The sequence below is a fragment of the Pseudarthrobacter sp. CCNWLW217 genome (genome assembly GCF_037203985.1).
GTDB lineage: Bacteria > Actinomycetota > Actinomycetes > Actinomycetales > Micrococcaceae > Arthrobacter.
Genome location: NZ_JBBCBT010000011.1, coordinates 1 through 115,343 on the forward strand (window position 1 = coordinate 1; position 115,343 = coordinate 115,343).

Consider the following 115,343-nt stretch of genomic DNA (forward strand, 5'->3'; position numbering starts at 1 on the left):
GAAGCTAAGACCCACAGCGCCGATGGTACTGCACCCGGGAGGGTGTGGGAGAGTAGGTCACCGCCGGACAACCATTAGGCTCAGGCCCCGACAAACACGTCGGGGCCTGACCCATTTAACACACCCCCCACCCCCGCCGGAACCCAGCAGGCACAGCCGACCCCAGGCACTGCCGTCGTACCCCACCCACACCCCACCGGGAACATCCGAACCAAACCCGCAGCAAGTGAGAGAGCGTCCTGGGTGTGAAGATTCCCACGACTGCCTGCCAGCGGACCTTTCTGTCATGGTTGGTTTGGCGACTCGCCTAGAATTGATTGAGATGTACGGACTTCGAAGCGCTTGATTTCGGGTTGCGTAGGAAACGAAACACGGATAAGAGCGGCTGCGATTGCGCCAGGCCGGCTCACAACAGGAGGACTCCACATGGCTGAGCACAATGGCGGCAACCGCGGCGGCAAGGACCGCGGTCCCTTCCGCGGACCGAACAACTCAGGCGGAGATCCTCGCGGATTCCGATCCCGGGAAAACCGGGAAGGTGGCGAAGGCCCCCGACGCACGCCTGGCTCCGGAGAGCGTAAGCCTTATGGTGACCGGGAGAACAAGCCTTATGGTGATCGTCCGCGCCGCGAAGGCGAGGGTGAGCGCCGTAGCTTCGGTGCCGGCGAGCGTAAGCCCTTCGGCGATCGGCCCCGCCGTGAGGGCGACGGAGAACGCCGCGGTTTTGGCGCGGGCGATCGTGACCGTAAGCCGTATGGTGACCGGGAGAACAAGCCTTTTGGTGACCGTCCGCGTCGTGAAGGTGATGGCGAACGCCGCAGTTTTGGTGGGGGAGACCGTAAGCCGCCGTTCAGTGGTGGGGAGCGTAAGCCCTTCGGTGACCGTGACCGTAAGCCGTACGGTGACCGGGAGAACAAGCCTTTTGGTGACCGTCCGCGTCGTGAAGGTGATGGCGAACGCCGCAGTTTTGGTGGGGGAGACCGTAAGCCGCCGTTCAGTGGTGGGGAGCGTAAGCCCTTCGGTGACCGTGACCGCAAGCCGTACGGTGACCGCGAAAACAAGCCCTATGGTGACCGTCCGCGCCGTGAAGGAGACGGCGAACGCCGCAGCTTTGGCGACCGCGACAACCGCAAGGCTTTCGGCGACCGCCAGGACCGGGCACCCCGTAGCTTCGACCGCGGCGACTCCGGCCCGCGGCAGTTCGGCCGGGACCGTGCAGAGGACCGCCCCGTGCGCGTTCCCAATGCCCGCGACCTGCGCAGCGCCAACCGCCCGGACCGTGAGCGGTCGCCTGAAATCGACGAGGATGTCACGGGCAAAGAGCTGGACCGCGCTACCCAGCACCAGATCAAGACCCTCGAACCGAAAAGCGCCGAGTGGGTGGCCCGTCACCTGGTGATGGCCGGACGCCTCATTGACGACGAACCGGAACTTGCCTTCCAGCACGCCCTGGCGGCCAGCCGCCGTGGCGGCCGCCTCGCTGCAGTCCGTGAAGCTGTGGGTCTGACCGCTTACGCCGCGGGCCACTATGGGGAGGCCCTGCGCGAATTCCGCACCTATCGCCGGATCAGCGGCTCCAACGTCCACCTTCCCGTGATGGCTGACTGCGAACGCGGCCTTGGCCGCCCGGACCGAGCCCTCGATGTGGTCCGTTCCGAGGAAGCAAAGGACCTCGACGCTCCGGGCAAGGCGGAGCTCGCCATCGTGGCTGCGGGCGCCCGGACGGACCTCGGCCAGCTCGATGCCGCCGTTGCAGAACTGGAAATTCCCCAGCTGGACATCAACCGGGCCTTCTCCTACAGCCCGCGCCTTTTCCGTGCTTACGCCGACGCTTTGTCTGCCGTGGGCCGCGCGGAGGAGGCAGCCAAGTGGCAGAAACAGGCTGTCGTGGCAGAAAATGCCCTGGGCCTGGGCGTCGACGAGGAGCCGGACATCGTGGACCTCGGCTGGGACGAGGAGGAAGAAGCCCGCGAGGAGGCCGAGCGCCGCCGCCTGATCGAGCGCGCAGCCCGTGGTCCGGAAACGGACACCCCTCGCGTGGCCGCAGCAGCGGAAGCAACTGAAGGCAGCACCGAATCGGCGAGCCATGCCGTGGACACTTCCGTTGACGACGCCGAATCGGACTACTTTGAGTCTGATGATGCCGAGTCAAATGAGGACTCCATCGAGCAGGACGAACTGATCTCAACCCCCGACGAAACCGGCGAGGAAACGGACGAGGCAGCCGACGACGGAGCCGACATCGAGCCGGAGGGACCGGAAGGGCACGGCGGGGATGACATCGAGGCAGTGCGCGCAGAACGCCGGGAAGACTGATCCGAAGATGACGGCCGTTCCCCTCATTTCGCTGTTTGACGCCCTTCTCGCCGATCTTGATGGGGTGGTCTACGCCGGTCCGCACGCCATCCCTGGTGCCGTGGATTCGCTCCAGCAACTCGAAGGCTTGGGCATTGGCCTCGGGTATGTCACCAACAATGCCTCCCGCACGCCGGCGCAGGTAGCCGCGCACCTCCGTGAGCTCGGTGCTCCCGCGGATGATCAGCAGGTGGTCAGTTCCTCGCAGGCTGCTGCCGAACTGCTGGCGTCGCTGTTGGCGCCGGGGGCCAGGGTCCTCATCACGGGCAGCCCGGCGCTTGCGCAGGAGATCGAACTTGTTGGCCTGACTCCGGTCAGCAGCCAGGACGATGACCCTGTGGCTGTGGTCCAGGGGTTCAACCCCGCGATCGGCTGGAAGGACCTGGCCGAAGCCTCCTACGTGGTCTCTGCCGGAGCCCTGTGGGTGGCCACGAACACGGACATGTCGATTCCGCAGGCACGCGGTATTGCGCCGGGGAACGGCACCTTGGTGGCAGCCGTCGCGGCTGCCACTGGCCAGACACCGCGCGTCGCGGGCAAGCCGGAGGCCCCGCTGTTCCACGCTGCTGCCAAAAGGCTTTCCGCTGACCGTCCGCTGGTAGTGGGCGACCGCCTGGACACGGACATCCTCGGCGGCAACAACGCCGGTTTCGCCACGGTAGCCGTGCTGACTGGCGTTGACACCAGGGAAACCATCCTGGCAGCACGCACCGCAGAACGCCCGGACTATGTCATCAACTCCCTCACGGACCTCCACTCGCCGTACCCGGCCGTGGACCACGCTGACGGAACGTACCGCTGTGGAACCTCAACCGCGCGGGTCAGCGGTGGCACAGTCCACGTCCGCGGGAGCGAGGACGACCTCGACTCCTGGCGCGCCGCCTGCCAAGCCTGGTGGGCCGCGGTCCCCGAAGCGGCAAGCCCCACTGCGCCCAAACTCGAGTGGCTCAGTCATTAGACTGGTCAAATGACTGAGCTGAACGAAACGCATAACCCGGTTGCAGCCCAGCCCACCCCCGCGTGGCCGGAGACAGCAGGCACCGAAACAGGGGATCCGTCCGTTGCTGCCGTGCTGGCGGCCCTGGAAGGTGTCCCCGCGATGCCGGTGGCAGATCATGAGGCCGTCTACAGCGAACTCCACGACGCGCTGCTCGAAACGCTGAACGAAGAGCCTGCGGCCGGGAACGGGGCCTGAGTATGGCCAGACTCGACCAGGCACTGGTTGCGCGCGGCCTGGCACGGTCACGTACGCACGCTGCCTCCCTGATTTCCGAAGGCAAGGTCACTTCCGCGGGCCAGGTGCTGTCAAAGGCCTCACTCCAGGTGGAGGACAGCAAGGACCTTGCCGTTGAGCACACTGAGCAGGACAGCTACGTCAGCCGGGCCGGCCATAAACTGGCCGGCGCGCTGGACGCCTTCCCGGCCATAACCGTCGAGGGGAAGAGGTGCCTGGACGCCGGTGCGTCCACCGGCGGCTTCACCGATGTGCTGTTGAGGCGTGGCGCCGCGCACGTGGTGGCTGTCGACGTCGGACACGGCCAGCTGGTGCCGCAGCTCCGGAACGATCCCCGGGTAGAGGTGCATGAGGGGCTCAACGTCAGGTATATGGCGGCTGAGGACATCGGTGGGACAGTGGCCTTGACGGTCGCTGACCTGTCGTTCATATCGCTGACCCTGGTGGTCCTGCCGCTGGCCCTGAGCACGGAGCCTGGCGGCGATCTGGTGCTGATGGTAAAACCACAGTTCGAAATCGGTAAGGACCGCCTGGGCCGCACCGGCGTAGTCAATTCCGAGCGCGAACGCCGGATGGCGGTCGAAAAAGTCGCCAATGCGGCGCTCGACGCCGGCGTGGACCTGTGCGGCCTGGCGGCGAGTCCTTTGCCGGGCCAGGACGGAAACGTTGAATACTTCCTGTGGATAAAGCGCAGGATGACCCAAGACTTGCCTAAGATCGAAGAGCGCGACGCAGCCATAGCTGGGTTGCTTGGACGTCTTTGGCCGAACCACTAGAAAGCGGAACCTGATGAGCAGGCGCGTATTGGTCCTTGCCCACACTGGCCGCGAGGAGTCATTGAAGGCCGCCTGGGAAGCCTGCGCCCAGCTGCATGCCTCAGGCATTATCCCGGTGATGCAGGAGTCCGAACTGGGCGACATGGAGCGCTTCTTCGGGCACCTCACCCAGCCGGTGGAGGTCCTGCATGACCACGTGCAGCTCCCGGACGTTGAGCTGGTGATGGTGCTGGGCGGCGACGGGACCATCCTGCGCGCGGCCGAGCTGGTGCGGGAAGTGGATGTGCCCCTGTTGGGCGTCAACCTCGGCCACGTGGGTTTCCTTGCCGAGAGCGAGCGGGCCGACCTCGCCCAGACAGTGGAATGGATCGCCCGCCGGGACTACACGGTGGAAGAGCGCATGACCATCGACGTCCAGGTGTGGGTGCGGGGCCAGAAGATCTGGCATACCTGGGCCCTGAACGAGGCTGCCATAGAAAAAGGCAACAGGGAACGGATGCTCGAGGTGGTCACCGAGGTTGACGAGCGCCCCCTGACGTCCTTCGGCTGCGACGGCGTGGTGCTGGCCACCCCTACCGGGTCCACCGCCTACGCCTTCTCAGCCGGCGGGCCCGTGGTTTGGCCGGAGGTCGAAGCCCTCCTGATTGTCCCCATCAGCGCCCACGCCCTTTTCGCCAAGCCCTTGGTGGTGTCACCGCGGTCGCGGCTGGCAGTGGAGGTCCTCAACCGGACGGATGCCATGGGAGTGCTGTGGTGTGACGGCCGGCGCTCGGTGGACCTGCCGCCAGGAGCCCGGGTGGAAGTGACCAAATCTGCTACGCCGGTCCGGCTGGCCCGGACGCACCAGACGCCGTTCTCCGCCAGGCTGGTCCGGAAGTTCGAGCTCCCCATCCACGGCTGGCGGGGCCCGGTTCCGCAGGCGGAGGCCATCCACACGGGCCCGATTCCGATTGTCCGGACGCCCAGGCCGATGGCCCCGCTGCAGGTCACGCACGCAGACCACCCTGAAGATGAAACCGATCCGTCAACAGCAAAGTGAACCATGCTTGAAGAACTGAGAATCCGCGATCTCGGCGTCATCACTGACGCTACGCTGCCGCTGGGCCCCGGGCTGAGCGTGGTGACCGGCGAGACAGGCGCCGGTAAGACGATGGTGGTCACCGCCGTCGGCCTCCTTTTGGGTGCCAGGTCCGATGCCGGCGCGGTCCGCAACGGGGCCAAGAGTGCCTCCGCGGAGGCAGTTCTCAAGCTCGACGCCGGACACGCGGCAGTGGTGCGGGCGCTTGAGGCCGGTGCCGAGGTGGAAGAGTTCGACGGCGGCGCTGAGCTGATCCTTGCCCGTCGCCTCGGTGCGGACGGACGCAGCCGGGCCTACCTCGGCGGGCGGGCCGCCCCCGTGGGCGTCCTTGCGGAGATCGGCGAAAGCCTGGTGGTGGTCCATGGCCAGTCGGACCAGATCAGGCTGAAGGGGGCACTCGCTCAACGCGGTGCCCTGGACAAGTTTGCCGGCGACGCCCTGGCGGATCCGCTGGGCAAGTATCAGGCCCTCTACAGCCACTGGAAGGCCAGCCAAGCCGAACTGGACACGCTGCGCGGCGCCGCACGGGACCGGCTGCGGGAAGCGGAATCGCTGGAGATTGCCCTGGCCGAGATCGACGACGTCGACCCGCAGCCGGGGGAGGACGAGTCACTCAAGGCCGAGGCCGTGAAACTGGCCAATGTGGAAGAACTCAGGATTGCGGCGAACACCGCCCACCAGGCACTTATCGCAGAGGACTACGGCGACGAGGGTGACGCCACCACCTTGGTGGATGCCGCCAAGCGGACCTTGGAGCATGTGGCCGAGCATGACGCTGAACTCGGCGCGGCAGCCGCGCGCCTGGCCGAGGTCGGCTTCCTGCTGAACGATATCGCCACGGAACTGGCAAGCTACCAGGCCGGCCTGGACTCAGAGGGGCCCGAACGGCTCGCGGAGATCGAGGACCGCCGGGCTGCGTTGGCCAAGCTGGTGCGCAAGTACGCCCCCAGCATCGACGAGGTCCTGGTGTGGGCTGAGAACGCACGTGTCCGGTTCGACGAACTGCAGGATGACTCAACCCGGATCGAGGCGCTGGACGCGGAGGTTGCCCGGACCGAGGCTGAGCTGAAGAAGCAAGCAGCGGCCATCACCAAAATCCGCGGCAAGGCCGCAAAGGACCTCTCGGCACGCGTCAGCGCCGAACTGAAGGCCCTTGCCATGGCCGACGCAACGCTGGTGATCACCATCGAGCCGGCAGCACAGCTGCAGCCCCACGGTTCCGACGAGATCTCGTTCCTGCTCCAGCCCCATTCCGGTGCGCCGGCCCGTCCGCTGGGCAAAGGCGCCTCAGGCGGCGAACTCTCCCGCGTGATGCTGGCCATCGAGGTAGTGCTCGCCGCCGTGGATCCGGTGCCCACTTTTGTGTTCGACGAAGTGGACGCCGGCGTCGGCGGACGTGCCGCCGTCGAAATCGGCCGTCGGCTGGCCATGCTGGCGCAGCACGTGCAGGTCCTGGTGGTCACGCACCTGCCGCAGGTTGCCGCCTTCGCGGACCAGCACATCACCGTCACCAAAACATCGGTCAGGGGGTCCGACGGCGGCACGGCCACCGGGTTCACTTCCAGTGATGTGCGGCTGCTCGACGGCCCTGAAAGGGTCAAGGAGCTCGCACGGATGCTGGCAGGCCAGGAGGATTCCGAGTCCGCACAGGCCCACGCGCAGGAGCTGCTCGACGACGCGAAGCTGCTGCCCCAGCGGGCCTAGCTGCTTCGGGGCACGGCAGTCAGCCGGCGGATAGTGCGGGCCATCATGGCGTGCACCACCAAAGGATGCAGCAGGCGCACCGGGGCGAAGTACAGTCGTCCCCGCCAGCCCTTCAGGCGCACAGCCGTGGTGACCCGCAACAGGTTGGCGCCGGCGTCGTAGGCCACCCCGCAGCGGAAGTCCAGGTGGGTATCATCGGCGCTGATCAGCGCTTCCTCGCCGCAGACCTCCGCGACGGCAAACACGCCGGCTGGAGCCCTGCTGATTCCCGCCAGGCCAACCACTGCCTGCCGCAAACCCATTAAGGCAGTCACCCAGCCCGGCATGGACCGCAGCGAGAACAGCTCTTCGGCCCAGAGGCGAGGGTCTGAGGGATTGCCGTCCGGATTGCCGTCGGGAACTGGGAGGACAATCACATCGGCGTAGTCAGGCTGGGGAATGGACTGCAGCGCCAGCGACCGGAAGACCGGGAAATTCCCTGCGTCCACGCCGCCAACAGGGCCCGATGATTTGGTTTCAGGGTCCGGAAACATGGTCACCCCTTGATCGTAAGGCCGTTCGCACTGCAGACTGGAGCATTTGGGGAACAGTTCCGGATCCGTGGAAGGTTCATTTGATGATAGGCTCGAATTCCGTGGTGCAGCGATCAAATTCCCGTGTAAATTCCCGGTTCCCGGGCTCGTCCAAGACGACCAAACACATCTTCGTAACCGGTGGTGTGGCGTCCTCGCTCGGTAAGGGGCTGACGGCTTCGAGCCTCGGCCACCTCCTGCGGGCACGCGGCCTGTCTGTAACTATGCAGAAGCTCGATCCGTACCTGAACGTTGATCCGGGCACGATGAACCCCTTCCAGCACGGCGAGGTCTTTGTGACCGACGACGGCGCTGAGACGGACCTCGACATCGGACACTACGAGCGCTTCCTGGACGAAAACCTGGAAGGTTCGGCGAACGTAACCACCGGGCAGATTTACTCCACCGTGATCGCGAAGGAACGTCGCGGCGAATACCTCGGCGACACCGTCCAGGTCATCCCGCACATCACGGACGAGATCAAGCGCCGGATGCGCCTGCCCGCCGAGGGCAAGAACGCTCCGGACGTCATCATCACCGAGATCGGCGGAACCGTCGGCGACATCGAGTCCCAGCCGTTCCTCGAGTCGGCCCGCCAGGTCCGCCAGGACGTCGGCAGGGGCAACGTCTTTTTCCTGCACGTCTCCCTGGTTCCGTACATCGGCCCGTCCCAGGAGCTGAAAACCAAGCCGACGCAGCACTCCGTGGCCGCGCTGCGTTCCATCGGCATCCAGCCGGAAGCCATCGTGATCCGTTCGGACCGCGAAGTACCCGACGCCATGCGCGAGAAGATCGGCCGGATGTGCGACGTCGACATCGACGCTGTGGTGAACGCTGCCGACGCGCCCAGCATCTACGACATCCCCAAGACACTGCACTCCCAGGGCCTGGACTCCTACATCGTGCGTGCCCTGGACCTGCCGTTCAAGGACGTCGACTGGACCAGCTGGGACAAGCTGCTCGAGGCCGTCCACAACCCAAAGCACGAGGTTGAAATCGCGCTTGTGGGCAAGTACATCGACCTCCCGGATGCCTACCTGTCCGTCACGGAGGCCTTGCGTGCCGGCGGTTTCGCCAACGACACCAAAGTCAAGATCCGCTGGGTGCCGTCGGACGAATGCGAAACCCATGAGGGCGCGGTTGCTGCCTTGGATGGTGTGGACGCCATCTGTGTTCCCGGCGGCTTCGGCATCCGCGGCCTCGAAGGAAAGCTCGGGGCACTCAAGTTCGCCCGCGAAACTAAACTGCCGGTGCTTGGCCTCTGCCTTGGCCTGCAGTGCATGGTGATCGAATACGCCCGGAACGTAGTTGGCCTGGAAGGCGCGTCCTCGTCCGAGTTCGAGCCGGACTCCAAGTACCCGGTCATTGCCACGATGGAAGAGCAGCTGGACATCGTCGAAGGCAAGGGCGACCTCGGCGGCACCATGCGCCTGGGCCTTTACGAGGCAAAGCTCGACGCCGGCTCCGTCATCGCCGAAACCTACGGCAAGACCACAGTCAGCGAACGGCACCGCCACCGCTACGAGGTCAACAACAAGTACCGTGGCCAGATCGCCGAGAAGGGCCTGGTGTTCTCCGGAACGTCACCGGACGGCAAGCTCGTGGAATACGTCGAGCTCCCGCGTGAGGTGCACCCGTACTACGTGGCAACGCAGGCCCACCCTGAGCTCAGCTCCCGGCCCACCCGGCCGCACCCGCTGTTCGCCGGGCTGGTCAAGGCTGCCCTGGACCACCAGGCCGGCAGCGAGTTCCTGGATGCAGGCCTGCCCGCAGAAGCTGCCCCGGAGGCCCCGGAGGCAGTAGCTGCCAGAAACGGTGCGCCGGCGGCCAAGCAGGCACGCACGGTAGCTGCTAAGTAAAACCGAATACGTAAAGGACGGCGCGATGCCCGGTACACCTGGAACCCCCCAAGCTGCACGGAAGGTTTCGGACGAACCGAGCCCGCGCCGTCTTTTGTCTACCGAGAAGGTCTATGAAGGCCGGATCTGGGATGTGGTCAGCGACAGCTTCCAGCTGAGCGACTCCGGCGACGCCCTCACCCGCGACTACATTGACCATCCAGGCGCGGTGGCAGTATTGCCCATGAACGAAGCGGGCGAGATCCTGCTCCTGAAGCAGTACCGGCATCCCGTGGGCATGGATCTTTGGGAGATTCCGGCCGGTTTGCTGGACGTCGAAGGCGAAGAATTCGTCGTGGGCGCCGCCCGCGAGCTCGCGGAAGAGGCGGACCTGGCCGCAGGCACCTGGAATGTCCTGGCGGATTTCTTCAATTCGCCGGGGTCCTCCAGCGAGGCAATCAGGATCTACCTTGCCCGCGACCTCACGGGTGTGCCGCACCACGAGCGCCACGAGCGGACGGATGAGGAAGCGGAGATTGAATTCCACTGGATAGCCCTCGACGACGCCGTGGCAGCAGTCCTGGAAGGGAAACTGCACAACCCGTCCGCCGTCGTCGGGATCCTCGCTGCGGCCGCGGCGCGCGCTGACGGCTTTGCCCGGCTCCGCCCCGCCGATGCACCTTGGCCTGCCCACCCCAGCCAGCGTTGATGACGGCGAGTACCTCGGCTGAGGCACCGCCACCGCCGGCCGCGGAACAGCCACGGCAGCAAGTCCGGCCCCGAACGGCCATCGACCACGCCATAGCCGAGTACCTGCAGCATATGCGGGTTGAACGGGGCCTCGCGCTCAACACCCTTGCCGCCTACCGCCGCGACCTGACACGCTACGCCGGCTACCTCGCCGGCGCAGGCTGCGAACTGCCCGGCCAGATCACGCGGCACCACGTCACCGGATTCGTCCAGGCACTGTCGGACGGTTCCGACGGCGGCACGGCCCTGGGCGTGAGGTCGGCGGCCCGAACGGTGGTTGCAGTCCGCGGCCTGCACAAATTCTGGGCCCTCGAAGGGCTCACGACGACGGACCCCGCCAGCGACGTCCACCCGCCGATGCCGGGCAAGAGGCTGCCCAAAGCCATCAGCGTGGACGAGGTCACCCGGATCCTGGAGGCTTCGGGGGCCGATACGCCCACGGGACTGAGGGACCGCGCCTTGCTCGAATTCCTCTATTCCACCGGGGCAAGGATCAGCGAAGCCGTCGGCCTGGACGTAGACGACATCTCGCTGGACGACGCGGAGGCCGGCCCCGCGATCGTACGGCTGTTCGGCAAGGGGTCCAAGGAGCGGCTGGTACCGCTGGGCTCCTACGGTGCCCGGGCACTGGATGCCTACCTTGTGCGTGGCCGGCCCCTCTTGGCGGCCAAGGGCAAGGGGACGCCGGCGCTGTTCCTCAACGCCCGTGGCGGACGTATTAGCCGCCAAAGCGCTTGGACCATCCTTAAGGCCGCAGCCGAAAAAGCCAACATCACCAGGGACGTCTCACCGCACACGCTGCGGCACTCCTTCGCCACCCACCTTCTGGAAGGCGGCGCGGACGTCCGGGTGGTCCAGGAACTGTTGGGGCATGCCTCCGTGACAACCACGCAGGTGTACACCCTGGTCACAGCGGATACCCTGCGTGAAATCTACGCCGCGGCGCATCCGCGGGCCCTGGGTTAGGACATGGAGCCGGCGGCCGTCGCACTCTGCTTCCTGCTGCGGGACACCCCCCACGGCGCTGAAGTCATGCTGGGCGTCAAAAAGACCGGGTTTGGCTCCGGGAAGGTAGTGGGTCCCGGTGGTCATGTGGAAACCGGGGAGACCGACGCCATAGCAGCGTGCCGCGAGATCCACGAGGAGGCCGGGATTACCGTCCGGCCTGAAGACCTGCAGGACGCTGGCGTTGTGCAGTTTGTTTTTCCCGCCCGGCCCGAATGGAACATGTCCGCGCGGATGTTCACAGCCCGCCGTTGGGAGGGCGAGCCCCGCGAAAGCGACGAGATCGCCCCAGCGTGGTTCAGTACACGGGCACTGCCTGTGGAGCGGATGTGGCAGGACGCCGACCATTGGCTGCCTGTGGTGCTGGAAGGGCGCAAGGTGAACGTCGTTGTGACCCTGGCTACGGACAACGAAACAGTGGCCTCGTCAGAAAGCCTGTTGCCCTAACCGCTGTAACCATTCCTGCCAAGCCGGAAACTATAGGGTTAGCCTGCAAGCCAGGAAACTACATCACCAGGGGGGATCGTGCTTTCACAGCGCGAGCTGGCGTTCATCGCCTTATACAAGGACAGCTATCCAAGGATCCACAAATACGTCCTTCGGAGAGTCGACGATCCTGAGCTGGCCCAGGAACTCGCAGCGGATGTTTTCCGTATCGCCTGGGAGAAATGGGACGGCGCTGCCAGCACCGAAATCCCTTGGCTCTTTGCCGTCGCCCGGAACCTTATCGGCAATGCCTACCGGGGCCGTGACCGGCAGAAAGCACTGACGGAGAAGATCACCGCCACTGCAGGCGGTGACCCGGGGGACCAGGGCGAGCACACGGCTGTGGAGAATGCCCTGGCCGTCCTTCGGGACAAGGACCGGGACATTCTCCAGCTGGCGTACTGGGACGACCTGACAATCGCCGAAATTGCCCAGGTCCTTGACTGTTCACAATCCGCCGCCAAGGTGCGGCTGCACCGGGCGAGGGAAGCCTTCCGGAGGCTCCTGCCGGCCACTTGCGAATCGCTCGAACAGAAAGTCGGTGCGTAGCCATGGATCCGATCAAAAACCTGGTTTCCGGGGCAGACCCCATCCGTCACCACCCCGCAGTTCCCGACGGCGAGGAGGCCCTGCGAGGGATGTTCGCCCGCGCCGAGGGGTTCACGGACCGCGTCTCGCCGGACATCCCCACGCTCGCTGAACGGAGGCAACGGCGTGCCAGGATCGCCGGGCTCCTGGCAATCGCCGCGGCAGCAGTAACGGCAGGCGTCCTGGTCACCGTGAACCTTGGCCCGCTCACGGCCGCCCCGGCGCCGGCGACCACCGTCACCCCCACCGCGAATCCCACGCCAGCCACGCCGAAACCAACACCGACTCCTACTGGATCGGCATCCTCAACAGGAGCGGCCGTAGTACCACCGCCTGCCCGGCCGGCGTGGACTTCCTACACCGATTCAACCGGCCAGGCCACGTTCGACATCCGTCCGGACTGGGCGGTGGTGGAGTCCCCGCACATGATTGCAGGCATGCCGTTCAACACTCTCGAGGTCCGGAACGCAGACAACCAGACCATCAGCCGGCTTGACCTGGTCTATGACCGGACAGCAGGTCCCTGCGGCGCCGCTGCGCCGTTCACCGTGCTCGATTCCGAGCCTGTGCAGATTCCGCAGCAGCCCAAAGATCTCCAGCAGCGTGGCCAGCCACGGTTCTCCTTCACCATCGTTGAGGGGGCGAAAGTATACGGCTCCATGGCACTGTCCGGATCCCTGGAAACTGTCCGGACTCCGTGCAGCTACAGCAACGGCATTGGCGGCCCAGAGGGAGTGCCCCCGGTCTATTTCGGAGATACCGAAAGGCTTACTCCGGATGGCGACAGGGCCCTGGAGTTCACTTCCGTAGCAGAAGCCAACGCCTACATGCAGTCCCAGGATTACGCGGACAAAAAGCGCATGCTGACATCCCTCTCCCTCAAAGCCTCCGACGTCGTCACATCGCAGCGCTTTACCAGCGAGGCCGCAGGGGCATCGTTCGCCCTGCCCACAGGCTGGGCGGCCAAGGACGTGCCCGCCGGGACACCGGATTACCCCGCCTCTGCGATCGAAGTCTCAGACGAGGCCGGCAAGACCGTGGCCACGTTCTACCACGGTGCAGGGGGAGGCCTCGGGGGTTCCTGTGGTCCTGAAAAGTACATAGCCACCGAGCTGGACTCCGCCCAGTACATGCCTTCGTGGGATGCCGGCGGCAACGTCCGCTTCTCCTACCGGGTCCTTGACCAGACGTCCGTTGGCGCCGGCTTCAGCTACCAAGTGGGGCTCGTGGATGAGGCCAGCGGCCAGCTGAAGGATAGCTGCCTGATGTACTCCGTGGTCAACGGTGCCCCACGAGGCACCCTGTCCTTCGCGGACAGGGCCGCCAAAGCGGCTGGCGAACCGGTGTTCCAGACGCTGGTCGAGGCCAAGGCCTACATGGGCACCGCGGAGTACCGGAAGCTCAAGGAGATGATCCTGAGCCTCACGCTGTCCCAGTAGGGTTCCGCTCACCGATTCAGCAGAGTACGACGCCGGCGCGGTCACCCTCGAAGGTGACCGCGCCGTCGTCGTACTCGCCTGGTTGCACTTACGGCAGGTGCCGTTCCTCGACTCCGTTGTATTCGCTCAACGGACGGATCAGCGAGTTCGAGTCCAGCTGTTCCATGATGTGTGCGGTCCAACCGGTGATGCGGCTGGCGACGAACAGGGGAGTGAAGGTGGCCGTGTCAAAACCCATGAGGTGGTACGTGGGGCCGGTGGGGTAGTCGAGGTTTGGCTTGATGCCTTTGGCCTCGTCCATCGCGGTTTCCAGCCCGTTGTAGAGGCCCAGGAGTTCGGGCCGGCCGTAGTGGGCGATCATTTTGTCCAGGGCGGCTTTCATGGTGGGTACCCGGGAGTCGCCGTGCTTGTAGACGCGGTGGCCGAAGCCCATGACTTTCTTCTTCTGGGCCAGAGCGTCCTCCATCCAGGTCTTTGCCCGGGCGGCGGCATCCTCCAGGGATTCCTCGGGCCGGATGCCGATCTCGTCGAAGGTGTGCATCACGGCCTCGTTGGCGCCGCCGTGGAGCGCGCCCTTGAGCGCGCCGATGGCGCCCGTGACCGCTGAATGCAGGTCCGAGAGGGTGGAGGTGATGACCCGTGCGGTGAAAGTGGAGGCGTTGAAGGAGTGCTCGGCGTACAGGATCATGGAGACGTTGAAGGCATCGACGACCTCCGGGACCTGCTCTTCCCCGAAGGTCATCCAGAGGAAGTTGGCGGAGTAGTCCAGGTCATCGCGGGGCTCGACGGGTTCCTGGCCGTGGCGGCGGCGTTGGTCGTAGGCCACAACCGCGGGCATCGCGGCGAACAGGTCGATGGCCTTGTCCATGTTGGCTTGGCGCGAGGAATCCTCGGCCAGTTCGTGGCGGGCGCCCATGACCGATGCGGCCGTCCGGCAGACATCCATCGGGTGGGAGTTGGTGGGCAGTGCGTCGATAACCTGCTTGACCACAGGATCAAGAGGCCGTCCGGCCCGTTCCCGGGCGGTGAAGGCGGCTAGCTCCTCCGGGGTGGGCAACTCGCCGTTCCAGAGGAGATAGGCAACCTCCTCGAAACTGCAGCGGGCCGCGAGTTCCTGGACCGGATAGCCCCGGTACAGCAGTGAGTTGGTGTCGGGGTTGACCTTCGACACCGCGGTGTAGTCCACCACGACGCCGGCGAGGCCCTTTTTGATCTCATTTTCAGCCATGCTGAAACTCCTTCGTTCCTTGTGCCTGTGTGCCGGCCGAAGCCGGAAGCCTTGGATGGTTGCGGGTCAGCGGGTACCTGGAATCTTGAAATTGAAGACTCCGGTGTCAAACCGGTTGTAGGCCTCGTAATCCACGAGGTCGTACAGCCGCGCACGGGTCAGCATGCTCTCTACCTGGGCCTCCTGGGTGCCGTCGGACCTGATCGATTCCAGCGTACGCTCCGCGGCGCCCATGGCACTACGGAGGAGGGTCACGGGATAGATGACCATGTTGACGCCGACGCCCTGGAGCTGGTCCACGGTGAAGAGGTCGCTCTTCCCGAATTCGGTCATGTTGGCCAGGATGGGCACGTCCACGGCGTCGCGGATGGCCTGGAACTCGGTGAGGTCTTTCATGGCTTCGGGGAAGATGGCATCCGCTCCGGCGTCCACGAGTGCCTTGGCGCGGTCCTGGGCTGCCTGGAGCCCATCCACTGCGCGGATGTCGGTGCGGGCCATGATCAGGAAGTTGGGGTCCCTGCGGGCGTCGGCGGCGGCGCGGATGCGTTTGGTGGCGGTGTCCAGGTCCACCACGTTTTTCCCGTCGAGGTGGCCGCAGCGCTTGGGGTTGAACTGGTCTTCGATGTGCAGTCCGGCGAGGCCGGCGTTTTCGATTTCCTGGACGGTGCGGGCCACGTTCATGGGCTCACCGAACCCTGTGTCTGCGTCGACGATGGCTGGCAGGTCGGTCATGCGGGCGATCTGCCCGGCCCGGGTGGCCACTTCGGTGAGCGTGGTGAGCCCGATATCGGGCAGTCCGAGGTCATTGGCGAGGACCGCGCCGGAAATGTAGACCCCGGCGAAGCCCTTCTCCTCGATCAGCCGGGCCGAGAGCGGGTTGAACGCGCCCGGGAACTGGGCGATCGTGCCGGAGGCGAGCAGTTCGCGGAACCGGATGCGCTTCTGCTCGGGGGTGACGGTGGAGTACAGCATCTAGAACAGTCCTTTGGGCGCGTTGTTGAGGTTGATGACGCCGGGGGCTGCGGTGATGTTCAGCTGGTCCAGTTCCCCGGGCGTGAGTTCGGGGAGGCGTTCGACGGCGGCGAGGAACCTCTCGATCTCCGCCTCCTCCACGAGTCCGGCGGCAAGGGTGCGGAACTTGTTGATGTACTGTGCCCGGGCGAATGGCCGGGCGCCCAACGGATGGGCGTCGGCGACGGCGATCTCGTCGGTGATGACGGTGCCGTCGGTGAGGGTGATCTCCACGGACCCGCCGAAGGCCTTCTCGTTGATGTCCAGGGAGTGGTAGCGGCGGGTCCATTCGGGGTCTTCCTCGGTGGTGACCTTGTGCCAGAGCTCCACGGTGTCCGGCCGGGCGGCACGCTCGGGGGAGTAGGAGTCCACGTGGTGCCAGAACCCGTCCTGCAGGGCCACGGTGAAGATGTACGGGATGGAGTGGTCCAGCGTCTCCCGTGAAGCGGTGGGGCTGTACTTTTGGGGGTCGTTGGCGCCGGAGCCGATCACGAAGTGGGTGTGGTGGCTGGTTTTGATCAGCACGGATTTCACGTTGGCCGGGTCGGTGGCCTCGGGGTGCTCGCGGTTCAGCTTGCGGGCGAGGTCGATCCACGCCTGGGCCTGGTACTCGGCGGAGTGTTCCTTGGTGTAGGTGTCCAGGATCGCGCGCTTAGCCTCCCCGGGTGTGGGGAGCGGCACCATGTACGAGGCGTCCGGACCGTCCAGCATCCACGCGACCACACCGTCTTCGCCCTCATAAATGGGCACCGGGGAAGTCTGCCCGCGCATGGACCGGTCCACCGCTTCGACCGCCATCTTCCCCGCAAAGGCCGGAGCATGTGCCTTCCACGTGGAAATCTCACCCTTGCGGGACTGCCGGGTCGCGGTGGTGGTGTGCAGGGCCTGGCCCACCGACTGGAAAATGGTCTCGACGTCGAGCCCCAGCAAGGTGCCGATGCCGGCGGCCGCGGACGGGCCGAGGTGGGCCACGTGGTCGATCTTGTGCTTGTGCAGGCAGATGGCCTTGACCAGGTTCACCTGGACCTCATAACCGGTGGCGATGGCCCGGACCAGGTCTGCCCCGCTGGAGCCCACATGCTGGGCAACAGCCAGGATCGGCGGAATATTGTCGCCCGGGTGGGAGTAATCGGCGGCCAGGAACGTGTCATGGTAATCCAGCTCGCGGACGGCGACGCCGTTGGCCCACGCAGCCCACTCGGGGGAAACACGTTCTCCGATGCCGAAAACCTTCGCGCCCTTCCCGCCGGTGCTTGGGCCGTGCGTCAGGGCCTGGGCGCGGGCCGCCACAATCGGTCCACGGTTCAACGAAGCGATGGCCACCGAAGCGTTGTCGATCACGCGGTTGATGATCATCTCCGTGACGTCATCAGTGACGTCGACAGGGTCCGCGGCGACCACGGCAATCTTGTGGGCCAGCTGGTCCTCGCGGGCCAAGTTTTCCTCGCTCTTGTAGACGCGGACGTGGTGTTCCTTAACCATGAGGGCTCCTCTTACTGGGGTGTGTGGGTGGCTTTGATATGCGAAAGGCTGCGGTGCAGGTGGACTGTGGTGGCGGCGTGGGCCAGGCGCGGATTGCGGTCGGCGATGGCCTCGGCGATGGCGGCGTGCTCGGTAGCCGCGGCCGCGAGACGGACGGCGTCGTCGGCGGCGAGCCTTCGTACGCGGACGAGGTGGACCCGAAGGCCCCGCATGGCCTGGGCAAGGTAGGTGTTTGAGACAGCGGAGTCGATAGCCGCATCCAGGCGGGCCACTAGTGCGTAGTAGTCGTTGCGGGCGGGATCTTCGCCGCTGATCAGGGCCGTCGCGTCCAGCAGTTCCCCGTGGAGCTGCGCAAAATCGTCCGGATTGCCGCGTTCGGCTGCCAGTTCGGCAGCCCTGCCTTCGAGGGTTTCGCGGAGCTCGAACAACTCATCGATGTCCTCCAGCGAAATACCGGTAACCACGACGCCGCGGCCTCCTGCCGCCGTCGTCAGCCCTTCGGCGGTGAGCCGGCCCAGCGCCTCCCGAAGGGGCGTGCGGGAGACGCCCAGGCGCTCGGACTGCTCCACTTCGGCGAGCAAGGTGCCCGGGAGTAGCCGCCACTGAACGATGTCATCGCGGAGTGCCGCATAGGCGCGGTCGCTGGCGCGCACGCTCTGACCCTTCACTGGTTGCATGACATCAGTGTATACACAGAAGCCTTTGAAGCGGGGAGATGTGCGGAATTTTTCCAAAAATTAGTCGCTATGTATACATTGCGGGGGTCTTGGCTGTTAGCGGCCGCTCCAACGGTATTCGTTTTCGGGCCGGCCCGGAGTGCCGTAACGCGGTGCCCGGGAGGCCGTTCCGGCGTCCGCGAGGTATTCCAGGTAGCGCCGCGCGGTAACCCTCGACATGCCCAGTGCCTCCATCACCTCGGTGGCAGAGACGGCTTCGGACCGTCCCTTCATAAACTCTTGTACTGATACAAGCGTGGAAATGGACAATCCCTTGGGCAGCGGCATCTCGGACGGGGCCCGGAGGCTGGCGAATGCCTGGTCAACGTCACTTTGTGAGGCCCCGGTTTTTTTGGAGCCCGACTCTGGGCTGGCCAGCTGCTGCCGGAAGAGCCGGTAGCTGGCGAGCTTGTCGGCAAAAGTGGCGTACGTAAACGGTTTGATCAGGTATTGCACTACCCCGATTGCTACGGCGCTCCGTACGATCGCGAGTTCCCGGACAGCCGTAATGGCGATGATGTCTGCCAGGATCCCTGCCGCACGCATCCGCCTGGCGATGTCCAGGCCATGGAGGTCCGGGAGGTTCATGTCCAACAGGACGAGTTCAACAGGGTCGCCCGAGGCGACGAACTCGGAGAGCAGCCGCAAGGCGGATTGGCCGTCAGGGGCGGTGCCGGCCAGGGTGAAGCCCTCCAGCCTGCCCACATAGGCCGCGTGCGCCGCGGAGGCCACCGGCTCGTCCTCAACAACGAGGACGCGGATATCGCTCACTGGAACTGCTCCTCTTTGTCGGTTCCGGCGGCAATGGCCGGAAGGAAGACATGGAACTGTGCCCCATCCGTGCCTGTGATGGTCATGGTACCGTCCAGCCGCTGCACCGCCTGCCGCACTAGGGCCAGGCCCACGCCGCGGCCGAAGGGTCCGGTCGCCTTGGTGCTGAAGCCATGCTTGAAGATATTGTCGACGGCGGCCGGGTCGATTCCCGGACCTGAATCCTTGACAGTGATGTCCAGGCCCTCGACATCGGACTCCACAGTTAGCTCCACGCGCTTGGGGGAATTGCCGTCCGCCGCGGCGTCGATCGCGTTGTCCAGCAGGTTGCCGAGAATGGTGACGAGGTCCTGGACCGCCAGTCCTGCCACCGAAGCGGACCCCATGGTGGTAAGGGTCAGTTTCACGCCGCGTTCGTTGGCTTCCGCGGCCTTTCCCATGATCAGCGCGCTCAGTACGGGCTCGTCCACGGAGCTGACCATCTCGTCGGTCAGCTGCTGGCTGAGCTCCAGGTCCTTGGTGGCGAACTCGAGTGCCTCGCGGGTTCGGCCCAGCTCCAGCAGGGAAACCATGGTGTGCAGCCGGTTGGCGTGTTCGTGGGTCTGCGCGCGGAGGGCGTCGGAGAGCGTCTTCATGGTTTCGAGTTCACTTCCGAGCGACTCGATCTCCGTCCGGTCCCGGATGGTGGCCACGGTCCCGTACACCGCGGGGCGGCGGGTTCCGGGGGAATCCGGTGCCTGGGCGGGGCCCTGATTCACCACCACAATCCGGGGGCCAGTCAGGTGGATCTCGTCGTGGGCGGTGCGGCCGGATTCAAAGAGATCTTTCAGGCTCTCCGTGAGAGGGAGGTCCGAGAGGGCAGGAGGTCGGGACGGGTCATCCCCCGAACCGTGGGGGACAAGTCCCAGCAGTTCGGCTGCCTGGTCGTTGTACATCACCACGCGGCCCCGGGTGTCGATCAGGATGAGGCCCTCGCGGACAGAATGGAGGACGGACTCGTAGTAGGCAAACAGCTGGGCGAGCTGCTCCGGCCCCCATCCACGGGTTACCCGGCGCAGGTAGCGGCCCAGCAGCCAGGAAGCTACGGATCCGCCCAGCAGCAGTGCCAGGCCCAAGGCCAGCAGTGCGGGCAACCGCCCGGACAGGGCAACGTCCACCGTCCTGACCGTGACCCCCGCGGCAACCAGTGCCTTGACGTTACCCGCCGCGTCCTTGACCGGAGCAATGGTGCGCACCGACGGCCCCAGCGTCCCGGCCGTCACCTCGGTGAACACTTCGCCTCGAAGCGCGGCATCGATCGAGCCAATGTAGGGCCGGCCGAGTTCCTCGTCCCGGGGATGCGTCCAGCGTGTCCGGTCAGGCGCCATGATAGTGATGAAGTCTGCCCCTGATCCGGCCATGACATCGAGGGCATACGGCTGCAGCAACGCCGAGGGATCCGGGGTGTCCGCAGCCTCAAGGACCAGCGGGTTGGCCGCGATCGCGGCGGCCACTCCGGTCATTCTGCGTCCGGCCTCATCGTAGCTGCGGTCCCGGGCGTCAAGATACGTGGCGGTTCCCCCGATACCGATGAACGCCAGCACAATGACCAGGTTCGCTACAAAGAGCCTGCGGGCGATACTCCAGTGGTGGATCATCAAGCACCTCCCATGACCAATATGAACGCAACGGTGAGCTAAGTCACGACCTGCCCAATGATGGATATCACACCGGACCGACGCGATGAGCCCAGAGAATGCGCCGCAGCGTCTACCAGATTATCCATAAGGAGACACATCATGGCTTCTCAACGAGGAGAGTCAGCAGCGCCTGCCAAGGCCGCCCGCAAGGGCCTGGACAAATCCCACTACCTCTACATTGCCGTCATTGCCGCCGTGATCCTGGGCGCCCTCGTCGGTCTGCTGTTCCCCGAAGTCGGCAAATCACTGAAACCGCTCGGCGACGGCTTCATCAAGCTCATCAAGATGATGATCGCACCCATCATCTTCTGCACGATCGTCCTGGGCATCGGCTCCATCGCCAAGGCTGCCACCGTCGGCAAGGTGGGCGGCTTGGCCCTTGGCTACTTCGTCCTCATGTCCACCTTTGCCTTGGGTATCGGCCTTGTGGTCGGCAACCTGATCCACCCGGGTGAGGGTTTGAAGCTGGCGGCCTACGACCCCAATAAGAAGGCCGAAGTAGACAGCACGGTTGCTTTCCTCCTGGGTATCATTCCGGGCGACATCCCCGTCCTGCCCACACTCTTCGCCGCCATCCTCGTAGGCTTCGCCCTCCAGAAGATGGGCGCGCAGGGCGCTCCTGTCCTCAAAGCCATCGGCCACGGCCAGGTGGTTGTGTTCCGGATCCTGATCATGATCATGTGGCTTGCTCCGGTGGGCGCCTTCGGTGCCATCGCTGCTGTTGTCGGCGCCACTGGCTTCGCGGCAATCGTGAGCATGTTCACCCTCATGGCTGCCTTCTACATCACTTGCGCCCTCTTCATCGTGGTGATCCTCGGCGGCCTGCTCCAGGTAGTGACCGGCGTCAACATCTTCAAGCTGATGAAGTACTTGGCCCGCGAATACCTCCTGATCTTCTCCACCTCTTCCTCCGAAGCAGCCCTGCCGCGCCTGATCGCCAAGATGGAGCACCTGGGTGTCTCCAAGCCAGTGGTGGGTGTCACCGTCCCGACGGGCTACTCCTTCAACCTGGACGGCACCGCCATCTACCTGACAATGGCGTCGCTGTTCGTCGCCAACGCCATGGGAACTCCGCTGGATCTCGGCGCCCAGTTGTCGCTGCTGATCTTCATGATCATCGCCTCCAAGGGTGCAGCCGGTGTCACCGGTGCAGGCCTGGCCACGCTGGCCGCCGGACTGCAGGCCCACAAGCCGGAACTTCTTGGCGGCGTCGGCATGATCGTCGGAATCGACCGCTTTATGTCCGAAGCCCGTGCCCTGACCAACTTCACGGGCAACGCTGTTGCCACCCTCCTGATCGGCACGTGGGTCAAAGAGATCGACAACGGGCAGGTTGGCCGCGTGCTCTCCGGCGAGGTTCCCTTCGACGAGGAGACCATGATCGCTGGCCATGGCGAGCCGGTGGAGCGCCCGGTTGAAGCCAAGCCGGTACCGGCCACCGTCTAGGTAACCGTCCGGGCGAAAGTCCCGCTGGCCAAGCCCTAATACCAACCGCCAAGACGCCCGTACAGCCCCGGCTGTGCGGGCGTTTTGCGCGCAAGGGAGCCTAACCTTCGACCTCTACCAGAAGGTAAAGGCTCAGAATGCACGCAAAGTCAAGTTCCCTCGAATACCGTGTCGGGGCCTGTAGCCTTGGTGAAAAGCAGGAACGGCGCTGGACTTCCAGCGGCAGGTAAATCACCGTCATCGAAAGTGTGGATAGATACGTGAGCAGCGAACAGGGTTCGGCAACTCTGGAAGGCACGGAACTCGATCTGGAAGACGCCGTGATGGGTCCCACCGGGCGCCCCCACCGCGAATTTCCGGAACCCGCCCCGCTGTCCTCCCACGGTCCGGCGCGCGTGATCGCCATGGTCAACCAAAAAGGCGGCGTCGGCAAGACAACCTCCACCATCAACCTGGCAGCAGCCCTTGCTGAATATGGCCGCCGGGTGCTGTTGGTTGACTTTGATCCGCAGGGTGCCCTCTCAGCCGGCCTCGGCGTCAACCCGCACGAACTCGACCTCACTGTCTACAACGTCCTGATGGACCGCAAGGTCGATATCCGCGACGCCATCCACCAGACCGGCGTTGAAAACGTCGACCTGCTGCCCGCCAATATCGACCTCTCTGCCGCGGAAGTGCAGCTGGTCAACGAGGTTGCCCGCGAGCAGGTCCTGGACAGGGCCCTGAAGAAGGTCGAAGACGACTACGACGTCGTCCTCATCGATTGCCAGCCCTCGCTGGGCCTGCTGACGGTCAATGCCCTGACTGCCGCCCACGGCGTGATCATCCCGCTGATCTGCGAGTTCTTTGCCCTTCGCGCCGTTGCCCTCCTGGTTGAGACCATCGACAAAGTCCAGGACAGGCTCAATCCACGCCTCCAGGTGGACGGCGTCCTCGCCACGATGTATGACGCCCGCACGCTCCACAGCCGCGAAGTCATCACCCGCTTGGTGGAGGCCTTCGGAGACAAGGTGTTCGAAACCGTGATCAAGCGCTCCATCAAGTTCGCTGACGCCACCGTGGCCGCCGAGCCGATCACCAGCTACGCCGGCAACCACATCGGCGCGGATGCCTACCGCCGCTTGGCCAAAGAGCTGATTTCGCGCGGCGGCGCACCCTAGCCAGGCGGTGGCTGAGTCCAAGCCCGGCTTTGAGGTGCGGCTGGCCAACTTCACGGGTCCGTTCGACCTCCTGCTGGGCCTCATCGCCAAGCACCAGCTGGATATCACCGAGGTGGCCATTGCCACTGTCACCGATGAGTTCATCAAATACATCCGGAACCTGCAGAAGCTCGGGGAGGACTGGGCTCTGGACGAGGCCAGCGAGTTCCTCGTCATTGCGGCCACATTGCTGGATCTCAAGGCCGCCCGGCTCCTGCCCGCCGGCGAAGTCGAGGACGACGACGACATCGCCCTCCTCGAGGCCAAGGACCTCCTCTTTGCCCGCCTCCTGCAGTACAAGGCTTTCAAGCAGGTCGCGGGCCTGATCGGCGGGACCCTGGAAGAGGAGTCCCGGCGTTTTCCGCGCCAGGTTGCCCTGGAGGAGCACTTCGCCGCCATGCTCCCCGAGTTGGTCTGGAAGCACACGCCCCAACAGTTCGCCCGGCTGGCCGAAGCCGCGCTGGAACCCAAGGCTCCCAAGCCCACTGAAGTTGGGCTGGGCCACCTGCACGGCAGCGCCGTTAGTGTGAAGGAGCAGGCAGAAATAATGGGCCTGCGCCTCCAGCTGGGGAATCCGTTGACCTTCCGTGCGCTGATCGCCGACGCCGAGTCCACGCTGGTGGTAGTGGCGCGTTTCCTGGCACTGCTGGAAATGTTCCGCGACAAGGCGGTGTCCTTCGACCAGCTGAGCCCGCTGGGCGACCTGACGGTGCACTGGACGGCGGACGGCCGGGACTGGTCCACCGAGAACCTGAGTGAAGAATACGAGGAGCAGCCGTGACCGAAGATGACTCTGCGTCCGCAGCAGATGAAGGCCTTGACGTCTGGAACCTCCCGGGCGGAGCGAAAGCCGCGGTCGAAGCTGTGCTGATGGTGCTGGACCAGCCAGCCACCGCCACCGAACTTGCCGCAGGCCTGAACCTGACTGTCGCCGTCGTCGAGCAGTTGCTGGCGGAACTGCAGCGTGAGTATAACGGCTATACTGTTAAAGCCCCGGACATGGACGTTGCCAGCGATGCTGGCTTCAGCGCCAGCCCCCGGGGTTTTGAATTGCGGAACATCGCCGGTGGTTGGCGGATCTACTCACGCACGGACTTCGCCGACATCGTCGGCCGGTTTGTGCTGGAGGGCCAGACTGCCAGGCTCACGCAGGCGGCGCTGGAAACTTTGGCCGTCATCGCCTACCGGCAGCCCGTTTCCCGGGCGAGGGTGTCTGCAATTCGGGGAGTAAACGTTGATTCGGTCGTGCGGACACTGACTCAGCGCGGGCTGGTCGAAGACGCCGGAAACGATCCGGAGTCAGGCGCCGTCCTGTACCGGACCACATCGTACTTCCTGGAGCGGATGGGAATAGGCTCCGTGGCTGAGTTGCCTCAGCTTTCACCCCATCTTCCGGGGCTTGAAGGCATCGAGGAGTTCTACGACGCCGGAAGAATGTAGGCGGGGCATCCTGCCTGCGCACAAGAGTATTCATCAGGGCAGATTTATTCTGCACGGCTGGCTAGTGTTGTCCTTGGACAACGTGCCGGTCAAAATATCGAAGGACGGGTCATGACACAGGCGGGACGCCAGGGTTCACCACGTAACAGTTCAGGACGTAACAGTTCAGGACGTAATTCATCACAGGGCGCAGCGGGCGGCGGTTTCCGCGGCGCCGCCGGAAAGCGCAATGCCGGGTTCGGCGGCGGCGACCGCCCCCACAAGGCACCCAAGCCCCGCGAGGAACGCTTTGTCGATCCCGACGAGGCAGCCGCAGGCCAGCCCGCCCGCGGCGCATCCGACTGGAAGCCGGCCGCCCCTTCATCGCGGAAGCCTGCCGCCCGCAAACCGGGCGCCAAGAAGGCGCCCGGCACGCCTGGCGCGCTCAAGCCCAAACCACGCACGGGCAAGCCGGGGGCAGCGGCATCCCGCGCGTTCGGCAGCGAACGGTTCGGACAGAACCTTGGCCCCGTGCGCAAGCCGTCGCGCAAGCGCGGTCCCCGCGGCGACGTCCCGCAGTCTGAACTGCACGACGCCGATGGCATCCGCCTGCAAAAGGTGATGGCACAGGCCGGCGTCGCCTCACGACGGGTCTGCGAAGAGATGATCACTGAGGGCCGCGTCGAGGTCGATGGCCAGGTTGTCACCGAACTGGGTGTCCGGGTGGACCCCAAGACCGCTGTCATCCACGTCGACGGACTCCGCATCCAGCTGGACGAAAACCTCGTCTACATGGTCTTCAACAAGCCCAAAGGCGTCGTGTCCACTATGGAAGACCCCGACGGACGCCCCTGCATCAGCGATTTTGTGCGGAAGACCCACCAGGGCGAACGACTGTTCCACGTCGGCCGGCTGGACGTCGCCACCGAAGGGCTGCTGCTGCTCACGAACGACGGCGAACTTGCCAACCGCCTGACGCACCCGTCCTACGAGGTTCCCAAGACCTACCTGGTGCAGGTCCGTGGACCATTCCCGCAGGGAATCGGCGCCCAGCTACGGGAAGGCGTGGAACTCGAAGACGGCTTCGCCTCCGTTGACTCCTTCAAGCTGGTGGACTCCACCCCGGGCCACGTGCTGATCGAAGTTGTCCTGCACTCTGGCAAGAACCGGATTGTCCGGCGCTTGTTCGATGCCGTGGGCTTCCCCGTGCTGCGCCTTGTGCGCGTCAAGGTGGGTCCCATCGGCCTGGGCGACCAGCGACAGGGCAGCATCCGGAACCTGGGCAAGCAGGAAGTCGGCCACCTGCTGGCATCCGTAGGGCTCTGACGCATGTCCGCTTTTCGTACGTACGGCCGCGGACACCTGAACGGACCGGTCGTAGTGATCGGCACGGGGCTGCTCGGCGCCAGCATCGGGCTGGGGCTGCGTGGCCGCGCCGTGCCTGTGTACCTTTCTGACCCGTCGCCCACCAACCAGGCAGTCGCCGTCGATATCGGGGCGGGGCTGCCGCTGGCGGAACTTGAAGGCGCCGCACCGGAACTCGTGGTCGTGGCGGCGCCACCGGATGTGACCGCCGACGTCGTCGCGGGCGCATTGGCGCAGTACCCGGAATCCGTGGTGGTGGACATCGCCAGCGTTAAGGCTGACATTCTGGCTGACCTGCGCGCCCGTGGTGCGGACCTTTCCCGCTATGTTGGCAGCCACCCCATGGCCGGCCGGGAAAAGTCCGGGCCCGTTGCGGCCCGGGGAGAACTGTTTACGTCCATGCCCTGGGTGGTTTGTCCGTCGGATGAGTCCTCGGCTGAAGCCACGCGGGTGGCGCGGGCCCTGGCCTCGGACTTGGGGGCCGTGGTTTCCCAATTCACGGCAGACGAACATGATGAGGCTGTGGCCCTCGTGTCGCACCTGCCGCAGGTGATGTCCTCGTTGTTGGCCAGCCGCCTGCAGGGAACGCCGCTGCACGCACTCTCGCTTGCAGGCAACGGCCTGCGTGACGTCACCCGGATCGCCGCGAGCGATCCCACATTGTGGGTGCAGATCCTGGGCGGCAACGCCCGGAAGGTGGTGGAGATCCTCTACGGTGTCCGCGAGGACCTGAACCGCCTCATTGGCACGCTGGAGGCGCCCGGCGCACCGGGCGCGCGGCTGGATCTCGCCCAGCTGATCAGCGAAGGCAACGCCGGCCAAGCACGCATTCCCGGTAAACACGGCGGCCCGCCGCAGGCCTACTCCTGGCTCACCGTCCTGGTGGACGACAAGCCGGGTCAGATCGCCCTTCTCCTCACCGAGATCGGCGAGATCGGCGTCAACGTGGAAGACCTCCGGCTGGACCATTCGTCGGGCCAGAATGTCGGCATGGTGGAGCTCTCCGTCCTGCCCAACAAGCACGACCACCTGATCGAAGCACTCAACGACCGCGGATGGCGGGTACTGCAGTAATGACACAGGAACTCCTCGACACCCTGCCCGCCCTGCGCGTGGGACGGCCCCTCGTCGTGGCAATCGACGGCCCGTCAGGTTCCGGCAAGTCCAGCGTGAGCAAGGAAGTTGCGCGCCGGCTGCGGCTCGCCTATTTGGACACAGGGGCCATGTACCGGGCGCTGACGTGGTTCTGCGTGAACACCGGAGTCGACCTCAACGACGCCGCGGCCGTGGAGCAGGCTGCCCGGGACCTCGTGTTGGAGCTAAGCACCAGTCCCCACGAGGACTACGTGCGGGTTGATGGGGTCGACGTTGCCGACGCCATCCGCGAACCTGCCATTTCCTCGGCGGTCAGTTCCGTGGCCACAACGCTGGGTGCGCGGACCGAGCTCATCCGCCGCCAGCGCGAGCTGATTGAAAAGCACCTCCGCCGGATGGTGGTGGAGGGTCGGGACATTACTACCGTCGTCGCACCCGGGGCAGAAGTCCGGATGTTGCTGACCGCCAGCGAGGAAGCCAGGCTTCGCCGTCGCGGCATCCAGCTTGGGGGTACCCAGAACGCCGAGCAGCTCGCCGCCCAGGTAATCCACCGCGACGCCAAGGATTCCACGGTGGTGAATTTCACCCAGGCCGCCGACGGCGTGGTGACGCTCGATTCCTCGGACTTGGACTTCGAAGAAACCGTGGACGCCGCCCTCGTGATTGTCACCAAGGTCCTCAACCGTGACTGACGGCGGCGCGAAGCTCCCCGCCGGCTGGACCATGGCTTGGAGCCGGCCGGTTGGCTGGATCCTGGACCATGCGGTGTACCGCACGTCGGTGACCGGCCGGGACAATGTCCCTACCGGGGGACCAGTGATCTTTGCCGGCAACCACATCAGTTTCCTGGACGGTCCGGTGATGTTCGGTGCGTCGCCACGTCCGATGCACATCCTGGTCAAGAAAGAGATGTTCAAAGGTTTCCTCGGCCGGGTCCTGCGGGCATCCGGCCAGCTTCCCGTGGACCGTTCCGGCGACCGTGCGGCGCTGTTGCTCTGCAAGGACGTGCTCGACGCCGGCCGTTGCGTCGGGATTCTTCCCGAAGGTACCCGGGGGAGCGGCCAGGCAACGGACATCAACAATGGCGTGGCATGGCTGGCGCTGAACTCGGGGGCGCCGGTAGTACCGGTGGCCATCCTGGGGACAAGGACCGGCGATGAACACCTGGACACTGTTCCCAGGCCGGGGCGGCGGTTCCATGTCAGCTTCGGCGATGCCCTGACGCTAAGCCGCAATCCCGGTGAAACCGGGCGTGCTTCAATGGACAGGGCGGGAATGGAAATCCGCGCTGCGCTGGCAGGGCACGTCCAGGATGCAATCAGACTCAGTGGGCAGCCTTTGCCCCACGCGGACCAACCGCTTGAACCAGCAGTAGCCGGGACGCCGGCAGATGACCACTAAGGAAAGTGCAATGAGCGATACGACTCAAACCTCCGGCCACTTCGGCGCCGGCGAAGACGAATACACGCCCACCGGCACAGACCAGGTGGCCGAGCGGCTGGCTGCCCTGGACGACGAAGAAGCAGAGACGCGCGCAGCGTCCCTCCGTGCGGGCCTGGAAGACTACGAACTTGATGAGGACGACGCCGCCCTGCTCAGCGGCGGGTACGACGACGAGGACTTCGACGGTCCGGTCAAGCTGGACCCCGTCCTGGCCATTATCGGGCGCCCGAACGTGGGCAAGTCCACCCTGGTAAACCGTATCCTGGGCCGCCGCGAAGCCGTGGTGGAAGATACTCCGGGCGTTACCCGGGACCGGGTGATGTACTCGGCTCACTGGAACGGGCGCAACTTCACGCTCGTGGACACCGGCGGCTGGGAGCACGATGCCCGCGGCATCCACGCCCGCGTGGCCGAGCAGGCTGAGATGGCCGTCGAACTTGCCGACGCCGTGCTGTTCGTTGTTGACTCCGCCGTGGGCGCAACTGCTACGGATGAGGGTGTCATGAAGATGCTCCGCCGCAGCAAGAAACCCGTCATCATGGTGGCGAACAAGGTGGACGACTTTGCCCAGGAGGCCGACTCGGCCACCCTGTGGGGCCTCGGCTTTGGCGAGCCGTACCCGGTCTCCGCCCTGCATGGACGCGGTGTCGCCGACCTCCTGGACCATGTCATGGACACCCTCCCGGAGTTCTCCACGATCGAAGGACTGGAGCGCTCGGGCGGCCCGCGCCGCATCGCGCTGATCGGACGCCCCAACGTGGGCAAGTCTTCCCTGCTGAACAAGCTGGCAGGCTCGGAGCGTGTGGTGGTGGACAACACCGCCGGCACAACGCGCGACCCCGTGGATGAGTTCATCGAACTCGGTGGCCGTACTTGGCGGTTCGTTGACACGGCCGGCATCCGGCGCCGCCAGCACATGGCCCAAGGCGCCGACTACTACGCTTCGCTGCGTACTCAGGCTGCCTTGGAGAAGGCGGAAGTCGCCGTCGTCCTGCTGGCCGTGGACGAAGTCCTCAGCGAACAGGACGTCAGGATCCTGCAGTTGGCCATCGAATCCGGCCGGGCGCTGGTCCTGGCGTTCAACAAGTGGGACCTGCTCGACGACGAACGCCGGACGTACCTGGAGCGCGAAATTGAACAGGACCTGGCCCACGTGGCCTGGGCGCCCCGGGTCAACATTTCCGCGCTGACGGGCTGGCACAAAGACCGCCTGGTCCCTGCTTTGGACCTTGCCTTGGAGAGCTGGGACAAGCGCATCCCCACCGGGCGCCTGAATGCCTTCCTCGGCGAACTTGTGGCGGCGCACCCCCACCCCGTCCGTGGCGGAAAGCAGCCCCGCATCCTGTTCGGCACCCAGGCATCCAGCCGCCCGCCGAAGTTCGTCCTGTTCACCACCGGGTTCCTTGACCCCGGATACCGCCGCTTCATCACCCGCCGCCTGCGGGAGACGTTCGGCTTCGAAGGCACACCCATCGAGGTCAACATGCGCGTCCGCGAAAAGCGCGGCAAGAAGCGTTAATTGCGACACACCAGCTGATCCGATGCCGGAAAGTGTCACAGGCACCCTCTGGCATCGTGTAAGCTTTTCAAGGTGGTTCGGCCGGACTGCTGAGTTGAAATCCTGGCTAACATCAGGAGTAAACGCAGCGGAGAACGGCGGAACTAACGGGCTGTAGCGCAGCTTGGTAGCGCACTTGACTGGGGGTCAAGGGGTCGCAGGTTCAAATCCTGTCAGCCCGACCAAAAACGGAAGCACCCCGGAGAATTTCTCCGGGGTGCTTTTGCGTTTGCTGTTATTTCAGGAACTTTGAGGTCCGCCGGTCCGCCAGGACCTTTCCATTGGTCTGGCATGTGGGGCAGTACTGGAGCGAGGTGTCCGCGAACGAAACTTCGCGGACCGTGTCCCCGCATACCGGGCAGGACTCACCCGTCCGGGCGTGGACCCGCATGTGGCTCCGTTTGACGTCCTTCAGCTCGCTGGGCGGCTTGCCGCGGGCTTCGGTTAGCGCCGTGCCAAGGACACTGTGGATGGCGTCGTAGAGTACCTGGACCTGACCCTGGTCGAGGGACTTGGAGATCGCGAAGGGCGATATTTTTGCGGCGTGCAGGATCTCGTCGCTGTAGGCGTTTCCGATTCCGGCGATGACACTTTGGCTACGCAGTAGCCCCTTGATCTGTTGGGAACTGGAGCGGAGGATCCCGGCCAGCGTATCGGCGTCGAACTCCGCACTGAAGGGATCCGGGCCAAGCGCGGCGATTCCCGGCACATCCTGTGGCTCGCGCACTACGTAGACTGCCAGGCTCTTCTTGGTGCCGGCTTCGGTGAGGTCCATCCCGTGCCGGCCATTGTCACCGGAAAAGGCCATCCGGACAGCGATGTGGCCTTTGCCCTTACGGAGCTCAGAGTTGCTCGGCGAGTCCGTGAAGCGGACCCAGCCGGCCCGTGCGAGATGAAAAACCAGCGACAAGCCGCCGGTGTCAATGCAGATGAATTTGCCGAAGCGGCGGACCCCTGTCACGGCCCGGCCGTACAACTCGGTATAAGGCGGATCCGCCGTCTTCAACACGGCGAAGGACACAACCTGGACCTGGTCCAGGACCGTACCGCGCAGATGGCCGTCCAGATAGTCAGCCAGGCCTGCAACCTCGGGAAGCTCGGGCATGCCCCCATCATGTCAGAATCCTCCTCGAACGCCCTGGGAGTTGTGCCTATACTTTCAGCGGCGGCTTGTTTTGCAGGCCCCGTTGACATTGGTGTTTGACTCGACGAAAGGCCCCAGATGAGCAACATTCCCGAAGACCTGTCCTACACCGCAGAGCACGAATGGGTGTCCGCGCCCAACGCCGATGGCGTGGTCCGCGTGGGCATCACCGACTTCGCCCAGGACGCCCTCGGAGACGTTGTCTACGCACAGATGCCCGAGGTGGGTACCAAGATCACCGCGAACGAGGTAGTGGGCGAAGTCGAGTCCACCAAGAGCGTGAGCGATATTTACGCCCCGGTCAGCGGGGAAGTCGTTGCACGCAACGACTCCCTGGACACCGATTCTGCCCTGATCAACTCCGATCCCTACGGTGACGGCTGGCTCATTGAAGTCAAACTGGCTGAAGCTGACGCTGTGGAGTCGCTGCTCAGTGCATCGGAGTACGAACAACAGGTAGGCTGAAAGCTAACCGGTTCATCCGGTCCGGCCACACGACGTCTTCGCACGTCAATGGCCGGATCCGGCGTCCGGAACCGGGCCTGCGAGGCAGGCTCGGAGGGGACATGTTGACTGCAGGTGACGCTGCAGCGGAAGAGGAGGAAGCCATGGTTGGCCACAAGCAAAACCCTGCCGATGGGGATTACGGTACAGGCAAGGCTTCGGAGACCACCTCGATCCATCTCACGCCCGTCACCGAAGAACCCACCATTACCCCCAAGCTCTCAATGGACGAGCGCAGCTCCGTCGAGGCGCTGCCCGCCGGGTCGGCGCTGTTGATTGCCCACAGTGGCCCCAACGCCGGTGCCCGCTTCCTGCTGGACTCTGACGTCACCACCGCCGGGCGCCACCCTGACGCCGACATCTTCCTGGACGACGTCACCGTTTCCCGTCGCCATGTTGAGTTTCGTCGTACGCCGCGCAGCTTCGAAGTGGTGGACAAAGGCAGCCTTAACGGCACGTATGTCAACCACGACCGCGTGGACAGCGTTGAACTGAAGTCCGGAAGCGAAGTCCAGATCGGCAAATTCCGCCTCACCTTCTACCTGAGCCCTGCCCGCGCTGCAGGCCGCGTCTGATCCCGGGGCAGTTGCCTGTGGCAATGGCACAACCGGAACGCCGGGGACCGCAGGTCCTGAACATCGGGGAAGTTCTCGCCCAGCTCAGCGGGGAGTTTCCTGGAATGACTGCGTCGAAAATCAGGTTCCTGGAAGAGAAGGGACTTATCAATCCGCGCCGTACCCCGGCGGGGTACCGGCAGTACTCAGACGGCGACGTCGAACGCCTCCGGTTTGTTCTGGCACTTCAGCGGGACCAGTATCTTCCCCTCAAAGTCATCAAGGACTATCTCGACGCGATCGACAGGGGAGAGCGGCCGGAGAACCTTCCGCCCGGCGTCGTGGTTTCACCGCGGATTGTCTCGGACGAGCTGGCAGCCGAGCTGCAGAACCGTGGACGGAAGCTCAGCGAGGAGCAGCTTCGGACCGAGTCCGGAGCCAGTGTCCCGCTGCTGCAGTCGCTGCTTAGCTTCGGGCTGATCAGCCACAGCAACGGCAAATTTGATGAGCACGCCCTGCAGGTGGCGCGCGCCTGCGTGCAGCTGGAAAGCCACGGCCTGGAACCGCGGCACCTGCGGCCATTCCAGGCCGCGGCCGAACGTGAATTCGGGCTCGTGGAGCGTGCAGTGGCGCCCCTCGCATCCCGCAAGGACTCGGCGTCCCAGGCCCGAGCGGCCGAAGCGGCCCGCGAAATCAGCGACCTCTGCCTCACCCTGCACCGGGCCCTGGTGCAGGATCACATCTCACGCATGGACATCTGATGATCGAAGTCGAGATCGTAGGGGTTCGGATCGAACTTCCCTCCAACCAGCCGCTGGTGCTGCTTCGCGAGATCCACGGCGAACGCCACGTGCCGATCTGGATCGGCACGCCGGAGGCCAGTGCTATCGCCCTGGCCCAGCAAGGTGTGGTCCCACCCCGCCCCATGACGCACGACCTCCTCGTTGACGTCGTTGAATCCTTGGGCCACTCGGTAGTCAGCGTTAACATCGTGGCCGTCGAGGACAACATCTTCTACGGCCAGCTGCAGTTTGAGAACGGAACCACCGTCAGCTCACGTGCCTCAGATGCGCTGGCCATCGCGCTGCGGGCCAAGTGCCGGATCTGGTGCGCCGACTCCGTGATGGATGAGGCCGGGGTCCGCATCACCGAACACGATGAAGGCGAAGACACCGAACCCGGGCCAACGGTCGATGAAGAACGTGAACTGCGCCGCTTCCGGGAGTTCCTGGACGACGTTGAACCGGAAGATTTCGACGGCTGACATCACGTTAAGGTTAAAGTTGAGGCTGAAAGTTTCGACACGCCCTGCCAAACAGCCGCACGTCTTTGACCTTGGGTCTTTGCAGGCCTAACGTCGAAGGTATCAAGTTCCCATTGCTTACGGCAGCCGCGCAAGTCACACTGTAAGGTGCGACCCCAGGAAATTACATGCATGGACTTCGTTCCGGTTCAGGCTGCCGCAGTTTTCCCCCGGGAGCTTATGACAAGGAGGATCCAGGTGAGTCCCAAAGGCGAAGCAGGCGAGCTGAAACAGCCCTCGACGGCTGGTGTTGCCGTGCCCGCGAGCGGTGCCCAGGGCCTTCTGTTTACCGAAGATCTGCCAGTCCTCGACGAAGACGCGGGTTACCGCGGACCCACTGCCTGCAAGGCGGCCGGAATCACCTATCGGCAGCTTGATTACTGGGCACGTACCGGCCTCGTGGAACCTGCCGTTCGAGGTGCTGCCGGTTCCGGTTCGCAGCGGCTATACGGTTTCCGGGACATCCTTGTCCTGAAGGTGGTTAAGCGGCTCCTCGATACCGGGGTCTCGTTGCAGCAGATCCGGACCGCGGTGGAACACCTGCGGGAACGGGGCGTGGAAGACCTCGCCCAGATCACGCTGATGAGCGACGGCGCCAGTGTCTATGAGTGCACGTCCGCCGATGAAGTCATAGATCTCGTCCAGGGTGGCCAGGGCGTGTTTGGCATTGCGGTCGGCCGAGTGTGGCGGGAGGTCGAAGGCAGCCTGGCGTCCCTCCCGAGCGAGCATGCGGCCGAACAGTCCTTTCCGGACGACGAACTCAGCAAGCGCCGTGCTGCCCGAAAAACCGGCTAAACCCTAGAACTTCAAAGGCCACCTTCCAAAGGAAGGTGGCCTTTTTCACGTCTTCCGCATTGCGGCGCCTAGCGCTGGCTGCGGCTCCGCAGCCCGTTGCCGACGGCGAGGAGGTTGGCCAGCAGGGTATCGAAGAGCGCGGCAGCCGATTTCGCCGAGTCACCCGGCCAGTGGTGCACGGGATGCGCCGCACCCTGGATCTGCTGCCAGTTCGCCTGTTCCGGGATGCGGGGGCTAAGCAGGAGTTCGCCGAACATCGATTCCATCTCAGCGAGCCGGTAGGTGTGCTCGGAGGAGCCGGTGCGCACCCGGTTGGCTACGATGCCGGCGGGTGAAAGGTTCGGGGCGAACTCCTGCCGGAACAGTTGGATGGCCCGCATGGTGCGTTCGGTTCCGGCGACGGAGAACAGCCCCGGCTCTGCCACGAGCGCCACCTTGTCGCTGGCCGACCAGGCCATCCGTGTCAGGCCGTTGAGGGAAGGCGGGCAGTCGATCAGGACAAGCTCGTAGTGATCTGCGCCGGCCAGCACGGTTGAGAGCCGGCGGAGGTCGCGGCGGCCCAGGTCAGGGCGGTCGTAGATGCCGGTATATGCGGAGCCGACGGCGACATCCAGGACAGCAGGTCCGGAACCGTTTGAAGGCGTGCGGGCCGTCCAGCTGCTTCCCACCACGTTTTCCGCGAGTTTGGCCTTGCGCGGGCTCTTGAGCATTCGCCCGATGTCCAGCTGGTCGCCGGGCTGTACGCCCAGTGCCGTGGTCGCATCCGCGTGGGGATCGAGGTCCACCACCAATGTGGGGATGCCCGCGGCAAGCGCCGCAGACGCCAATCCTGTGGTGACGGAAGTCTTGCCGACTCCGCCCTTGAGGCTGCTGATGCTGACTACTTGCACTTGAGAGACCAAAACCTAACGCCGGCTGCCGTGTTGGGGGTAATGTTTGCTCCGGCAGTGCCGAAGCCGGACGGCTCCTGCCGCCCTACTCATCATATGTGGATGCGCCGGCGATTCCTGCTTTATCGGGCGTCGGCATGGCACCTCGGCATGATGGCAACAGCTGGGCCCGGCGATCCCGGTCAAAGCTCCCGGGACATGACGGTAAGTTCTGTGATGGTGGCCACAATGATTTGTATTTCTAAGCGCGGGTCTTAGACACTGTGACCACTTACCGATACACCCGCAATGATGCAGGAGAAGTATGTTTTCCAAGATTCTGGTGGCCAACCGCGGCGAAATCGCGATCAGGGCATTCCGCGCCGGCTACGAGCTGGGCGCCAAGACCGTTGCTGTTTTTCCGAATGAGGACCGTAACTCGATCCACCGCCAGAAGGCCGATGAGGCTTATCTGATCGGTGAGGAAGGCCACCCGGTCAGGGCTTACCTTGACGTGGCCGAGGTGGTCCGTGTGGCCAAGGAGTCCGGTGCTGACGCCATTTACCCTGGCTACGGATTCCTCTCCGAGAACCCGGACCTTGCCCGTGCCGCGAAGGAAGCGGGCATTACGTTCGTTGGTCCGCCGGCTGAAGTCCTGGAGCTCGCAGGCAACAAGGTTGCCGCCCTGGAAGCTGCCCGGAAGGCAGGCGTCCCGGTCCTGAAGTCCAGCCAGCCGTCGAAGGACCTCGATGAGCTCATCGCCGCGGCCGACGAGATCGGGTTCCCCATTTTCGCCAAGGCAGTAGCCGGCGGCGGCGGGCGCGGCATGCGCCGGGTGGACACGCGCGAAGCCCTTCCGGAAGCCCTGCAGTCCGCCATGCGCGAAGCGGATGCGGCGTTTGGTGATCCCACCATGTTCCTGGAGCAGGCCGTCCTGCGGCCGCGGCACATCGAGGTCCAGATCCTCGCCGATGCCGAAGGCAACGTCATGCACCTCTTTGAGCGTGACTGTTCCATCCAGCGCCGCCACCAGAAGGTTATTGAGATCGCCCCCGCACCCAACCTGGACGAGGGGATCCGCCAGGCCCTGTACCGGGATGCGGTCAAGTTCGCGAAGGCACTGAACTACGTCAACGCCGGTACTGTCGAGTTCCTGGTCGATACCGTCGGTGAACGGGCCGGCCAGCACGTTTTCATTGAGATGAACCCACGCATCCAGGTGGAGCACACTGTTACCGAAGAAGTCACGGACGTGGACCTGGTGCAGGCGCAGCTGCGGATCGCCTCCGGCGAAACGCTCGCGGACCTGGGACTGTCCCAGGAGACGGTCCAGCTCAAGGGCGCAGCCCTGCAGTGCCGCATCACCACCGAGGACCCTGCCAACGGGTTCCGGCCGGACGTCGGGAAGATCACCGGCTACCGCTCTGCCGGCGGCGCCGGTGTAAGGCTCGACGGCGGCACCGTGTACTCAGGTGCCGAAATCAGCCCGCACTTCGACTCCATGCTGGTGAAGCTCAGCTGCCGCGGCCGCGATTACCCTGCCGCCGTGGCCCGCGCCCGCCGTGCCCTTGCCGAGTTCCGAATCCGTGGCGTCTCCACCAACATTTCGTTCCTGCAGGCGGTCCTGGACGACCCCGACTTTATTGCCGGCAACGTGGCGACCAACTTCATCGACGAACGCCCCCAGCTCCTGAAAGCCCGGGTTTCCGCTGACCGCGGCACCAAGCTGCTGACCTGGCTGGCCGAGGTCACGGTGAACAAGCCGAACGGCGAGCTCACCGTCCACTCCAACCCCGCAGCCAAGCTGCCTTCGGTTGCAGGCACGCAACCTCAGCCGGGATCCCGCCAGCGGCTCCTGGAACTGGGCCCGGAGGGCTTCGCCAAGGCTCTTCGTGAGCAGACAGCGGTGGCTGTCACAGACACCACCTTCCGCGACGCCCACCAGTCCCTGCTCGCTACCAGGGTCCGGACCCGCGACCTGGTAGCTGCGGGCCCGGCCGTCACTGCCCTGCTCCCGGAATTGCTCTCCGTTGAGGCCTGGGGCGGCGCCACCTACGACGTCGCGCTGCGCTTCCTCGGCGAGGACCCGTGGGACCGCCTTGCCGCGCTCCGGAAGGCGCTGCCGAACGTCTGCCTGCAGATGCTGCTCCGTGGCCGGAACACCGTGGGCTACACCCCGTACCCCGAAGAGGTCACGGAGGCGTTTGTCAATGAGGCAGCCGCCACCGGCATCGACATCTTCCGGATTTTCGACGCCCTGAACGACGTCAACCAGATGGCCCCCGCAATCCGTGCAGTCCGGGCCACCGGCAGCGCGGTCGCCGAGGTGGCCCTCTGCTACACGGGCGACCTCCTGAACCCGGATGAGAAGCTGTACACGCTCGAGTACTACCTCGAGCTGGCCCAGCGGATTGTGGACGCCGGCGCTCACATCCTTGCCATCAAGGACATGGCCGGCCTGCTCCGTCCAGCTGCCGCCGCGAAACTGGTGGCTGCACTCCGTGAGCGGTTCGACCTTCCGGTCCACCTGCACACCCACGACACCGCCGGAGGCCAACTGGCAACCCTGCTGGCAGCCGTGGACGCTGGTGTGGATGCGGTAGACGTGGCATCCGCCTCGCTGGCCGGAACCACCAGCCAGCCCTCGGCGTCGGCCCTGGTGGCGGCGCTGGCGCACACCCCGCGTGACACCGGGCTGAGCCTGGCAGCCGTGAGCTCCCTGGAGCCCTACTGGGAGGCTGTGCGGCGCGTCTATGCGCCGTTCGAATCGGGCCTGCCGGGCCCCACCGGCCGGGTTTACCAGCACGAAATCCCGGGCGGCCAGCTCTCCAACCTCCGCCAGCAGGCCATGGCACTGGGCCTGGGGGAGCGCTTCGAAGCCATCGAGGACATGTACACCGCGGCGGACCGTATCCTGGGCCGCCTGGTGAAGGTCACGCCCTCTTCGAAGGTGGTGGGCGACCTCGCGCTCCACCTCGTCGGACTCAACGCCGACCCCGCGGACTTCAACGAGAACCCGCAGAACTACGACATCCCCGACTCCGTCATCGGCTTCCTGTCCGGTGAACTCGGCGACCCGCCCGGAGGCTGGCCGGAACCGTTCCGGACCAAGGCCCTCCAGGGCCGCAGCATCAAGGTCCGCGACGTGGAGCTCAGCCCCGAGGACAGCGCCGCACTGCAGGGCGATTCCAAGACCCGCCAGCACACGCTGAACCGGCTGCTCTTCGACGGTCCCACCAAGGACTACCTCAAGAGCGTGGAAACGTATGGCAACATCTCTGTGCTGGACACCAGGGATTACCTCTACGGCCTGCAGCGCGGGCAGGAGCACGAGATCCAGCTGGAAAAGGGCGTTCGCCTGATCGCCTCGCTGGAAGCAGTCTCCGAGCCGGACGAAAAGGGCATGCGCACGGTCATGTGCACGCTCAACGGGCAGTCCCGCCCTGTGGTCGTCCGGGACCGTTCAGTGGTGAGCAACGTCAAAGCCGCCGAGAAGGCGGACCCGGCCCAGCCGGGCCACGTCGCCGCGCCGTTCGCCGGTGCGGTGACTGTCACCGTCAAGGCCGGCGATACGGTCAATGCCGGTGACACCGTTGCCACTATCGAAGCGATGAAGATGGAAGCCTCGATTACGACGCCGGTGGGCGGCAAGGTTTCACGCCTCGCCATCTCCACTGTTGAGCAGGTCCAGGGCGGGGATCTGCTCCTGGTGGTCGAGTAACTGCCAGGGCTGAAGTTCCGCAGCAACCGCATTAACTGAAAAGGTCCTCCCGGCTCACGCCGGGAGGACCTTTTCAGTTTCGGTCAGTTTCGCATCAGTGCCGGGGCGCGGCGTACATCTCTTCGATGACGGTTTCGAAGTCCTTCATCACCTGGGCCCGCTTGACCTTCATGGACGGGGTCAGGTGGCCCGACGCTTCGGTGAAGTCGGCGGCAACGATCCGGAAGGACTTGATGGCCTCAGCCTGGGAAACAGAGTTGTTCGCGTGGGTGATGAGGTCCTGCACAGCGGCCTTGACTACGGGATTGTCCGCTGCCTCCTCAAGCGTTGTGGTGGCCGGCAGCCCGTGGCGCTGCAGCCATCCCGGCAATGCCTCCTGGTCCAGAGTCACCAGGGCACCGATGAACGGCCGGTTGTCTCCCACCACCAGGACCTGGGAAACCAGGGCATCGGCGCGGATCTGGTCCTCCAGCAGGGCGGGGATGACGTTCTTGCCGCCTGCGGTGACGATAATCTCCTTCTTACGGCCGGTGATCCAGACGAAGCCGTCTTCGTCGAGGCGGCCGATGTCGCCGGTGCGGAACCATCCGTCGGCAAAAGTCTCCGCCGTGAGGTCCTCCCGCTTGTAGTAGCCGCGCATCACGCAGACGCCCTTGGCCAGGATCTCGCCGTCCTCGGCAATCTTGACTGCGTTCCCCGGCAGCGGTTTGCCCACAGATCCGATCTTGATCAGCGAAGGTGTGTTGACCGAGATCGGGGCTGTGGTTTCGGTCAGGCCGTAGCCTTCGAGAACCTGCAGGCCGATGCCTTGGAAGAAGTGGCCCAGGCGCTCACCCAGCGGGCCGCCGCCAGATACTGCGTGGGCAACCTGGCCGCCCATGGCAGCCCGCAGTTTGCTGTACACCAGCTTGTCGAAGAGGGCATGCCGTAGCTTCAGGCCGAGGCCTACGCGCCCATTCTGGCGTGCCTTGGAGAAAGCTATGGCGGTGTCAGCGGCCTTGTGGAAGATGGCTCCCTTGCCGCCGTCCTCCGCTTTGGTCAGGGCTGAGTTGTAAACCTTTTCGAAGACACGGGGCACAGCGAGGATGAACGTGGGTTCGTAGCTCTGCAGGTCCGCGAGGAGCTTCTTGATGTCCGGCGTGTGGGCAACGGTGGTACCAGCTGCCATGGCAAGGACGGAGATAAAGCGCGCAAAAACGTGTGCCAAGGGCAGGAACATAATGGTCTTGGCGTTCTCATGGACGATCTCGCCGATGATCTCGAGGGCGTTCTCCGAGAGTTCGACGAAGTTCCCGTGGGTGAGTTCGCAGCCCTTGGGCCGGCCCGTGGTCCCTGACGTGTAGATAATCGTGGCGGTGTCGTCCAGATTGGCGGAACTGCGTCGGGTCTCGAGGTCGGCGTCGCTGACGTCCCGGCCTGCTTCACGGAGGGCGTCCAGGCCGTTGCCTTCGAGCTGCCACACATGCTGCAGGGCTGTCAGCCCTTCCGAGGTGGCCGCTTGCCGGATGATGTCCTCGTGGTGGGCGGCTTCGCCGAACGCGGCCACCGCGCCGGAGTCGCCGAGGTTCCAGGCAACCTGTGACGGGGACGAGGTCTCGTAAATGGGGACCGACACACCACCGGCGAACCAAATGGCAAAGTCCACCAAAGCCCACTCGTAACGGGTGCGGGACATGATTCCAACCCTGTCCCCGGCGTTGACACCGCTGGCCATTAGGCCTTTGGCCAGCGCCTGGACGTCAGCCAGGAAATCCTTTGCGGACACATCCTGCCAGGCGCCTGCTGAGTCCAGCCGCGAGAAAAGCGAGGGGTTGCTCGGCTTGGCTGCCTGTCGCAGCACAAGGTCTGTGATGTTGGTTTCAGGGGGGACAACAACCAGCGGCGGAACGCTGAATTCGCGCACTATAGCTCCTTTGATATCCGTAGGCCCGGACAGGGTATGTCTAACACTAGTACGCCTGTACCCGGCAGTGCAGTAATAAACCTACTGGCCAGTAACTTACGCGTCAACGCGAGGCGTTCCGTGGACCGTACGGATAGCCGGGAGGGCGTGTCCATCGGCCTAGAATGAGGAACTATGTATGAACCGCCCCCCGGCGCCCAGGCCGGCCCCCTCCGACGCCCGGCACCCTGGAAGCGGCGGCCGCCCACGCTTCCGGCCCGGTCCCGGCCAGGGGCAACGTTCCGCGAGCACCTCCGGCTGGGCCGGAAGGGACTTGCCATCGGAATCGATATCGGCGGGACCAAGGTTGCTGCCGGCGTGGTGGATGCTGACGGCAGGATCCTGAGCGAAGCCCGGCGCTCAACCCCCGGCAGTGATCCCAGGGCTGTGGAGCGCGTCATCGTCGAACTTGTTGAAGAGCTGGGGGCGGGGCACCGCATCTGGTCGGTGGGGATCGGCGCGGCAGGATGGATGGACCTCGACGGCGGCACCGTCCTGTTCAGCCCCCACCTCGCCTGGCGCAACGAGCCGTTAAGGGAAAACCTCCAGCGACTCCTCCGCAGGCCGGTCCTGCTCACTAACGACGCCGATGCGGCGGCCTGGGCGGAATGGCGCTTTGGTGCCGGTCAGGGCGAGAGCAGGCTCGTCTGCATCACGCTGGGGACCGGCATCGGCGGCGCCATGGTGCTTGACGGACGGGTCGAGCGCGGACGTTTTGGCGTGGCAGGGGAGTTTGGCCACCAGATCATTATGCCCGGCGGCCACCGGTGCGAGTGCGGAAACCGCGGTTGCTGGGAACAGTATGCCTCCGGCAACGCCTTGGGGCGGGAAGCCCGGATTCTCGCGCAGGCAAATTCGCCCGTAGCACAGGAGCTGATCGCGGCCGTTGACGGACACCCCGGGGCTATCACCGGGGCGATCGTCACGGACCTTGCCCTGGCCGGCGACGCCGCGTCCCGGGAACTGCTTGACGAAGTCGGTGAATGGCTGGGGCTGGGACTTGCCAACCTGGCGGCGGCCCTGGATCCCGGCCTGTTTGTTATTGGTGGCGGCCTATGCTCTGCCGGAGACCTCTTGGTGGAGCCAGCGAGGAAGGCGTTCGCCAGGAACCTCACCGGCCGGGGTTTCCGCCCGGCGGCCGGCATTGAGCTTGCCGCGCTGGGACCCAACGCGGGGCTGATTGGGGCGGCAGACCTGTCCCGGGTCAGCAGCCGGATGCGCAGCTGAGGGCCCCTAAGGCCTAGACCCGGGCGCCGTCGTCGTTCTCATCCTTTTCCTGGGGGAGTTTCATGATCAGGTAGACCACCGCCAGGACAAACACTGCCACAATCCCCAGGATGGCCAGCAGCGGGGCAGAGCGCCAGAACATGGCGGAAAGGAGCAGCGCGACCGGTCCGCCCACCGCGCCCAGCCACGCGAGCATGGTCAGAGGGTCCGTCCCGGCCAGGCTGGGGGGTTCCTCCGGTACGAAGCTGCCGTCGTCGTCCTCCGCAGTGTAGTCCCGCGGGCCCTGCGCGGAGTCCTCACCGCTCTCCGGACTTCCAGGCGATGCGGCAGACAGCCGCTCTGCTGCCGACAGCTCGGCAGGGGCGGACGGTGCCAGCCCTAACGGGTCAAAATCCCGGAAGCTGGCCGAACCGCCAGGCTTTCCCGCGCCCTCCGTGCCGGAAGCTGGCCTTTCTGTGGAACGTTCTTCAGCCGCTTCCTCAGGTGCAGCGGCTTCGACCGGCCGGATTGGAACATCGGGGCCTGCCGGAGAACCTTCCAGGCGTGCCACCAGATCCAGCCATACGGCGTCGTCCTGGTTGGCGCTCGGGTCCGGGGAACCGGGATCGGGCCTAGTCATGGGCGGTGCCCTCCTGGCTGGCAGCCACCTGGTGGTCTGGTGCTGCGTGAGTGTTGCCGGCCGGCGCCGACGCCGGGATGATCGAACGGATGAACTCCACAGAACCCTCGAAGATCTGTTCGGCGTCGTTGTCCAGGGTTGCCACGTGGTAGCTGTTCTCGAGGCGGGTCAGCTGCAACGGCGCGTGCGTGAGGCCACGGCGTAAAGCGACGATGCTTGAGTCGGACACCACGTGGTCCACGCTGGAACGGAAAACACGCACTGGCGCGGTGACCCGGGGGAGCAGCCGGATGGTGTCCTTGAATAACTTGTTGAGTTCGTGGGCGGCAGCCACCGGGGTTCGGGGGTAGGCGCCCTCATCCATGCCGGGTTTCAGGATGTCGTTGGCGATGGCCGGCGTGCTTTTGAGCACCAGCTTCAGGATGCCGGCCAAGGGCGCACGTGGATCATCGATGACCAGTCCCGGGTTGACCAGGATGACTCCGGCAACGGGCCTCGTGGCCGCTACGCGCAATGCCAAGGCACCACCCATGCTCAGGCCCGCAGAAAAGACGTGATCGCACTCTGCGTCCAGCTCCAGGTAAGCGTCGTCCAGGGCGCCGTACCATTGGGGCCAGCGTGTCCGCGCCAGTTCCTGCCAGGTGGTGCCGTGCCCGGGCAGCAGCGGCATCCGCACGGCGAAGCCTGCCTCAGCCAGGGCCGCGGCCCAGGCCCGCAGCCCATGAGGGCTGCCGGTGAAGCCATGGGAAAGCACCACGCCGATGCGTGGTCCGTCACCGCGGAAGGCACTGCGGAACGGGCTGTGGTCCGGAAGCGCTGTCATGAAGTCTCCGACGTAATGGGGCGGGTGGCGTGCTCAAGGAAGAACGCTGTGGATTTGGCAAGAATTTCGGGGGCGTCGGCATCCAGGGTAGCCACATGGCTGCTGTTCTGCAGGTCGACTACTTCCACCAGATGTCCGCCCAGCCGGCGCCTCAGCATGGCCAGCGACGATGGCGGAACGACGGCGTCCGTTGTTGATTTGAATACCTGTACGGGCGCAGATACCCGCGGAAGGCCCCGAATGGCAGCGCCGAAGAGTTTTTTCAGCTCGTGAACGGCGGCCAGGGGAGTCCGGGAATAGTCTCCGTCGTCTGTGACGGCGGCTGTGGACTGGTCCTCCTGGATGGGCAGCGTGGTCTGCTGGAAGTACTTCAGCACTCCGATGACCCGCACCCGGCGGTCATAGAAGCTCAGGCCGGGGTTGACCACGGAGACTCCTGCCACGGGGTGCCTGGAAGCAGTCAGGAGGGCGATGGCCCCGCCCATGGAGAGGCCTGCCACGAAGCAGGTGTCAGTGCGGGCGGCGAGGTCCACGTAAGCCGCTTCAAACGAGCGATGCCAGTCATGCCAGTTGCAGCGCGCCAGCTGCCTCCAGTCGGTCCCATGCCCTGGAAGAAGCGGCACGGAAACGGCGAAGCCCTGGGACGCGAGATGTTCAGCCCACGGCAGGACACTGAGGGGGCTCCCCGTGAAACCGTGGCAGATGGCGATTCCGGTCTTCGCATTTGGCCCGTGGCCGGGGTAGCTGAAAGCGGCAGGCCGGGGCGGGATGCTGCTTTCTGTCATGAGTCCATCGTGTCACTGTTCGGGACAAATCTCACTAGAGTAGGGTTGCAGTGGAATGCCGGCCCTGCCCGATTCAGTGCTAGCAGATTGAGTGCTGGCTGCCTTCCGGAGAGGTTAGTCACGTGTTCTATTGGGTCATGAAAAGGATCTTCCTGGGTCCGGTGCTGCGGCTCCTGTTCCGCCCTTGGGTCAAAGGCCTGGACAACGTTCCGGCGGAGGGCGCAGCCATCCTCGCCTCGAACCACCTGTCATTTTCCGATTCAATCTTTATGCCGCTCATGGTGCCCCGCCCGGTGATCTTCCTGGCCAAGTCCGAGTACTTCACCGGCACCGGACTCAAAGGCCGGCTCACGGCCCTGTTCTTCCGGCTGACCAACCAGCTCCCCATGGACAGGTCCGGCGGCGCCGCGTCGGCTGTTTCCCTCAACGCCGGCATGGACGTCCTGACCGGTGGCGGTCTGCTCGGGATCTACCCCGAAGGCACCCGCAGCCCGGACGCCCGCCTCTACAGGGGCAAGGTCGGTGTGGCAAAGCTTGCCCTGCAGGCCGGGGTTCCCGTTATTCCCGTGGCCATGATCGGGACGGACAAGGTCCAGCCCATCGGCAAACGCCTGCCCCACATCCGCCGGATCGGTATGATCTTCGGCGAACCGCTGGACTTCAGCAGGTACCAGGGGCAAGCGGAAGACCGCGCGGTGCAACGCAAAGTGACCGACGAGATCATGTTCGAGCTGATGCGGCTCTCGGGCCAGGAGTACGTGGACGAATACGCCGCGGTGGTGAAGCTGCAGCTCGCGGGCAAGCAGTCCGAGCCGGCGGGCGACGCCGACACCGGCCCCGCCGAAAAGCCTGGTACCGGCTCTGGCGGCCCGTCTAATCCCGGGCCGCGGGACGACGACGGCACCCCTGCCGCGGGATGATGTGACGCCGGCCGCCCCCGCGCGTGACGGCCGGGTGTCCGGATGAGCCTCAGGGACACTAGTCTTAGAGGGTGACTGAGCTATCCGCAAAACCCGCCTTCTCGCTGTCCAGTACCGCCCAGAGCGGCGCCGCCAACTATCCGGGATTGGATGACTGGCGCGACCTCCCGATCTCCCAGCAGCCCAGCTGGCAGGACAAGGACGTATTCGACGCTTCGGTCAAGGAGCTGTCCGTGCTGCCGCCGCTGGTTTTCGCCGGCGAGGTGGACATCCTTCGCGAGCGGCTGGCAGCCGCGGCCCAGGGCAAAGCCTTCCTGCTTCAGGGCGGGGACTGCGCAGAGACCTTTGAAGCGGCCACGGCGGACAAGATCAGCGCCCGCGTCAAAACCATCCTCCAAATGGCCGTGGTACTCACCTACGGTGCAGCCATGCCCGTCATCAAGATGGGCCGGATGGCCGGCCAGTTTGCCAAGCCCCGCTCCTCGAATGATGAAACCCGCGACGGCGTGACGCTTCCCGCCTACCGCGGCGACATCGTCAACGGCTACGATTTCACGCCGGAATCCCGCGGCCACGACGCCTCCCGGATGCTGCGGGCCTACCACACCTCGGCATCCACCCTGAATCTCATCAGGGCCTTTACCCAGGGCGGGTTCGCGGACCTGCGTTCAGTGCATCAGTGGAACAAGGGCTTCACCGAAAACCCCGCCCACGCCCGCTACGAGTCCTTGGCCCGCGATATCGACCGTGCCATCAAGTTCATGGCCTCCTGCGGCGCCGACTTCGAAGCGCTCAAGCGCGTGGAGTTCTTCGCCAGCCATGAAGCCTTGCTCCTGGACTACGAGCGCGCGCTGACGCGCATCGACTCCCGCACAGGGTTCCCCTACGACACTTCGGCCCACTTCCTGTGGATCGGGGAGCGCACGCGCGAGCTGGACCACGCGCACATCGACTTCCTGTCCCGGGTGCGGAATCCGATTGGCGTGAAGCTCGGCCCCTCCACCACCGGCGATGATGCCCTGCGCCTCATCGACAAGCTGGACCCGGAGCGTGAGCCCGGACGGCTCACCTTCATCACGCGCATGGGTGCGAAGAACATCCGGGAGAAGCTCCCGGCCGTCGTCGAGAAAGTCACTGCCTCCGGCGCCCAGGTCCTGTGGGTAACCGATCCGATGCACGGCAACACCGTCACGTCGCCCAATGGCTACAAGACGCGCAACTTCGACGACGTCATTGACGAAGTCCGCGGATTCTTTGAAGTCCACCACGCCCTGGGCACGGTTCCTGGCGGCCTGCATGTTGAGATGACCGGTGACGACGTCGCCGAGTGCCTTGGCGGCGCCGATCCCATTGACCAGGAGGCGTTCCTGGACCGCTACGAGTCCGTCTGCGATCCGCGCCTGAACCACATGCAGTCGCTCGAAATGGCGTTCCTGGTCGCAGGGGCACTCGCCAAGCACTAGGCGCTCCACCCGCACTTCAGCTGAAAAGGATGCCTCCCGGACTTTGAGTCACGGGAGGCATCCTTTTGCGTTTCCTGGAGCTGAGTGGCCGCGGATTCCAGGCGATGTTGCCGCTGGGCGCAGCCGAACTGCGTGATGCTACACCACGGTCAGGGTGATGACGGAGCCCTCTGGAACCTCTTTATTAACCGGATCCTGGTCCCGGACGGTTCCGAAGAAGCCGCCAAGGATGTTGTTGACTTTCACGTCGAAGCCGAGCTGACGCAGTGCCTGTTCGGCTTCCTTGGCCTGTTTGCCCACGTAACTGGGAACCTTCACCATCTTCGGACCGTCGGAGATGGTGAGCGTGACTGTACCGCCGCGGGTGAGGGTGCCGTTGGGTGGCGACTGCGCGGCAACCGAACCTTTGGGCACGTTGCGGTCGTTGACCTTGTCCTTGGCGACGTCTGCCTTGAGGCCTGCCGCTTCGATGGCGTCAACGGCGTCGTCCTCATCCATCCCGACGACGGACGGAACCGGAATGGGCTCCGGTCCCTTGGAAACGGTCAAGGCCACTGGCGTTCCGTGCCGCGCCGGGGTCCCGGAGGCAGGGTCCTGGGCCAGGACCATGCCGGCAGCGATGCCTTCGTCGAATTTCTCGGTAACGGTGCCCAAGGCCATCTCTGCCTTGTTGAGCTCGGATTTGGCTTCGTCCAGTGTCATGCCGGTCAGTTTCGGCAGTTCAAACAGCTGGGGGCCCTTGGAGACAAACAATGCCACCGGCTGAAATTTCCGGGTCTCCGTTCCGGCTACAGGATCCGTTCCCACCACCAGGCCGGACGGAACGTCGTCGTCGAAGACGTCGCGGGTGCTGGACTGGAACCCTGCCTCATTCAGCAGCTGCTGCGCCTGTGCCACCGTTTTGTTGGCGACCGCCGGGATGGTCCCTGGCGACCCCGGACCCATGCCGAAGAACCAGCCGGCTCCTGTGGCCAAGAGCGCGGCGATGATCAGGATGACCACCCACAGGGCACCGCGACGCCTGGGGTTGCCTTCGCGCAGGGACCGGAGCGGGGTTGCCGCGGCCCGCGACCTGGCCTTCTCGGCGTCCCTCTCTGCCTTGCGCCGGGCGCGCTTGGTCAGGGGAGCCGGCGACGTATCCGGATAGGGGACATACGCGGCGGGAGGGGATGGGGCGGCGGGAACGACCGACGTGGCGTTGTCCCGAAACGAGGGGGGCGGAAACCGTGGCGGCCTTTCCGGAGGCGCAAGCGGTGACATCACCGTTGTGGGGTTGTTGGTACGGGCGATGACCTCAGTAGGGTTCTGGAGGCCGGCCTCCAGCGCCGCAGGCTGCTGCAGGTCCAGTTCGCGGTCGGTGAGGTTGGTCCGGATGTGGCGGAGTTCCTGGAGCAGGGCCATACCGTCCACGGGCCGGTTCTCGGGGTCGTTGGCGGTACACCACTGCACGAGCTCATCGACTTCCGCGGCAAGGCCCGGCACCAGCGCCGACGGCGGCCCCACAGTCCCGTTGACATGCTGGTACGCCACCTGGATGGGAACATCGCCGTCGAAAGGCTGCCGGCCGGTGAGCATTTCATACAGCATGATCCCGACAGAGTAGATGTCGCTCCGGGCATCGGCCTGCTTGCCCAGCACCAGTTCGGGGGAGAGATAGGCCACGGTGCCAATGAGTGCACCCGTACTGGTGGACGTGGTGACGGCACGGGCGAGGCCGAAGTCGCCCACTTTAATCCTGCCGTCGTCGGCGATCAGGACGTTTTCGGGTTTGATGTCGCGGTGGATCATGCCGGCGGCGTGTGCCGCTCCGAGCCCCTCGACGACGGGATCAATGAGTGCGAGGGCGAGCCTGGGTGGCAACGCGCCCTTGGACATGATGACGTCCCGCAGTGTGTGGCCTTTGATGTACTCCATCACGAGGTAGGCCGTTTGGCCGTCATTGCCTTGGTCGAGGACACCAACCACATGGGAATGGGAAAGCCTGGCCGCTGCCTTTGCCTCGCGACCCAGCCTGCCGAGGAAGGTGTCGTCGCTGGCAAGGTGCGGGTGCAGCACTTTGAGGGCAACTTCGCGCTCAAGCCTGAGGTCTGTAGCGAGGTAGACGGTGGACATTCCGCCGCGCGCGAGCTTGGACTGGACGGCGTAGCGGTTGTCCACCAGCGTTCCAACAAGTCGGTCAGACACGTATTCCTGCACCCTACGATCCTAATCCCGCAATGAAACGGGCCCGAATCAACATGCGATCCGGACCCGTATCGTTATCCCGCGCGCACTGGTCCCACCGGGACCGGGCTGGGCGTGGTGGTCTAGCCGAGGTTCTTTTCGTGCGCCTTGATCGCCTCCACGTAGGACTTGGTGTCGTCGTACATGCCGTACTTGCTCACTGAATACTGACCCTGGTAGTAGCCGGCGATTGCAGTGTCGCGGTCCTTGCTCGTGGCGATCAACTGGCGGATGATCGCCACACCAGCGGTGGCGTTGTCGTACGGATCCAGCAGGTTGAGTTTGCGCCCCACGAGGTCCGAGGCCCACTGGCCGGAGGAGGGAATCACCTGCATGGTGCCGATGGCGTTCGCCGGTGAAACGGCACGCTGGTCGAAGCCGGATTCCTGGTAGGCAAAAGCCAAGGCCAGTGCCGGTTCAACACCCATACGCCGTGCAGTATCCGCAACGATGGCCCGCATCTGGTCACGGGAGGGCACAGGGGAGGCGTTGAGCAGGGCCTTGTTCTCGTTGGCCGAGCTGACGACCGCCGCGGGGTAGGTGAATCCAAGGAAAGAGCTGGGCACCAGGGGAGTGACGTTTGCGGCGGGTTCGCTTGAGGCGGGCTGTATGGCAGCGCCCGGGATGACCAGTTTGTTGCCGGGGTAGATGATGCTGGACAGGCTCAGCTGGTTGGCGGAAAGGACGTCCGAGAGCTTGACGCCATGCTTGGAGGCAATCGCGCTGAGGGTGTCGCCGGCCTTGACGGTGTAGGAGCCGCCAGGGGCGGCGGCAGGGGCCGGCGCCGCAGGGGCTGGTGCTGCGGGGGCGGAAGTCGGCTGCAGTGCAGTGGCAGGAGCTGCCGCAGGTGCGGTTCCGCCGTCGTTCACTTTGATCTTCTGGCCGGGGTAAATGATGGAACGCATATTCAAACCGTTCCAGCCGAAGATTTCCGACAATCCCACTCCGTGCCGGGAGGCAATGGCGCTGAGCGTGTCGCCCGCTTTGACTGTGTAAGTCGCTCCGGATGTGGTTGCGGCAGCCGGTGGAGTAGCCGCGGGGGCTGCAACAGGAGCACTGCTGGAGCCTGAAAGCTTGATCTTCTGCCCGGGATAGATGATGGTGTTCGGCTGGAGGTTGTTCAGCTTAAGGACTTCGTAGGTGTCCAGGCCGTGCCTGCCGGCGATGCTGCTGATGGTGTCGCCTCGCGCGATGGTGTATTCGGCGGGTACAGACGGCTGCGTCGGCCGGAAGGCGGACGGGATGGTCGTCGAAACCGAGGCGGCCGGAATAACGGTTGCGGTTGCAGCTGCTGCTTGTGCCTTCATGGCCGCTGCGAGCGTGGCAGGGATGGCCCGGACAGGGGCAACAGCTGCAGCCGGTTGGGCGAGGGCCAGTGACGACAGGACAACCGCAGGGAGCGCCGCCGTGGTAGCGGCAATCATGGGCAGGCTCGGCCTGGGTGGCTGCTGTGGCGAGCGGGACGTCGTCATGGAAGGAATCCTCTTCTCAACTGCGAGTGCGGTGGCTGTTGCCTGTGTTAATGCTGCTACTAGTGTTACTTAAGTTATTGCTGTTACCAATGTGATCTATGTGAATCTCTCATGGATTGTCAATTAGCACAAGAATTCTTGAAAAGCTGCCAAGACTAATTTCGTGGAGTGTCGCCGCATATCTCCCCTGCGGCAAAGCGGCGACTAGGCGTCAGGGTGCCGGTCATGGCAACCTTGATCCGTGAGTAACGTAGAAAGCCTTGTTGGCGAGTGGCTGCCCCTGCCTGATGTCGCCCAGTTGTTGGACGTTTCAATTACGAAAGTCCACAGTCTCCTTGATGAGCGTGCTTTGGCCGCGCTGCGGGTTGGAGAACGGCGGATCCGGTGCGTCCCTGCGGAATTTATCCAGGACGGACACGTGGTGGACAGCCTGAAGGGCACCATTGTGGTGCTCTCAGATGCCGGCTATTCCGACGAGGACCTGATTGTCTGGCTTTTCACCGCAGACGAATCACTGCGTGGGCGGCCCATTGATGCGCTCCGCGAAGGCCGCAAAACGGAGATCCGGCGCCGCGCCCAAACCCTGGCCTGGTAACCGGAATTTTCAGGACGCGCGGCTGACGGTGGCCTCGGCCAACCTGCGGAGCGCCGTTTTTGGCAATTCGTCGAGTTCCAGTTGGTCCAGGGCATCAAACGCCGCTGCTCCGAATTCGCCGATGAGGACCTCCGTTGCCTGAAGGGCTCCGGATTCCTCGATAATGCGGCGGATCTCGGTGATGTCTTCGTCGCCGAGATCGGGGCTGCCAAGCTTTGCGTCGATGAATGCCGATTCCTCCGCCGTCGCCTGGTCCAGCGCCAGCGCCACCAGAACGGTCCGCTTTCCTTCCCGGAGGTCGTCGCCAGCGGGCTTTCCTGTGGTGACCGGGTCCCCAAAGACGCCCAGGACGTCGTCGCGCAGCTGGAAGGCTTCACCTAGCGGAAGGGCGAAGGCCGAATAGCCGCGGAGAAGCTCGTTTGACGCTCCCGCCAGCGCGCCACCGAGGGCCAGCGGATGTTCCGTGGAGTATTTGGCGGACTTGAAACGGATGATGGACTGCGCCCTGGAAACAGCGCCGGCCCTGTCCCTGACCGGCCCGGCGACCTCTTCGAGGATGTCGAGGTACTGCCCGGCCATAACCTCGGCCCGCATGAGGTTGAAGATGAGCCGCGCTCGGCTGCCTGACGCGGCTTTTTCGCCGATGTCCGTGAACGCCTCTTCGCTGAAGGACAGGCACAGGTCGCCGGTCAGGATGGCGGCGGCGTGGCCGAAGCGTTCACTATCGAGAGCCCAGCCCTGGGCTGTGTGCAGCTGGCTGAAGCGGCGGTGGACGCTGGGCCCGCCGCGCCGGGTGTCGGAGCGGTCGATGATGTCGTCATGGATGAGCGCCGCGGCCTGGAAGAGCTCCAGCGCCGAGCCTGCAGCCACGATCTGCCTGGCTCCGGAATCACCGCCAGCGCCGCGCCACCCCCAGTAGCACATCAGGGCACGGAGCCGTTTGCCGCCGGTGACCAGGTTGGAGATGGAACCCATGATGGGATCGATGTCCGGGGAGATAGCCGACATAACGGCCTGACGCTCGGTCAGGAAGTCCGTCAGCTCGCCCGCGACGGCCGCCACGTATCCGGTCTGTTCAAGCCGCAGCTGCTCCGCGACCGTCACTTGGCTGACTCAGCTGCCACATTGGCGCCGATAGTGAACGTGGAAACGCCCGCAGCTTCCACGACCGCAAGGTTGACGGTCTCGTTGTCGCCGCGGACGAAGTCCTTTGATGCGACGGCGCCCACGGACTCTCCCGGCACGGCCTTGAAGCCCTGGGCTTCAAGGGCCTTGGTATAGAACTCGACGACGGCGCCGGGCTGGCCTGTGATGCTTGCCACCAAGGCGACTGTTGCCGGCGTCGCCGACTTGTCGAAGCTGCTGGAAACTACTGTGGCTCCCGGCATGAGCGGGAGAAGCTGCTGCGGGAAGCCGGCGACCAGCGCCCCAACGGTAGCCGAGGTGCCCGGTGACGCTGAGGGACTGGCAGACGCCGTAGCTGTGGGCTGGCCCGTGGACTGCGAGGAGGTGGCGGAGGACGGCGTGGTTACTCCGGGCGCCGCTGGGCTGCAGGCGGCGAGTGCCAGCGCTGCGACGGCCACTAGGGCGGCCGATCCTGCTGGCTTAAGATTTCCAATGACCGTCACAGGGACTTTCCTCCTGGTATTGATGCCGGATTCAGCCTCCAGTTTAGTCAGTACCAGCGGATAGGATTGTTTCGTGGGGGCCGGACGGGATGTAGACGGGATGAATCAGCACACCGAAGCGGGTCTTCGGGAGCTCCGGCGCACCCCCATCCTGCACGTGGATATGGACGCGTTCTTTGTATCGGTTGAGTTGCGTACACGACCAGAGCTTCGCGGCAAACCCGTCATTGTGGGCTATCCGGCAGACCGTTCCGTGGTGCTCTCGGCCTCTTATGAGGCCCGGAAATTTGGTGTGAAGTCCGCCATGCCCATGGTGGTTGCAGCACGGATGTGTCCCAGTGCGGTCATCATCGAACCGCGGCACAAGCTGTATTACGAGGTCTCGGCGCAGCTTATGGGAATTTTTGAATCCGTCACCGAACTGGTGGAGCCCCTGAGCGTGGACGAAGCCTTCCTTGATGTCGGCGGTGCCATCCGCCGGTTGGGCCCGCCCCAAGACATCGGCGAACTATTGAGGCGCCGCGTTGCCGCCGAGCTGGGCATCACCGCCTCCGTGGGCATCGCCGCGAGCAAGTTTGTGGCCAAGATCGCATCCACGCGGTGCAAGCCTGACGGACTGCTCCTGATTCGGCCGGAAGACACCGTCCCGTACTTGCACAGCCTGCCGGTTGGAGCTCTCTGGGGTGTGGGTGCCAAGACCACCGAGGTCTTGGCACGGATGGGGATCAGGACGGTGGCCGACCTCGCCGCCACGCCCTTGCCCACGCTGAAACGGACCCTTGGCGCCACGGGCGAGCACGTCTACCGGCTGTCCTGGGGGATCGACCCCCGACCCGTAACGCCGGTGCGGCTGGAGAAGAGCATCGGAGCCGAGGAAACCTTTGCCGTGGATACCGCCGACAACGCCGTCCTTCACCGGGAATTGCTGCGTCTGTCGCACCGTACGGCGGAGAGGCTGCGCAGTTCCGGAATGGTGGCCAGGACCGTGGCGTTGAAGCTGCGTTACGCGGACTTCTCCACCATCACCCGGAGCCGGACCGTTCACACGCCGGTGGACAGCACTCAGTTGATCTACGCCGTCGTCCTCCAGCTCCTGGAGTCACTCGGCGATCGAAGCATGACCGTAAGGCTGGTGGGAGTCCGTGCCGAACAGCTGGAAGAGGCGGCACAAACGTCCCTCCAGCTGAGCCTGGACCGCAGGGACGACAACTGGCGGGCAGCCGAGTTGGCGTTGGACAAAGTCAGCCGCAAATTTGGCAACAAATCAGTACTCCCGGCCCGCCTGCTGGATTCCGGAAAAAAATCCGGCTAGCCCGCAGTCACCTCTGTCTGCCGCCGGCCGGAGGGCCTTGTGGAAAGTCATTGCTGTCTTTCAGAACGGCCCGCGACAAACTATCCTTATATATACATAGTTTTCGAACGACTGGACATAACGCTCCCGCCCGCCATCGTCGGTGGGGCGGGAACTTGAGCGGCATGCCGGTCGTTATCGGAGCAGAAGTACTGACTGGGCGCAGCCCGGACGTTGGCCTACTTAAGGAGGTCGTGATGCCGCTCTCGGAGCACGAACAGAAGCTGCTTGAACAGTTGGAAAAGCAGCTGCACGAGGACGATCCAAAATTCGCGAATTCCATGGGCTCGGATCCCGGACGCTCATGGTCCACGCGGCATGTGGTGATCGGGGTGCTGTGCGCCCTCGCCGGGATTTTCCTCCTGCTGGTTGGCGTCACGCTTCAAAACATCTTCGTCGGCGTTCTGGGCTTTGTGGTGATGGGAGCCGGGGTGTACTTCGCAACGATGCGCAGCTCGGCACCTGGCAAGTCCCACAGCGGCCGTCCAGGTAAGCCAGGCAAGTCCAGGAGTTCCTTCATGAGCAATCTGGAAGAACGCTGGGACGAGAGGCGCCGCGGCGACTCCTGACGCAGCCGGACAAGAGGCGCCGAAGCCCTCCATTCTGCACCACAGCATTCCACCGCGCGGGTTTTATCCCGTACGTAAGTAATTTGTCACCAGGTATCCAGGCATAAAGACCCGCTACGGCGGGTCTTCTGCTTTTAACGGTCACCCTCGAAAAACCGCAACGCCCTCCCGGCGTCAAAGGCCCTCCACTTTCCACCACCGGCCGATTCGCCGGTTTTACGGGCCTCATTCCCTGAAGTGGGGGGAATCCGGCCTCATCCTGCGTTGACTGTGGGGGAAAGTGGAGTAATGTGGAGGACATAAGAGGGTAGTTGCAACACAGGGGATGTGCAGTTCCTGACAGCAGACAGGCGGTGGGCCAGTGTTTCTTGGCACCCACTCGCCGCGTTTGGATGAAAAGGGACGAATTATCCTCCCCGCGAAGTTCCGCGAGGAACTAGCCGGCGGCCTGGTACTCACGAGGGGCCAAGAGCGTTGCATCTACGTCTTCAGTGAGCAGGAATTTGCACGTGTGCACGAGCAAATGCGGGAGGCGCCCATTTCCTCCAAGCAGGCCCGGGACTACATTCGCGTCTTTCTCTCTGGAGCCTCGGATGAGGTACCTGACAAGCAGGGGCGCGTAACCATTCCGGCAGCGCTCCGGGAGTATGCAGGCCTCGGCAGGGAACTGGCCGTCATCGGCGCAGGAACCCGGGCCGAGATCTGGGACGCCCAAGCCTGGAACGAGTACCTGGCAGAGAAGGAAACAGCCTTCTCTGAGACCGACGACGCCATTCCGGGGATTCTGTAATCACCGGTATGGAACAGGCGGAGAGCTTCTTGGACGAGATCTCCAGCCGCCCATCGGCCGGCCAACCTGGCTCACTTCCCCGGAGCCAGGCGGGCAGGACGGCAGGCGCGGATGGGGATCTGGCTCAAGAAGCACAACCACGGCAACCACGGCAGGAAAGGACGACGGCATGAACGATCACCCGAAGCCGACGTCCGAACGCCATGTACCGGTCCTGCGGGACCGGTGCATTAATTTGTTGGCCCCGGGCTTCGAAGCAGCCAGGCTCAGGGGCGAAACTCCCATAGCCATCGATGCCACGCTCGGCATGGGCGGCCATTCCGAAGCGATGCTCCAGCGCTTTCCGGACCTGCACCTGATCGGCATCGACCGCGACGAGGAAGCACTCGCCCTGGCCGGAGAACGGCTGGCGCCGTTCTCCGCACGGACTGACCTGGTCCACGCCGTCTACGACGAAATCGCTGACGTCCTTGAAGACCTCGGCATCAGCGAAGTCCACGGAATCCTGATGGATCTGGGCGTTTCCTCCCTGCAGCTGGACGAACGCGAACGCGGGTTCGCCTACTCCTTCGATGCCCCGCTGGACATGCGGATGGACACCAGCCGAGGGCAGACCGCCGCAGATGTTGTCAACAACTACTCCGAAGAGGACCTCGTTCGGATCATCCGCAAATGGGGCGAAGAGAAGTTTGCCGGACGCATCGCCAACAGAATTGTTGCCGCCCGCGCCCAGAAGCCTTTCGCCACCACCGGGGAACTCGTTGAACAGATCCGCGCGGTAGTTCCGGCCGCCGCCGCCAAGTCCGGCGGCCACCCCGCCAAACGGACTTTCCAGGCGCTCCGGATTGAGGTCAACGAAGAGCTTGATGTCCTGGAACGGGCTGTTCCGGCCGCGGTCAGGGCAACTGCCCTCGGTGGGCGGATTGTGGTCATGTCCTACCACTCGCTGGAGGACAAGATAGTCAAGAGCGTGTTCCAGGCAGGCTCGAAGTCTTCAGCCCCCCTCGGCTTCCCTGTCGAACTCGAGGAACACAAGGCCGAACTCAAGACCCTCACGAAGGGCACGGAGGTGCCCACCGCCGTCGAGATCGCAGAGAATCCGCGCGCCGCCTCAGCAAGGCTGCGGGCTGTGGAACGCATTAGAACCAGGAGAGCCGTATGAGCACCGCCGCCGTCAAGAACTTTCCTGTCGTCTCCGGCAGTGCCGCGCCCGCTATTGGACTTCCGGCGGGAACTCCGGGCCCCGGACGCAAAGCCCGCACGCCGCTTTCGGTTGTCCGATCCGCACCCAGGAAGCGCCGCGCGCCGTTCGTTGTCCTCTGCTTCACGCTGCTCGCCGTCGCGCTGGTTGCTGTCCTGGTGTTGAACATCTCGGTTTCCACGGCCCAGTACCAGCTCGTGGAACTCCGGGGCAAGCAAAGCACGCTGACCAAGCAGAACCAGGATCTGACACAGCAGGTTCAAAACTTCGAAGCTCCGCAGAACTTGGCAGCAAAGGCTACAGACTTGGGAATGGTGGCGTCCACGGTGAAAGGCCAGATCGACCTTTCAACCCTGGCGGTCACCGGCAAGGCGACACCGGCCGTTAAGGGCGGCGCCGCCGGGGCCGTCATCCCGGCACCGGCAGTTGCCGGACAGTTGAGCGTGGTCCCGCCCGCAAGCACCGGGGAGCCGCTGGCCAGCCGAAAGCCGGTGACTGAGGAGCCGGCAGCTGCAACGCCGCCGGCCGCCGCTGCGGCGGCTGTTGCTGCAGAGGCACCGGCCGCAGCCCCCGCCCCGGCTGTGGAATTGCACGGAGGCTCCGTGCCCGCACCGTTACAGAGGACGCCCGGGCAGTAACTGCCAGGACCTGACAGGCAACACAGCGAACAGCAAGGAAATCACGGTGGCGCAGAGGACCGGCAAGGCGAAGAGCGGCAAGGTACCCAACGCCACGAGGCGCCTGCGCCTTGGCCTGGGCATCATGCTCACCCTTCTCCTGGTGGTGGGCGGCAAGCTTTTCCTCGTTCAGGGCCTGGACGTTGGCGGCATGGCCGAGGCTGCGCTGAACAAGCGGATGACCCAGACTGTCCTGCCGGCCGAACGTGGCAGCATCCTGGACTCCAACGGCGTTGTGCTGGCCAACAGCCTCATCCGCTACAACTTGGTGGTGGATCAGGTGACGAACACAAAAACAGAGAAGTTTTGGCGCCTGGTGGAGGGCCAGGACAAGCTGGTGGAAGTCACCCGTGATCAGGGCATTAGCGAACTCGCCCTTGTCCTGGGGATGGACGCCGACGAACTCCGGAAGGCCGTCACCGGTGAATCCAAGTACTACATCGTGGCGAAGGACCTGAAGCCGGACGTAGAGGACCGGATCTCCAAGCTGCAGATCCCCGGCATCGTCACCGAAGGCGTCAGCAAGCGCGTCTATCCAAACGGTTCGGTGGCCGGCGGCATTATTGGCTTCCTCCAGGACGGGTACACAGGCCAGGCCGGAATTGAACAGACGCAGGACGAACTGCTCAAGGGCGCAGACGGCAAAAGGCTCTTCGAAATCGGTGCGGACGGCCTTCGAATCCCTGTTGGGCTGGACGAGCTCACCCCACCGCAAGACGGCAAGGATGTCAGGCTCACCCTCAATTCCGACCTCCAGTATTTTGCCCAACAGGCCATCCAGAGCCAGTCGGACAAGCTGGGCGCCGAGTGGGGCATCATTATCGTGATGGATGCCAAGACCGGCAACCTCATCGCCATGGCCGACACTAATTCCCCTGATCCCAACGACCCCGGCCTGGTGGCCGCCAAGGACCGCGGGGTCCGCTCCGTGACGGCTGCCTACGAACCGGGCTCGGTGGAAAAGATGATCACGGCGGCGGCTCTGATTGAGGAAGGAAAGTCCAGCCCGCTGGACACGTTCACCCTGCCGCCGTCCTACACAGTGGACGGTCAGACCTTCAGCGACTCGTTTGCCCATGGCACGGAGGAACGGACCCTCGCCGGCATCCTTGGCTGGTCCATGAACACCGGAACTGTCATGGCTGGCCAGCGACTCAGCAAGGAGCAGAGATTCGACTGGCTGCAGAAGTTCGGCATCGGGGAGGCTCCGGACGTCGGCCTGCCTGCTACCGCTTCGGGCATCCTGACGCCGGCGGACCAGTGGGACGACAGACAGGAGTACACGGTGCTGTTCGGGCAGGGTGTATCGCAGTCCACGCTCCAGACGGTGCGGGCCTTCCAGACAATCGCCAACAATGGCGTCATGCTCCAGCCGCGCCTGATCGATTCCTACATCTCACCGGACGGGACTGAAGAGAAGGTCGCTCCGCAGCCTTCGCGGCAGGTGGTCTCAGACAACACTGCGCAGCAGGTCCAGGACATCCTCGAAAGCGCGGTCACCGAAGGGCAGATTAAGGACGCCGCCATCGACGGCTACCGTGTGGGCGCCAAGACGGGAACGTCGGAATCGCCGTGCGACGACGGCAAGTCAGGATTCTGCGGGTATACCGCTTCCATCGTTGGCATGGCGCCGATGGATGATCCGCGGTTTATTGTTGAGGTGGTGCTGCAGCGGCCCAAGGGCAGCATCTATGGCATTACGCAGGGGCCGGTCTTCCGGTCAGTCATGAGCCAGGCGCTGCGCACCTACAACGTCCAGCCGTCCACCGGTGAACCGGCGCGGCTGCCGCAATACGCCAAGTAGTACTGCCGCACGCCCCAGCACGGCCCGCTGACTAAGCACGTCCGGCGGGTTTGATCCACTAGCACTTTCGGAGATCCTCTTGTCAGATCACAATGCCCCCGGCAGCCATAAAGTTCCGGCCGGGGGATCCGCCACGGGGCGGTTCAGGCCCACGTCCGTTTCCGCAGTGAGCCTGGCGGGCATCGGCGAATCCATCGGTGTGTCCGTTCCGGGCCCGTCGGCGTCGGTGACCATCACCGGGATCTCCTTGAACTCGCGCACCATTGAGCCGGGAGACCTCTACGTCGCGCTCCCGGGAGCCTCGCGGCACGGAGCGGACTTCGCAGCCCAGGCAATAGGCGCCGGGGCGGCGGCGGTGTTGACGGACGACGCCGGTGCTCGCCTCCTGGCGCTGTCGGCAGACACCTCAGTGCCGGTGTTGGTGGTTGAGAGCCCGCGCAACGTGGTGGGACCGCTTTCGGCCATGATCTACCGCAGCCAGCCTGCCGATGGCGGCGCGCCGACGCTGTTCGGCGTCACAGGGACTAACGGAAAAACGACCACCACCTATTTCATCAACGCGCTGCTTCGTTCCCTTGGCCTCAAGACAGGCCTTATCGGGACGATTGAAATCAAGGCAGGCGGCGATGCCATTCCCAGCCTGCTGACCACGCCCGAGTCAACGGATGTCCACGCCTTGCTGGCATTGATGCGGGAGCGGGGGCTGGACGCCGCCTCCATGGAGGTCTCCTCCCACGCGGTCTCGTTCCAGCGCGTGGACGGGGTGGTCTTCGACGTGGCGGGCTTCACCAACCTCACGCAGGACCACCTGGACCTGCACGGAACCATGGATGACTACTTCCAGACCAAGGCAGAACTCTTTACTCCCCGCCGCGCCCGCCGTGCCGTGGTGACGGTCGACGACGACTGGGGCCGCCGGCTCGCCGACGCCGTGGAGATCCCTGTCACCACCCTCGCGGCCACACCGGCAAGGTCTGCCGACTGGACGGTTACGTCGGCTACTGCGCGTGGATTGGGCACGGATTTCACACTGACGGGCCCGAGTGGCGCCTCGTTGAGGGTCCACACGGGGCTCCCTGGCAGCTTTAACGTGGCCAATGCGGCGCTGGCAGCCGTGATGGTCCTGGCCAGTGGAGTGGGCGTGGCGGCAGTACAGGCCGCCCTGGATGAGCACGATCCCTTCACTGTCGCCGTTCCTGGCCGCATGCAGTTGGTCTCCGAGTCGCCCGCCGCAGTGGTTGATTTTGCCCACAATACGGACGCTCTGGCCAGGGCGCTGGAAGCCGTCCGATCACCGCAGCCAGGGTCCAGGCTCATTGTGGTGTTTGGGGCAACCGGGCAGCGGGACCAAGGGAAACGTCCTGCAATGGGAGCCATCGCGGCGACTCTTGCCGACACCGTAATTGTCACCGATGACGACCCCCATGACGAGGACGCTGCCGCGATCCGCGCCGACGTGCTGGCGGGAGCGCTGGAAGCGCAGCAGCGGGGTTCGCTTGAGTGCCGCATCCTGGAAGTCTTCCCGCGCGATGAAGCCATCCGCCAGGCCGTTGAACTCGCCGGACCCCAGGACACTATTCTCGTCGCTGGCCGCGGCCACGAAGTCTGGCAGGAAGTGAAAGGCGTCAACGTTGCCCTGGACGACAGGGTGGAACTCCGCGACGCCTTGACAGCAAAGGGATTCACCGTTCTCCAAGACGACCGGATAGAGTCCTAGACCGAGATGATTGCATTTACTGCGGCGGAAATCGCCGAAATCACAAACGGGCGCCTGGACGCCGATCCGGAGATCACGCCTCTTTCGGTGGTCACGGATTCCCGCGAAGCCACGCCCGGATCGCTGTACGTCGCGAAACCGGGAGAGTATGCGGACGGCCACGACTTCGTTGGCGCCGCCTTTGGCAACGGTTCAACGCTGGCACTCATGGAACGGCCGGTTGCCGGCCCGGACGGCGAGAACTACCCCGCAGTGGTGGTCGACGATGCGGTGCTGGCCATGGGCGCCCTCGCCGCGGAGGCGGTACGCCGCATTCGTGCAGCCCGCCAGGCAGCCGGTGAACAGTTCACGGTTGTGGGCATCACGGGCTCGGCAGGCAAGACCACCACCAAGGACCTCCTCGCCGGCGTCCTGGCCACCCAGGGTGCCACCGTTGCGCCACAGGGCTCCTACAACGGTGAGATCGGTGTCCCGCTGACGGTCTTCAGCGCGGACAGCAGCACCCGGTACCTGGTCATTGAAATGGGAGCAACGGGCATCGGCCACATCCGCTACTTGGCAGACATGGTTAAGCCAGACATCGGCGTAGTACTCGGCGTGGGGACCGCCCACGCCGGTGAATTCGGGGGAGTCGGGAACATCGCCCGGGCCAAGGGTGAACTGGTCGAAGGACTTTCCGCCACCGGTACTGCGATCCTCAACCTCGACGATGAACGCGTCGCCGCCATGCGGGACCGTACCCAGGCCACAGTGCTCGGATTCTCCGCTGAAGGCCGCACTGGCGCCGGAGTCCAGGCAGTCAAGCCCGACACCAACCCTGCCGGAAACCCTGAGTTTGACCTCGTCCTGCCGTCGGGCGAACCGGACCTGCACGTGAGCAGCAAACTGATCGGGTCCCATCACGTGGGCAACCTGCTCGCCGCAGCTGCGGCCTCACACGCCGCCGGTGTCGCCGGACGGGACATCGCAGCCTCACTCAGCACCCAAACGGCAGCCAGCCGCTGGCGCATGGAACGTACCGAAAGGGCCGACGGCGTCACCATCATCAACGACGCCTACAATGCCAACCCGGAATCCATGCGGGCCGCCCTGCGGACCCTCGCCGACCTCGGCCGCGGCCGCCGTACCTGGGCTGTCCTGGGCGCCATGCTGGAACTCGGACCGGAATCCATCCGCGAACACACCGTGGTGGGCACCCAGGTTGTCCGGCTTAATATCTCCCGCCTGGTGGTGGTGGGCCGGGAGGCCCGGCCGCTCTATGTCTCCGCCGTGCAGGAGGGGTCCTGGGGTGATGAATGCAGCTTCGCCGAAACGATCGAGGACGCCTACGAACTGCTCAACGCCGAACTTGAACCCGGCGACCTCGTCCTGTTCAAGTCCTCCAACAGCGTTGGGCTGCGGCATTTAGGCGATCGGATAGCATTACCCCCACAAGCCCCCGTACCTGCCAGTGAAGGGAGCGAACAGCTGTGATTGCACTTTTGATCGGCGCTGGCCTTGCCCTATTGTGCGCCCTGGTGGGAACCCCGCTCTTTATCCGCCTGCTGGTCCGCAAAAGCTACGGCCAGTTCATCAGGGATGACGGACCGACGTCCCACCACACCAAGCGCGGGACGCCCACCATGGGTGGAACCGTGGTGGTGGCCGCCGTCCTGCTGAGTTATGGACTGACGCACTTGATCATGTGGATGATGAATCCGGCGTCTCCGGGTCCTTCAGCGTCGGCTTTGATCCTGCTGTTCCTCATGGTGGGGATGGGCCTGGTTGGCTTCCTCGATGACTTCATCAAGATCTCAAGACAGCGAAGCCTGGGGCTGAACGCCAAAGCCAAGCTCATCGGCCAGGGAACTGTGGGAGTCGCGTTCGCCATCCTCGCCCTGAATTTCCCGGATGCAGACGGCGTTACGCCCGCGTCCACCAAAATCTCGCTGGTCCGCGATCTTCCGTGGCTGGACCTGGCCTTCGGCGGTACCGTCCTGGGCGCCATACTGTTCGTCGTGTGGTCCAACCTGATTGTCACCGCGGCAACCAACGGGGTGAACCTGACGGACGGCCTGGACGGCCTCGCTGCAGGTGCTTCCGTCATGGTTTTCGGCGCTTACACCTTGATGGGCATCTGGCAAAGCAACCAGGCCTGCGGCTCCCCGCGGGAAGCCGGCAGCGGCTGCTACTCGGTCCGCGACCCCCTCGACCTCGCCCTTCTGGCCGCCATCATGAGTGCAGCCCTCGTTGGATTCCTCTGGTGGAATACTTCTCCTGCCAAGCTTTTTATGGGAGACACCGGATCCCTCGCGATTGGCGGCGCAATCGCTGGTTTCGCCATCCTGTCCCGCACCGAACTGCTCCTGGGCATCATCGGCGGGCTTTTTGTCCTCATCACCCTGTCCGTCATCATCCAGGTGGGCTACTTCAAGGCCACCGGTGGTAAACGCTTCTTCAAGATGGCCCCGTTGCAGCACCACTTTGAGCTCAAGGGGTGGGCCGAGGTTACCGTGGTAGTCCGATTCTGGATCCTCGGAGGGCTTTTCGTAGCCGTTGGCCTGGGGATCTTCTACGCTGAATGGGTTGTGCTCCTGTGACAGTTTCCTCCCGCCTCACTCACCTCACCAGTTGGGACTCGGACTGGGCGGGCCTGCGCGTCGTGGTCACCGGCATCGGCGTGTCCGGCTTCGCCGCGGCCGATACCCTCATCGAACTGGGTGCCCGCGTCGTGGTGGTTGACGCAGCCACGTCCGAGACAGCAAAGGCCCACGCTGAAACACTGAAGATCGTCGGTGCCGCCGACGTTCTCCTGGGGGATGAAGCGGTCAGCAGGATCCCGAAAATCGATGGGTCCCTGCCCGAACTCATCGTGACGTCACCGGGCTGGCGCCCGGACCAAGCCCTCCTGGCATCCGCCGCACGCGCCCACATCCCCGTTTGGGGCGACGTCGAACTTGCCTGGCGGCTGCGCATCCGGGAAGGGCACAAGACAGCTGACTGGCTGACCATCACCGGAACAAACGGCAAAACCACCACGGTTGGCCTGACCGAAGCGATGCTGCAGGCCGCAGGACTGAAGGCCATCGCCGTCGGAAACGTGGGGACTCCCATCCTTGACGCCCTCCGCGATCCCGTTCAATACGACGTCTTCGCCGTCGAACTTTCCAGCTTCCAGCTGCACTGGGCTGAATCGCTTTCGCCCGTGGCAAGTGTGTGCTTGAACGTGGCTGAGGACCACGTGGACTGGCACGGATCGTACACGTCCTACCTCGCGGACAAGGCCAAAGTCTACGAACGCACCCAGAAGGCCTGCATATTCAACGCAGAGCAGATCGAGACCGAGCGGATGGTGGAGAACGCCGACGTCGTGGAAGGCTGCCGGGCCGTGGGCTTTACCACCCTTACCCCGGCGATCAGCATGCTGGGTGTGGTGGAGGGGCTCCTCGTTGACCGCGCCTTTATCCCCGAGCGCAAGGACAGCGCGGCTGAGCTCGCCTCAATGTCCGACCTCGGAGAATTCGCCCCGCGGCACATGGTGGCCAACGCCCTGGCCGCCGGAGCACTGGTCCGGGCCTACGGCGTTGACGCCAACGCTGTCCGCCAAGGCATCCGTGACTACGTCCCTGGCAATCACCGGATCCAGCCGGTAGCCCGGCAGAACGGCGTCCTCTGGATCAACGACTCCAAGGCCACTAACCCGCACGCTGCGTCGGCGTCGCTGGCCACCTTCGAGAAGGTGGTCTGGATCGCCGGCGGCTTGTCCAAGGGCGTCAGCTACGACGACCTGGTCCGGGACCACGCAGCGCGGCTCAAGGCCGTGGTGCTGATCGGCACGGACACCGAGGCCCTGGTTCAGGCCCTCGAACGACACGCACCGGATGTCCCGGTGATCGGACCGCACGCGGGCGACACTGAAAAGATGCAGACTGCCGCAGAGGGCGGGGCCGTCGCAGGCAGCCCGTCGGACTCCGGCGGGACAGTGATGTCCCGCGCCGTTGCGGCAGCGGCTCAGCTTGCCGCGCCGGGTGACACAGTTCTGATGGCGCCGGCAGCTGCATCCATGGATCAGTTCTCTTCCTACGCTCACCGTGGCGACGCCTTTATCGAAGCTGTCCGCGAGCTGGTGGAAGGGCAGGCCCAGACCGGCGAGGAGTAACAATGGTCAGCACGCCCACCCGGCCGCCGGCAGCAACGCCGCGCCCGGGAAAAACCGCAGCTCCTGCCGGTTCCCGGCCCTCCTTGCCTGTGCGAATCCGCAACGGGTACCGCCGTTTCTGGTCAGCTCTGGAAGGGACCGGAACCTCGCGGAACGGTTCCACCTACTACCTCATCCTGGGCTCCACCCTCGCCCTGACCGCCATCGGCATCATGATGGTGCTCTCTGCTTCCAGCGTGGAATCAATCGCGGCCGGCAAGTCCCCGTATGGTGACGCCCTGAAACAGGGCATGTTTGCCGCCATTGGAATCTTCACCATGTTCGTCCTGTCGCGCATCAACGTTGTCTGGCTGAAGCGCCTTGCCTGGCCCGGCCTGGGCATCGCACTGGTACTCCTAGCACTGGTCCAGGTCATCGGCGATGAAGTCAACGGCAACAAGAACTGGATCGACATCGGCGGCATCACGTTCCAGCCGTCCGAGGCGTCGAAGCTGGCCCTGGCCCTGTGGATGGCCACAGTCCTGGCGAGGAAGGGCAAGCTCCTGCGCCGGTGGCAGCACGCGCTGATCCCCGCTGTTCCCGCGGCTGGCCTTGTCATCGGCCTCGTCGTCCTGGGAAATGACCTGGGCACCGCGATGATCATCATGATGATCACCGCGGCCGCGCTCTTTTTCGCCGGCGTGCCGTTGTATCTGTTCGGCTTCGCCGCGCTGATCGGCGCCGCGGGAACTGCCGCCATGGCCATCACGAGCTCCAACCGCATGTGCCGCATCACCTCGTGGTGGACGGGAAAGTCCTGTGCCGACGGCATCGATGCGAACTACCAGGCCACGAACGGGATCTACGGACTGGCGTCCGGCGGCTGGTTCGGCGTCGGACTTGGCCAAAGCAGACAGAAGTACAGCTGGATCCCGGAAGCCCACAACGACTTCATCTTCGCCATCATCGGTGAGGAGCTGGGGCTGGTGGGCACCGTCGTCGTCCTGGTCCTGTTCGCCATCCTGGGGGCCGCGATCTACCGCGTCGTGGTGGCGCAGGAGGACATGTTCCACCGGGTCCTGGCGGGCACCATCATGGTCTGGCTCCTCGGCCAGGCCACAGTCAACATGTCCGTGGTCACCGGGCTGATGCCCGTGATCGGCGTCCCTTTGCCGTTCATCTCCTACGGCGGTTCGGCGCTCATGATGTCGCTGTGCGCCGTCGGCGTCGTGCTGTCACTCGCCAGGGAACAGATGGCCCCGGCAATACGGCCCAAGCGGATGCTGAAGTTCGGCAACAGGCCCTCCCGGGGATCCACCGGCCCAAAGAAAACCGCCAGAAAGCGTACCTAGCACCAGATGACTTCCCAAACTCTCTCCATCGTCCTCGCCGGAGGCGGTACTGCGGGGCACATCAGCCCCCTCCTTGCCATCGCCGCCGCCATCCGGACCGCCGCGCCTGAAGCCAGGCTCCTCGCCGTCGGAACACCGTCCGGCATGGAAACCCGGCTGGTGCCTGCCGCGGGACTGGAGCTTGCCACCATCGACCGTGTGCCGTTGCCGCGCAGGCCGTCCATGGACCTGCTCAGGCTGCCCGGCCGCCTGGCCGGGGCCGTACGGCAAGCCGGCCGGATCCTGGATGAACATGACGCCGACGTGCTCGTCGGCGTGGGCGGGTACGTCTGTACTCCCATGTACCTGGCTGCCCGGCGCCGCCGGATCCCCATAGTGATCCATGAAGCAAACGCGCGTCCCGGCCTTGCCAACCGTGTCGGTGCCATGCTGACCAAGTACGTAGCCGTCGCCTTCGACACCACGCGGCTCCGCCATGCCCGGCACGTCGGGATGCCCATGCGCACTGAGATTTCAGGCCTGGAACGGGCTGCGTCCCGGGCTGCTGCCCGCGAAGCCCTGGGCCTGCACCCGACGCAGCCTACGCTGATTGTTACCGGCGGTTCCTCAGGTGCCCAGAGCATCAACCGCACTGTCGCTGCGGCCGTCGAGGACCTGGCTGCCGCGGGCATCCAGACACTGCACATCACCGGACGCGGCAAGGCAGTGCTAAATGCCAACGGCGGCACGCTTACGGCCCCCGGCTACCGGCAGGTGGAGTACGTGGACGGCATGGAGTTGGCTTACGCCGCCGCCGACGTGCTCGTGGCCAGGTCCGGCGCCGCGACAGTCTGCGAAGCGGCCGCCGTGGGCGTGCCCGCCGTTTTTATCCCGCTGCCCATCGGCAACGGCGAACAGGCGCTCAACGCTGCGGGGCTGGTCAAAGCTGAGGGGGCGCTCCTCGTCCAGGACCGGGACTTCTCCGTCCAATGGGTCAGGGACCATCTCATCCCGCTGGTGACTGACCCAGTCCGGTTGGCCGCCATGGCCGCCAACTCCCAGCGCCTTGGAATCAGAAATGCCGACCAGCGCATGGCTGGTCTTGTCCTGGAAGCGGTATCCGAATGAGCCCTGCCAACATCCACAGCCAGGAATCCCTGGGCCGCGTCCACTTCATCGGGATCGGCGGTGTTGGGATGTCCGCCGTTGCCCGGATCATGGTTGCCCGCGGGCTGGTGGTCAGCGGATCCGACGCCAAGGACCTCCCTGTCATGGCCGACCTCGCGGCCGCAGGTGCCAGGGTAGCTGTGGGATACGATGCCGCGAACCTCGGCGACGCCCAGACCGTGGTGGCGGGCTCCGCGATCCGTGCAGACAACCCAGAGCTGGTGGCTGCCCGAGAGGCGGGGCTGCCAGTGCTGCACCGGTCTGAGGCGTTGGCAGCCACCATGGGCGAGGACATTGTGGTCACGGTGGCAGGCACGCACGGCAAGTCCACCACGACGTCGATGATCACTGTGCTGCTGCAGGGCGCCGGGCTGGATCCCTCGTTTGCAATCGGGGCCAACGTTCCTGCGCTCGGTGTCAACGCAGCACATGGCGCGTCCGGGATTTTTGTGGCCGAGGCCGACGAATCGGACGGCTCGTTCCTGAACTACCGGCCCCGGATAGCCGTCGTCACCAACGTGGAGCCGGACCACCTTGACCACTACGGAACCGCGGAGGCTGTCTACGCATCGTTTGACCAGTTCACGGAACTCCTGCCCGCGGACGGCGTCCTGGTCGCCTGCGCCGATGACGCCGGCGCCCTGGCCCTCGCACGCCGCACCCTTGAGCGCGGCAACACCCGCGTACTCCTGTACGGCACCTCGGATGAAGCGGATCTGGTGCTGCACGACGGCGGCCCGGGAGACGTTTCGGTGTCCACCACTGCAGGCCGCTTCGGCCTGCAGCTGCAGGTTCCGGGCCGGCACAACGCCCTGAACGCCGCTGCCGCCTTTGCGGTGGCACTGGAACTGGGGGTTGAACCAGGCGCCGCCGCCGCGGCCCTGGGCAACTTTTCCGGCGCGTCACGCCGTTTTGAACTGAAAGGGGAGGCCGGCGGCGTCCGGGTCTTCGACGACTACGCCCACCACCCCACCGAAGTGCGTGCCGCCCTCGCTGCAGCCCGGTCAGTTGCCGGTGACCACCGGGTCCACGTCCTCTTCCAGCCGCACCTCTTTTCCCGGACCCGGGAGTTCGCCCGCGAGTTCGCCGAGGCCCTGAACCTGGCCGACACCGCCTTGGTCCTGGATATCTATCCGGCCCGCGAGGATCCTATCCCCGGGGTCACCAGCCAGTTGATCGCCGACCACCTTGGCGCCGGTGGACGCCTGGTGGATGGAAACGCCGCGGTAGCGGAGCTTGTTGGCGCTGCGGACGCTGGCGACATTGTCCTGACCGCGGGAGCCGGCGATGTGACCGCCTACGGCCCGAAGATCGTGCAGGCACTGCGTGGCTAGTGCCCGGCGCCCCACCTACACCTCGCCGGGACGCGCCCAACAGGGGAGGAACAGGTCCGGCCATCCTTCCGGCGGCCCGTCCGGCACCCCCGCGCCCGGCCAGGCGGAGGAGCCGGAGGTCATCTCCGCTTCCAAGACCGCTCCGGGGCCGGAAGTGGCCCCGGCAAGGGCCAAACAGCCCAAGGGCGCCAAATCCAAGGAGAAGCAGGCCAGGGAAGGGCAGTCCAGCGGGGCAGCTGCAGGCGCGAACGTCCTGGCTTTCCCGGAGCCCAAAGGCAGGCGGCTGAAGCGAAACATCATCATCGCGGCCAGCACCCTTGCCGCGGTGGTAGCAGGGATCCTCGCAGCAGCCATCTTTTCGCCGCTGCTGGCGGTCAGCACCATCTCCGTATCCGGCACCAGGCTCCTGACTGCTGACCAGGTCCAGGCCGCCCTGGAACCGCTGAAGGGCAAACCCCTGCCGCAAATCACCGACGAGGAGGTGGACCGGCTTCTGGAACCACTCATCCAGATCAAATCAGTGAAAACGCAGGCACGACCTCCGTCGGACCTGGTTGTCGAAGTCCGGGAACGCGTCCCGGTGGCCCTGGTGAAGCAGGGGGAGCAGTACCAGCAAGTTGACGTTGACGGTGTGCAGCTGGCGGCCACCACGGATCCAGCCTCCGTGGCGCTGCCAGTGATCGACGGCGGCGCAGGCACCATCGGCAAGGATCTGTTCCAGGCGACGGCGGCGGTCCTTGGCGCCCTTCCTCCCGAGGTCCTGGCGAAGCTGTCCAATGCCTCAGCACAGTCTGTCGATGCCGTGGAACTCAAGCTCGTGGACGGGCAGACCATCGTCTGGGGCAACGCGTCGGAGAGGGAACTCAAAGCCAAGGTCCTGGAGGCACTGCTGAAGGTTCCCGCCGATCCGAAGAACCCCGTGCGTGTCTATGACGTCAGTGTGCCCAGGCATCCTGTGACGCGCTAAATCTCTGTATTTCCCGGGAATAGCACGACACGCGGCCTGCGGTTATTGAATGTGCGAACCATAGGAAATACCGTCACAGACATGAGTTACTTGACATAACTATAACCTTCAACTCGAAGGTTAAGGTTCAAAGCTTCAAGCTCGACTCCATCAGTTTTCGCAATAGGACACGAACAAGGGACACGTAACGTGGCAGCTCCGCAGAATTACTTGGCCGTCATCAAGGTCGTCGGCATCGGCGGCGGTGGCGTGAACGCAGTCAACCGCATGATCGAAGTCGGTCTTCGCGGTGTCGAATTCATCGCAATCAACACCGATGCCCAGGCCCTGCTGATGAGCGATGCCGACGTCAAGCTTGACGTTGGGCGGGAGCTGACACGCGGGCTCGGCGCAGGCGCCAACCCGGAGGTGGGCAAGCAGGCAGCTGAGGACCACGCGGACGAGATCGAAGAGGTCATCCGCGGCGCAGACATGGTCTTCGTGACCGCCGGTGAAGGCGGCGGAACGGGTACTGGCGGCGCTCCCGTCGTGGCACGTATCGCACGTTCGCTCGGCGCGCTGACCATCGGCGTAGTCACCCGCCCGTTTACCTTCGAAGGCCGGCGCCGTGCCGGCTCTGCCGAGGCGGGCATCGACGCCCTCCGCGACGAAGTGGACACCCTGATCGTCATCCCGAACGACAGGCTCCTGTCCATCAGCGACCGCAACGTCTCCGTCCTGGACGCTTTCCGCTCTGCTGACCAGGTCCTGCTGTCCGGTGTCCAGGGCATCACTGACCTCATCACCACGCCCGGCCTGATCAACCTTGACTTCGCGGACGTGAAGTCCGTCATGCAGGGCGCAGGCTCGGCACTGATGGGCATCGGTTCAGCCCGCGGTGAGGACCGTGCCGTGAAGGCTGCGGAACTTGCTATCGCCTCGCCGCTGCTTGAGGCTTCCATCGACGGCGCCCACGGTGTCCTGCTGTCCATCCAGGGCGGCTCCGACCTCGGCCTCTTCGAGATCAACGAAGCGGCGCGGCTGGTCCAGGAAGTGGCCCACCCGGAAGCGAACATCATCTTCGGCGCGGTCATCGACGACGCCCTTGGCGACGAGGCCCGCGTGACCGTCATTGCCGCCGGCTTCGACGACGTCAAGGCAACCTCGCCGTCCATGGACCAGTCCCAGCCCCAGGTAGCCCCCCAGCGCCCCGCCGCGCCGGCCCCGGCCCCGGCCCAGGCGCCGTCGGGCGGAAGCCACCAGATGAACGTACAGCCGGTCCACGCCGGAGTCGGTGCGTCCGGCCTGAGCAACTGGGGCCAGCAGCGCCCGTCGGCGGTTCCCGCGGACTCCGGTTTCGACGTCGACCTTCCCTCGGTCGTGGAGCCGGACCTCTCCGGCAGCCGCTCCGATGACCTGGATGTCCCCGACTTCCTGAAGTAGGGCGCAGCTTGTTCCTTTGGAAGGCGGTAGTCCTCCCCGGTGTGACCGTGGCCTTCACGGACACACGCGCCGGCAACCTGGCGTTGCATGTGGGGGACAACGCGGACGATGTCCGGGTACGCAGGGCAGAACTGGAGCTCAATGCCGCCATGGTGCCGGGTTCCCTGCGGTTCATGAACCAGGTGCATGGAACTGCCGTGGCGGTCATGGAGGCCGGCAGTCCCGATCCTGAGGCAGATGCCATGGTTTCCAGGGGCGTGCCGCTGGCGGTCATGGTGGCTGATTGCATCCCCGCGGTGCTGGTCGGCCAGGCCCCAGGCGGCCCTGTGCTTGGTGCTGTCCACGCCGGCCGGCCGGGGCTGGCGGCGGGGGTCATTCCCGCCGCGGTCGAACGTATGCGGGCCATGGGGGCCGTCAACATCCAGGCATGGCTCGGTCCGTCAATTTGCGGCAGCTGCTACGAGGTTCCGGCCGGGCTGCGGGCCGACGTAGCGGCAGCAGTTCCTGCGGCGTGGTCCACCACCAGCTGGGGGACTCCCGGCCTTGACCTGCCTGCCGGCGCGCGGAGCCAGCTGGAGGCGGCAGGCGTGGACGTCATGTACTGCGGGCCTTGCACGCTTGAGAACCAGGATCTATTCTCCTACCGCCGTAACAAAGACACTGGTCGGTTTGCCGGATTGGTCTGGACGCATGACTGAGGCCACGAACCCTGCAGCGCGCACTGCCGAATTGGAAAATGGCCTGGCCGCCGTGAGGAGCCGCATCGTCGCTGCCACAAAGGCATCAGGCCGGGCGGATGAGCCGGCGCTAATCGTCGTCACCAAGTTCCACCCGGCGGACGACATCCGCCGGCTCGCCGCCCTGGGCGTCAAGGACGTCGGAGAGAACAGGGATCAGGAGGCCTCTGCGAAAGCTGAAGCCCTGCACGACCTCGGGCTCAACTGGCATTTCGTGGGCCAACTCCAAAGCAAGAAAGCCAAATCCGTTGTCCGCTATGCCCATGCCGTCCACTCCGTGGACCGGCCGCAGCTCGTTGACGGGCTCGCCCGGGCCATGGCTACCGAACAGGACCGGTCAGGGCGGGCTGCGCTGGAATGCTTCATCCAAGTCAGCCTGGACGACGACGCCGGTGCACACCGCGGCGGGGCCGCTCCCGCCGAGGTCCCGTCCCTAGCAGAGCAACTGGCTTCCGCCGGCGGGCTGGTCCTGGCCGGCGTCATGGCTGTGGCGCCACTTGGATCCCCGCCAGAAGCGGCCTTCGAGAAGCTAGCCGCCATCTCTGCCCGGCTCACCGCGGACCATCCGGGCGCCACGGGCATTTCGGCCGGTATGAGCCAGGACCTCGAGGTGGCCATCCGCTTCGGAGCGACACACCTGCGGATCGGTTCGGATATTCTCGGATCGCGTCCCGCCGTGGGGTAGCGTCAAAGCATTGGAAGTGAATGGCGGGGATTTCCAGTGCTGTCAAATCATTGGTCGGCCCGCCTACGGACACGATTAGGAGTCGACCATGGCCGGCGCTCTGCGCAAGACAATGATCTATCTTGGGCTCGCCGATGGCGATGAACATTACGAGTCCGAGCACCACACCACACGTAAGGATGAGGACGAATCCATGGAAGTTGACCGCGAGGAACGCCGTGCACCCGCACCCGTCCGCGAGGTCAGCCGTGAGGCGTCCTATGTCCCCGAAGAGGAATACCGCGCACCAGTGACCCCCATCAAGCGTGCGGCATCCAGCCGCGAAGAGTCTTCCGGCCTCCGGCAGATCACCACCATCCACCCGCGGTCCTACAACGACGCGAAGCTTATCGGCGAGAGTTTCCGTGACGGCATCCCGGTCATCATGAATGTCACCGACATGGGCGAGGCCGATGCCAAGCGCCTTGTGGACTTTTCCGCAGGGCTCGTGTTCGGACTCCGGGGCAGCATCGAGCGTGTCACCAACAAGGTCTTCCTCCTGTCGCCGTCGTACATCGAGGTCATCGGCGATGACAAGAAGGTCAGCGAGACCCAGGCGAGCTTCTTCAATCAAAGCTAGCCATTAGGCTCATTGTGGATGCCAGGCAGGTGGACCTGTCTGGCATCTGTGCTGAAATAGATAAGAAACATTGGCAGGACGCTGCGGTATCCGGAATGGACATGGAGATATGAGTTAAGTCATGGGAATTGTTTTCGGACTTGTCTATATCGCCCTTTTACTGTTCCTTGTGGCACTCATCGTGCGGCTGGTGTTCGACTGGGTCCAGATGTTTGCCCGGGAGTGGCGCCCCCGTGGGCCGGCCCTCGTGGTGGCCCACGCAGTGTATTCGGTCACGGACCCGCCACTGAAGGTCCTGCGGAGACTGATCCCGCCTCTGCGGCTTGGCGGCATCAGCCTGGACCTGGGGTTCCTGATTTTGTTCATCGCTGTCAGCGTGGCGATGGGTATCACCAGGAGTTTCGCGTAAATTTCCATTAGACCTAGCTGTTCAGGCTCAGATCCGCAGGGAACTGTCACTTGCAACGCGAAGAAACTCCGGTTTGACACCACGGTGTTGAATTAGAGGAACCAGTCCATATTTAGGTACCGTAGTTTTGACGGCCGGAAGGCCACTGACTAACTAGACCAGTGAGGTGACCAGATGGCTTTGACGCCAGAAGACGTTGTCAACAAGCGCTTTCAGCCGACCAAGTTCCGCGAAGGCTACGACCAGGATGAAGTAGATGACTTCCTGGACGAAATCGTCGTTGAACTCCGGCGCCTGAACCAGGAGAACGACGAGCTGCGCAAGAAGCTCGCCGAGGGCGGTTCGGCCGTTCCTGCCAGCTCCGCCGCTGCGGCACCGGTGGTCGAGAAGGTCCCCGCGCCCGTCAAGGCCGAGAAGGACGACTCCCGCGCCAAGGCCGAGGCCGACGCCAAAGCCGCCGAAGCAAGCAAGAAGAAGGAAGCTGAGCAGGCTGCTCCGGCTGCTGCTGTTGCAGCTGCCGCTCCTTCCCAGGCTGCCGGCAGCACAGTTTCTGCCGAATCGGCTGCCGGACTGCTGGCCATGGCGCAGCAGATGCATGACCGCCACGTCGCTGACGGCCAGGCCCAGAAGGACAAGATCATCGCTGAGGCGCAGATCGAAGCCAGCAGCCTCGTCAACGATGCTCAGGAGAAGTCCCGCAAGATCCTTGGTGCCCTTGAGCAGCAGCGCTCCGTGCTCGAACGCAAGGTGGAGCAGCTGCGTGGCTTCGAGCGCGATTACCGCTCACGCCTGAAGGCCTACATCGAAGGCCAGCTGCGCGACCTTGACGCCCGTGGCTCCGTGGCCGCGCCCGAGGTCGAAGCCAACTAGCAAGGTCGAACCAAACTCGATTGTTAAGCACGTATTCTGAAAGCCGGTGGCTGAGGATTCCTCGGCCGCCGGCTTTTGTGATTAACATCGGTATCCGAATGAAAGCACCATGACAGACGAACTTGCCGCTGACGCTGCACTCCCTCTTCCACCCACTCCGCGGCGCCCCCGCCGCCGGATCCTGCTGTCCCTTTTTGCTGGATTCGCGGTCTTCGCCTACGCGCTGGACCAACTGACCAAACTCTGGGTTACTTCCAGCATGGTTGAGGGCGAGCGTATCCCTGTCCTGCCGCCAGTGCTGCACTGGTACTTCATCCGGAACTCCGGCGCCGCCTTCTCCATCGGAGAAAACGTCACGTGGGTGTTTTCGATCATCATGGCAGCGGTTTCCATTGCCATCCTGTTCCAGGTGCGCAAGCTTGGGTCCGCCTGGTGGTCGCTGGCCTTGGGCCTACTCCTGGGCGGTGCACTGGGCAACCTCACAGACCGGCTGTTCCGCGAGCCTTCGTTCGGGATGGGGCACGTGGTGGACTTCATCCAGCTACCCAATTTCGCCATTTTCAACATTGCCGATTCCGCGGTGGTCTCGGCAGTGGCCATTATTTGCATCCTGACGCTCCGCGGGATCTCCCTGGACGGGTCCCGGCATGTGGCGGCTCCGCGGGAGAAGGCCACGCCGAAGGAAGAACCCGGCGATGCCTGAGCGCATTGTGGTGGCCGATGAATTCGGCGGAACACGGGCGGACGCAGGACTGGCAAAGCTCATGGGGATTTCACGCTCCCTGGCCGCGACGCTTATTGCCGAAGGCAACGTCATCAGCCGGGGCAAAGCGGTAGGCAAATCAGCAAAGCTGATTGCAGGGGACGTCCTTGACGTCACGGTGCCCGAACGGCGGGACCCGCTCGAAGTGGTGGAGGAAGTTGTGGAAGGCCTGAAGATCCTGCTCGATGACGACGATTTCGTCGTCGTCGACAAGCCCGTGGGCGTTGCTGCCCATCCATCACCGGGCTGGGTCGGGCCCACCGTAGTGGGCGGCCTCGCAGGAGCCGGGTACCGCATCTCCACCTCCGGTTCCCCCGAACGTGCAGGCATCGTCCACCGGCTCGACGTCGGCACGTCCGGTGTGATGGTCGTGGCGAAGACCGAGCGCGCCTACACAGCCCTGAAGAGGGCGTTCAAGGAGCGCAGCGTGGACAAGGTCTACCACGCTGTGGTCCAGGGCCTGCCGGACCCCTTGGAGGGCACTATCGACGCGCCGATTGGGCGCCATCCGGGCCATGACTGGCGCTTTGCCGTGATCGAGGACGGCAGGCCTTCAATTACGCATTACGAGGTATTAGAGGCCTTCGGCAAGGCCACACTGGTGGAAGTTCATCTTGAAACTGGCCGCACACACCAGATACGCGTCCACTTTTCCGCCCTCCGGCACCCCTGTGCCGGTGACCTAACGTACGGTGCGGACCCGCGGCTCGCCGCCACGCTGGGCCTCACGCGGCAGTGGCTGCACGCCCGCCAGCTCGGCTTCGACCACCCGGTGACGGGGGAACGGGTCACCGTCACCAGCGATTACCCGCAGGATCTCTCCTTTGCCCTGGAAGTACTCGAATCCGGGCAGGCCTGACCACTCAGGAGCCGGGCGGCGCATAGAATAGTGCGGTGACTTCCAGCAATGCCTCGTTCGTCCACCTGCACAACCACACCGAGTACTCCATGTTGGACGGCGCCGCCCGCTTGGGGGAGCTTTTCGACGAGACTGAACGCTTGGGCATGCCTGCCCTCGCCACTACCGACCACGGGTACCTGTTCGGCGCCTTCGACTTCTGGAAACGCGCCACGGACCAGGGCATCAAGCCCATTATCGGCGTCGAGGCCTACGTAACACCGGGGACGGCACGGACGGATAAGAGCCGTGTCCGCTGGGGCGAGGAACATCAGCGCAAGGATGACATCTCGGGCGGTGGGTCATACACCCATATGACGCTGCTGAGTTACAACAACGCAGGCATGCGCAACCTCTTCCGGGCCTCGTCCATCGCGTCCCTGGACGCCGTGTTCGGCAAGTGGCCGAGGCTGGACCGCGAACTCCTGAACACGTATTCGGAAGGCCTGATCGCCACCACCGGCTGCCCGTCGGGAGAAGTCCAGACCCGTTTGCGGCTGGGCCAGTACCGTGAGGCCCTGGAAGCAGCCTCCGAGTTTCGCGACATCTTCGGGGCGGAAAACTACTTCTGCGAACTGATGGACCATGGCCTCGACATCGAACGCCGGGTTACCGGGGACCTGCTGCGGCTCGCCAAAGAACTGAAGCTGCCGCTGGTGGCAACCAACGACCTGCACTATACGCACGAGCACGACGCCAAGGCCCACGAGGCACTGCTGGCCATCCAGTCAGGTTCCACCCTGCTGGAACCCACCTATGACAACGGCGGCTCCCGGTTCGCGTTCTCCGGCAGCGGCTACTACCTCAAATCGCCCCAGGAAATGCGTGAACTGTTCAGGGACCACCCGGACGCGTGTGACAACACCCTGCTGATCGCCGAACGCTGCGAAGTTTCGTTCAATACCGGGGCCAACTACATGCCGCGGTTCCCCTGCCCGCCGGGCGAGGACGAGACGTCCTGGCTGGTCAAGGAAGTTGCCGCCGGGCTGGAGTACCGTTACCCCGGCGGTGTCCCGGACAAGGTCCGCACCCAGGCTGACTACGAGCTGGAGGTCATCACCTCCATGGGGTTCCCCGGGTACTTCCTGGTGGTGGCTGACTTCATCAACTGGGCGAAGAACAACGGCATCCGCGTGGGACCCGGACGTGGTTCCGGCGCCGGTTCGATGGTGGCCTACGCCATGCGCATCACGGACCTCGACCCGCTGCACCACGGCCTGATTTTCGAGCGCTTCCTCAACCCCGACCGTGTTTCCATGCCTGACTTCGACGTCGACTTCGATGACCGTCGCCGCTCTGAGGTCATCGACTACGTGACCCGCAAATACGGCGACGAGCGCGTGGCCATGATCGTTACCTACGGCACTATCAAAACCAAGCAGGCGCTGAAAGACTCCTCGCGTGTGCTCGGCTACCCATTCAGCATGGGGGAGCAGCTGACCAAGGCTCTCCCGCCGGCCGTTATGGCCAAGGACATTCCGTTGGCGGACATCCAGAACAAGGACTCCAAGCGCTACAGCGAGGCCGGTGACTTCCGGCAGCTGATCGCCACCGATCCCGAGGCCGCCAAGGTCTTCGAAACGGCGCTGGGCATCGAGGGGCTGAAACGGCAGTGGGGTGTGCACGCTGCCGGCGTCATCATGTCCTCGGACCCCATCATCGATGTCATCCCCATCATGAGGCGCATCCAGGACGGCCAGGTGATCACGCAGTTCGATTACCCCACCTGCGAAGGCCTGGGCCTGATCAAGATGGACTTCCTGGGCCTGCGGAACCTCACGATCATTTCCGACGCCCTGGAGAACATCAAGCTCAACCGGGGCCACGAACTGGACCTGGACAGCCTTGCCCTTGACGACGCCGCCTCCTACGAGCTGCTGGCCAGGGGTGACACATTGGGCGTATTCCAGCTCGATGGCGGTCCTATGCGGTCCCTGCTCAAGCTGATGAAGCCTGACAACTTCGAAGACATCTCCGCCGTCCTGGCCCTCTACCGGCCGGGGCCGATGGGCGCCAACGCGCATACCGACTACGCGCTGCGCAAGAACGGGATCCAGGAAGTCATTCCGATCCACCCTGAGCTCAAGGAACCGCTCGCCGAAATCCTCGGCGGGACCTACGGCCTGATCGTGTACCAGGAACAGGTTATGGCCGTAGCGCAGAAGCTGGCCGGATATTCCCTCGGCCAGGCCGACATCCTCCGCCGCGCCATGGGCAAAAAGAAGAAATCAGAACTGGACAAACAGTTTGCCGGCTTCTCGCAGGGCATGCAGGACAACGGCTACTCCATGGAGGCCGTCAAGACCCTCTGGGACATCCTGCTGCCGTTCTCCGACTACGCATTCAACAAGGCACACTCGGCCGCCTACGGTGTCATTTCGTACTGGACCGCCTACCTGAAGGCCCACTACGCGCCGGAGTACATGGCAGCCTTGCTGACGTCAGTGGGAGACGACAAGGACAAGTCCGCGATCTACCTCAACGAGTGCCGCCGCATGGGCATAACCGTGCTTCCGCCCGACGTCAACGAGTCATCGCTGAACTTCACGCCGGTGGGGAACGACATCCGTTTCGGCATGGGTGCCATCCGTAACGTCGGATCCAACGTGGTCCAAGCCATGGTGGCCGCCCGGGAGAGCGAGGGGGCATACTCCTCCTTCAAGGACTTCCTGATGAAAGTCCCCGCCGTGGTCTGCAACAAGCGGACCATCGAATCCCTGATCAAAGCCGGCGCATTCGACTCCCTCAACCACCACCGCCGCGCCCTGGTGATGATCCACGAAGAGGCCATCGATTCGGTCATCACCCTCAAACGGAACGAGGCAATCGGCCAGTTCGACCTCTTCGCCGGGTTTGAAGAGGCCGAATCGGAGGCGTCCCTGAGCATCGAGATCCCGGAACTTCCCGAGTGGGAGAAGAAGGACAAGCTGTCGTTTGAACGGGACATGCTGGGACTCTATGTCTCGGACCACCCACTGCAGGGCCTCGAAGGGGTGCTCAGCCAGCACGCGGACCAGTCCATCACCTCGGTCATTGCCGAAGACGGTCCGCACGACGGCGCCATCATCACCATCTCCGGGATGATCACCTCGCTGAGCCGCCGCATCGCCAAGGCCAGCGGCAATGCCTACGCACGTGCCGAGATCGAGGACCTTGGCGGCTCCATGGAGGTCATGTTCTTCGGGCAGGTTTATGGTCCCATCGCCTCAGTCCTCGCCGAGGACCTGATCGTTGTGGTCAAAGGCAGGCTGCAGCGGCGCGACGACGGCGCCGTGACACTGAACTGCATGGAACTCTCCGTTCCCGACCTCAGCGAGGGCACCAACGGTCCGCTGCTGATCTCCATGCCCACTCACAAGGCCACTGAAGCCGTGGTCACCGAACTCGGGGACGTCCTGCGCAACCATCGGGGAAACTCGGAGGTACGCGTCCACTTGCACGGCGATTCACGGGTGGAGGTGATGGGCCTGCCGGTCCATATGCGGGTGAATCCCAATCCCTCGCTGTTTGGCGACCTCAAGGTGCTCCTCGGGCCGGCCTGCCTTGACGTCTAGCACTTAGATTTCGTAGTCCAGGGGAACCGGCTGGCTGTAGCCGCCGGCATGGTAGAGCAGGGGCGAGCCGTCCTCGCCCACTTGGCCGTCAACGACCTCCACCACCACCACGGCGTTGTTCTCGAAAGAGAGCCGCATCTGGATCTTGCCTATCAGCCAGCCGGCTACGTCCTTGAGAACCGGAACATCGTGCGGGCCAAGCTCCCAGTGGTCGCCGCCAAAGCGGTCCTTGGTGCGGGCAAAACGGTCGGCGAGTTCCTGGTTCTCGAGCCCCAACATGTGCACGCCGATGTGGGTGGTGTTTGCCACGGCGGGCCAGGAGCTCGAACTCCGGGCCATGTTGAACGTGAAGCGCGGTGGCCGGGCTGACAGCGAGGCGACGGACGTGGCGGTGAAACCGTAGGGCTGGCCGTTGTAGTTGACGGTGATGATCGCCACGCCGGCCGCATGCCGGCGGAACATTTCCTTGAACGTACGCTCGAACGGCACGCGATCTTCGGTCACTATGAAAAACTCCCTGGATTACCCTGAACGGGACTTGGCTCTCTTTCAAGGGTATGGCTCACGTGGCACCCCAGGGAAACTGTTTACCCGCACGTCCCCCGGTTGAGGGGCCTGAACATTTGTTAAGGTTTGTTTCATGACACAACGCATGCCGCGGCGCTCCTCCGGGCTTCAGTGGGCCTGGTTCGCCGCTGCCACAGCAGGAGGGATCCCGGTTGGCCTGCTGTGGTGGCTGCTTGCACCTGGTGGCCTGAACCTCATCACCAGGGATCCCGCACTGGGGGAGGGCACCAACCCGCTGGTATGGCTGCCCAGGGACCTGACGCTCGCTGGCCTGCTCGTTTTTGCCGGCTGCCTGCTGGCCGTGTTTATCACTGACAAATCCAGGCGCTCCCGGCAGGAGGACCTGGTGCTTGCCCTTGCCGGCAGCCTTGCAGGGGCCGCTGTCGCATGGCAAACAGGCATGTTCGCAGCCCAGCTGTGGGGAGCCCCGGCGGACACCTCCATCAATGCCAGTGTGGCCTTCTCGCTGCGGTCATTGCCGGTGCTGCTGCTCTGGCCGGCGGCCACGGCCATCGGCACCTTCGCCTTCAGCCTCCTTACGCTCCTGAGGCAGGGACCGGAGGGGACCGCCGGCACTGTCGGCAGGGACGCTGCTTCCGGCGCGTAAAATGAACCGGTGACCATTACTCCTGAGTTTCCCGCCACCCCCACTGCTCCTGCCGTCAGCTTCCGCACGGTCGACCTCCGTGGCAAGGGCCTGACGCTGGCCGGACTGCGGGCAGCCGTTCCGCGGGCCCAGCACCAGACAGTGGCGGATGCCGAACAGAAAGTCCTGGACATCATCGGGGATGTCCGGCGGCGCGGCTACGCGGCACTCACCGAGTACGCCCAACGTTTCGACGGCGTGGAACAGGACCACCCCCTCGTGCCGGCGGCGGAATTGGCGCGCGCTCTGGCAGAACTGGATCCGGCCGTGCGGAAGGCCTTGGAAGAGTCCATCAGCCGCGCCCGGCGGTTCGCGGACAGCCAGCGGCCGCGGAATATCGACGTCGAACTCGGCGACGGTGCCATCGTGAGCCAGAACTGGGTCCCGGTTGCCAGGGTTGGGCTTTATGTCCCGGGCGGCCTTGCCGTGTACCCCTCGTCGGTCATCATGAACGTCGTTCCCGCCCTTGCCGCGGGAGTAGACTCCATCGCCCTGGCATCGCCCCCGCAGAAGGACTTCGGCGGTCTTCCCCACCCCACCATCCTCGCCGCCGCGGCCTTGCTCGGGATCAACGAGGTCTACGCCATCGGCGGGGCGCAGGCCATCGCGGCATTTGCTTATGGCGTGGACGCCACAACGGCCGGGCCCACGCTGGAGCCCGTGGACGTTGTCACGGGACCCGGAAACATTTTCGTGGCCACCGCCAAGCGGCTGGTCAAGGGAGTCGTGGGCATCGACTCGGAAGCCGGCACCACCGAAATCGCGATCCTGGCGGACTCCACAGCCCAGCCGCGCTTGGTGGCCGCCGACCTCATCAGCCAGGCCGAGCACGATCCCAAGGCGGCCTCGGTCCTGATTACGGATTCGGAGGACCTTGCCGCTGCCGTGCGGATTGAGCTCAACACCCAGGCAGCAGCAACCAAGCACTCCGAACGGGTGCGTGAGGCGCTCTCCGGGCCCCAGTCCGGCGTGGTGCTGGTGGAGGATCTCGAACAGGGCGTCGCGGCGTGCGACGCGTATGCGGCCGAACACCTTGAGATCATGACGGCGAACGCGGCAGCCGTGGCAGCACGCATCCGGAACGCCGGTGCCATCTTCGTGGGGGACTACAGTCCCGTCAGCCTGGGGGATTATTGTGCCGGTTCCAACCATGTCCTGCCCACCAGCGGAACCGCGGCTTTCTCCTCCGGCCTGAACGTGACCACCTTCCTGCGCGCGATCCAGGTGATCAACTACACCAAGGGTGCCCTGCAGGAAGTCAGTGGGCACATCGTCAGCCTCGCCGGGGCAGAAGACCTCCCCGCCCATGGTCAGGCCGTGACAGCCCGCTTCGGCAAACCTGCCTGACGTTACCGCGGCCTGGTAGGGAAGCACTACATGTAGTAATTACAAGCTTGTTATTACGCAAGATGTAGTCGTAGACTGGTAGCTGGACACCGGCCAGCTGGTGGGCATTAAACTGACGCCGAGAGAGCGAGAGAGGGACGCCATGTACTGTCCGTTCTGCCGCAATCCGGATTCCCGTGTGGTGGACAGCCGCATGGCAGACGATGGATCCGCCATCCGGCGCCGCAGGCAGTGCCCCGAATGCGGCCGTAGGTTCACTACGGTGGAGACCACCAGCCTTTCGGTCATCAAGCGCTCAGGCGTCGGCGAACCCTTCAGCCGCAGCAAGGTGATCAACGGTGTTCGCAAGGCGTGCCAGGGCAGGCCCGTCAGCGAAGACGACCTCGCCCTTCTGGCGCAGGAGGTCGAGGAACAGATCCGGGCCTCGGGGGCAGCCGAAATCGACGCCCACGAAGTAGGGCTTGTCATCCTTGGTCCGCTGCAGAAGCTGGACAAGGTGGCCTACCTTCGTTTTGCGAGCGTGTACCAGGCCTTCGAATCCCTTGAGGACTTTGAAACGGCCATCTCCCTGCTCCGCCACGAGTCGGAACAGGAAGCCAAAATAGCCGTGACTGAGACAGCCAAGGGCGCGCCGAGCTCCGAGAAGAGCTCCCTCTAGATTCCGGTGGTGGCAGCGGAGGGGAAGCCGCAGTCACCACCGGCACCCTGGCGTTCGTGCGCAGGGAACCGTTGGCCGCTACCTGCCGCCTGAGACCGGCAGCACGGCGCCGGTGATGTAGCCCGCCTCGTCCGACATCAGCCACATCACGGCCGCCGCCACCTCGTCCGGTTCCGCACCGCGGCCCATCGGAATAGTCGGATTCAGTCGTTCGACGCGGTCGGGCATTCCTGCGGCCGCATGCAGCCCGGTATTGGTGCTCCCGGGGGCCACGCAGTTGACCCGGATCCCCCAAGAGGCCACCTCGGCGGCGAGTCCCGCCGTCAGGACGTCAACTGCACCCTTCGAGGCCGCGTAGTGGGCCCAGGTGCCGGGCGAGCCCGCCTTCGTGGCCGTCGATGAGATGTTCACGATAGACCCGCCGGTGCCGGCACCGGCGGGCCCAAGCCTGCGGACGGCCTCTTGGCAGACATAGATCAGGCCGGTGACATTGACGTCCATCACCCGCCGGACGGTCTCAGCAGGCACGTTGGCGAGGTCGCCGATCAGGTTCCCCGTGATTCCTGCGTTGTTCACCACTGCCGTGAGCGGGCCGAGCCGGGCCGCGGCGTCGAACATCTCCCGGATGGCAACGGGATCGCTGACGTCCGCCTGCACGGCCGTTGCTGATCCACCGTCGTCGGTAATGGACCGGACCACTGAGCGGGCCCCGGAGCCGTCCGTCGAATAGTTAACCACGACGGCGTGCCCGGCACGGGCCGCGCGGCGGGCAATGGCCGCGCCGATGCCGCGGCTCGCGCCGGTGACGATCATCACGCCAGGAGCATCCCCGGCAGGCAGCCCCAAGGTTACTTGGAGAGCTTGTGCTTCAGTGCGATTTCGATGGCGGCGCCAACGATTCCCGCCTCGTTCTTCAGTTCCGCGGGCACGATCGGCGTGCGGAGCTTCATGTGGGGAAGGTATTCATCGGCCCGCTTGGAGATGCCGCCGCCCACGATGAACAGCTCGGGGGAGAAGAGGAACTCCACGTGGGAGAAATAGCGCTGCAGCAGCACGCTGTATTCCTCCCAGCTCAGGCCGTCCCGTTCACGGGCCACGGCGGATGCCTTGCTTTCGGCGTCAAAGCCGTCGATCTCGAGGTGCCCCAGCTCCGCGTTGGGGACCAGGCGGCCATCGAAAATGAAGGCGGAGCCGATTCCGGTGCCCAGCGTGATCACCAGGACGGTTCCCTCCACGCCCTTGCCGGCGCCGAAACGTGCTTCGGCGAGGCCGGCGGCGTCGGCGTCGTTGATGACCTCCACCGGGCGGCCAAGCCGTGCGGTGAGCAGCGCGTCGATGTCGGTGTTGAGCCAGCTCTTGTCCACGTTGGCTGCCGAATGGACCACGCCGTGCTGGATGATGCCGGGGAAAGTGACGCCCACGGGGGAGCCGGCAGCAGGAGCGTCGGGCCGTGCGGAGAGCTCGGCAACTACCTGCGCCACGACTTCCGCCACGGCTTCCGGCGTGGCGGGCTGGGGCGTGGGAACGCGGAACCGCTCACCAAGGAGCTTGCCCTTCTTCAGGTCGACTATGCCGCCCTTGATTCCCGTGCCGCCGATGTCGATGCCGATCAGCGGGGCGTTCTTGTGCGACTTCTCGTCCTTCTTGGCCAATGTGATTCCGTTCGTGGCAGTGGGCGGGCAGGGGCGGTCGGCCCGGGGGCTGACCTCAAAACAGGGATGGGTCAGGGCAGGGTGAGGATTTCAGCGCCGGACTCGGTCACCAGGAGCGTGTGTTCGAACTGGGCTGTCCGTTTGCGGTCACGGGTGACCACGGTCCAGTCGTCCGGCCACATGTCCCACTCCACGGTCCCGAGGGTCAGCATGGGCTCAATGGTGAAGACCATGCCGGCCTCGATCACGGTGCTGTAGGCGGGGGCGGCGTCGTAGTGCGGGATGATCAGGCCCGTGTGGAATGCTTCCCCTACGCCGTGGCCGGTAAAATCCCGGACCACACCGTAGCCGAAACGCTTGGCATAGGACTGGATGGCGCGGCCGATCACGTTGATCTCGCGGCCCGGGGCCACAGCCTTGATGGCCCGGTTCAGCGACTCCTGCGTACGCTCGACGAGCAACCGCGATTCCTCATCCACCTCACCTACCAGGAACGTGTAGTTCGTGTCGCCGTGGACTTCGTTGATGAAGGCGGTGATGTCAATGTTGATGATGTCGCCGTCCTGGACCACGGTACTGTCCGGGATGCCATGGCAGATGACTTCATTCAGCGACGAGCACAGAGACTTGGGGAACCCCCGGTAGCCAAGCGTGGACGGGTAGGCCTTGTGGTCCAGCAGGAATTCATGCCCTACTTTGTCCAGGTGGTCAGTAGTTACTCCGGGCCTGATGTGCTTGCCGACCTCAACGATGGCCTGCGCGGCGATCCTGGACGCAATCCGGATCTTCTCCACGGTCTCGGCAGACTTGACCTCCGAGCCGGTGAACTTTGCCGGACCGGGCTTGCCGACGTACTCGGGGCGCGGGATCGACGCCGGTACGGGGAGCTGCGGGCTGACGGTTCCCGGGGTGAGGGTGCCGGTGGGTGCAGTCGAGGCTAGGGAAGGCATAGATTTATCATATAAGGCACCGCAGAAGGCCTAGTAACTGGAGGCCGCATCGGGCCCGCGTACGCGTTACGTTACGTGGGTCACGTGGCGGCAGCCGCAGCCCGAACAATGCCGTCGGAACGAGGAGCACCATGACTGAGTACTGGTACAACGTAAACACCCACGAGGTGGAGGAGGACGCACTCTCGGACTGGAGCCAGCTGATCGGCCCCTACAAGACACGCGAAGAAGCCGAACACGCGCTGGATAAAGTCAGGGCACGGAACGAGGCGTGGGAAAAGGGCGACGACGAGGACTGACGCCCGCCTGCCCGGAGGGTTCGTGGCGCAGGCAGCAGGACTGGTCCGCTGAGGAAACCTAGAAGGAGTGCTCCGGGCCGGGGAACTGGCCCGAACGGACATCCTCGCCATAGGCCTTCGCGGCATCGCTGAGCGTGCTGCGGAGATCTGCGTACTGTTTGACGAACTTGGCCATTTTCCCACCACGGAGACCGGCCATATCCTGCCACACCAGCACTTGGCCCGTGGTCTCCTTGCCCGCGCCAATGCCAACAGTGGGGACGCTGACCGCAGCGTCGACGGCGGCGGCCGTACCGGCGGGAACCATTTCCATCAGGATGCTGAACGCACCAGCCTCGGCCAGCGCCACGGCGTCGTCAATCAGCCGCCGGGCGTCGTCGCCGCGGCCCTGTACCCGATAACCGCCCAACGCGTGTTCGCTCTGCGGTGTAAAACCGATGTGGGCCATCACGGGGATCCCGGCCTGGACCATGGCCCGCACCGTCTCTGCGTAGAATGCACCGCCCTCGATTTTCACTGCGTGGGCCAGCCCTTCCTTGAGGAACCTGACACCGGTGGCCACCGCCTGCTGCGGGGACACCTCGTAACTGCCAAACGGGAGGTCTGCCACCACCAGCGCACGTTTGGCGGACCGCGCCACAGCCCGGCAAAGCGGAAGGAGTTCCTCGACTGTGACGGGCAGGCTGGTCTCATTGCCAAACACGTTGTTGGACGCGGAGTCACCCACCAGCAGCACTTCGATCCCGGCCTGGTCGAAAATCTCCGCCGTGTACTGTTCGTAGGCGGTCAGCATTGCGAAGCGGGTTCCGTCCCGCTTTGCCTGCTGGAGATGGTGGATGCGGACCTTCGCAGCAGGCTTGGGAGCGGCGTCCGACGACGGCGACGAGGCCGTCGAGGGCCCGTTTCCGTACGGTGCGGGTACTTCAGCGGACGCGCGTGAGTCAGAGCTATTGCTTGAGGCCATGGCAAGAGCGTAGTGCGGGACCCGCCGCCGTAGCTACCGGCCAAGAGCGCCGGGCGGGTGATTCGCGTCATATTGGACCGGCCTTCGGAGCCGCCAGCAGCGGACGCAACCGGCGCTCCTGCCCGTGCAGCAGTGTTAACGCTGTGTTACGCGGGGGCAGGCTCCCGCATTGGCGCCAATTGCTTAGTAAAGTGTTTGTGAACTGCTGCCGGCTTCCTGAACTGCGGACCCGGGGCATGGACGTTGACCGGAGAAGAGGCCATCATGGACCGCCAGCAAGAGTTTGTCCTGCGCACTATCGAAGAGCGCGACGTACGGTTTGTACGCCTGTGGTTCACCGACGTCGTGGGTTCACTCAAATCGGTGGCACTTGCCCCCGCCGAGGTTGAAGGCGCCTTTGAGGAGGGCCTCGGCTTTGATGGTTCGGCCATTGAGGGCCTTGCCCGCGTGTTCGAATCCGACATGCTGGCCCAGCCGGACCCTTCCACATTCCAGATCCTGCCTTGGCGCGGTGAGACTGAACAGACATCCAGGATGTTTTGCGACATCCTCACTCCGGACGGTGAGCCGTCCGCCGCGGACCCCCGCAACGTCCTCAAGCGCACGCTGGCCAAGGCTGCGGACATGGGCTTCACCTGCTACACCCACCCGGAGATCGAGTTCTACCTCCTCAAGTCCCAGGAACCCGGCCCTGACGGCTCGCCGGTACCCGTTGACGAAGGAGGCTATTTCGACCACGTTCCGGGCGGCGTGGCGCAGGACTTCCGGCGTACTGCCGTGACCATGCTTGAATCCGTGGGCATCTCCGTGGAGTTCAGCCACCACGAGGCCGGTCCAGGCCAGAACGAAATCGACCTCCGGTACGCGGATGCGCTGCAGACGGCGGACAACATCATGACGTTCCGCACCGTCATCAAGGAGGTAGCTCTCCAGCAGGGCACCTACGCCACGTTTATGCCCAAGCCCTTCACGGCCCACCCCGGTTCCGGCATGCACACCCACTTCTCGCTGTTCGAGGGCGACACCAACGCATTCTATGAAGCGGGCGCTGAATTCCAGCTGTCCAAGACGGCGCGCCAGTTCATCGCCGGCGTCCTCAAGCACGCCCCCGAGTTCACGGCGGTGACCAACCAGTTCGTCAACTCCTACAAGCGGCTCTGGGGCGGCGGAGAAGCGCCGAGCTACCTCAGCTGGGGCCACAACAACCGTTCGGCCCTGGTCCGGGTTCCGCTGTACAAGCCCGGCAAGGGCCAGTCCGCCCGCATCGAATACCGGGGCATCGACTCTGCGGCCAACCCCTACCTCGCCTACGCGGTCCTCCTGGGTGCCGGCCTGAAGGGAATCGAAGAGGGTTACGACCTGCCCGCGGCTGCCGAGGATGATGTCTGGTCACTGAGCTCTGCCGAACGCCGTGCCATGGGCCATGACCCCCTGCCCGCCAGCCTGCACGACGCCATCCGCTCCATGGAAGAGTCCGAACTGATGCCGCAGATCCTCGGTGAACAGGTCTTTGAACACTTCCTGCGGAACAAGCGCGCGGAGTGGCAGGACTACCGGCTCCAGGTGACGCCCTACGAACTGCAGCGCAACCTCGGCATCCTCTAGGCCGGCGCGGTGAGCCTTGCCCGCCGCCTGATCTCGGCCGGCTTCAGTGACCTGGAGAAGGGCGAGCGGTTCCTCGCTGCCCGCGAACTTGAGGGCCTGGACCAGGACAAGCTGTTCGCCGGCCTGCAGCTGGCAGCGAACCCTGACACCGCCCTGCAGTCCCTGGTCCGCCTGATTGAGAAGCATCCCGACCTCCGGGTGCTGGCCGCGGCCGATCCTGAGACCAGCGAACCGCTGTATCGGGTTCTGGGTGCCTCCGAGGCCCTTGGCGAGTTCCTCATCCGGCATCCGGAGCATCTTGATGCCTTTGAGGTCAGGGCAAGTCCGGAACCGTTGCAGGCGGATCCTGGCCATGTCCGGGCAGCCCTGCTGAAGTCCGTCCGGGCAGATCCGAGGTCGGCGAGGCCGGTTGCGGCGCTGACCGGAACTGAAGCCTACGTGTCCCTGCGCACTGCCTACCGCCGTGGGGTGGTGGATCTTGCCGTGAAAGACCTGTGCGCTGCGGACCCCCTGGACTTCATGCCCGCTGTCGGGGCTGAACTGGCTGACCTTGCCGGTGCCGCCATCGAGGCTGCCCTGGCCGTATCCCGGGCCGAGGCAGCCGAGCAGTTTGGCGCCGAGGACGTCGCTGACGTCGGGTTGGCCGTCATCGGAATGGGCAAATGCGGCGCGCGCGAGCTTAACTACATTTCCGACGTCGACGTCATCTACGTGATCGATGCCCCCGGCCTCGACGACGCGCGGGCCAACACCATCGGCACTGCCCTTGCCAGCGGAATCTCACGGGCCATTTCCTCGATCGCCCGGGAGCCGGGGTTGTGGGAAGTGGACGCCAACCTGCGGCCGGAAGGCAAGTCCGGGCCCCTGGTGCGGACGCTGCCTTCGCATGAAAGCTACTACGCCCGCTGGGCGGAAAGCTGGGAGTTCCAGGCGCTCCTGAAGGCCCGCACCATTGCCGGCGACGCAGACCTCGGACGGCGCTACGAGAAGGCCATCGAACCGCTGATCTGGAATTCCGCTGGACGGGATGGATTTGTGGAGTCCGTGCAGGCCATGCGCCGCCGGGTCACCGAACACATTCCCGCCGCCGAGGAACAACGGCAGATCAAGCTGGGGCGCGGCGGCCTTCGTGATGTCGAGTTCACCGTTCAACTCCTTCAGCTGGTCCACGGCAAGTCCGACGAATCACTCAGGTGCCGGGACACCACCTCAGCCATTGCGGCACTCTCGGCCGGAGGATACATCGGCCGCTCCGACGCCGCCGGATTCGACCACGCCTACCGCTACCTTCGCCTCCTGGAACACCGGATCCAGCTGTTCCAGCTCCGGCGGACCCACCTCATGCCGGTCAGTGAGGCAGCCCTGCGGGCGCTGGCCAAGGCCGTGCTGGGCCCGTTTTCCAACGAACGGCCGCATCCCGACGCGCTGCTTTCCGCCTGGCAGAAGACCAAACGTTCTGTACGTGAGCTCCACGAACGCATCTTCTACCGGCCCCTGCTCAACACCGCGGCCAAGCTCAGCAGCGAGGATGCCAGGCTCACACCAGAAGCCGCCCAAGGCCGGCTTGCCGCGCTGGGCTACGGCGACCCGAAGGGCGCCATGCGGCATATCGAGGCGCTCACCGCCGGGGTGAGCAGGCGGGCCGCCCTGCAGCGGCAGCTGCTGCCCATCCTGCTGGACTGGCTGGCCGAAGGCGTGGATCCCGACGCCGGCCTGCTCGCCTTCCGCCGGGTCAGCGAGACCCTGGGCACCACGCACTGGTATCTCGGCATGCTGCGCGACTCCACGGCTGCGGCCGAGCGGCTGTGTCACGTCCTGTCCAACTCGCGGCTGATCGCCGACCTGCTGGAGGTCTCGCCCGAATCTGTGGCGTGGCTGGGTCACGACAAGGACCTTGCGCCTCTGAGCTTCGAGGCCCAGTGGCAGGAAATCACCTCCAAGATGTCGCGGCATTCGGACCCTGAAAACGCCATGCGGCTCATCCGCCTGATCCGGCGCCGGGAGATCCTCAGGATCGCCATCGCCGACTCCGCCGGGCTGCTGGGCCAGGAGCAGGTGGGTGCCGCGCTGGCGGACACTGACCGGGCGGCTGTGCTCGGGGCCCTGCGTGTGGCCGAGGCCATCGTCTCCGCGAAGTCCCCGCTCAAGACCGCTGTGCTGATTGTTGCGATGGGGCGGCAGGGCGGCCGCGAGATTGGCTACGGCTCCGACGCCGACGTGATGTACGTCCACCGGGCGTTACCCGGCTACACGGAGGAGGAAGCCCAGGAACAGGCGGCCCGGATTGTTTCCAAGGTCTCCAGCCTGCTCACCCAGCCGCTGAAGCCCGCCATCATGGCCGAGCGCGTCCTGCAGGTCGACGCAGACCTCCGGCCGGAGGGGAAAAGCGGCGCGATGGTCCGTTCACTCGATTCCTTCGCCGAGTATTACCGCCGATGGTCCCTCATCTGGGAAGCGCAGGCCCTGCTTCGTGCCCGGCCGATGGCAGGCGATGACGAGCTCGCCAAGGACTTCCTGGAACTGATCGACCCCATCCGGTACCCGGAATCGATCTCCGAGCAGGACGTCCGGGAAATCCGCCGCGTCAAGGCGCGGGTCGAATCGGAGCGGTTGCCCCGCGGAGCCGATCCCGCCCGCCACCTGAAACTGGGCCGCGGTGGCCTCAGCGACGTCGAGTGGCTGGTCCAGCTGATCCAGCTCCAGCATGCGGGTAAGCATCCGGAACTGCGGACCACCTCAACAGTTGAGGCCCTGCACGCCTCTGCCGCACTGGGCCTCCTGGAGAAAAGCGATGCCGAGCTGCTGGCCGCCGCCTGGCGCCTTGCCAGCCGGATCCGGTCCGCCAACGTCATCTGGAGCGGCCGGGCATCGGACCTGCTGCCGTCCTCCCGACACGACCTGGAAGCGGTGGCCCGCTGGTGCGGCTACGAGCCCGGCCAGGCAGGCACACTTGAGGAGGATTACCTTCGCCTCAGCCGGCGTGCCCGGGCGGTCTTCGAGAAGGTCTTCTACGGCCATTAGCGGTAGTGCTACGTTGGGGCCCATGGCTAAGCAAATCTACGTGAATCTGCCCGTGAAGGATTTGAAGAGGTCGGTCGAATTCTTCACCGCCCTTGGCTTTTCCTTCAACCCGGACTACACCGATGAAAATGCCACCTGCATGATCATCAACGAGAACGCCTTTGTGATGCTCCTTGTTGAGGGCTTTTTTAAAACCTTCACCGCCAAGGACATCACCGATGCCACCAGATCCACCGAGGCCATCATGGCGTTCTCGGTAGACAGCAAGGAAGCCGTGGACGAAACCGTCCGCAAGGCCATCGCTGCCGGCGGCACCCCCTCGCAGGAAATGCAGGACTACGGCTTTATGTACAACCACAGCTTCCAAGATCCTGACGGGCACCTCTGGGAGGTTATGTGGATGGACCCCGCGGGCCCGCCGGCGGAGGGCGCACCGGCGGGGGACACCGAAACGCCAGGCACCTGAACGGCGAAGCGCAGTCAGTCTGGCTCATTGCCCTCGACGACCTGGGGCCGGATGCGTGCGCAATCCAGCTCGGCGCGGTGGCCCTGCTGGAACTGGCACCGGGGCAGCTTGATTTCGTGGGCGATCCGCTGCGGATGGCACTGGCCGGCCTCGCGGAGCAGTCCAGGCGGCCTTATGTCATCGAGGCCGGCGGGGAGGCGGTTGGCGTGCTGACCCTCCAGGCAGGGGCTGCCCGCCTCGCAGGGTGGCCTGACGACCACTCCGCGTGGCTCCTGAGAGGCTTCCTGATAGACAGGCGGCACCAAGGCTTGGGCCTCGGCCGGCTCGCTGCGGCAGCGGCTGTGGAAGCCGCTGCGAAACTGACGGCGAGGCAGGGAAGCGGCGAGGCCGGCGTCGTGCTTTCCGTCAACGAGCGCAATCCGGCGGGGCTGGCCGCGTACCTCAACGCCGGGTTCGTGGACCACGGACAGTACTTGGGCGGCGGTTCCGGGCCTCAGCGGACGATGTTCCGCAGTTTCAGCCAGCAGCCGTCCGGCGGTTTGCCATTGCCTCAGGGCCCACATTGACAGATCATGTGGATTGGCGGTGTTCTTCAAACCTTGTTGGGGGGAAGGCTTGAAAAGTCTTCGTCTCGGGGAGCACATGCCAGGGGGCTGGCTCCCGGTCTCAGCACGTCTGGAGTCAGCCTCCACCTTCGGGTCACAAAAGAGTCCGCCCGGGCCGCCCGCGCAATGCTGGCCGCCCGGGCGGACTCTGGTGGCTGAACCGGTGTTCAGCTGTGGGTGCTAGACGCCGTAGTAGAGCTCGAACTCGTACGGGTTCGGGCGCAGCGAGAGCGGCTTGATCTCGTTCTCGTACTTGTACTCAATCCAGGTGTCGATCAGGTCCTGGGTGAACACACCGCCGGCCTGCAGGAACTCGTTGTCCGCAGCCAGTGCCGTCAGGGCCTCCTCGAGGGTGCCCGGAGCCTTGGGGATGTCCTTGGCTTCTTCGGCGGGGAGCTCGTAGAGGTCCTTGTCGATCGGAGCCGGGGGTTCGATGCGGTTGCGGATGCCGTCAATGCCGGCCATCAGCTGGGCAGCGAATGCCAGGTACGGGTTGGAGGAGGGGTCCGGCGCGCGGAACTCGATGCGCTTGGCCTTGGGGTTGGTGCCCGTGATCGGGATGCGGATACCGGCGGAGCGGTTGCCCTGCGAGTAAACCATGTTCACGGGGGCTTCGAAGCCCTTGACCAGGCGGCGGTAGGAGTTCACCGTCGGGTTGGTGAAGGCCAGAACGGCGTCGGCGTGCTTCAGCAGGCCGCCAATGTACCAGCGGGCGGTGTCGGACAGGCCGGCGTAGCCCTTCTCGTCGTAGAACAGCGGCTCGCCGTTGCTCCACAGCGACTGGTGGCAGTGCATGCCCGAGCCGTTGTCACCGAAGACCGGCTTCGGCATGAACGTCACGGACTTGCCCCAGGCGTCGGCCGTGTTCTTGACGACGTACTTGAACTTCTGCAGGTCATCAGCAGCGTGGGTCAGGGTGGTGAACTTGTAGTTGATCTCAGCCTGGCCGGCGGAGCCGACTTCGTGGTGGCTGCGCTCGACCTCAAGGCCGGCCTCGTCCAGGGCGACACACATGGCGTCGCGCAGGTCGGCCTGCTTGTCGGTGGGGGAGACCGGGAAGTAACCGCCCTTGACGGGGGTCTTGTAGCCCAGGTTTCCGCCTTCTTCTTCGCGGCCGGTGTTCCAGTGTGCTTCTTCAGAGTCGATCTTGTAGAAGCTGCCCTGCGGGGAGGACTGGTACTGGACGTTGTCGAAGACGAAGAACTCGGCCTCGGGTGCGAAGAACGCGGTGTCGGCGATGCCGGTGGAGGCGAGGTAGGCTTCGGCCTTCTCAGCAACGCCGCGCGGGTCGCGGTGGTACGGGTCGCCCGTGCGGGGGTTCACGATGGAGAAGTTCAGCGCCAGCGTCTTTTCCATGCGGAAGGTGTCCAGGAATGCGGTGGTGACGTCCGGGATCAGCTGCATGTCGGACTCGGCGATGCCCTGGAAGCCGCGGATGGAAGATCCGTCGAAGAGCTGGCCGTTGACGAAGAAGTCTGCGTCAACGCTCTTTGCCGGCACGTTGAAGTGCTGCTGGACGCCCGGGAGGTCGGTGAAGCGGATATCGACGAATTTAATATCTTCGTCCTTGATGAACTTGAGGACTTCGTCCGCATTCTTGAACATCTATGCTCCTAACGCATATGTAATATCTGGCTGGCAAGCCATCTGATCCAGCGCAATCCGAAGGGCAGGGAAACGCAGTTTCCCTGCTTGGTGGTATTGCTTGAAACTGCACCCAGCCTATGGACACGGCATTTCCCGTCCGTGTCCACATTGTTTCGGGCAGGTTACAGAATGCCCTGTTATGGCAACGCTATCCCGTGTCCATACTGTGGTCTAACAGGTTCCACAGTATGAACGTTGGTGAGTCGGTAAGCTTGGACAGTGGTAGATCGCAAAGACATTGGCTCCTGGCTCACCGGACCGGATACCTCCGGTATCTCGAGGTATCCGGGGGAGCGCCTCGGCTTGCCCGAGACCGGTCCAGGCTCCATCGCACGGGCCGGCCGGCGCATTGTCGCGATACTCGTTGATTGGGGCATTGCCCTGCTGATCAGCAACTTCGCCTTTGGCGGCGACCCCTGGGCAAACCTTGCCATCTTTGCCGCCGAACAGATGCTCCTTGTGGGCACGCTCGGCTACAGCATCGGCCACCGACTGGTAGGGATCCACGTGGTGCGGCTGGGCGGCGGCCCGGCCGGTCCGCTGGCCGCCGTGGTGCGCGCACTGCTTCTGTGCCTCGTGATTCCGGCCGTTATCTTCGATCCGGACCACCGCGGCCTCCACGACAAGGCAATGAACACGGTCTTGGTCCGGCGATAGGCGCGGTCCTTAGACCCCGGCTGTTTCCTTGGCGTCGGTGTGCTCGGTGGCACCCTCGCTGAGGTACCCCCGCTTTCCGGCCCAGCGCTCAAAGGCGATGGTCGCGAAGGGGAAGACTGCTGACAGGCCGGCGAACAGGGCGACCGTGAACGGCCAGCGCTGGAGCCGCCATAGGGCGAGGGCTGCGATGCCGTAGCCGACGAAGAGTGCTCCGTGGATGGGGCCTGCGATTTCCACGCCCAGCTCGCTGGTCTTGGCGATCCACTTGAAATACATGCCCGTCAGCAGCGCGGCCCAACTGAAGGCTTCGGCGATCGCGAGGATCCGGAAAGCGCGGACGGTCACGGTTTTCAGCGGCATTGTCATGGGTCCAATCTCTGAGTTCGATTGCGCAACGTAGCGGCAAAAGAAAGCCGTCCCGGTGCCGGCGTTGGCCGGAACCGGGACGGCTCCATACGTGCTAGCGTCCGCGGTTGGGACGCGCTTTGTAGGGGTCGATGCCCTTGGGAATGGGGAGGCGGTTGCCCAGTGACGAAATCCGCTTCGACACCGCATTGACCTCAAGTTTGGTAAGTTCCTTTTTCAGCTTGCCCATGTTCTTGGCCACCTGGCTGATGGGCACCTGTCCTTCGCCGCGGCCGCTCTCAATCACGTGGACCGTGACATTGGGCAGGATCCGGGCGAGGCGCTTGCGTTCGGCATCAAGCAACGGTTTGACGCGGTGGGTTGGCCCTTCGCTGACAAGAACGACGCCGGGACGGCCGATGGCGCGGAACACGGCATCCTGGGTGCGTGGGTTTACTGCTACTGGCTGGTCCTCGGTGATCCAGCCGCGCTTCAGCGTCCCCAGGGCCGCGCCGGAGGCACCAGGCTGGTTCTCGATCTGCGCGAACGCTGCCCGTTCGGCGCGCCGGGACAGGATCAAGGTTGCGCCGAGCAGGCCCAGCGGAATGCCGATGATCAGGCCGGTGATCCAGTTGTCCAGCCAGAAACCCACCAGGAAGCTGAGGGCCACAACGCCCAGGAAAACCAGCAGCATCAGCCACGGCACCATGGGGTCGTGGCGGCGGGTCATGTTGAAGACCTCGCCGATTTGCTTGAGCCGGCTGGGCTTCTTGACCTTTGCTTCTTTTGGCTTGCGCGAGAAGAGGCCACGCTTCGGGGCGTCTGAGGCCGCCGGAGTGGAGTTGCTGGAATCAGGGGATTTCGCCATAGTGCCTTAATTCTACGTGATTTATGCCTGAGGGCCGGACGCCGGAGAACGCCCGGCGCCGGCCCTCAGGCACAACAGCTGTGTGGTCAGGAATGCGCTGCGAGCAGCGAGCTGGCTTCCTGACGGGTGCTGCCGGAGCTTTCGATGTGGGCGAGTTCGGCCGGGATTTCCCAGCCCTTCTTGCGCATTGCGGTGGCCCAAAGCCGGCCGGCGCGGTAGGAGGATCGGACCAGCGGCCCGGACATGACCCCGAGGAACCCGATTTCGTCCGCTTCCTGCTGGAGGTCAACGAATTCCTGCGGCTTGACCCAGCGGTCCACCGGGAGGTGCCGTTCGGACGGCCGCAGGTACTGGGTGATGGTGATCAGGTCGCAGCCGGCCTCATGCAGGTCCCGGAGCGCCTCGGAGATTTCCTCGCGGGTCTCACCCATGCCCAGGATCAGGTTGGACTTGGTGACCATGCCCAGGTTGCGACCCTGCGTGATGACATCCAGCGAGCGGTCGTACCGGAACGCCGGGCGGATCCGCTTGAAGATCCTCGGCACGGTCTCGACGTTGTGCGCGAATACCTCGGGCTTGGAATCGCAGATCGCCTCGATGTGCTCGGGCTTGCCGGAGAAGTCAGGGATCAAAAGCTCGACGCCGGTGCCCGGGTTGAGCTCGTGGATCTTGCGGACCGTCTCGGCATAGAGCCAGACACCTTCATCAGCGAGGTCGTCGCGGGCCACGCCGGTGACGGTGGCGTAACGCAGCTGCATGGCCTGTACGGAGCGGGCCACCTTGGTGGGTTCGAACATGTCCACCGGGGACGGCTTGCCGGTGTCGATCTGGCAGAAGTCGCACCTCCGGGTGCACTCGGAGCCGCCGATCAGGAACGTGGCTTCCTTGTCTTCCCAGCATTCGAAGATGTTCGGGCAGCCAGCCTCCTCACAGACGGTGTGGAGGCCTTCCTTCTTGACCAGGTTCTTCAGCTGGACAAATTCCGGGCCCATCTGGACCTTGGCTTTGATCCAATCCGGCTTGCGCTCCACCGGAGTGGCCGCATTTCGCTGCTCAATGCGCAGCATCTTCCGGCCTTCTGGTGCCAGTGTCACAGTAGAGCTCCTTCGGGGCTTGATACGAGTGCTTCTTCGTGCTTGCGGAATTCTTCCACGAGCCGGTCAGCGATATCGCCGGGGGCGATGTCCTTGCCGGCTTCGATGGACATCGTGGTGACGCCGGCGTCAGTGATGCCGCAGGCAATGATCTGGGCATAGGGTGCCAGATCATTGTTGCAGTTGATGGCGATGCCGTGCATTGTGACCCCGTCCAGGACGCGGATGCCGATTGCGCCGATCTTCCGGTCCGGTCCCTTGCTGTCGGCCTTGATCCATACCCCTGCACGTCCCTTGATGCGCTCTGCGTTGATGCCGTAGTCAGCCATCACGACGATCATGACGGCTTCGAGCCGCTCCACGTAGTCGCGGATGCCCGAGCGGTTCTTCAGTTTGAGGATCGGATAGGCGATCAGCTGGCCGGGGCCGTGCCACGTCAGCTTGCCGCCCCGGTCCACTGCCACGACCGGCGTGCCGTCCAGCGGACGCTCGTGCTCTTCGGTCAGCTTGCCGGCTGTGTAGACAGCGGCATGTTCAAGGATGAGGACTGTGCTGGGCGCCTCGGTAGCGACGACTTTGTCATGGAGTTCGCGCTGGGTATCCCAGCCCAACCTGTAATCAACGAAATCCGGTGCAAGACCCAGCGTGGAAAACTCAAGAGTCATGGCATCCAGCTTAGACCCCGGCCGGCCTTGCTTCCGGTTTAGTGTCCAAGCTCTCACTTCTCCAACATCGGCGGGCCTGAGCCGGCGGGCCCGCGCCGGCCGGCTGTGGATAACTTCTGCGGCTTCCGCCGGATTCCGCTAGACATAAGCCATGGCTGATTCTGCAGTTCCGGAGATACCCGGCTTTACCGTGGGACGCGAGCTGGGTCGGGGCGGGAGCTCCACCGTCTGGCTTGTGACTGAGCAGCGCACGGGCAGGGACTTTGCGCTCAAGTGCTTTGCGCCTGAAACCGCAGAACCAGGCCCGGTCCCGAAGCCCACGGCCGAAAGTGATGTCCGCCGGGAGGTTCGTATCCTGTCCGCGCTCGACCACCAGCACCTCATCAAGGCCCACGATGTACTCCGTGTGTCGATGGGTTCCTCCGAAGTGCTTGGCCTGTTGGTGGATTACGCCCCCGGTGGTTCCTTGGCCCAACTCGTGTCCAGCCGTGGAAAGCTCACTGTCGGTGAGACGGTGACTGTGCTGACGCCCATTGCGCAGGTGCTGGGCTATCTGCATTCCAGTGGCTTCACGCACTCGGACGTATCGCCCGGCAATGTGCTGTTCACCAGCCACGGCAAACCATTGCTGGCCGACGTCGGCATCGCACGGATGGTTGGGGATCCTGCCGCGGTGCCCGGCCACGGCACGCGGGGATTTATGGACCCCGCGGGGGTGGATGCGGTGCGGGCGGGCCTGCAGCCGGAGCGGGACGTCTATTCCGTCGCCGCGCTGGGCTGGTACTGCCTCACCGGCGACGCCCCGGCCCGGACTGCCGACCGTCCGCCGCTTCCGCTGATCCTTCCCGAGGTCCCCACGGAACTGGCCGAGGCCCTCGAGGCGGGCCTTCACGAAGACCGCCGTCGCAGGCCCTCTGCCGCTGAGTTGGCCGTCGCGATCTACCGCAGTGCCGCTCCGTTGCCTGTTGACCTGGCCGGCTCCGTACATCCCAGTGTTCTTCCGGACCTCCTGACCCGCCGCCCGGTTCCCGAACGTTCGGGATCAGGGCTTCGGGAATCGTTCCATGCCCTGCGGAGGCGGATTTCCACGTCGAAATGGTCCGGTGTGGTTGGCGCCAGGCAGGGCCTGCCCTTTCCCGGCGAGAAAGGTCCAGACGGGCGGCACGCGGGCCCAGGGGAGCCCAGGCCTATAGACGCCACGCAGGCTTCCGGCAAGCGGGCTCGTTCGAAAGCCCTGGGCGCGCATGCGGTTCGTTCACAGGCCAAGGCCACGGCCAAGGAGAACGACAGGGACAGTCCGTCGGCCCCTCGCCTGCCCGGCCGTACGGCAAGGATCGCCATCGTAGCGACCATGCTGGCAGTTCTCGCGGCTGCCTGGTGGCTGGTTGCTTCGGTCGGCCAGGCTCCGCCTGCCCCCAACCACGGGCGGGCGGACAGCACGGCCAGCCGTCAAAGTCAGGCCGGTGTGAGGCCCGAAACCACAATTCCGGCGGACATTACTGCCCGGGTGGGCTCGGCAGACCCGGAAGAAGCTGTCCAGGGCCTGGCAGCGCTGAGGTCCTTGGCTTTCAGTTCGGGACGGCTGGAACTGCTGGACCAGGTCAACGTGCAAGGCTCGACGGCGGCAGCCGCTGACGAGCTGATCGGCGGACCCCTCCGCGCGTCGGGCCATGTACTGGCCGGCTTCACGAGCTTCCTGTCCGAGGTGCGTGTTCTTCCGGACAGTGACGACAACAGGGCGGTGGTAGCGCTCACCTCGGCCGCGTCACCCTATGAGGAACAGGACCGCTCGGGTGCGCTGGTGGCAAAAGGTCCCGCGGCCCCGGCCCAGCAGCTCAAGCTCGTCCTTGTCCAGGTGGAGGGCAAGTGGCGGATCTTTGAGATTCTGCCAGGGCCGTGACAGGAAACCGCGGCCCTGTCAGGACGCTATCCAGGCAGCGGCACGCTCCACAGACGCATGCTGCCAGTCGAACCCGCCCTCCGCCAGGGCTGCCGGCTCCATCCGCTGGCTGGGCAGCAGCAACTCATCGGCCAGCTTCCCCATGACCAGGCGCAGGGCCGGCGAGGGAACGCGGAGCAGGGCAGGCCGGTGCAGCGCAGCCGCCAGTGCAGCGATGAGGGTGTTAACGTCTGCGCTCTCGGGGGCGCAGACATTGACCGGCCCCTCATGCCGTGAATGGAGCAGGAACTGAAACGCCGAGGCGACATCGGGCAAGGTGATCCACGGCCAGTACTGCCTTCCGTGACCTAACGGTCCGCCCACCCCGCTACGGAGCAGGGGGAGCAGTTTGCCCAGGGCGCCGCCCGAGCGGCTGAAGACCACGCCGGTGCGGGGAGTTACCACGCGGACGCCGGCTGGCGCCGTGTGGGCGGCTGCCTCCCATTCCACACATAGCCTTGAAAGGATTCCGGTACCGGCCCTGGCGCCCTCCCTGAGCACTGAGCTCCCGGCGTCCCCGTAGTAGCCGGACGCAGATTGGCTGATAAACGTGTGCGGTGGTTCATCCAATTGGTGCATGGCCTGCGTCAGCGTTTCGGTGGCATCCAGGCGGGACCTGAACAGCTCTGCGACCCGGCGGCGGCTCCACGGCCGGTCTCCGATCCCCGCCCCGGAGAGGTTGATCACTGCGTCGCAGCCGGCCAGGGCTGCCGGATCGAGGCTGCGGGCGGCCGGATCCCACGCGACGTCCGCCGCCGATGTGGGCACGCGCCGGACAAGGGTGACCACCTCATGGCCGGCGTGGCGCAGGGCCTCGGTCAGGTGGGTTCCAATGAGCCCGGAGGCCCCGGCAATAGCAATGCGCATGATCCATCTCACCACGGCGCAGCGTCCCGCGGACACTTCCCAGAGGGCCCGGCGGAGTTGACTATGATCGAACGATGACCTCTTCGAGCTACTTCCGATTCCCGCATGTGCACGGCGATCTGGTCACCTTCGTGGCCGAGGACGACGTTTGGATCGCGCCCCTTGGCGGAGGAAGGGCATGGCGTGTGTCCTCCCTCCAGCTCCCTGCGCGCAACCCCCGGTTTACGCCCGACGGCAAGCGTCTGGTCTGGACCGTCGTCCAGGGGACAGCGCCTGAGGTGGTGACCGCGGAGGTTGACGGCGGTGGCTACCGGCAACTTACCTACTTCGGCCACGCCAGCACCAAAGTCAAAGGATTCACTGCTGGCGGCGCCGTGTTGGTCACCAGTGCCTTCCGCCAGGCGGAGAGCCGGCACACCTACGCCTACAGCGTCCCGGTGGACGGCGGTTGGGCTGAGGAACTGCCCTTCGGTCCAGTGGAATCTGTTGCCTTCGGTCCGGAAATCGGCGACGAACGCCCCGTGGTCCTCGCCAGCGTGCTCTCCCGCGAGCCCGCCTGGTGGAAGCGCTACCGCGGCGGCACCGCAGGAAAGCTCTGGATCGACTCCGACGGCAACGGCGAGTTCGAACGCCTCGTCCCGGAGCTGGACGGCAACCTGACCGATCCCATGTGGGTGGACGGACGCATAGCGTTCCTCTCTGACCATGAAGGGTTCGGAAACCTGTACTCCGTGCTCCCCGGCGGCGGCGACCTGCGCCGGCACACCGACCACGAGGACTTCTACGTCCGACATGCAGCCTCGGACGGGCAGCGGATCGTCTTCGAGTCCGCGGGAGAACTCTGGGTCCTCCACGACCTGAGTTCCGAGGCAATGCGGCTGGAGATCTCCCTCGGCTCCGCCTCCCAGTCCCGGCGCCCGGCCCTGCTGAAGACGGAGAAGCACCTAGGCGCCGTCGTTCCTGATGCCACGGGCTCCGCCAGCGCGGTGGAGGCCCACGGCACCATCCACTGGATCCGCCACAAAGACGGCCCCTCCCGCGTGGTGGAGGCAACTCCGGGCGTCCGGGCACGGCTCCCCAGGCCGCTCGACGGCGGCCGCCTCGCCTACGTCGCCGACCACGACGGCGTTGAGGCCCTGTACATCAAGGAAATCGCCGGGCCGGTGGCCGGCATTGCCGCAGCCGCTGGCGTGGTGCCCGTCGTCGGACCAGCTGACGCTGCCACAGCTGAATCTGGGGACGCACTGCCACGTCCGGTGCCGGCTGCCGGCGTCGCCGCCGTGGCCACCGCACCAGGCAACGTTCCGGTGGGCGATGACTCGCGGGCCGACGTCGCCCCCGTTGAGGACGAGGATGCGCCCGCAGCGGCATCCACGGGCACAGCAGCCATGCATATCGCCTTCGCCAAACCCGCGCGGGCCAGCTCCCTGGAAGCCAGCCCCGACGGCCGGTGGCTGGCCCTGGGTACGTCCTTCGGCGACGTCTACGTCGCAGAGGCGTCCACCGGCGAACTTTCCCTCGTGGCCAGCATCGGCGAAGGAACCATCTCGGAGCTGAGCTGGTCAGCGGATTCCCGCTGGCTCGCCTGGTCCGAACCTGTCACCTCGTTTGGCTCGCGCAGCAGGCTCCGGCTCGTCCAGGTCGGAGGCAAGGACGCCGCCGTGGTTGATGTCACTGATGGACGCTTCTGCGACAAGTCACCCAGCTTCACCCCGGACGGCAAGTTCCTCGCCTTCCTCTCCAACCGCAGCTTTGACCCCGTTTACGACGGCCACTCCTTCGACCTGTCGTTCCCCAGCCCCATCAAGCCCTACCTGGTGGCGCTGGCAGCGGATACGCCATCCCCGTTCGGTCCGGCCGTTGCCTTGGACGGAGCCACCGAGGACATTGAATCCGCCACAGATTCAGCGGATGGCCCAGAGGACGCCGCCCGCGCACCGGAAGTACAGGTTGACGCAGAAGGCCTGGCGCACCGGGTCATCGGCGTGCCCGTTCCGCAGGGGAATTACACTTCGCTCAGGGCTACGGAGGGCGCGCTGCTCTGGCTGGACTGGGCCCTGGCCGGTGTCACCGGCGACGGCAAGGCCAACCAAGAGGACAAGGACACACCGCCCAGCCTGGTCCGCTTCGATCTTGCGAAGCGGAAGACGGTCACCCTGGTGGACGCCCTCGACGGCTACCGCCTGTCCGGAGACGGCAAGAAGGTTGTCCTGGTCCATGACAAGAAGGTCAGCGTGGTCCCGTCAGGGGCGAAAGCCGACGAGGACTCGGGGCAGCTGGTCAAGGTTGACCTGGGCCGCATCCGGGTCATGATGGATCCGCTCAGCGTCTGGGGCCAGGCGTTCGATGAGGCGTGGAGGCTGCAGCGTGACTTCTTCTGGGCTGAAGACATGGCAGGCCAGGACTGGGACTCCATCCACAAGCGCTACCGCCCGCTCGTGGACCGCCTCGGCTCCCACGACGACCTCGTGGACCTGCTGTGGGAGCTCCATGGCGAGCTCGGCACGTCGCACGCGTACGTCCGGCCTGCCCCGGTGACGGAGAACGGCAGCAACGGCCAGGGACGCCTCGGAGCCGATCTCGCGTTGACGCCTGCCGGATGGGAGATTACCCGGATCCTGGCGGGCGAATCCTCGGATCCGCTGGCAACGTCCCCACTGACCCGCCCCGGCGCAGGGGCCAAGGCCGGGGACCTCCTGCTGGCCATCGATGGTATCCCGCTTTCGGCCACGGTGACGCCCGCCATGCAACTCGTAGGCGCAGCGGGCCGTGCCGTGGAACTCACGCTCCGCAACGGTCCTGGCCACGGCCCTGCGGCCGGCACCCAACGGCGCATCGCCGTCGTCCCGGTCAAGGATGAGGAGCGCCTGCGCTACCAGGAGTGGGTGGCCGCGAACAGGCGAACCGTGCGCGAGGCATCCGGCGGTTCATTCGGCTACCTGCACATTCCGGACATGATGGCCAATGGCTGGGCCCAGCTGCACCGCGACCTTGATACGGAAACGGCGCTTGACGGGCTGATCGTGGACGTCAGGCGCAACCGCGGCGGGCACACCTCCCAGCTGGTAGCGGAGCTGATCGGCCGCAAGGTTACTGGCTGGAGCATGCCCCGCGGTGAGGCGCCGCGCACCTACCCGCATCACGCCCCGCGCGGGCCGGTGATCGTCCTGGCTGATGAATTTGCGGGCTCCGACGGCGACATCATCACGCAGGTTTCCAAGCTCCGGGGCATTGGCCCCGTAATTGGTACACGCACCTGGGGTGGTGTCGTCGGGATCGACAACAGGTTCTCGCTCGCCGACGGCACAGGGGTCACCCAGCCCCGGTACGCTACCTGGTTCGGCGGCGGCGTTGGCTGGGGCGTTGAGAACTACGGTGTGGATCCGGATATCGAGGTTGCGTACCCGCCGCACGCCTATGCCGCTGGCCGCGACCCCCAGTTGGAATACGGAATCGGCGCACTGAAGGAAATGATCCAGGAGCTGCCCACGGACCGCCCGCCAGTCCGCGAAGGCTACCGCAGGCTCAAGCCCGCGCCGTTGCCGGCCCGCCGTCACGTGGACTGACCGCACGCCGCGGCAAGAAAGGCTCACACACCAAAAAGGCCCTGCTTCAACCGGTGATCCGGTTGAGGCAGGGCCTTGAGGTTTTCAGCCGCTGGATGCGATGCTGATTCGCTGGATCAGGACTCCAGGGTTGCATCCAGGGTGATGTCGATGCTGGCAAGCGCTCCGGATACGGGGCAGCCAACCTTGGCCTCGCCGGCGATTTTCTGGAACTCCTCTTCGGAGATGCCGGGGACGTTGGCAGAGACGGTCAGGTGGCTGCCGGTGATGCCGGTTCCCGGAACGAAGGTCACGTCAGCCTTGGTGCGGACCTCGTCCGGGGTGTGCCCGGCCTGGGCGAGCATGTTGCTGAACGCCATCGAGAAGCAGCTTGCGTGGGCGGCGGCGATCAGCTCTTCCGGGCTGGTCTTGCCTTCGGCAGCTTCGGTGCGTGCCTTCCAAGTGACGTCGAACGTGCCCAGTCCTGAGCTGTCCAGCGTGGTCTGACCCGATCCTGCAAAGAGGTCGCCATTCCATACTGTGTGTGCGCTGCGCGTTGCTGCCATGTCCACTCCTCAAACGTAGATTCGAACCGGGGCCGGCTCCTGCCTGGGGCCCCGCCGGTTCCCATCCTAGGGACTCACGGGCACCCATGCACGGGCTGTCCGCTCTCAGTGGATTGTGACTGCCCAAAGCTTGATCTTTGCGGCTTAAGCGCGACGGCGCCGTTCCCGGAAGAGGGGAGCGGCGCCGTCGGGCTTTGTTGGAAGGCGGTCAGTTCCACAAGGTGGCGATGGCCACGTTGAGCAGTGCAAGCCCGCCCACGCTGTGCGCCAGGCCCTTGCTGATATCCTCGCCGTTTTTGTATTTGCGGCGGCCGATGAAGGCCAGCACGCCGACAGCCAAGGCAATCGCGAACTTAATGCCCAGCTTGGCGTAGTTCGCGTCCATGTCCAGGGCCGGGATCAGCCCCATCATCACGATGCCGGTGATGAGCTGAAGCGCCGCGCCGTCGAACTGCCGGGGGTGGACAGTGGGCTTCTTCATGTTGCCGATCCAGATGCCGACGATCATGGCGGCGCCAACGATGTGCAGGAAGACCATGATGTTGTAGACGATAATCATGGCTTCAGTCTAGCCAGAGGTTTCTACGCCGTGTAGTAAGGCTGGCAGGGTCCTGCCGTGTCGTGCGGCCAGCATCGGGCGGAACCGTTAAACCGCGACGGCGGTGCGCGCTTTCCGGTGGTTTCCCACCGGCGCGTGCACCGCCGTCGAGCGTTCCGAAGCCGGGGCTACAGGCCCAGGTCAGCCTCGAAGGCGCCTTCTTCAAGGCGGGCCTTCAGCGTCTGCAGGAAGCGGCCTGCGTCTGCGCCGTCCACCAGGCGGTGGTCGTACGTCAGCGACAGGTACATCATGGAGCGGATGGCGATCGAGTCGTCACCGTTCTCATCGGCCACCACCACCGGGCGCTTCACGATCGCGCCGGTACCCAGGATGCCAACCTGCGGCTGGTTGATGATCGGGGTGTCGAACAGTGCGCCGACCGATCCGATGTTGGTGATGCTGAACGTGCCGCCGGACAACTCGTCCGGGCCGATCTTGCCGTCGCGGGTGCGGCCGGCGACGTCGGCGATCTTGCCGGCCAGGCCAGCCAGGTTGAGGTTACCGGCGTCCGAGATGACCGGAACCAGCAGGCCCTTGTCGGTGTCGACGGCGATCGCCAGGTGCTCGGCGTTGTGGTACGTGATTTCCTGCTTGTCCTCGTCGTACGCAGCGTTCAGCTTCGGGTGCTGCTTGAGGGCCTCGGCAACTGCCTTGGCGATGAACGGCAGGAAAGTGAGCTTGACGCCGTTCTGGGCCTGGAACGAGTTCTTGGCCTTGAGGCGGAGCTTGGCGACCTTGGTCATGTCCACTTCGTGCACCTGCGTGAGCTGGGTGGAGACCTCAAGGGACTCGCGCATGCGGCGGGCGATGACCTGGCGGATGCGGGGAGCCTTCTGAGTGGTTCCGCGCAGCGAAGAAGCAGCCGGGCCAGCGGGCGCAGCGGATGCCGCCGGTGCTGACGGCGCAGCGGCCGGGGCAGCCTTTGCCTCGGCTGCGGCGATGACATCCTGCTTGCGGATGCGGCCACCAACGCCGGTGCCCGTGAGCGAGGAGATGTCTACTCCCTGCTGGTTTGCGAGCTTGCGGACCAGCGGCGTGACGTAGCCGGATTCGGCCGCTGACGTGGCCGGTGCGGCCTCAGCGGCCGGCTTGGGGGCTTCAGCCTGGGGAGCTTCTGCCTTGGGTGCCTCTGCCTTGGGTGCCTCAGCCTTGGGCGCTTCAGCGGCAGCCGGGGCCGGAGCTTCGGGCTTAGCTTCGGCGGCCGGAGCGGGAGCGGCGGCGGGTGCTGCCGCAGGGGCGGCGGCACCGGAACCGATGACGGCCAGCACCGAGCCAACCTCGGCGGTTTCGTCCTCGTTCACGCGGATTTCCTGCAGCGTTCCGGCTACGGGGGACGGGATCTCGGTGTCAACCTTATCGGTGGAAACCTCGAGGAGGGGCTCGTCCACCTCGACGGAGTCGCCTACTGCCTTGAGCCAGCGGGTGACGGTTCCTTCAGTAACGCTTTCGCCGAGGGCCGGGAGAGTGACCTCGTGGCCCTCGCCGCCGGTTGCCGCGGGAGCCTCAGCTGCGGGAGCCTCCTGAGCCGGAGCTGCCGGGGCCTCTTCGGCGGGCGCTTCTTCGGCAGGAGCCGCGGGAGCTTCTTCGGCCGGGGCGGCTGCCTCGGGTGCCGAGGAACCTGCTCCATCGCCGATGCGCACCAGGGGAGCGCCAACTTCGGCGGTCTCGTCTTCGGCGACGAGGATTTCCTCAATCACACCAGCAATTGGAGAGGGGATTTCGGTGTCTACTTTGTCGGTGGAAACCTCGAGCAGCGGCTCGTCCACCTCTACCCGGTCACCTACCTGCTTGAGCCAGCGGGTGACGGTTCCTTCGGTGACACTCTCACCGAGGGCGGGCAAGTTAACGGATTCAGACATGTCGTCCCCGTTCTCCTTATTGATCTTTTGTGCGGATGATTGCTGGCTTGTTCGAGCTTAGTGCACCCGGCGGATCATGCCGGGTGCACTAAGCCCTGTTGTCTTGCTGGGCTGCTTAGCCGTGAAGGGCTTTGCCTGCCAGGGCGAGGTGGGCCTCGCCCAGTGCCTCGTTCTGGGTGGGGTGGGCGTGCAGCAGCTGGGCCACATCCTCCGGGTAGGCTTCCCAGTTCACGATCAGCTGGGCTTCGCCGATCTGCTCACCCATGCGGGAGCCGATCATGTGGACGCCCACCACTGGGCCGTCCTTCTGGCGGACCAGCTTGACGAGCCCGCCGGTGCCCAGGATGGAACTCTTGCCGTTGCCGGCGAGGTTGTACTCCTGGATCTGGACCTGGTCGTCGCCGAACTTTTCCTTGGCGGCTTTTTCCGTGTAGCCCACGGTTGCGATCTCAGGCTCGCAGTAGGTGACCTTGGGGATGTTGACATCCTCGACGATGACAGGGTTGAGGCCTGCGATCTCCTCGGCGACAAAAATGCCCTGCTGGTATCCACGGTGGGCCAGCTGCACGCCGGGAACGATGTCGCCCACGGCGTAGACATTGCCCACGCCGGTGTGGAGACGCTCGTTGGTGATGACGAAGCCGCGGTCGATGGTGACGCCCGCTTCTTCATAGCCGAGGTTGGCGGTGACGGGACCGCGGCCCACGGCGACGAGGAGGTATTCGGCTTCGAACGTCTGGCCGTCCACGAGGGTGACCTTGACGCCGGAGTCGTTCTGCTCGACGCCCTGGAAGAAGATGCCGGTGGAGAACTTGATGCCGCGCTTCTTGAAGGCACGCTCAAGGTTCTTGACGATGGCGGTGTCCTCGTTGGGCACCAGGGAGGGCAGGCCCTCAACAATGGTCACGTCCACGCCGAAGGACTTCCACACGGAGGCGAACTCGACGCCGATGACGCCGCCGCCGAGCACGATGGCGCTCTTGGGGATGGAGTCCATCTTCAGGGCCTCGTCCGAGGTGATGACGCGGCCGCCGATTTCCAGGCCCGGAAGGGAGCGGGAGTATGAGCCGGTGGCGAGGACGATGTTCTTGCCCTTGTAAGCGGTTCCGTTCACCACAACGGTGTCGGTGCCCTGGAGCTTGCCTTCACCCTCGATGACGGTGATGCCCTTGGACTTGATCAGGCCCTGGAGGCCCTTGAACTTGCCAGCGACGATGCCGTCTTTGTAGGCATTGACAGCGTTGATATCGATGCTGTCCAGGGTGACATTCACGCCGTACTTGGCGGAGTCGCGGGCGTGGTCGGCCAGTTCAGCCGAGTGCAGCAGTGCCTTGGTGGGGATACAGCCATTGTGGAGGCAGGTGCCGCCCAGCTTTCCCTTCTCCACGAGGCCGACGGTGAAGCCAAGCTGTACGGCCCGCAGGGCGGTGGCGTATCCGCCGCTGCCGCCACCGAGTACCAGGATGTCGAATTCTTGCGCAGTTGCCTGATCGGCCACTTAGACGCTCCCTCGCGTGAACGATGACGCGAGAGTACGCATCATCTGGTCTTGGAACTTGTACTGCCGTGATTATGCCAGCAGGCAAGTTCTCTTGCATTTGTGACTACCGTGGTTCACCTTAGCGAACCACTTATCCATGCTCCACCTTGGCGCAGCGTTTGTGGAGCGCTTGTGGTGAGTGTCACGCGGCTTTGTGTCCAAGCATTCACTGTGGGGTCACAAAGCCGCGTGACAGGTCAAAGAGCCGGTCAGGCAGCGGCGGCCAGGAGGTCCTCCACGTAAGCAACCAGCGTACGGACCGTGCAGCCCGTGCCCTGCTTGTGGGTGTAGCCATACGGGCTCCCGTTGTTGAACGAGGGCCCGGCGATGTCCACGTGGGCCCAGGGGATCTGCTCCCCGTCCTTGCCCTTACCCACAAACTCGCGCAGGAAAACGGCAGCGGTCATCATGCCGCCGTGGCGTTCGCCGATATTGGCAAGGTCCGCCACCTGGGAATCCAGGCTGGGGCGGAGTTCCTCTGGCAGGGGCATCGGCCAGACCAGCTCACCGGCGCGGTCCGCCGCGGCCTTGAGCGGGCCGGTGACACTGTCAGAGCCCATGACGCCGGCGGTGCGGTTGCCGAGCGCGATGAGCTGGGCGCCGGTCAGCGTGGCAACGTCGATGATGGCGTCCGGGTATTCCCGGCTCGCCGCCACGATGCCGTCCGCCATGACCAGCCGGCCCTCGGCGTCGGTATTGAGCACCTCCACAGTCTTGCCGCCGAACATGGTCAGGACGTCCGCGGGCCGCGAAGCCGCACCTGAGGGCATGTTTTCCGCGATGCAAAGCCAGGCGGTCGCCTTCACCGGCAGGCCCAGGCCGGCGATCGCCAGCACTGTGTTAAGGACGACGGCGGCGCCCGCCATGTCGGACTTCATGTCGCCCATGCCCAGTGCCGGCTTGATGGAGATGCCGCCGGTATCGAAAGTGATGCCCTTGCCGACCAGGGCAATTTTTGTGGTCGCCTTGGCGGGGGCGTACTCGACCTTCACCAGGCGGGGCTGCCGGGCGGATCCCTTGCCCACGCCCATGATGCCGCCGAAACCTTCCTTTTCCAGGCGTTTTTCGTCCCAGACGGTCACCTTGACGGGCAGCCCCTTGGACAGTTCCTTGGCGGCATCGGCGAACGTCTCGGGGTAGAGGTGGCTGGGCGGTTGGTTGACCAGAGTCCTTGTGGCGTTCACTGCCTTGCCGATCAGGCCCGCGCGCGTCAGGGCGGGGCGGAGTTCCGGCTCGCCGGCAACATCCGTGTAGATCACCGCATTGCTGACCGGGGCCTTCAGCCCGTCCTGGGAGGAACGGTACTCAGTGAAGGCATAGGCTCCCAGCGCGGCACCCTCCGCGACGGCAGCGACGTCGGCAACCGCCGCCGTCGGAAGCGCCAGGACAACAGTGGTGAGGCCGGCAAGCTGCCGCACAGCGGAGCCGGCGGCCCGGCGGAGTGATTCTTCGGAGAGGACACGGTCCGCGCCGACCTTGCCCACCCCGGCGAGTACCAGCACGCCGGCGCCCGTCTCGGGGAGGCCTGGGAGCCGGACCAACTGGTCAGCGGCCCCCGTGACGCCGAGGACCTTAAGGGAATCTGCCAAGGCTTCGGCGGACTTGGCCGTCAGCGGATTCTCGAGGAGGACAGGCCCGTCCGATCCCTGGCCCACACCGATGACAACAGCGTCACTCGATGCCTTCCTAAGGTCCCGGGAGAGGGTACTAAGGTTGATTTCAGTATTCTTGACCACAGGGATCAGTCCTCAATTCTCAAAGATTGTTCGGGCAGGAATGCATGTTTGGCGTCCTGCCATGGACACCTCGGCTGCGGTGGGCCAGGTACTCCGCCGGGGCGTCGCAAGCCCGTCCGGCAGGCAGTTCCGATCGTAGCCCGTCTGCGCCGCGGCAGCGGAATCAGCTGAGAGCTGGGACACACCAACAAGCGGAATGCGCCGGGTTCCCGCGGCGTTGTACGAGGTATCCACCTGAAACCACGAAAGGAACATGCCGTGCTTGAACGGATTTCCGGCTCCCTGCTGGACCCCGATGCGCTCTATGCGAGCAACATCGAGCTGTTCCACAGCCCGGCGCTCCGGGGACTGAACCTGGTGATGGGGTTTACAGGGTTCGCCGATGCCGGCCATGTGGTCAAGCAGATCAACGCAGAGCTGCTGGACACCCTCGACGCCGAGACGGTAGCGGTCTTCGACGCCGACCAGCTCATCGACTACCGGTCCCGGCGGCCCCACGTCTCGTTTGTGGAAGACCACCTGCAGGATTACCAGGAGCCGAAGCTGGCGCTGTACAGGCTGACGGACGGCCTGGGCCTTCCCTTCCTCCTGCTGGCCGGCTTTGAGCCGGACCTGCAGTGGGAGCGGTTCGCCCGTGCCGTGGTGGGCATTGCTGAGAAGCTGGATGTCAACCTGGTGACGTGGATCCACTCCATTCCCATGCCGGTTCCGCACACCCGTCCCGTTGGCGTCACCGTCCACGGGAACCGGCCCGACCTGATCGAAGGCATCTCAGTGTGGAAGCCCACTGTGGAGGTCCCGGCGGCCGTCGGCCATATCCTCGAACTTCGGCTGGTTGAGGCCGGACGCAACGTAGCCGGCTATGTCATCCATGTCCCGCACTACCTTGCTGAAGCGGAGTACCCCACAGCCGCGGTGGCAGGCCTGGAATACCTGGGCGCCGCGACGTCGCTGATGCTGCCCACGGACAGGCTTCGTGAAGCCGGCCGGGAAGTCAGCCGCCAGATTGCCGAGCAGATTGAGGCGTCCGAGGACGTCAAGCAGGTGGTTTCCCGCCTCGAATCCCGTTACGACGAAAAAGCCGAGGGGACCGTCCGCCGATCCCTGCTGGCCGACGAGAACGACAACCTGCCAAACGGGGACGAACTCGGGGCCGCAGTGGAGGCCTACCTCGCCCGCGAAAACCCCGGCCACTAGACCGCCCGGGCCTGTCCGCCTGGTGGCTCCAACACGTGGTTGCCGCCGCGGCGCGGGCATAATGGGGGAGTGACTGCACCCCGCGCCTGGCCGATTTGGACCATCGGTGTCTTCGCGTATCTGGTAGCCGTCTCGCAGCGGACCTCCTTCGGCGTGGTGGGCCTGGAGGCCACCGAACGGTTCCACGCCAGCGCCTCGGCCATCTCCTTCTTCACTGTCCTCCAACTCCTCGTCTACGCCGGGCTCCAGATCCCGGTGGGCGTCCTGGTGGACCGGTTCGGCTCACGGGCGATGATTGCCGGCGGAGCAGTCCTGATGGGACTTGGGCAGCTGCAGTTGGCGCTTGCCGACGGCATCCCCGGCGGCGTGCTGGGACGGGTGCTCGTTGGCGCGGGCGATGCCATGACCTTCATCTCCGTCATCCGCCTTATCCCGCTGTGGTTCGCCCCGGCGCGCGTACCCCTGGTCACGCAGCTGACCGGTATGTCCGGACAGCTGGGCCAGCTTTTCAGCGTTGTCCCGTTTGCCCTGGTCCTCCATGCGGCGGGCTGGACCCAGGCGTTCCTGATGCTGGCCGGGATGTCCGGGCTCGCCGTCGTCCTGGTCCTCCTGTTCCTGCTGGACGTCCCTCCGGGCACGCCGCGGCAACAGTCGCAGCAGGGGCTGAAGGCCACCGGAGCCTCGCTCGCGCGGGCGTGGCGCCAACCCGGCACACGGCTGGGGATGTGGAGCCATTTCACTATCCAGTTCAGCGGCACGGTCTTCGCGATGACTTGGGGTTATCCCTTCCTCATTTCAGGCCAGGGCCTCGACGCCGGCACCGTCGCGGCGCTCATGGCGCTCTATGTCGCCGCCGCGATGGCCGTGGGCCCCTTCATCGGCCGCTTTGTGTCCAGGCACCCGCTGCGGCGCTCCACAATGGTCCTGCTCATCGCCGGTGCCACCGCTGCCGCGTGGTCCGCGGTCCTGCTCATGCCCGGACGTTCGCCGCTGTGGCTCCTCGCGGGCCTGGTTGTTGTCCTGGCGATCGGCGGGCCCGGTTCGATGATCGGCTTCGATTTCGCCCGGACCTTCAACCCGGCGCACAGAGTCGGCACCGCCACGGGCATCGTCAACGTGGGCGGGTTCATCGCCGCCCTTGTGGCGATCTTCCTGATCGGGCTGGTCCTGGACGTCCTTTACGCCAGCGGTTTCTCCAACGGCATCCTTTACGGGCTCGAGCCGTTCCGGATCGCCTTGTGCGTCCAGTTCCTGCTCATCGGGATCGGCGCCTCGGCGACTTTGGCCTCCCGGCGGAAAGTGCGGCGGCAAATGGCAGCGCAGGGAGTTATTGTTCCGCCGCTCCTGCGGACCCTCGCACAGCAGCGTCGGGAAAACCTGGCCCGGAAAAAGCAGCGGACGCCCGCGGACGACGACTGACACTCCTCCTCCACTTGGGGGCACTTGTCCACATAGGTCATATTGGGTATTTGTTGCGGGCTATGGTGCGCGAAAGCTGGACGCATGACTCCTCCAGAACACCTCACCGTCCAGGGCCCCGAGGACATCCTTGGGTTCATTCCGCATTCCCTTGGGTATTGGCCGGCCGACAGCCTCGTTGCCATGACGCTCCAGGGGAAAAGCCTGGGGGCCACGCTGCGCCTTGACCTGCCGGGCAGCGAAGTCCTTGCGGATCCAAAGAAGTTTGCCTGCACCGTACGGGACTACCTGCGCGCTGACCAGCAGGCAGACGCCTCCCTGCTGGTGCTCTTCACCAACGAGGGCTGGACGGATGCGCGCCCGGGTGCTGTCCAGACCTACACAGGATTACTGGCAGCGCTGCAGGCGGTGCTGGGCGCCGCCGGCATGCCCGTGCGGGATGCCTGGTACGTGGGGGATACGTACTGGCGGGATGCATATTGCACGGACGGATCCTGCTGCCCACTGCCGGGCAGGCCCATCAGCGACATCCGCGACAGCAGGCTCAATGCCGAAATGGTCTACCGCGGCAGCAGCGTGGGTCCGGCGCCGGAGGACCAGTGCCCCACGCCGGCCGCGATGCCGGCGGAGTCCAAGGCCAGGCTCCGGGCAGCCGAGGCCTCGTGGATGGTCCCGTTGGATCACCGCCGGGCCAGCCGGGCACAATTCGAGACGCTCCTTGACACCTGGGAGTTGCTCTTCCGGTCCGGGCAGTGCCCGGCGGATCCGCTTGTCCTGGGCTTCGTCCGGGCAACACTGCGCGTGCCCGCCTGGCGTGATGCGGTCCTGGTCATGGCCGCCGCAGGCAGGGCTGCCGCGTCTGCCGGTGCAGATCAGTTCGGGATATTCGACGCCGGATGCCGGCTGGCGCCGGTGCGCCCGCAGGCCGACGGCCGCCAGGAAGAAGCCGCGGCAGGCACTGCGATTGCCGCGGGAGGCCCCGTCCGGCCCAGTCCCTTTCCGTCCCACCCCGTCCCGGGCGGTGCCGTCTCGTCCCACCCCGTCCCGGGCGGTGCCGTCTCGTCCCACCCCGTCCCGGGCGGTGCCTTCGGCGATGCTGCCCTGGTCCCGGGGTATGGCGAGGTGCTGCTGGGCCTGGCCCCGCCCAGGCCTGACTGGAGCAGCATGAACAACCTGGACCGTGTCCTGGAGCAACTGGCCCCCGGGGGAGGGCAGGCCGCAGCGGCAGCGCTTTCGGGGCGCGGCTGGATTTCGTGGTGCCGCGGACGTGGTTCGTACGCTGCTGCGCACCTCGGCCGGGCGCTGGATGAGGAGCCCGGATACCGGCTGGCTGAACTCCTGCTCGAACTCGTGCGGCGCGGGACTCTCTGCGGCTGGGCCGCCCGGAAGGATGCTGCCTGGCAGAAGTTCGGACCTGACGCCGCCTGAGAGGGATGGGGCGGCGTCATGCGGCCACGTTTGGGAAACCGTGAGACAATGGATGCCGAGACCCGGTTGGGTCCGTGAATCTGGTGCACGTAATGGCAACCTTTACGGGAACATTACAGCCGCTTCGGCAGTTCTACTTAAGGACTCTGCCGGCCGTGGTTGCACCTGATATTCATCACGGACTTGACAGGGTCATAGTGGTGTTGCCCGTATGGTGATTCCACAGACCGCCGCTAGAAAGGTTTTCTGTGACCCCGTCTTCCGAGAAGAAGGAACCCGCTGCCCAGGACGACTTGTCCCCTGAGGAGAAGCAGGCTGCAACGAACGCCAAGCGTGCAGCCACGCGGGCAGCAAACAAAGCTGTCAAGGACGCCACCGCCGGTGATGTGGATGGCAAGCCCGAGCCCAAGAAGCGCGGGCCCAAGCCCGGTGCCAAGGCCGCTGCTGAAGCCGCCGGAAAGTCCGCGCGCGGGGACGACGAGGACGATGTCGAGGAAGACCTCGACGACATCATCCTGGATGGCCCGGACGCCGTCGACGACGGTGAAATCAATGCTGCCAAGGAAGCGACCGCTGCAACCGGCAAAGGCTTCGTCTACTCCGACGCCGACGACGACGACGCCCCTGTCCAGCAGGTCATGTCCGCGGGCGCGACCGCCGACCCCGTCAAGGACTACCTCAAGCAGATCGGTAAGGTAGCGCTGCTCAACGCCGAGCAGGAAGTTGACCTTGCACTCCGGATCGAAGCCGGCCTCTTCGCCGAAGAGAAGATCAACGCCGACGACGG

At 64.9% G+C, this 115,343-nt stretch carries 103 protein-coding genes, 1 tRNA gene and 1 rRNA gene (1 of these 105 running past the window's edge); 71 read left to right on the top strand and 34 right to left on the bottom strand.

The genetic code is table 11. The annotated features are described in order from the left end of the window. Positions 1-69: ribosomal RNA gene (gene rrf / locus V9L18_RS22070) — 5S ribosomal RNA — on the top strand; the annotation flags it as partial. A gap of 423 nt (positions 70-492) precedes the next feature. Here rrf and V9L18_RS13555 read toward each other — a convergent pair. Next, on the bottom strand, positions 493-1,392 hold the full coding sequence (locus V9L18_RS13555; protein ID WP_337347698.1) for a hypothetical protein: 900 nt from the start codon (positions 1,390-1,392) through the stop codon (positions 493-495). Here V9L18_RS13555 and V9L18_RS13560 point away from each other — a divergent pair. Genes V9L18_RS13560 through recN form a run of 6 tightly spaced genes read left to right on the top strand, consistent with a single transcriptional unit; the run spans position 1,381 to position 7,147 of the window. Further along, positions 1,381-2,316, top strand: a complete 936-nt coding sequence (locus tag V9L18_RS13560) for a hypothetical protein (protein WP_337347699.1) — start codon at positions 1,381-1,383, stop codon at positions 2,314-2,316. The two genes, V9L18_RS13555 and V9L18_RS13560, sit on opposite strands and share 12 nt — an antisense overlap. Before the next feature lie 7 nt (positions 2,317-2,323). After that, positions 2,324-3,313 carry an HAD-IIA family hydrolase gene (locus tag V9L18_RS13565; RefSeq protein WP_337347700.1) on the top strand — a complete coding sequence of 330 codons (990 nt, stop codon included), beginning with the start codon at positions 2,324-2,326 and terminating at the stop codon, positions 3,311-3,313. 9 nt (positions 3,314-3,322) lie between these two features. Next, a complete protein-coding gene (locus V9L18_RS13570) occupies positions 3,323-3,550 on the top strand; it encodes a hypothetical protein (RefSeq protein ID WP_337347701.1) in 228 nt (75 codons plus the stop codon). A gap of 2 nt (positions 3,551-3,552) precedes the next feature. Further along, positions 3,553-4,365 carry a TlyA family RNA methyltransferase gene (locus tag V9L18_RS13575; RefSeq protein WP_337347702.1) on the top strand — a complete coding sequence of 271 codons (813 nt, stop codon included), beginning with the start codon at positions 3,553-3,555 and terminating at the stop codon, positions 4,363-4,365. Between the two features lie 13 nt (positions 4,366-4,378). After that, positions 4,379-5,404: an NAD kinase gene (locus V9L18_RS13580; RefSeq protein WP_337347703.1), complete on the top strand. Its 1,026-nt coding sequence runs from the start codon at positions 4,379-4,381 to the stop codon at positions 5,402-5,404. Positions 5,405-5,407: 3 nt separating this feature from the next. Next, positions 5,408-7,147, top strand: a complete 1,740-nt coding sequence (recN, locus tag V9L18_RS13585; protein WP_337347704.1) for a DNA repair protein RecN — start codon at positions 5,408-5,410, stop codon at positions 7,145-7,147. Here recN and V9L18_RS13590 read toward each other — a convergent pair. Then, positions 7,144-7,680, bottom strand: coding sequence for a DUF2867 domain-containing protein (locus tag V9L18_RS13590; RefSeq protein WP_337347851.1), 537 nt, complete (start codon positions 7,678-7,680; stop codon positions 7,144-7,146). The genes recN and V9L18_RS13590 overlap by 4 nt on opposite strands. A gap of 83 nt (positions 7,681-7,763) precedes the next feature. Here V9L18_RS13590 and V9L18_RS13595 point away from each other — a divergent pair, with 83 nt between their 5' ends. The 6 genes from V9L18_RS13595 to V9L18_RS13620 all read left to right on the top strand — a co-directional run bounded on the left by V9L18_RS13595 (position 7,764) and on the right by V9L18_RS13620 (position 13,825). Next, on the top strand, positions 7,764-9,578 hold the full coding sequence (locus V9L18_RS13595; protein WP_337347705.1) for a CTP synthase: 1,815 nt from the start codon (positions 7,764-7,766) through the stop codon (positions 9,576-9,578). A gap of 25 nt (positions 9,579-9,603) precedes the next feature. Then, on the top strand, positions 9,604-10,266 hold the full coding sequence (locus tag V9L18_RS13600; RefSeq protein ID WP_337347706.1) for an NUDIX hydrolase: 663 nt from the start codon (positions 9,604-9,606) through the stop codon (positions 10,264-10,266). After that, positions 10,266-11,273, top strand: a complete 1,008-nt coding sequence (gene xerD / locus V9L18_RS13605) for a site-specific tyrosine recombinase XerD (protein WP_337347707.1) — start codon at positions 10,266-10,268, stop codon at positions 11,271-11,273. Before V9L18_RS13600 ends, xerD begins: the two co-directional genes overlap by 1 nt. 3 nt (positions 11,274-11,276) lie before the next feature. Further along, the gene (locus V9L18_RS13610; protein ID WP_337347708.1) at positions 11,277-11,759 is read left to right on the top strand and encodes an 8-oxo-dGTP diphosphatase; all 483 of its coding nucleotides are present in this window, start codon (positions 11,277-11,279) and stop codon (positions 11,757-11,759) included. Between the two features lie 78 nt (positions 11,760-11,837). Further along, positions 11,838-12,347, top strand: a complete 510-nt coding sequence (locus V9L18_RS13615) for an RNA polymerase sigma factor (protein WP_337347709.1) — start codon at positions 11,838-11,840, stop codon at positions 12,345-12,347. 2 nt (positions 12,348-12,349) lie between these two features. Further along, positions 12,350-13,825 (top strand): hypothetical protein, encoded by a 1,476-nt coding sequence (locus V9L18_RS13620; RefSeq protein WP_337347710.1) that lies wholly within the window; start codon positions 12,350-12,352, stop codon positions 13,823-13,825. Positions 13,826-13,913: 88 nt separating this feature from the next. Here the strand turns inward: V9L18_RS13620 and V9L18_RS13625 are convergent, their stop codons facing one another. The 6 genes from V9L18_RS13625 to V9L18_RS13650 all read right to left on the bottom strand — a co-directional run bounded on the left by V9L18_RS13625 (position 13,914) and on the right by V9L18_RS13650 (position 20,670). Next, on the bottom strand, positions 13,914-15,053 hold the full coding sequence (locus V9L18_RS13625; RefSeq protein WP_337347711.1) for a bifunctional 2-methylcitrate synthase/citrate synthase: 1,140 nt from the start codon (positions 15,051-15,053) through the stop codon (positions 13,914-13,916). 66 nt (positions 15,054-15,119) lie between these two features. Then, complete coding sequence (prpB, locus tag V9L18_RS13630; protein WP_337347712.1) at positions 15,120-16,025, bottom strand: methylisocitrate lyase; 906 nt, start codon at positions 16,023-16,025, stop codon at positions 15,120-15,122. Continuing rightward, positions 16,026-17,546, bottom strand: a complete 1,521-nt coding sequence (locus tag V9L18_RS13635; RefSeq protein ID WP_337347713.1) for an MmgE/PrpD family protein — start codon at positions 17,544-17,546, stop codon at positions 16,026-16,028. 11 nt (positions 17,547-17,557) lie between these two features. Next, positions 17,558-18,199 carry a GntR family transcriptional regulator gene (locus V9L18_RS13640; RefSeq protein ID WP_337347852.1) on the bottom strand — a complete coding sequence of 214 codons (642 nt, stop codon included), beginning with the start codon at positions 18,197-18,199 and terminating at the stop codon, positions 17,558-17,560. A gap of 120 nt (positions 18,200-18,319) precedes the next feature. Beyond that, complete coding sequence (locus tag V9L18_RS13645; RefSeq protein WP_337347714.1) at positions 18,320-19,033, bottom strand: response regulator; 714 nt, start codon at positions 19,031-19,033, stop codon at positions 18,320-18,322. Next, the gene (locus tag V9L18_RS13650; RefSeq protein ID WP_337347715.1) at positions 19,030-20,670 is read right to left on the bottom strand and encodes a sensor histidine kinase; all 1,641 of its coding nucleotides are present in this window, start codon (positions 20,668-20,670) and stop codon (positions 19,030-19,032) included. Before V9L18_RS13650 ends, V9L18_RS13645 begins: the two co-directional genes overlap by 4 nt. Positions 20,671-20,811: 141 nt before the next feature. Between V9L18_RS13650 and V9L18_RS13655 the strand changes: the two genes are divergently transcribed. From V9L18_RS13655 to V9L18_RS13700, 10 genes are all read left to right on the top strand, one after another. Further along, a complete protein-coding gene (locus V9L18_RS13655) occupies positions 20,812-22,158 on the top strand; it encodes a cation:dicarboxylate symporter family transporter (RefSeq protein WP_337347716.1) in 1,347 nt (448 codons plus the stop codon). A 260-nt stretch (positions 22,159-22,418) separates the two neighbouring features. Then, positions 22,419-23,318 carry a ParA family protein gene (locus V9L18_RS13660; RefSeq protein WP_104140710.1) on the top strand — a complete coding sequence of 300 codons (900 nt, stop codon included), beginning with the start codon at positions 22,419-22,421 and terminating at the stop codon, positions 23,316-23,318. A 7-nt stretch (positions 23,319-23,325) separates the two neighbouring features. After that, complete coding sequence (locus V9L18_RS13665) at positions 23,326-24,138, top strand: segregation and condensation protein A (RefSeq protein WP_337347717.1); 813 nt, start codon at positions 23,326-23,328, stop codon at positions 24,136-24,138. Further along, positions 24,135-24,797, top strand: a complete 663-nt coding sequence (gene scpB, locus V9L18_RS13670) for an SMC-Scp complex subunit ScpB (RefSeq protein ID WP_337347718.1) — start codon at positions 24,135-24,137, stop codon at positions 24,795-24,797. The genes V9L18_RS13665 and scpB overlap by 4 nt, the downstream gene beginning before the upstream one ends. Before the next feature lie 111 nt (positions 24,798-24,908). Next, entirely contained in the window at positions 24,909-26,102 is a 1,194-nt protein-coding gene (locus tag V9L18_RS13675; RefSeq protein ID WP_337347719.1) for a pseudouridine synthase, read from the top strand. A 3-nt stretch (positions 26,103-26,105) separates the two neighbouring features. Next, positions 26,106-27,215, top strand: a complete 1,110-nt coding sequence (locus V9L18_RS13680) for a prephenate dehydrogenase (protein ID WP_337347720.1) — start codon at positions 26,106-26,108, stop codon at positions 27,213-27,215. Beyond that, on the top strand, positions 27,215-27,928 hold the full coding sequence (gene cmk, locus V9L18_RS13685) for a (d)CMP kinase (RefSeq protein WP_337347721.1): 714 nt from the start codon (positions 27,215-27,217) through the stop codon (positions 27,926-27,928). Before V9L18_RS13680 ends, cmk begins: the two co-directional genes overlap by 1 nt. 31 nt (positions 27,929-27,959) lie before the next feature. After that, entirely contained in the window at positions 27,960-28,637 is a 678-nt protein-coding gene (locus V9L18_RS13690) for a lysophospholipid acyltransferase family protein (protein WP_337347853.1), read from the top strand. 10 nt (positions 28,638-28,647) lie between these two features. Beyond that, positions 28,648-30,198, top strand: coding sequence for a ribosome biogenesis GTPase Der (der, locus tag V9L18_RS13695; RefSeq protein WP_337347722.1), 1,551 nt, complete (start codon positions 28,648-28,650; stop codon positions 30,196-30,198). 147 nt (positions 30,199-30,345) lie between these two features. After that, positions 30,346-30,422, top strand: a tRNA-Pro gene (locus V9L18_RS13700). Positions 30,423-30,472: 50 nt separating this feature from the next. On the opposite strand, the gene V9L18_RS13705 is transcribed toward V9L18_RS13700, so the two are convergent. Then, a complete protein-coding gene (locus V9L18_RS13705; protein WP_337347723.1) occupies positions 30,473-31,342 on the bottom strand; it encodes an Fpg/Nei family DNA glycosylase in 870 nt (289 codons plus the stop codon). 117 nt (positions 31,343-31,459) lie between these two features. Here V9L18_RS13705 and gcvH point away from each other — a divergent pair, with 117 nt between their 5' ends. The 5 genes from gcvH (at position 31,460) to V9L18_RS13730 (ending at position 34,537) form a co-directional block, all read left to right on the top strand. Further along, positions 31,460-31,846 carry a glycine cleavage system protein GcvH gene (gene gcvH / locus V9L18_RS13710; protein ID WP_337347724.1) on the top strand — a complete coding sequence of 129 codons (387 nt, stop codon included), beginning with the start codon at positions 31,460-31,462 and terminating at the stop codon, positions 31,844-31,846. Between the two features lie 143 nt (positions 31,847-31,989). After that, a complete protein-coding gene (locus V9L18_RS13715; protein ID WP_337347854.1) occupies positions 31,990-32,460 on the top strand; it encodes an FHA domain-containing protein in 471 nt (156 codons plus the stop codon). Between the two features lie 23 nt (positions 32,461-32,483). Next, positions 32,484-33,200, top strand: coding sequence for a transcriptional regulator FtsR (gene ftsR, locus V9L18_RS13720; protein ID WP_337347725.1), 717 nt, complete (start codon positions 32,484-32,486; stop codon positions 33,198-33,200). Beyond that, complete coding sequence (locus V9L18_RS13725; protein WP_066285823.1) at positions 33,200-33,703, top strand: bifunctional nuclease family protein; 504 nt, start codon at positions 33,200-33,202, stop codon at positions 33,701-33,703. The genes ftsR and V9L18_RS13725 overlap by 1 nt, the downstream gene beginning before the upstream one ends. 237 nt (positions 33,704-33,940) lie before the next feature. Further along, entirely contained in the window at positions 33,941-34,537 is a 597-nt protein-coding gene (locus V9L18_RS13730) for a MerR family transcriptional regulator (RefSeq protein WP_066290467.1), read from the top strand. A gap of 68 nt (positions 34,538-34,605) precedes the next feature. On the opposite strand, the gene V9L18_RS13735 is transcribed toward V9L18_RS13730, so the two are convergent. Beyond that, positions 34,606-35,427 (bottom strand): ParA family protein, encoded by an 822-nt coding sequence (locus V9L18_RS13735; RefSeq protein WP_337347726.1) that lies wholly within the window; start codon positions 35,425-35,427, stop codon positions 34,606-34,608. Positions 35,428-35,731: 304 nt separating this feature from the next. On the opposite strand from V9L18_RS13735, the gene V9L18_RS13740 reads away from it, so the two are divergent. Then, complete coding sequence (locus V9L18_RS13740) at positions 35,732-39,127, top strand: pyruvate carboxylase (RefSeq protein ID WP_337347727.1); 3,396 nt, start codon at positions 35,732-35,734, stop codon at positions 39,125-39,127. A gap of 94 nt (positions 39,128-39,221) precedes the next feature. Here the strand turns inward: V9L18_RS13740 and V9L18_RS13745 are convergent, their stop codons facing one another. After that, the gene (locus tag V9L18_RS13745) at positions 39,222-41,030 is read right to left on the bottom strand and encodes an AMP-dependent synthetase/ligase (protein ID WP_337347728.1); all 1,809 of its coding nucleotides are present in this window, start codon (positions 41,028-41,030) and stop codon (positions 39,222-39,224) included. Between the two features lie 174 nt (positions 41,031-41,204). Here V9L18_RS13745 and V9L18_RS13750 point away from each other — a divergent pair, with 174 nt between their 5' ends. Continuing rightward, positions 41,205-42,296, top strand: a complete 1,092-nt coding sequence (locus tag V9L18_RS13750) for an ROK family glucokinase (protein WP_337347729.1) — start codon at positions 41,205-41,207, stop codon at positions 42,294-42,296. Positions 42,297-42,309: 13 nt separating this feature from the next. Here V9L18_RS13750 and V9L18_RS13755 read toward each other — a convergent pair whose 3' ends face one another. From V9L18_RS13755 to V9L18_RS13765, 3 genes are read right to left on the bottom strand one after another with little or no spacing between them, the layout of a single operon-like run. Next, the gene (locus V9L18_RS13755; RefSeq protein WP_337347730.1) at positions 42,310-42,915 is read right to left on the bottom strand and encodes a hypothetical protein; all 606 of its coding nucleotides are present in this window, start codon (positions 42,913-42,915) and stop codon (positions 42,310-42,312) included. Beyond that, positions 42,908-43,738, bottom strand: a complete 831-nt coding sequence (locus V9L18_RS13760; protein ID WP_337347731.1) for an alpha/beta hydrolase — start codon at positions 43,736-43,738, stop codon at positions 42,908-42,910. The genes V9L18_RS13755 and V9L18_RS13760 overlap by 8 nt, the downstream gene beginning before the upstream one ends. Continuing rightward, positions 43,735-44,523: an alpha/beta hydrolase gene (locus V9L18_RS13765; RefSeq protein ID WP_337347732.1), complete on the bottom strand. Its 789-nt coding sequence runs from the start codon at positions 44,521-44,523 to the stop codon at positions 43,735-43,737. The genes V9L18_RS13760 and V9L18_RS13765 overlap by 4 nt, the downstream gene beginning before the upstream one ends. A 122-nt stretch (positions 44,524-44,645) precedes the next feature. Here V9L18_RS13765 and V9L18_RS13770 point away from each other — a divergent pair, with 122 nt between their 5' ends. Both V9L18_RS13770 and V9L18_RS13775 read left to right on the top strand, forming a co-directional pair. Continuing rightward, positions 44,646-45,443, top strand: coding sequence for a lysophospholipid acyltransferase family protein (locus tag V9L18_RS13770; RefSeq protein ID WP_337347733.1), 798 nt, complete (start codon positions 44,646-44,648; stop codon positions 45,441-45,443). Between the two features lie 71 nt (positions 45,444-45,514). Further along, entirely contained in the window at positions 45,515-46,906 is a 1,392-nt protein-coding gene (locus V9L18_RS13775) for a class II 3-deoxy-7-phosphoheptulonate synthase (RefSeq protein ID WP_337347734.1), read from the top strand. A gap of 138 nt (positions 46,907-47,044) precedes the next feature. On the opposite strand, the gene pknB is transcribed toward V9L18_RS13775, so the two are convergent. Both pknB and V9L18_RS13785 read right to left on the bottom strand, forming a co-directional pair. Beyond that, the gene (pknB, locus tag V9L18_RS13780; protein ID WP_337347735.1) at positions 47,045-49,102 is read right to left on the bottom strand and encodes a Stk1 family PASTA domain-containing Ser/Thr kinase; all 2,058 of its coding nucleotides are present in this window, start codon (positions 49,100-49,102) and stop codon (positions 47,045-47,047) included. 110 nt (positions 49,103-49,212) lie between these two features. Continuing rightward, positions 49,213-50,601, bottom strand: a complete 1,389-nt coding sequence (locus tag V9L18_RS13785; protein ID WP_337347736.1) for a LysM peptidoglycan-binding domain-containing protein — start codon at positions 50,599-50,601, stop codon at positions 49,213-49,215. 241 nt (positions 50,602-50,842) lie between these two features. Between V9L18_RS13785 and V9L18_RS13790 the strand changes: the two genes are divergently transcribed. Further along, positions 50,843-51,196: an Rv2175c family DNA-binding protein gene (locus V9L18_RS13790; protein WP_131134989.1), complete on the top strand. Its 354-nt coding sequence runs from the start codon at positions 50,843-50,845 to the stop codon at positions 51,194-51,196. Between the two features lie 9 nt (positions 51,197-51,205). On the opposite strand, the gene V9L18_RS13795 is transcribed toward V9L18_RS13790, so the two are convergent. After that, entirely contained in the window at positions 51,206-52,300 is a 1,095-nt protein-coding gene (locus tag V9L18_RS13795) for a polyprenyl synthetase family protein (protein WP_337347737.1), read from the bottom strand. Beyond that, positions 52,297-52,824 (bottom strand): hypothetical protein, encoded by a 528-nt coding sequence (locus V9L18_RS13800; protein ID WP_337347738.1) that lies wholly within the window; start codon positions 52,822-52,824, stop codon positions 52,297-52,299. The genes V9L18_RS13795 and V9L18_RS13800 overlap by 4 nt, the downstream gene beginning before the upstream one ends. Before the next feature lie 100 nt (positions 52,825-52,924). Between V9L18_RS13800 and dinB the strand changes: the two genes are divergently transcribed. The 23 genes from dinB (at position 52,925) to dnaE (ending at position 79,806) form a co-directional block, all read left to right on the top strand. After that, positions 52,925-54,136 carry a DNA polymerase IV gene (gene dinB / locus V9L18_RS13805; protein WP_337347739.1) on the top strand — a complete coding sequence of 404 codons (1,212 nt, stop codon included), beginning with the start codon at positions 52,925-52,927 and terminating at the stop codon, positions 54,134-54,136. Positions 54,137-54,372: 236 nt separating this feature from the next. Then, positions 54,373-54,744 carry a DUF3040 domain-containing protein gene (locus V9L18_RS13810; protein WP_337347740.1) on the top strand — a complete coding sequence of 124 codons (372 nt, stop codon included), beginning with the start codon at positions 54,373-54,375 and terminating at the stop codon, positions 54,742-54,744. 361 nt (positions 54,745-55,105) lie between these two features. Beyond that, positions 55,106-55,534, top strand: a complete 429-nt coding sequence (gene mraZ / locus V9L18_RS13815) for a division/cell wall cluster transcriptional repressor MraZ (protein WP_066285792.1) — start codon at positions 55,106-55,108, stop codon at positions 55,532-55,534. A 169-nt stretch (positions 55,535-55,703) separates the two neighbouring features. Then, the gene (gene rsmH / locus V9L18_RS13820) at positions 55,704-56,696 is read left to right on the top strand and encodes a 16S rRNA (cytosine(1402)-N(4))-methyltransferase RsmH (protein WP_337347741.1); all 993 of its coding nucleotides are present in this window, start codon (positions 55,704-55,706) and stop codon (positions 56,694-56,696) included. Further along, positions 56,693-57,373, top strand: a complete 681-nt coding sequence (locus V9L18_RS13825) for a hypothetical protein (RefSeq protein WP_337347742.1) — start codon at positions 56,693-56,695, stop codon at positions 57,371-57,373. The genes rsmH and V9L18_RS13825 overlap by 4 nt, the downstream gene beginning before the upstream one ends. A gap of 46 nt (positions 57,374-57,419) precedes the next feature. Further along, positions 57,420-59,216 carry a peptidoglycan D,D-transpeptidase FtsI family protein gene (locus V9L18_RS13830; protein WP_337347743.1) on the top strand — a complete coding sequence of 599 codons (1,797 nt, stop codon included), beginning with the start codon at positions 57,420-57,422 and terminating at the stop codon, positions 59,214-59,216. Between the two features lie 79 nt (positions 59,217-59,295). Next, on the top strand, positions 59,296-60,933 hold the full coding sequence (locus V9L18_RS13835; RefSeq protein ID WP_337347744.1) for a UDP-N-acetylmuramoyl-L-alanyl-D-glutamate--2,6-diaminopimelate ligase: 1,638 nt from the start codon (positions 59,296-59,298) through the stop codon (positions 60,931-60,933). Between the two features lie 6 nt (positions 60,934-60,939). Beyond that, the gene (locus V9L18_RS13840; RefSeq protein ID WP_337347745.1) at positions 60,940-62,406 is read left to right on the top strand and encodes a UDP-N-acetylmuramoyl-tripeptide--D-alanyl-D-alanine ligase; all 1,467 of its coding nucleotides are present in this window, start codon (positions 60,940-60,942) and stop codon (positions 62,404-62,406) included. Further along, entirely contained in the window at positions 62,403-63,512 is a 1,110-nt protein-coding gene (gene mraY / locus V9L18_RS13845; protein WP_337347746.1) for a phospho-N-acetylmuramoyl-pentapeptide-transferase, read from the top strand. The genes V9L18_RS13840 and mraY overlap by 4 nt, the downstream gene beginning before the upstream one ends. Continuing rightward, on the top strand, positions 63,494-65,071 hold the full coding sequence (gene murD, locus V9L18_RS13850) for a UDP-N-acetylmuramoyl-L-alanine--D-glutamate ligase (protein ID WP_337347747.1): 1,578 nt from the start codon (positions 63,494-63,496) through the stop codon (positions 65,069-65,071). The genes mraY and murD overlap by 19 nt, the downstream gene beginning before the upstream one ends. Positions 65,072-65,073: 2 nt before the next feature. Further along, on the top strand, positions 65,074-66,402 hold the full coding sequence (ftsW, locus tag V9L18_RS13855) for a putative lipid II flippase FtsW (protein WP_337347748.1): 1,329 nt from the start codon (positions 65,074-65,076) through the stop codon (positions 66,400-66,402). 6 nt (positions 66,403-66,408) lie between these two features. Then, positions 66,409-67,509, top strand: a complete 1,101-nt coding sequence (gene murG, locus V9L18_RS13860; protein WP_337347749.1) for an undecaprenyldiphospho-muramoylpentapeptide beta-N-acetylglucosaminyltransferase — start codon at positions 66,409-66,411, stop codon at positions 67,507-67,509. Continuing rightward, entirely contained in the window at positions 67,506-68,882 is a 1,377-nt protein-coding gene (gene murC / locus V9L18_RS13865) for a UDP-N-acetylmuramate--L-alanine ligase (protein ID WP_337347750.1), read from the top strand. The genes murG and murC overlap by 4 nt, the downstream gene beginning before the upstream one ends. Next, on the top strand, positions 68,875-69,849 hold the full coding sequence (locus tag V9L18_RS13870) for a cell division protein FtsQ/DivIB (protein WP_337347751.1): 975 nt from the start codon (positions 68,875-68,877) through the stop codon (positions 69,847-69,849). Before murC ends, V9L18_RS13870 begins: the two co-directional genes overlap by 8 nt. Before the next feature lie 189 nt (positions 69,850-70,038). Further along, positions 70,039-71,271, top strand: coding sequence for a cell division protein FtsZ (ftsZ, locus tag V9L18_RS13875; RefSeq protein ID WP_066285766.1), 1,233 nt, complete (start codon positions 70,039-70,041; stop codon positions 71,269-71,271). 8 nt (positions 71,272-71,279) lie between these two features. Then, positions 71,280-71,969, top strand: coding sequence for a polyphenol oxidase family protein (locus V9L18_RS13880; protein WP_337347752.1), 690 nt, complete (start codon positions 71,280-71,282; stop codon positions 71,967-71,969). Beyond that, the gene (locus V9L18_RS13885; RefSeq protein WP_337347753.1) at positions 71,962-72,693 is read left to right on the top strand and encodes a YggS family pyridoxal phosphate-dependent enzyme; all 732 of its coding nucleotides are present in this window, start codon (positions 71,962-71,964) and stop codon (positions 72,691-72,693) included. Before V9L18_RS13880 ends, V9L18_RS13885 begins: the two co-directional genes overlap by 8 nt. 88 nt (positions 72,694-72,781) lie before the next feature. Beyond that, positions 72,782-73,312, top strand: coding sequence for a cell division protein SepF (locus tag V9L18_RS13890; protein ID WP_337347754.1), 531 nt, complete (start codon positions 72,782-72,784; stop codon positions 73,310-73,312). A 121-nt stretch (positions 73,313-73,433) separates the two neighbouring features. Then, a complete protein-coding gene (locus V9L18_RS13895) occupies positions 73,434-73,721 on the top strand; it encodes a YggT family protein (protein WP_337347755.1) in 288 nt (95 codons plus the stop codon). A gap of 174 nt (positions 73,722-73,895) precedes the next feature. Further along, entirely contained in the window at positions 73,896-74,591 is a 696-nt protein-coding gene (locus V9L18_RS13900; protein ID WP_337347756.1) for a DivIVA domain-containing protein, read from the top strand. A gap of 109 nt (positions 74,592-74,700) precedes the next feature. Further along, complete coding sequence (lspA, locus tag V9L18_RS13905) at positions 74,701-75,294, top strand: signal peptidase II (RefSeq protein WP_337347757.1); 594 nt, start codon at positions 74,701-74,703, stop codon at positions 75,292-75,294. Continuing rightward, positions 75,287-76,213, top strand: a complete 927-nt coding sequence (locus V9L18_RS13910) for an RluA family pseudouridine synthase (protein ID WP_337347758.1) — start codon at positions 75,287-75,289, stop codon at positions 76,211-76,213. Before lspA ends, V9L18_RS13910 begins: the two co-directional genes overlap by 8 nt. A 35-nt stretch (positions 76,214-76,248) precedes the next feature. Then, on the top strand, positions 76,249-79,806 hold the full coding sequence (gene dnaE, locus V9L18_RS13915; protein WP_337347759.1) for a DNA polymerase III subunit alpha: 3,558 nt from the start codon (positions 76,249-76,251) through the stop codon (positions 79,804-79,806). Positions 79,807-79,809: 3 nt separating this feature from the next. Here dnaE and V9L18_RS13920 read toward each other — a convergent pair whose 3' ends face one another. Continuing rightward, positions 79,810-80,268: a flavin reductase family protein gene (locus V9L18_RS13920; RefSeq protein ID WP_443197953.1), complete on the bottom strand. Its 459-nt coding sequence runs from the start codon at positions 80,266-80,268 to the stop codon at positions 79,810-79,812. A 178-nt stretch (positions 80,269-80,446) separates the two neighbouring features. Between V9L18_RS13920 and V9L18_RS13925 the strand changes: the two genes are divergently transcribed. The 3 genes from V9L18_RS13925 to nrdR all read left to right on the top strand — a co-directional run bounded on the left by V9L18_RS13925 (position 80,447) and on the right by nrdR (position 83,024). Next, complete coding sequence (locus V9L18_RS13925; RefSeq protein WP_337347761.1) at positions 80,447-80,980, top strand: hypothetical protein; 534 nt, start codon at positions 80,447-80,449, stop codon at positions 80,978-80,980. 9 nt (positions 80,981-80,989) lie between these two features. Continuing rightward, a complete protein-coding gene (gene hisD / locus V9L18_RS13930) occupies positions 80,990-82,366 on the top strand; it encodes a histidinol dehydrogenase (protein WP_337347762.1) in 1,377 nt (458 codons plus the stop codon). A gap of 142 nt (positions 82,367-82,508) precedes the next feature. Further along, the gene (gene nrdR, locus V9L18_RS13935; RefSeq protein WP_337347763.1) at positions 82,509-83,024 is read left to right on the top strand and encodes a transcriptional regulator NrdR; all 516 of its coding nucleotides are present in this window, start codon (positions 82,509-82,511) and stop codon (positions 83,022-83,024) included. Between the two features lie 78 nt (positions 83,025-83,102). On the opposite strand, the gene V9L18_RS13940 is transcribed toward nrdR, so the two are convergent. The 3 genes from V9L18_RS13940 to map all read right to left on the bottom strand — a co-directional run bounded on the left by V9L18_RS13940 (position 83,103) and on the right by map (position 85,626). Next, the gene (locus V9L18_RS13940) at positions 83,103-83,837 is read right to left on the bottom strand and encodes an SDR family oxidoreductase (protein ID WP_337347855.1); all 735 of its coding nucleotides are present in this window, start codon (positions 83,835-83,837) and stop codon (positions 83,103-83,105) included. 35 nt (positions 83,838-83,872) lie between these two features. Then, positions 83,873-84,676 (bottom strand): polyphosphate--glucose phosphotransferase, encoded by an 804-nt coding sequence (gene ppgK / locus V9L18_RS13945; protein WP_337347764.1) that lies wholly within the window; start codon positions 84,674-84,676, stop codon positions 83,873-83,875. Positions 84,677-84,747: 71 nt separating this feature from the next. Next, positions 84,748-85,626, bottom strand: a complete 879-nt coding sequence (gene map / locus V9L18_RS13950; RefSeq protein WP_337347765.1) for a type I methionyl aminopeptidase — start codon at positions 85,624-85,626, stop codon at positions 84,748-84,750. A gap of 131 nt (positions 85,627-85,757) precedes the next feature. Here map and V9L18_RS13955 point away from each other — a divergent pair, with 131 nt between their 5' ends. Then, on the top strand, positions 85,758-85,925 hold the full coding sequence (locus V9L18_RS13955; protein ID WP_337347766.1) for an SPOR domain-containing protein: 168 nt from the start codon (positions 85,758-85,760) through the stop codon (positions 85,923-85,925). Positions 85,926-85,983: 58 nt separating this feature from the next. Here V9L18_RS13955 and panB read toward each other — a convergent pair whose 3' ends face one another. Beyond that, positions 85,984-86,889, bottom strand: a complete 906-nt coding sequence (gene panB, locus V9L18_RS13960; protein ID WP_337347767.1) for a 3-methyl-2-oxobutanoate hydroxymethyltransferase — start codon at positions 86,887-86,889, stop codon at positions 85,984-85,986. A gap of 264 nt (positions 86,890-87,153) precedes the next feature. Between panB and glnA (V9L18_RS13965) the strand changes: the two genes are divergently transcribed. From glnA (V9L18_RS13965) to V9L18_RS13980, 4 genes are read left to right on the top strand one after another with little or no spacing between them, the layout of a single operon-like run. Further along, the gene (glnA, locus tag V9L18_RS13965) at positions 87,154-88,494 is read left to right on the top strand and encodes a type I glutamate--ammonia ligase (protein ID WP_337347768.1); all 1,341 of its coding nucleotides are present in this window, start codon (positions 87,154-87,156) and stop codon (positions 88,492-88,494) included. Between the two features lie 9 nt (positions 88,495-88,503). After that, positions 88,504-91,515 (top strand): bifunctional [glutamine synthetase] adenylyltransferase/[glutamine synthetase]-adenylyl-L-tyrosine phosphorylase, encoded by a 3,012-nt coding sequence (locus V9L18_RS13970; RefSeq protein WP_337347769.1) that lies wholly within the window; start codon positions 88,504-88,506, stop codon positions 91,513-91,515. 22 nt (positions 91,516-91,537) lie between these two features. After that, positions 91,538-91,981, top strand: coding sequence for a VOC family protein (locus tag V9L18_RS13975; protein WP_337347770.1), 444 nt, complete (start codon positions 91,538-91,540; stop codon positions 91,979-91,981). Beyond that, positions 91,978-92,547, top strand: coding sequence for a GNAT family N-acetyltransferase (locus V9L18_RS13980; protein ID WP_337347856.1), 570 nt, complete (start codon positions 91,978-91,980; stop codon positions 92,545-92,547). Before V9L18_RS13975 ends, V9L18_RS13980 begins: the two co-directional genes overlap by 4 nt. 219 nt (positions 92,548-92,766) lie before the next feature. Here the strand turns inward: V9L18_RS13980 and glnA (V9L18_RS13985) are convergent, their stop codons facing one another. Next, positions 92,767-94,191 carry a type I glutamate--ammonia ligase gene (gene glnA / locus V9L18_RS13985; RefSeq protein WP_337347771.1) on the bottom strand — a complete coding sequence of 475 codons (1,425 nt, stop codon included), beginning with the start codon at positions 94,189-94,191 and terminating at the stop codon, positions 92,767-92,769. Between the two features lie 261 nt (positions 94,192-94,452). On the opposite strand from glnA (V9L18_RS13985), the gene V9L18_RS13990 reads away from it, so the two are divergent. Further along, positions 94,453-94,890 carry an RDD family protein gene (locus V9L18_RS13990; protein ID WP_337347772.1) on the top strand — a complete coding sequence of 146 codons (438 nt, stop codon included), beginning with the start codon at positions 94,453-94,455 and terminating at the stop codon, positions 94,888-94,890. A 9-nt stretch (positions 94,891-94,899) separates the two neighbouring features. Here V9L18_RS13990 and V9L18_RS13995 read toward each other — a convergent pair whose 3' ends face one another. The 4 genes from V9L18_RS13995 to lipB form a co-directional block, all read right to left on the bottom strand. Continuing rightward, on the bottom strand, positions 94,900-95,256 hold the full coding sequence (locus tag V9L18_RS13995) for a DUF3817 domain-containing protein (protein WP_376046115.1): 357 nt from the start codon (positions 95,254-95,256) through the stop codon (positions 94,900-94,902). Positions 95,257-95,350: 94 nt separating this feature from the next. Beyond that, entirely contained in the window at positions 95,351-96,103 is a 753-nt protein-coding gene (locus V9L18_RS14000) for a DUF4191 domain-containing protein (RefSeq protein WP_337347773.1), read from the bottom strand. Between the two features lie 86 nt (positions 96,104-96,189). After that, complete coding sequence (gene lipA / locus V9L18_RS14005; protein WP_131134238.1) at positions 96,190-97,197, bottom strand: lipoyl synthase; 1,008 nt, start codon at positions 97,195-97,197, stop codon at positions 96,190-96,192. Then, positions 97,194-97,862, bottom strand: a complete 669-nt coding sequence (gene lipB / locus V9L18_RS14010; RefSeq protein ID WP_337347774.1) for a lipoyl(octanoyl) transferase LipB — start codon at positions 97,860-97,862, stop codon at positions 97,194-97,196. Before lipB ends, lipA begins: the two co-directional genes overlap by 4 nt. Before the next feature lie 151 nt (positions 97,863-98,013). Here lipB and V9L18_RS14015 point away from each other — a divergent pair, with 151 nt between their 5' ends. Continuing rightward, positions 98,014-99,762: a serine/threonine protein kinase gene (locus V9L18_RS14015; RefSeq protein ID WP_337347775.1), complete on the top strand. Its 1,749-nt coding sequence runs from the start codon at positions 98,014-98,016 to the stop codon at positions 99,760-99,762. Positions 99,763-99,780: 18 nt separating this feature from the next. On the opposite strand, the gene V9L18_RS14020 is transcribed toward V9L18_RS14015, so the two are convergent. Then, on the bottom strand, positions 99,781-100,668 hold the full coding sequence (locus V9L18_RS14020; protein WP_337347776.1) for a TIGR01777 family oxidoreductase: 888 nt from the start codon (positions 100,666-100,668) through the stop codon (positions 99,781-99,783). Positions 100,669-100,742: 74 nt separating this feature from the next. On the opposite strand from V9L18_RS14020, the gene V9L18_RS14025 reads away from it, so the two are divergent. Next, a complete protein-coding gene (locus V9L18_RS14025) occupies positions 100,743-104,234 on the top strand; it encodes a S41 family peptidase (protein WP_337347777.1) in 3,492 nt (1,163 codons plus the stop codon). 116 nt (positions 104,235-104,350) lie between these two features. On the opposite strand, the gene V9L18_RS14030 is transcribed toward V9L18_RS14025, so the two are convergent. From V9L18_RS14030 to V9L18_RS14050, 5 genes are all read right to left on the bottom strand, one after another. After that, complete coding sequence (locus V9L18_RS14030) at positions 104,351-104,779, bottom strand: OsmC family protein (RefSeq protein ID WP_337347778.1); 429 nt, start codon at positions 104,777-104,779, stop codon at positions 104,351-104,353. A gap of 208 nt (positions 104,780-104,987) precedes the next feature. Further along, complete coding sequence (locus tag V9L18_RS14035) at positions 104,988-105,338, bottom strand: hypothetical protein (RefSeq protein WP_337347779.1); 351 nt, start codon at positions 105,336-105,338, stop codon at positions 104,988-104,990. 167 nt (positions 105,339-105,505) lie between these two features. After that, positions 105,506-107,236: a 2-oxoglutarate dehydrogenase, E2 component, dihydrolipoamide succinyltransferase gene (sucB, locus tag V9L18_RS14040; protein ID WP_337347780.1), complete on the bottom strand. Its 1,731-nt coding sequence runs from the start codon at positions 107,234-107,236 to the stop codon at positions 105,506-105,508. A 115-nt stretch (positions 107,237-107,351) separates the two neighbouring features. Continuing rightward, positions 107,352-108,734: a dihydrolipoyl dehydrogenase gene (gene lpdA, locus V9L18_RS14045; protein WP_337347781.1), complete on the bottom strand. Its 1,383-nt coding sequence runs from the start codon at positions 108,732-108,734 to the stop codon at positions 107,352-107,354. A 251-nt stretch (positions 108,735-108,985) separates the two neighbouring features. Next, positions 108,986-110,512: a leucyl aminopeptidase gene (locus V9L18_RS14050; RefSeq protein ID WP_337347782.1), complete on the bottom strand. Its 1,527-nt coding sequence runs from the start codon at positions 110,510-110,512 to the stop codon at positions 108,986-108,988. A 258-nt stretch (positions 110,513-110,770) separates the two neighbouring features. Between V9L18_RS14050 and V9L18_RS14055 the strand changes: the two genes are divergently transcribed. The 4 genes from V9L18_RS14055 to V9L18_RS14070 form a co-directional block, all read left to right on the top strand. After that, positions 110,771-111,709 (top strand): proteasome assembly chaperone family protein, encoded by a 939-nt coding sequence (locus tag V9L18_RS14055; RefSeq protein WP_337347783.1) that lies wholly within the window; start codon positions 110,771-110,773, stop codon positions 111,707-111,709. Positions 111,710-111,778: 69 nt separating this feature from the next. Then, the gene (locus tag V9L18_RS14060; protein ID WP_337347784.1) at positions 111,779-113,128 is read left to right on the top strand and encodes an MFS transporter; all 1,350 of its coding nucleotides are present in this window, start codon (positions 111,779-111,781) and stop codon (positions 113,126-113,128) included. A gap of 84 nt (positions 113,129-113,212) precedes the next feature. Continuing rightward, positions 113,213-114,556, top strand: a complete 1,344-nt coding sequence (locus V9L18_RS14065) for a DUF4192 domain-containing protein (protein WP_337347785.1) — start codon at positions 113,213-113,215, stop codon at positions 114,554-114,556. Positions 114,557-114,804: 248 nt separating this feature from the next. Beyond that, positions 114,805-115,343 carry the beginning of an RNA polymerase sigma factor gene (locus tag V9L18_RS14070; protein ID WP_337347786.1) on the top strand. Its footprint extends 775 nt past the window's final position, so 539 of the gene's 1,314 nt are visible here — the first part of the coding sequence; it begins with the start codon at positions 114,805-114,807; its stop codon lies off the right edge, out of view.

Coding starts and splice junctions, on each gene's coding strand:
- glnA (WP_337347771.1), bottom strand. CDS start 94,191: ATGTTCAAGAATGCGGACGAAGTCCTCAAGTTCATCAAGGACGAAGAT.
- V9L18_RS13755 (WP_337347730.1), bottom strand. CDS start 42,915: ATGACTAGGCCCGATCCCGGTTCCCCGGACCCGAGCGCCAACCAGGAC.
- V9L18_RS13590 (WP_337347851.1), bottom strand. CDS start 7,680: ATGTTTCCGGACCCTGAAACCAAATCATCGGGCCCTGTTGGCGGCGTG.
- V9L18_RS13890 (WP_337347754.1), top strand. CDS start 72,782: ATGGCCGGCGCTCTGCGCAAGACAATGATCTATCTTGGGCTCGCCGAT.
- V9L18_RS13925 (WP_337347761.1), top strand. CDS start 80,447: ATGACACAACGCATGCCGCGGCGCTCCTCCGGGCTTCAGTGGGCCTGG.
- V9L18_RS13705 (WP_337347723.1), bottom strand. CDS start 31,342: ATGCCCGAGCTTCCCGAGGTTGCAGGCCTGGCTGACTATCTGGACGGC.
- glnA (WP_337347768.1), top strand. CDS start 87,154: ATGGACCGCCAGCAAGAGTTTGTCCTGCGCACTATCGAAGAGCGCGAC.
- murD (WP_337347747.1), top strand. CDS start 63,494: ATGGGTTGTGCTCCTGTGACAGTTTCCTCCCGCCTCACTCACCTCACC.
- der (WP_337347722.1), top strand. CDS start 28,648: ATGAGCGATACGACTCAAACCTCCGGCCACTTCGGCGCCGGCGAAGAC.
- V9L18_RS13610 (WP_337347708.1), top strand. CDS start 11,277: ATGGAGCCGGCGGCCGTCGCACTCTGCTTCCTGCTGCGGGACACCCCC.
- V9L18_RS13825 (WP_337347742.1), top strand. CDS start 56,693: ATGAGCACCGCCGCCGTCAAGAACTTTCCTGTCGTCTCCGGCAGTGCC.
- V9L18_RS13975 (WP_337347770.1), top strand. CDS start 91,538: ATGGCTAAGCAAATCTACGTGAATCTGCCCGTGAAGGATTTGAAGAGG.
- murC (WP_337347750.1), top strand. CDS start 67,506: ATGAGCCCTGCCAACATCCACAGCCAGGAATCCCTGGGCCGCGTCCAC.
- V9L18_RS13655 (WP_337347716.1), top strand. CDS start 20,812: ATGGCTTCTCAACGAGGAGAGTCAGCAGCGCCTGCCAAGGCCGCCCGC.
- ftsW (WP_337347748.1), top strand. CDS start 65,074: ATGGTCAGCACGCCCACCCGGCCGCCGGCAGCAACGCCGCGCCCGGGA.
- V9L18_RS13740 (WP_337347727.1), top strand. CDS start 35,732: ATGTTTTCCAAGATTCTGGTGGCCAACCGCGGCGAAATCGCGATCAGG.
- map (WP_337347765.1), bottom strand. CDS start 85,626: ATGCCTTCCCTAGCCTCGACTGCACCCACCGGCACCCTCACCCCGGGA.
- V9L18_RS13940 (WP_337347855.1), bottom strand. CDS start 83,837: ATGATCGTCACCGGCGCGAGCCGCGGCATCGGCGCGGCCATTGCCCGC.
- sucB (WP_337347780.1), bottom strand. CDS start 107,236: ATGTCTGAATCCGTTAACTTGCCCGCCCTCGGTGAGAGTGTCACCGAA.
- V9L18_RS14000 (WP_337347773.1), bottom strand. CDS start 96,103: ATGGCGAAATCCCCTGATTCCAGCAACTCCACTCCGGCGGCCTCAGAC.
- V9L18_RS13885 (WP_337347753.1), top strand. CDS start 71,962: ATGACTGAGGCCACGAACCCTGCAGCGCGCACTGCCGAATTGGAAAAT.
- V9L18_RS13625 (WP_337347711.1), bottom strand. CDS start 15,053: ATGGCTGAAAATGAGATCAAAAAGGGCCTCGCCGGCGTCGTGGTGGAC.
- V9L18_RS13900 (WP_337347756.1), top strand. CDS start 73,896: ATGGCTTTGACGCCAGAAGACGTTGTCAACAAGCGCTTTCAGCCGACC.
- V9L18_RS13725 (WP_066285823.1), top strand. CDS start 33,200: ATGATCGAAGTCGAGATCGTAGGGGTTCGGATCGAACTTCCCTCCAAC.
- V9L18_RS13595 (WP_337347705.1), top strand. CDS start 7,764: ATGATAGGCTCGAATTCCGTGGTGCAGCGATCAAATTCCCGTGTAAAT.
- V9L18_RS13635 (WP_337347713.1), bottom strand. CDS start 17,546: ATGGTTAAGGAACACCACGTCCGCGTCTACAAGAGCGAGGAAAACTTG.
- V9L18_RS13565 (WP_337347700.1), top strand. CDS start 2,324: ATGACGGCCGTTCCCCTCATTTCGCTGTTTGACGCCCTTCTCGCCGAT.
- V9L18_RS13675 (WP_337347719.1), top strand. CDS start 24,909: ATGACACAGGCGGGACGCCAGGGTTCACCACGTAACAGTTCAGGACGT.
- prpB (WP_337347712.1), bottom strand. CDS start 16,025: ATGCTGTACTCCACCGTCACCCCCGAGCAGAAGCGCATCCGGTTCCGC.
- gcvH (WP_337347724.1), top strand. CDS start 31,460: ATGAGCAACATTCCCGAAGACCTGTCCTACACCGCAGAGCACGAATGG.
- V9L18_RS13895 (WP_337347755.1), top strand. CDS start 73,434: ATGGGAATTGTTTTCGGACTTGTCTATATCGCCCTTTTACTGTTCCTT.
- V9L18_RS13995 (WP_376046115.1), bottom strand. CDS start 95,256: ATGACAATGCCGCTGAAAACCGTGACCGTCCGCGCTTTCCGGATCCTC.
- V9L18_RS13620 (WP_337347710.1), top strand. CDS start 12,350: ATGGATCCGATCAAAAACCTGGTTTCCGGGGCAGACCCCATCCGTCAC.
- V9L18_RS13750 (WP_337347729.1), top strand. CDS start 41,205: ATGTATGAACCGCCCCCCGGCGCCCAGGCCGGCCCCCTCCGACGCCCG.
- nrdR (WP_337347763.1), top strand. CDS start 82,509: ATGTACTGTCCGTTCTGCCGCAATCCGGATTCCCGTGTGGTGGACAGC.
- V9L18_RS14035 (WP_337347779.1), bottom strand. CDS start 105,338: ATGATTATCGTCTACAACATCATGGTCTTCCTGCACATCGTTGGCGCC.
- V9L18_RS13760 (WP_337347731.1), bottom strand. CDS start 43,738: ATGACAGCGCTTCCGGACCACAGCCCGTTCCGCAGTGCCTTCCGCGGT.
- V9L18_RS13680 (WP_337347720.1), top strand. CDS start 26,106: ATGTCCGCTTTTCGTACGTACGGCCGCGGACACCTGAACGGACCGGTC.
- V9L18_RS13910 (WP_337347758.1), top strand. CDS start 75,287: ATGCCTGAGCGCATTGTGGTGGCCGATGAATTCGGCGGAACACGGGCG.
- V9L18_RS14065 (WP_337347785.1), top strand. CDS start 113,213: ATGACTCCTCCAGAACACCTCACCGTCCAGGGCCCCGAGGACATCCTT.
- V9L18_RS13765 (WP_337347732.1), bottom strand. CDS start 44,523: ATGACAGAAAGCAGCATCCCGCCCCGGCCTGCCGCTTTCAGCTACCCC.
- V9L18_RS13580 (WP_337347703.1), top strand. CDS start 4,379: ATGAGCAGGCGCGTATTGGTCCTTGCCCACACTGGCCGCGAGGAGTCA.
- V9L18_RS13810 (WP_337347740.1), top strand. CDS start 54,373: ATGCCGCTCTCGGAGCACGAACAGAAGCTGCTTGAACAGTTGGAAAAG.
- V9L18_RS13570 (WP_337347701.1), top strand. CDS start 3,323: ATGACTGAGCTGAACGAAACGCATAACCCGGTTGCAGCCCAGCCCACC.
- V9L18_RS14020 (WP_337347776.1), bottom strand. CDS start 100,668: ATGCGCATTGCTATTGCCGGGGCCTCCGGGCTCATTGGAACCCACCTG.
- lspA (WP_337347757.1), top strand. CDS start 74,701: ATGACAGACGAACTTGCCGCTGACGCTGCACTCCCTCTTCCACCCACT.
- V9L18_RS13575 (WP_337347702.1), top strand. CDS start 3,553: ATGGCCAGACTCGACCAGGCACTGGTTGCGCGCGGCCTGGCACGGTCA.
- V9L18_RS13785 (WP_337347736.1), bottom strand. CDS start 50,601: ATGACGACGTCCCGCTCGCCACAGCAGCCACCCAGGCCGAGCCTGCCC.
- xerD (WP_337347707.1), top strand. CDS start 10,266: ATGACGGCGAGTACCTCGGCTGAGGCACCGCCACCGCCGGCCGCGGAA.
- cmk (WP_337347721.1), top strand. CDS start 27,215: ATGACACAGGAACTCCTCGACACCCTGCCCGCCCTGCGCGTGGGACGG.
- V9L18_RS13715 (WP_337347854.1), top strand. CDS start 31,990: ATGGTTGGCCACAAGCAAAACCCTGCCGATGGGGATTACGGTACAGGC.
- murG (WP_337347749.1), top strand. CDS start 66,409: ATGACTTCCCAAACTCTCTCCATCGTCCTCGCCGGAGGCGGTACTGCG.
- V9L18_RS13920 (WP_443197953.1), bottom strand. CDS start 80,268: ATGTTCCGCCGGCATGCGGCCGGCGTGGCGATCATCACCGTCAACTAC.
- V9L18_RS13600 (WP_337347706.1), top strand. CDS start 9,604: ATGCCCGGTACACCTGGAACCCCCCAAGCTGCACGGAAGGTTTCGGAC.
- V9L18_RS13955 (WP_337347766.1), top strand. CDS start 85,758: ATGACTGAGTACTGGTACAACGTAAACACCCACGAGGTGGAGGAGGAC.
- V9L18_RS14015 (WP_337347775.1), top strand. CDS start 98,014: ATGGCTGATTCTGCAGTTCCGGAGATACCCGGCTTTACCGTGGGACGC.
- V9L18_RS14030 (WP_337347778.1), bottom strand. CDS start 104,779: ATGGCAGCAACGCGCAGCGCACACACAGTATGGAATGGCGACCTCTTT.
- V9L18_RS13650 (WP_337347715.1), bottom strand. CDS start 20,670: ATGATCCACCACTGGAGTATCGCCCGCAGGCTCTTTGTAGCGAACCTG.
- panB (WP_337347767.1), bottom strand. CDS start 86,889: ATGGCCTCAAGCAATAGCTCTGACTCACGCGCGTCCGCTGAAGTACCC.
- V9L18_RS14025 (WP_337347777.1), top strand. CDS start 100,743: ATGACCTCTTCGAGCTACTTCCGATTCCCGCATGTGCACGGCGATCTG.
- lipB (WP_337347774.1), bottom strand. CDS start 97,862: ATGACTCTTGAGTTTTCCACGCTGGGTCTTGCACCGGATTTCGTTGAT.
- rsmH (WP_337347741.1), top strand. CDS start 55,704: ATGAACGATCACCCGAAGCCGACGTCCGAACGCCATGTACCGGTCCTG.
- recN (WP_337347704.1), top strand. CDS start 5,408: ATGCTTGAAGAACTGAGAATCCGCGATCTCGGCGTCATCACTGACGCT.
- ftsR (WP_337347725.1), top strand. CDS start 32,484: ATGGCACAACCGGAACGCCGGGGACCGCAGGTCCTGAACATCGGGGAA.
- V9L18_RS13840 (WP_337347745.1), top strand. CDS start 60,940: ATGATTGCATTTACTGCGGCGGAAATCGCCGAAATCACAAACGGGCGC.
- V9L18_RS13690 (WP_337347853.1), top strand. CDS start 27,960: ATGGCTTGGAGCCGGCCGGTTGGCTGGATCCTGGACCATGCGGTGTAC.
- dinB (WP_337347739.1), top strand. CDS start 52,925: ATGAATCAGCACACCGAAGCGGGTCTTCGGGAGCTCCGGCGCACCCCC.